Raw genomic sequence first — 81183 nt, 5'->3', positions numbered from 1 at the left:
ATCGACGAGGGCAGGCTCGTGCCCGTCACCCCCGTCGAGGGCCTCATCACCTACCACGACCCCTGCTACCTGGGCCGCCACAACAAGATCTACACACCCCCGCGCGAGATCATCGGCAGCGTCCCGGGCCTGCGCAGCGAGGAAATGCACCGGCACAAGGAACGCGGCTTCTGCTGCGGCGCCGGCGGCGCCCGCATGTGGATGGAAGAACGCATCGGCAAACGCATCAACGACGAACGCGTCGACGAAGCACTCTCCCTCAACCCCGACATCGTCTCCACCGCCTGCCCCTTCTGCCTCGTCATGCTCACCGACTCCGTCAACGCCAAAAAAGCCGCGGCCGCCGACGGCCCCACCACAGACACCCCGGCCAAACAAACCCTCCAGGTCGTCGACGTCGCACAACTCCTCCTCGACTCCGTCAAAACACCCCCCGACCCCACCGGCCGGACGGAGAGCGAGAACACACCGGAGCCCGAGCCGGTCGAGTAACGGCGGTCACCACTCCGGTCCGACACGCCCCGGCGACACCCCCGGGACTCAGGGCCCGGGGGTGTCGCCGTCCGCGGAACGCGTGCATCATGGCGAGGCCGACGTCCGCAGACGGGCGTGCCGAAACCGACGTGCGGAGACGGGCGTTCAGGGCCCGACGCGCGGAGACGGGCGCGCAGCGGCAGACGGCGCGGAGACAGGCGGCGCGGTGACCGACGTCCAGGGACGGACGTCCAGGGACGGACGTTCAGGGACCAGCACCCAGGGACAGGCGTCCAGGGACGGGCGTTCGCAGAGTGACGTTCCAAGACCGGTGAGGTGGGCGGTGGGAGTGCGCGGCAGTGGCATGCGGACGGCGTCCGCCCCCGGCACTCTCCTCCTGCTCGCCGCCTGCGGACCGGACGCGCGGGACACGTCCGGCGCCGAACCGGCATCCGCGCACGCGGCGAAGGCACCCGCCCGGCTCCCCGTCCCGCACGGCGAGGGCAGCGCCGTCACCGACGACTTCAACGGCGACGGCCACCGCGACCTCGTACTGAACGACCTCGCCAAGACGCAGAGCCACACCGACGACGCGGGCATCGGCATCGTCTACGGCAGCGCACGCGGACTCGTCCCGGGCGCACGCCAGTTGCTCGGCCCCGCGCGGCACGCGGCCCGTACGCGGGGTGAGTTGCCTGCGGTTTTCGACGCCGAGGCGAGCTGCGACCTCGACGGCGACGGCTTCACCGACCTCGTCGTGTCGACCGACCCGCCCTACGACGGCCGGGGCAGGCCGCCCGTGCCGCTCCAGATCCTCTTCGGGTCCCCGGCCGGTCTGTCCGGCAAGGCGGTCAAGGTGGCCGTCCCCGAGCGGGCGCGGGCCGGCAACGACTGGCCGGACCGGCCGGTGTGCGGCGACTTCGACGGTGACGAGGCCGGGGATCTCGTCGTCCACGCCTCCGGCGGCCGGCTCACATATCTGCGCGGCCCGTTCAGCCGCGCGGGCGCCCCGAGCGCGGCCGGCGCCCCGCTGCCGGCGCCGGGACAACTGCCGACGGGCCCGGCGGCCGACGTGAACCGTGACGGCTACGACGACCTGGTGGTGCGCGAGGGCGGAGGAGGCGGCGGTGGCGACGCCGCGTCCGCGGTCGTCCTCGGCGGCCCGGACGGCCCGGCCCGCACCGGCGTGACCCTGCCGGCCGGTCTCGACGTGGCGCTGGGCGACTTCGGCGGGGGCGAGGCGCTGGACGCGGCCGTGGGCACGATGGGCGGCACGGCCATGCGCTACGACCTGCCGGCCCCGACCCGCGGCGCCCTCGCCACGCCCGGATCGGCCCTCGACGCCGGGGACTTCGACGGGGACGGCCGCGACGAGCTGGTGTCCAGCGGTACCCGGCTGCGGATCTTCCCGGGCCGCGCGGCGGGCCCGGCGGCCACCCCGGTGACGGTCGGGCCGCCGGCCCCGGGCACCACACGGGTCCTGGCGGTCGGCGACTTCGACGGCGACGGCCGGGCGGACCTGGCGGTGCGGTCGTACCGGAGCGAGACGCAGGACACGGTGGCCGTGTACCCGGGGTCGGAGAAGGGCCTGGTGGCGGCGGAGCCCTCGGTGCAGTTCTCCACCAGGGCCTTCCTGACGGACTGAGCCCGGCCCGGCGCACGGGCCGGGCCGGCCGCCGCACGGACGTCGACCACCACGGCCGCGCCGAACCGGTGGCGGGCGCCTACGGCGAGAACACCGACGACAGCACCGTCCGCACAGTGAAGTCCACCACGTCCGCATCCCGCCCCCGGGCTGGAGATCCTTCGGCGCGGCGACAGGGGGCGGCCCGACGGGCAACCCCCGCTTCGGCGATGCACGGGCGGCGGACGACCGGGCCGACAGCGTGACCTGGGTGCGCGACCACCGGCAGGGTCCGGCCGTCCCCCCGGGCGTTCCTCGGGCTTTCCCCTCCGGGTCCCCCTAGGGGATGTCACAGCTCGGCCGCAAAGCCCGGCCCGGATGCCCGGCCCTCGCACGTCACTCTGCGGGAGCAGGTACGTTCGAAGGCGTGGCTGGATTCAGGATCGGACGCGGCCGGGACAACGGCGCTCCTCACACGCGACCGCAGAACCCGCAGAACTCGTCGTACGGGCAGCAGACGCCGCCGGGGCCGTCGTACGGCTACCCGCCGGCGCAGCAGCCGCCGTACCCGGGTCAGCAGCAGTACGGAGGCGGGGGCGCCCCCTGGCCACCCCAGGGCGGCGGACACCCGGGGCACGGCCCCGGGCACGGCAGGCCCGGTGGGCACGGCGAACCGGAGTACTTCGGCGACGGCGGCGACGGCGGCTACCCGCAGGGCGGGGCGCACGACCCGTACGCCGCGAACAATCCCGGTCACACCCAGGCGTTCTCCCTCGGCGACGACCCCTACCACCAGGGCGACACGTACCGCGCCGGCGCCGCCGCACCGCCGCCGCCCGGCCCGATCGGCCCGCGCCTGCACTGGAAGAGCCTGCTGAAGGGCATCGTGCTCTCGCCCCAGCAGACGTTCCTGCGGATGCGCGACTACTCGATGTGGGGCCCGGCCCTCGTCGTGTCCTTCCTCTACGGCCTGCTCGCGGTGTTCGGCTTCGACGGCGCCCGCGAGGACGCGATAAACGCCACCCTGTCGAACGCGATCCCGATCGTGCTGACGACGGCCGTCGCGATGGTGCTGAGCGCGTTCGTCCTGGGCGTGGTCACCCACACCCTGGCCCGTCAGCTCGGCGGCGACGGCGCCTGGCAGCCCACGGTCGGCCTCTCCATGCTGATCATGTCCCTCACGGACGCCCCGCGCCTGGTCGTGGCCATGTTCGCCGGCGGCGACCAGCCCCTGGTCCAGACCCTCGGCTGGGCCACATGGGTCGCGGGCGGCGCCCTCCTCACCCTCATGGTCTCCCGCTCCCACGACCTCCCCTGGCCGAAGGCCCTGGGCGCGAGCGCGATCCAGCTGATCGCGCTGCTGTCGATCGTGAAGCTGGGCACGTTCTAGCACCGCCGTGACGTCAGGCGTACGGCCGAAGGCTCCCCGTTCCCGCGAACGGGGAGCCTTCCGCTGTTGGCTCCGGGTGCCCGACGCCGAGGGGCTCGGAGGAGAGCGGGTGGGCCTTCGGCCGTATGCAACAGCGACGAACGTGCAGCTCTGCAACCGGGCGAGGACCACGGGGCCGCCCTCGCGACGACGTCACAGATCAGACCGCTTCCGTATGCGGCCCGGCGGCGTCCCCCGCCTTGTGTACGGGAGGCAGGACACTCCACGGAAAGTTGATCCATGCGTCGGTGCGCTTCCAGACGTACTCGCACTTCACCAGGGACTGCGGCTTCTCGTAGACGACGGCGGAGCGGACCTCGGCGACATGGTCGACGCAGAAGTCGTGGACGAGCTTGAGCGTCTTGCCGGTGTCGGCGACGTCGTCCGCGATCAGCACCTTCTTGTCGGTGAAGTCGATGGCGTTCGGGACGGGCGCGAGCATGACGGGCATCTCCAGCGTCTCGCCGACGCCGGTGTAGAACTCGACGTTGACCAGGTGGAGGTTCTTGCAGTCGAGCGCGTAGGCGAGACCGCCGGCCACGAAGACACCGCCGCGGGCGATGGACAGGACGATGTCCGGCTCGTACCCGTCGTCGGCGATGGTCTGCGCGAGCTCGCGCACCGCCGTGCCGAACTGCTCGTAGGTCAGGTTCTCCCGTGCGGCGCTCATGCTGCGTATGGCTCCTGCGGTCTGTGGGGGCTCGGGGCTCACACCTGGGTGCGGTGGAAGCTGAGGTAGGAGCGGGAGGCGGTCGGCCCTCGCTGCCCCTGGTAGCGGGACCCGTACCGCTCACTGCCGTACGGATGCTCGGCCGGCGAGCTGAGCCGGAACATGCACAGCTGGCCGATCTTCATACCGGGCCACAGTTTGATGGGGAGCGTGGCGAGGTTCGACAGCTCCAGGGTCACGTGCCCGGAGAACCCGGGGTCGATGAACCCGGCGGTGGAGTGCGTGACGAGCCCGAGCCGCCCGAGGGAACTCTTCCCCTCGAGCCGCGAGGCGAGATCGTCGGGCAGGGAGATCACCTCGTACGTGCTGGCCAGCACGAACTCCCCGGGATGCAGGATGAAGGGTTCGTCCCCCTCGGGCTCCACCAGCCGCGTCAGATCCGACTGCTCGACGGAGGGGTCGATGTGCGGATACCGGTGGTTCTCGAACACCCGGAAGTAGCGGTCGAGGCGCACGTCGATGCTGGACGGCTGCACCATGGAGTCGTCGTAGGGATCGATACGCACCCGTCCGGCGTCGATCTCGGCCCGGATGTCCTTGTCTGAGAGAAGCACGCCCCGAGGATACGCAAGGCGCGCGGAGCAGCCCCAATCGGGACGACTCCACGCGCCGGTCACGTCTACACGCCTCCACGACGCGCGTCCACGTATCGCCCTACCGCAACCGCCACCGCAACCACCCCCGGCACGGCTGCCGCCTGGCCACTTCTATTTCTCTATCTATTTCTACTGCTACCGGCTACTGCTACTGCTACTGCTACTGCTACTGCTACTGCTACCGGCTATCGCTTGGCGAGGCTGACCGGCACGACGCTGCGGAGCCGCGAACACCGCGGACACCGCATCAGCCGGCCGGGGCCGAGCCGCTCGGCCTGCTGCATCGGGAACGAAGCGGTGGTGAACACGTGCCCCTCGGCACAACGGACGACGGTGCGCTCCATCAAGTCCCTTAAGTCCCTTCCCCAAGAGCCGCGTCTGGCCTACTGACCTGACGACAAAAGCCACAGTACGGGATCAAAGAGACGACTCTCCAGGCGGCACTCCGGCTCGCCCGAACCACTCCCACGCGGCCCCACGGTACGCCCCAACTCCCGCACCGCGCAGCCGTGTCCCACCCCTGGAACGCCACACGGGCCCACCGGCTTCAGCACAGCGGACCCGACATGAGGTAAAGTGACCAGGCGTCCGGACACCGGTTCATCCGGAGTCTTACGCGGGTGTAGTTTAATGGTAGAACATCAGCTTCCCAAGCTGAGAGCGCGAGTTCGATTCTCGTCACCCGCTCCACGCGAAACCCCCAGGTCATCGACCCGGGGGTTCTTTGTCGTCCAGACCGGCGGGCGGGTGCCAACCGGTGCGCGGGTGCCACACCACAACCGCACCATTAGCTCTCCGGCGGCTCTTCTTTGCGCCAGGCATCAGCGAGCACAAAGGAGACGACCGTCCCGCCGAAGCAGCTGGGCCCGGAGTGCCAGGAGTCGGCGATGGAGTCGACCAGGAGCAGCCCCCGCCCGTGGGCATCGTTCGCCTCCGGGTGCCGCAGCCGTACGTTCGCCGGGAAGCCCGGGTTGTGCACGTCGACGCGGAGCGAGGTTTCCTCGCGGTACCACTCGACCCGCACCAGCCACGGGTCGTCCGACCTCCCGTAACAGATGGCGTTGGTCACCAGCTCCGAGATCATCAGCGTGCAGTCGTCGATCGAGCAGGCCGGGTTGTAAGGAGCGATGAACTTCCGGAACCAGCGCCGAGCGCGGGGTACGGACTCGGGCTCCGGATGCAAGGTCATCGCTCCGAGCCGCGGCGAGTCCTCGCAGGGGTAACGGTCGATCGTGTAGGCCATGCGTGCTCACTCCTTGCCGCTGCCGTCGCAGTCGAGGCAGCGCCGCTTCGACGTGGCACGGCTGCGGTCATTGGCCGTGGAGAGCGCCAGCGCCGTTCGGAAGCCGACGCGCTTCCATCCGCGCCCCCGACACCCCCGGCAAGCTAACCGCGCGTCCTGCACCGGCCGCCGACTCGTCACGTCGTGCCCCTTTCTCCTCCAAGTGGCCTTAGCCACTTTCTGGATAGTGGCAATAGCCACTCCGAAGACGCAAGCCATTCGCCGCAACTGGGGACCCGTCAGGTCAGGGGGTAGCCCTGCTCGAACGCCCAGCGGTGCGGCGGATAGGTGGCTTCGGCGAACTCCAGAGGCCGGTCCTGAAGGTCGAAGACGACGTGATGGACGATGAGGACTGCGGATCCCGGCTCCAACCGCAGGTCGGCTGCTTCCTCATCCGTGGCGGCCCGAGCGCACATGCGGTCCTCGGCATAGCTGCCTTGGCGCCCCGTCATCCGCTCGACGTACATGAGCGTCCCTTCCTGGATCCGCTCGGGGTCCGTGAGCTTGGGCGCCCGCCGGCCGACGTCCGCAGCGAACCACGAAGTGGAGAGCGTGATCGGACCGTCCTGGTTGTTGGTCACGCGCCGGCGGTGCACGGCTCGGCGGTCCTTCACCAGGCCCAGGGCCTCGGCGACGTAGTCCGGAGCCTCCAGCCAACCGGCCGAGGTGATCACCGCGTACTCTCCGGGCGTGTAGATCTTCCCGGTCTGCCGGGCACGCCCGTACAACTCCCGTGCACGCCGGTTCACTTCGAGGCTGCGCACGTACGTGCCCGAACCCTGGCGCTTCTCGACCAGGCCCTGATGGCTCAACGCCTCCAGCGACCGCGCGGCCGTGGGCCGGGACACCTTCCAGTCCGCGGCGAGCTGCCGTTCCGAGGGAACCTCGTCCCCCGGCCGAAGGTCGCCCCGGAGGATCTGGTCACGGATGTAGTGAGCAATCTGGAGATACTTCGGCTGAGCCTCTTCGATCTGCGGCATCTCCCCCCCCCTTTCCTCGTCCAAGTGGCTATGGCCTTTGGCCACTATAGGGTGAATGGCCAACCACCGAACCCGTACTCTGAGCGCATGACGCGGTTGATCGTCGCAGCAGGAGGAGGGGGCGACGCGGTCGCCGCCGCCATGCTTCACGCCGCCCTCTACGGCGACGGGGACCAGGCGGTGATCCTCACCTACGCATGGGACCGTCTCCTGATCGACCCACTTCCGGGGCCACGAGGAGCCGACGGTTTCACGGGACTCGAACCCGTCACTCAGTCCGTCTGGTCGGTGCCGACCGAGGCCCAACCGATCGCCCCGGCGGGCTCTACACTCCCCCGCCTCGCGACAGAGCTCCCGCACACCCTGGCTCTGCTCGATCCCCACCACGGTGCCGAGGGCATCACCCGCCAACTCGAAGAACTGGTGTCCCACCTGGCGCCGGCATCGATCGATCTGCTCGACGTGGGCGGCGACATCCTCGCCCAGAACGACGAACCCACCCTCAAGAGCCCACTCGCCGACGCCCTCACCCTCGCCGCCTGCTGCCAGATCAACGCCCCGATCCGCCTCCTGATCGCAGGTCCCGGACTGGACGGCGAGCTCCCTCCCGACGACCTGCGCCCCCTGCTCGGCACCCTCGTCCACACCTTCACAGCCGAAGACGTGAAGGCGATCGGCAGCATCCTGGAATGGCACCCCTCAGAGGCCACCGCCATGCTCGCCGCAACAGCCCGGGGAGCCCGTGGCATCTGCGAGGTGCGCGACGCCGGCCTCCCCGTCTCCCTCACCGACGAGGGACCCACGGTCCACGAAGTCGACCTGGACGACGCGGTGAGCCGCAACAGCCTGGCCCGCGCCATCATGACGACCACCAGCCTGGACGAGGCCGAGGCATACAGCCGCGAGATCTGCGGATTCTCGGAGATCGACTACGAACGCAACAAGGCAGCATGGCTCGCCGGAGGGCCACCGACGAAGCTGGATCCCGACGACGTACTGTCCCGACTCGACCAATTCCAGAGTGAAGCCCGAAGCCGCGGAGTCACCCACACGACGTTCCGCCACCTCACCGAGGCCCTGAACCTCAGTGGCTCTCACAGAGATGCTCTGCGTCAACTGCTCATCAACAGCCGTCCAGAGCAGTACACCGCTCCCCTGTGGCAGATCCCCTCCAACGACTGAGTTACAACCTTCTTCACGGGTTCAAGGCGGCTCGCTCCGCTCCCCGCGCGCGGCCCGGCCCCCGGCCGGGCCTGCGCTCCTGTCTCCGCCCCGCTCCAGCCCGGCCGGCGACCGTGCCGCGCGCACAGCAATCAGGGCCCTGACGCCAGAGAAACGGCACGTCGTGGCTGGGGCGGTCGACTCCACGGCTTTAGAGGTCGTTCTCTTTCCGAACCTCGTGTGACGTCTTTGCTGGTCAGACATGAAGCAGCTGCTGCCGCGGGAGTCTTGGCATGTTGCCGGGCGAGAGGTCGTGGGGGTGGCGGATGCCGTCGATGCGGGCGGTTCTGGAGACGCGGCAGAAGGCAGCAGCCGCGCAGGTGAAGGAACTCGAAGCCGAGTTGGAACGGGTACGGACGGCTCTGGCGGACGCCGAGGAGGTGCACCGGTGTCGGGTGATCGGCCTGGAGCAGTATCTGGAGGCGCTGGCCGAAGAAGGTGCGTCCGCCGACGTGGCCGGCGAGGTGCCGCGGAAGAAGCGGGTCGGACCGCGCCGGGCGGTGCCTCACCGGCGACACGCCAGTGAGGTGACGGAGTTGTCGCCGAACTACCAGGCGTTGATAGCCGCCGCGGTCGATGCGGGTGGCGACGGGCTGGGTGCCCGGCGGGCGGCGGTGGTGCTGGGCTGGGACAGTGCGTCCGCCTCCCGCGTCGAAGGCGCCAGGGCACGGCTGAAACGGCTGGTGGAACGGGGCTGGCTGGTCGAGGCGAAGCCGGGCAGGTTCACGCTGCCTCAGCCGCCCTCGGAGCAGGACGTTGCTGGTGCCGGGCGGCCAGGCGGCGGCTCATGAGCATGGTCATCGACCACAGAACGACGGCTTCGCTGGTGTCGGTGCGGCGTTCGTAGTCCCGGACCAGGCGCCGGCTGCGCAGGCACCAGGCGAACGACCGTTCCACGACCCAGCGGCGGGGCAGCACCTCAAAGCCGCGCATGTCGTCGCTGCGGCGGACGATGTCCAGGACGACGCCGAGCTGCGTGGCACTCCAGTCGACGAGGTGGCCGGTGTAACCGCCGTCGGCCCACACCCGTGCCAGTCGCCCGAACCGTTCCTTGGCCGTCGGCAGGAGGATGCGGGCGGCGTCCCGGTCGGTGGTCGAGGCCGGGGTGACCAGCACGTCCAGCAGCAGCCCGAGAGTGTCGGTGAGCAGGTGCCGCTTGCGTCCGTTGATCTTCTTCCCGGCGTCGAAGCCCCGCGAGCCGTGGGTGACGGTGGCGTCCGCCTTCACCGACTGCGAGTCGATGATCGCCGCGCTCGGTTCCGGATCACGGCCTTCGGTATCGCGGACAGTCTCGCGCAGCCGGTCGTGCAGCTCGGCCACCAGGCCCGCATCCCGCCAGCGGGCGAAGAAGGCGTACACCCGTGGCCAGGGCGGGAAGTCCGAGGGCAATGACCGCCACTTGATGCCGTTGTCGACGAGGTAGCGGATCGCGTCGATCATCTGCCGGTGGCAGTAGCCCTCCGGCCGTCCGCCCCGTCCGGCCAGCCATCCCGGAACCGGCAGCAGATCCCGCACCACGGCCCACTCGTCATCGCTCATGTCCGAGCCGTACCGGGGCCGGCGCCCCGGCCGGTCGGCTGCGTTTCCGAACCTGTGGGCGAGACAGTCACACCCAGGAGTGGACCAACTGGACCCGGCAACCGTGACCACGCGACACTTCGACAACAGGGCCTCTTGCTCCTCGCTGGACTCGACATCCGCGAGCTACCAAGAGGCCCTTCTTCCATGCATCCGCACCCGCAGACTCACCCAGACCAGGCCCCTGTTCGAACCCCACCGACCACCCGAGCGGATAGAGAACAGCCAGTTACGGAGCCACTTTGGCGCGAGCCTCGAAGATCATGGCCCCAACGTCGTGCTTTACCGGGCAGGTCCACAGACTGCCCGACGCGCCGCAAGCTTACGGGGCCATGATCACTCGCGCCAAAGCAGCGCCACCCCAAAGCCGCTCCGCCGACCTCACGCTAGGCCCTCTCCCGCCAAGAGCTCACTAGCATTCCGAAGATTCACCACGCTACGCCAGCTCAGTTGAAGCGAATGCCGAACAAACCTCCTGTTTCATAGGGGGCGTCAGACAACCGGGCACATTCGTTGAAATCTACCCTAAAGCCTTCATCTTGTGCTTTCTTCAAGTCGTCAGAATTCATCGTTACAACATACTGAATCGCCTCCCGTTCAGCAATGCGAGCCGCCAGAGTGAGCGCGCTCGCCATTTGACGGCCCTCAACATCCGAATAAAGATGGCTATCGTGCACTAGAAAATCCGGACCCCGACCACCCCTTTTGGCAGTAACCGCCATCGTTAGATCAAAGCAGAAGAGCGCCATGCTTTTTACGCCTTGACTTTTGTCACCACCGATAGTGGGTACAAAGCTATATCCCGTTTTACTAGGTTCGACACTCAGCGACGCGGGGCGCCCACTGCCATAAATGTCATAAGCATAGGACGAATAGAGTTGCGCTATTTCGTCGATCTGTGCACGACGATCACTCAGGTCCGTGCTGAATCGAAGCTCCATTTCGGCTGAGCGCAATTGCAAGTGCCTGTTGGCATTCTCCCACTTATCGACGGTTTCACGACGTTGCTGCAACTCCGTGAGCCGACCTTTCACTTGCGCTAGCTGCTGCTGCAGTTCGTTATAGGTCTCCAAAGCGCCGCCAGCCTCTAGAACACGCATCACCTCTGCTCGCTCAGTGTCTGCACGCTGAAGCCTCAGCCTCATTTCGTCCAGGGCTTCGACTAGGGCCGCCCGCTCAGCTTCGAGATAACGCTTCCTGTTCTCGACAATCGAACGATGAAACGCCGCCACTTCGTCAAACCGCCGCAGTACCGTGTCAGGGAGAGTGATTTGCAGTTGGTCGTAGACTTGCTGCACATAGGAATGATCAGGCTGCGATTCACCTTCCTGGCTAATGGCCGCCTCAATGTCCCCCAGACGGCGTTCTTCCATAACTAGGGTGTCGTTGATCTTTCGGATCTCTCGACTCAACTCGTCAGCCTTGGCACGATGAACAGAGTATTGCTCCACGACTTGGAAGTCGGAGATCTGTTGCTCAAGCTGGACTACCTGAATCCTCAATGTTCTGATCTGGGCATCAAGATCTTGCGTTTTACCCAGAGTCATGCCCAAAACTGGATCGTTCGCCGCCTTTTTAAGTTCTTTCAGGCTCTTTTCAGCGGTCGCAATCTCTTTCGAGCGTTCAAGAAGATCAAGGTCCAGCCCGAAAAGATAGGCAAGGGGAGCCTGCGAGGCTACAGCGGCCTGCTTACGGTGGACCTCCGTTGGATTATCGAAGGCCCCATTCTCGACATTACGCAGATAGAAGGCAATCAATGATCGATATGACGGTTCGTTGGGCGCCCCAGTCAGGCCGAACAATTGCTGCCCCAACTGTCGCCGCCACATGGCGATCTTCAAGGTAGTTCCGTCTACTGAAACATTGCTCGGGTCACCTCCACTTCGTTTGACGCTCGGAACAGCGCCGTCTAGGTCGAGCCCGAGACTAAAAGAGTGATCGGCTAGCTCTGGTCTACGTAGTACGTGATTCGGGCGAGCATCGGATCCCAGAAGGAAATCGAGTACCTGAACAAAACTGCTCTTGCCGACAGCGTTGCGACTGTCCTGCCGCCTCGCTGTCTTAGTTCGCTCAGCCACGACGATATTTAGACCGCGCTCGAAGTGTGCCGCTTTGAAGTTGGGCAGGTCACTACTCAGGGTGCGAAACATTATCAACCTTCCTCAATTCGCCATCCTGAAGCACAACCGCCCCTGCGGCAAAGAGAACATCTAGCGATAGGGCAAACCACCAGAAGGGGATCGCGGAGGGCATCTTTTTGTAGCCGCGCCACGCCGCAAGTCTCTGCCACACCGCGCTAACTGAGCCCGGCCTTTCCAACTGCAGCAAGATTTGAGCGCCGACCGCAATTAGTGCTTGGTCCGCAGCGATCGATTTACTAGGGAGAAGCATCACCCAATCACCGGAGCCTCGAAAATGTCACACTTCTCGAAGAAATGCGTGACCACCATCATCGCAGCACTCCTCTGCTGGCTCATATCGGGGTAGTCCGCACCCGGAAAAGCCTCTGCCACCAGGTCATCACATAGCGCGTGGAACACTGCGTCCGAGCTACCCAAACGTGCACGGTGGCCGTCATACCTCGCACGCAGATTCTCAGACACTTGGGCTTGTTCACCGGGAGATGCCAACGAAAAATAGTACCGAACGTGCCCGGTGTGCACCTTGAATGCTACGAGGAGATCTGCAACCTCTTCGCCAAAATTATTGTGCTCGATCTTCCCTGGCGGAACTTCGAGTGGACTGTCGGTATCTGGTACCAAGCGTGTACGTGCGAGGGACTCCACACATCTCGCTATATATGACATTCCGGCAGGGTGCTCTGATGGGGGAGCGCCGAGGATCCACGCGAGTTTACTGCGATCAACGTCATCACCTACGCAATAATCCCACAAAACTTGAGGGGGCCAGTTTTCTATTTTGACGGACGAGGTTTTTTTCGCCTGCCTCAGGTCCATAATGCCAGCAGCAGCCATTGTGGGCAGACCCCTGGCATTATTATAGACGAAAGCCCACTTCTCCATGCGGGCGCCCCAGTGTCTCTCCGCGTTTTCGAAGTCTGTTTTTATTTTGCTCGTTACATATGCTTCTGACGGGCTGGTGGCGCCGTAACAGGCAAGCATGAGGCCGTCAACCCAGCCGTCGCAACCCTTATCTCCACGACCTGCGGGATCGATCTGGACGAAGTCGGGACCATGCTTCATGTGCATTAGGTCAGTGACGAAGTCTTGCCAATCGAAACTTGTCTTCCGTACACACAAAGCCAGGAACTGGCTGTGGAACCATGCACGGTCTTGATCAACTAGCACGTCGCTCCCCCATTGGCGATGTACACAACCACCCCTCAGGGTAACGGCGTTGGCCTCTCATGAACACACCGCTTATCACGGCTGGTTGTACAAGTGCTGTGTGCCGTGAACGCTGGCGATCCAGGGCAGCCCGACGTGACCATGCCTCTCCGCGCGCCTCCAGCGATCAGCGCTCATGCTCAGGATGAAGTTCACCGGGGCTGTCCTGACATCGCCTTGGCAAACGTGTAGCCGCTCCTCGTCAGTACGTGCTATGCCCTCAACATGGATCAAGGTGTAGCCGCGTTCGTCGCTGGCATAGCTGGCATGGTCGGCGCTCTCGGCGGAGCAGTAGCCGGCGGGGTAGCCGCTGTTCGAGGAGCTCGCATAGGTGCGGAGAAGACCGCCGCAGCCACGCGCCAGGCCGTTCACGACCAAGCCGCAGCCGAGCACGGTCATTGGCTACGCGAGCAGCGACGTGATGCGTTTGCAGCGTTCATCACAGCCACACAGGCCGTCACGGATGCCTCGAAGGCTGTGACATCCATGCTGCATGACCAGCTCATAGCCTTCAACGAGTCGATCCAAGGCCTCATCAAGATCAGTAGCCTCATCACGTTGATGGGCCCCGAGGAGGCCATCAACGCAGCCGGGCGCGTCATAGGCGCCGCCGAGAGATTCAGACAGCGCATGTGGGAGGAGTCGCGCATCACCGACCACAGGTCGCAGGAGTCGAGCGACGCCTCAGACAGGACTGATGAGGCTGCCGATGGCTATACCGAGATGGTGCAGCGGTTCATTGCCGTAGCCCAGGGAGTCTTGGCTAGGTGAGGTCTCAGTGGCCAGCACCTGCACCACAAGCGCACGAGAACGAGCGGGGAACAGCGGGGAGCCACGGTGAAGGCGTCGGGCGCCTTCATATCTGGGGATCTTCAACACGCCAGGATAATGCACGAGGGACCGACACCACCGGGGCATGAGGGGCCCCGCTCCGTCTCAGTTCCCGTCTCATTCAGCGCCGTTCACGGCCGTTCAGACGAGACCCAGAGCCGCCTCCGCCTTGGTGGCCGACCGCCCATGAACGCAGGTGAACGCCCGGGGACGACGCCCACCACCGCACCAACACAGTTGGAAAGCGTGCCTGCGGCGCGGAGGTTCAGCAGGTGTCTGGTCGCGGCGGTCCGGGTTGGGTCTGCCGGACGCCCGTGCACGCGATCAGCGTGCTGCCGTCCCCGTCGAGGAACAACATGAAGACCCAAGTCCTGTCGGCAGTCCTGATCTGCCCCAGTCGGACCGGCCGGGCGTAGAGGTCGAGGCGTTGCACGGCGCGCGCCAGGCCCGAGGTCTCGATGCCCCTCCGCACGGTGTGCCGGAGTCGGCGCCCGTAGATTGCCGCGAGCAACTTGGGTGAGGTCGTGCCGTCCCAGATGACGTAAGCAGCGCCGGCACGGAGTGCAGTCAGAGCGGCCGATGACGTGTCGTCGCCATCGCACAGCAGTCGTTCGAGCTGTTCCCGTTCCATCACCACACCCCCGGTCAGGATGCTGCTGTACAGCAACGAGGTACAGCAACCCCAGCAACCGGCAAGGACCACCACCGACCGCCAAGCCCTTCCCCGCAGCCTGTATGACCCTCAATGGCCGATCTCTCCAGAGCTATGGATCAGATGTCGTCCCCGGCACGTAGCTCTTCTTTCCGCCGGCGGGCGTAGCCCTCAAGATCCTGCTTGATGGTCATGACCTCCTCAACGCGGATTCGGATTGGCCCGCGGTGGAGGGCATCGCAGGAGCGGGGGAAGCTGCCGTCGATGAGGGAGACACCGCTGAGCACGACGCCCGCCACCTCATCGACCGCAGTGCACAGCACCGGATGGAACGAGCAGTCTTCGTAGATGTCGCCTATCTGGATGCCGTTCGGGTTGCCAGGGTCTGGAGTGTCGCTCATGGGGGCACCGTCTCAGTTTCCGTCTCATTCAGCGACGGTCAGGCCCGTTCCGGAGCGGTTGGAGGCGAGAGGGCGCCCGTCGCTCGACCACTCGCGAACGCAGGTGAACAGGCCTGCACGCGGCTCCATGCGGGACCAACAGACTTGGGGAATGTGTTGATCTTCACGGGCAGCGGGGCCCACGACACTGCCAGTCGCGGCAGCTAGGTTGAGGACGTGAACGAGGAAGCGATCACCATCAAGCTCACGCGCGATCAAGCGTTCGTACTGTCGGACTGGCTCTACCAAGTCATGCTCCAGTCCGACGACCTTGAAGGGATCGTGCATGACCGAGCCGTTTGGTCGCCGATCTACGCGATCTCCGGAACGCTGGACAAGACGCTGAGCGAGATCTTCATGCCCGACTACGGCTCACGCCTCTAAGCGGCCAAGGAGCGTCTCCGCGCCGACCTGTACGGCGCAGCCGACGAGTCGACGGCATCGCACCAGGACACGACCGACGCACCACAAGCGCACCAGATGCAGCGGGGAACAGCGGGGAACCACAGTGAGGGCGACCAAAAGCCATGAGATCTGGTGCCCGGCGAACGCCCAGCTCAGGGGCCTTACCTGCCCCAATAGCCCGCAGCTTCCCAAGCTGAGAGCGCGAGTTCGATTCTCGTCACCCGCTCCATGAATAAGGCCCAGGTCATCGACTTGGGCCTTATTGGTCGTCTGGCCCAGTTGCAGGCCGCGTATGTGAACCGGCGCCTCACGCCCGTCCGGCGGTCTTCAGGGGCCGGCTTCGGCCGGTGGCCCGTCCTCGTTCAGTACCGGGGCACTGCGCACCAGACGCAGTGCCGTCGTCAGCAGGAGGCCGCCGGCGATGTTGCCCAGGACCGCCCAGGCCAACCAGACCAGCCAGTCCGCGTACCCGTATGCCGTCCTGCCGGTGTGCAGGCCGGCGAACGCGATCAGGGAGTCCAGGATCGAGTGCCACAGCCCGAGTCCGGCCAGGACGAACGCGGCGATGATCGATGCGACGATCTTCCCGGTCATGGAATCCGTGCCGTGGTGCATACGGGTCATGAGCGTGATGACGCTGCCGCCCAGCACGGTCAGGCAGAAGGTGCTCAGCGTGTACCCACCGTCGACGAAGTGCGCGCCCGTCGTGGCGGCGGTGCTGTGCAGGCCGGGGAATGCCTGCATGACGATCCAGGTGAAGACCCATCCGCCGATCAGGTTCATCACCAGAACCGTCGCCCACATCCGCGCCAGGTCGAGCCAGGTGGCCGCGCCGGCGATCACGGTGGCGACGGGCACCAGGAAGCCCTCCGTGAAGAGCTCGCTGTGGCCGAGCAGCAGGGCGATGAGCCCCACGGAGAAGGCCAGTCCGGCCAGCAGTTCACTGCCGGTCTCGTGCCGCACGAACAGCAACACCATGATGCCGACACCCACGTCGATGCCGCCGAGCAGCGAGGTGGCCACCAGCGACGTCCACGTGCGGTGCAGCCGCGGCCGGCCCTCGGCCACGATGCGTTCCGCGGCCTCGGCGACTCGTCGTTCCCCGGGGCCCTGCATGATCTGATCGTCCGGCTGCATGGTGGTTCCTCCGGTCCCGCGTGACCTCGGGAGCGTGTCGGCCGCGTCGTAGAAGCGTTCCGGAAGATCTTCGGCGAGGCCGTCCCAGGATTCCGTCACCCACGCCGTCCACCCGGCTCAGTTCCTGGAGGATGCGGACGGGGGTGCCTTGGCTGGTGAAGCGCCGTCCCCGCTCAGGGTGACGCGCAGCAGCAGCCGGCCGACGGCACGGCCGAACCGGAAGAGCGGCCGTCTCCCGCCGCACGCGGCCCGGTTCCAAGGAGGTCGCCGTGGCGAAGGCCGGTCCCCGGCGCGTCCCGCTCACCCGTCTGCGAGCGTAGGACGGTGTCAGCGCTGGCAGCTCGAGCGGACATCCCGATTTCTTCCTTCACGGCCCCGCGCCCCAAGCGTGTCCATCGACCGGACCATTACGGTCAACAGCGGTGTGACCTGACCCTCCGGTCACCCGGCAAGGGGGCGTCTGCGCAGGTCGGAGGCGATGCGGCATCGAAGCGCCGTCGCTTCCCGAGCTGAGGCTCCAGCACCGTCGTCACCGGTCAGCCGTCGGTCTTCGATCTGATCGACGGCGCCGACAGGACGGCTGAGGCCCGCGGGGGTGCAGTGAAACGTACGCGAGTGTGACCGGGCGGCGTCCTCGTCGTCGCTGACTGTCGTCGGATGAGGTTCGGACGGGCCGTAGCTGAGGCGCCCGCAGCCAGCCGAGCGATCCAGAGCTGGACCGTCTCCGGGCCTCCGAGGCCGCCCAACAGTGGCCAGTGACGACCAAGGACGCCCACTAGACGCACGGGTCCATCGCTCCTGATCAGCGAAAACCCAGCTCACCAAGATCTCCGACAAGACCCGAGCAAGAAGAAGTAAGTCGATGGCCTCAACCGTCAGTGGCGGTCGCACCGGGCCTGCGTGTCGCACAGTGTTGGGCAGCCTCATCAGCGAAAGCGCAGAGCTGACCGATGAACTCGCGGTAGCTGCCGGGGGCATCGCGGTCCTTGCTGGCGGCCCCTCGTACGGGCGAAGCTGTCAGACCGGCGATCCGGACCTGCCGGACGCCTCGACCCTGCATGTCCGTCCGTCTCCCTCACCGTCTCCATGCCCGTCTCATCGGGCGCCGTTCATGGTCGTGCAGACGAGACTCGAAGCCGTCCCGGCGCCGACGCCCAGCCGCCCATGAACGCCCCCGACATCCCACCACCACAGTGGGCGACGTGTTGCCGGGAGTTGGGTTCGAGACACCGTCAAGTCGAGCGTCATGTGTTCAGCTTTGGGCGTGGAGACCATCATCGCCAGCGCCATAGCCGTCCTGGGGACCCTCCTCGGTTCGGGGATCACTCTGGCGTATCAGCAGCGCACCACCGACAGGAGCCATCGGTTCACCCGTCGCGAGAAGCTCCGGCAGGAACGACTCGACGCCTACGCCGCCTACGCCGGGGCGCTGATCAACTATCGTCGCTGCCTGGTTCATCTCTGGTTCTGCGAGAACGAGCAACCACCACCGGAGGACCCCGACTCGGTGCGTATCCGGGCCTACGACTTGCGCTCCACCGCGCAAGAGGCGCTGTTCCGAGTGCAGATGCTCACCGATGAGCCCAGTCTGAGCCAAGCTGCGGAAGACGTGCTCGCGGACATAACGGCGCTTGCCAAGGCCCACCACAGGACCGAGCTCGACGGTCTCCGGGTGCGCACCCGCGACAACATCAGTCATCTGGTCAGGGCAGCCAAGCAGCACCTATGAGACGATGACGGAAATTCCGGATCCGGTCTCGGACGGACCCGGTGGGCAGCCGTGTCCGCCCGCCCCGCGGTCACTGGTCGGAGTGTGCGCCCAGGCGGTCCGACGTCGGCCAGATGTACGGCAGGTCGTTCGGCACGTCGGGGAAGAGGGGCGCGTAGGCATCACGGTCCTTGCGTACCAGAGCCGACCGGTGGCTGCGGTGGAAGGCGTCGTCGCCGAGCCACGGCGGGAGTTCCCCGGCGGCCGCCAGCGGCTTCTGCCCACGAACCGCCGCATGGGGCCGGAACGCGAGGAAATCAGCGATCAGGGTGGCCGCGCAGCTGTCCTGGTGGCCCTGTTCGCGCCACACCCGGCAGATTTCCAGGCCGTACCGGACCAGCGCTTCCTCGTATCCGGTCCACATCCGCACTGCCGGATGGTGGCGCCACCCGTAGCCGGGCACGACGAGGCCACGGAGCACCTGCAATGCCTCGACCCGCTGTTTTCCGAGTCGGCGACGGTCCAGGGCCAGGCCCGAGGATCTGAAGTCGGGGTAGGGAAGGAAAGTCTGCATTCCATCGCCCCTGTCGGGCAGCGCCCTCTTCGACGCCCCCCTTGCGGGGCGAAGAATTCGCCGCCTCTCTGGCCTCTACCGGTTCTGAACCCGCTCGTGGGTGCCGGAGCCACGTCGGGCGAGGACGAGTGCGAGGCCGATCATGGCGAGGCCCAGCACGAAGTGAAGCCAGTCGTCCGCGTTGTTGAGCGGTACGAAATTGGCGTCACTGTGGCGGTCGACGATCAAGCCGTAGATCCACAACACCAGGTAGACGGCCCCGCCGACCAGCAGATACTTGTACGCGGCGGAAGCAGTACGGGCCAGCGCCAGACCGGCAAGACCGTAGGCCAGGTGGACCAGGTTGTGCAGGACGGAGACCTGGAAGACTCCGAGCAGTTTGGCGCCCGAATCGTGCGAGGCGAACTCCATCGCGCTGTAGCTGGTGGTGATGCCCGGGATGAATCCCAGGACGCCCACCAGCAGGAATACGACGCCCACCAGTTTTGCGGCCTGCTGCACCGGGGATTCACCGGTCGCGCCGCGTGTCTGTGTGCTCATGATGTGTCGATCCCCACTGTCTTTGTGGATGACGAGACGGAGGAAAGGCAGTGCCTGAGCGCGAGTACCACACCTGGCGGAAATAAAAGACCGCCGCCGATTCACCGGGTTCCGGATCATGCCTCCTCCCCCCCAGCCATGCGAACAGCGTGACGGCACCCTTACGGCCGCGGTCCTACTGCCGGGGTCCTATCGCCGCGGTCCTACTGCCGGGGTCCTATGGCCGGGGTCCTATGGCCGGGGTCCTACTCCCGCGCCGTCCCGGAGTCCCGCGCCATCCCTGCGTCCCACGCCGCGCCCGTGTCCCGTGCCGCGCCCGTGTCCCGTGCCGCGCCCGTGTCCCGTGCCGCGCTCGTGTCCCGTGCCGCCGGGGCCGTCGCGCCGGTCAGGAGGAGCAGGGCCGCTTGTGACGGGGAGCCCGGCTCGGCCGTGTAGGTGATCAGGCGGTGGTCCGCGGTGCCGGGGATGACGAGGTTTTCGAAGCTGAGGTCCAGCGCGCCCACCAGGGGGTGGCGCAGGTGTTTCACGCCGGAGGTGCAGGTGCGCACCGGGTGCCGGGCCCAGCGGGAGGCGAACTCGTCACAGTGCACGGTGAGGTGGCCGACCAGCTCGGCCAGGGCGCGGTCGTCGGGGTGGCGGCCCGCGGTCAGGCGGAGGGAGGCCACGGCCAGTTGGGCTTCCTCGTTCCAGTGCGGGTACCGGTTCCCGTAGCGCTCGTCCAGGAAGAGCATGCGGGTCAGGTTGGGTCGGGTGGCCGGGGTGTACGGGCACTCGGGGGGCAGGTACCCGGCGAGCAGGGCGTGGCCCAGGCGGTTCCAGGCGAGGACGTCGTTGCGGCGGTCCAGGACCAGGGCCGGTACGTCCGTCATGGCCGTCAGGAGCTGCCGGGTCGAGGCGCCTGCGTGTTCCGCCCGGGCCGGCGCGGGGCGGCGGGTCGACGACGTGGCGGCCGGCCGGGCCAGGGCCTTCAGGTGGGTCGTCTCGTCGTCGCTCAGGCGCAGAGTGCGTGCGATCGCCTCCAGCACGCTGTCGGAGGCGCCGGTGGCGCGGCCCTGTTCGAGGCGGGTGTAGTGGGTGATGCTGACGCCGGCGAGCGTGGCCAGTTCCTCGCGGCGCAGTCCGGCGACGCGGCGGCGGGACGGGTGCGGGGTGATGCCGACGTCCTCGGGTCGCAGCGCCGCGCGGCGGGACTTGAGGAAATCTCCCAGCTCGGACGGGGCGTTCATGTGTGCCTCCCATACGCATCCCGTGCGCGGCCCGTACAGCGCCCGTACGTCACCGTAGGTCACCCCTGCGCCACCCGTACGGCTCCCTTGCGCCCCGGGCAGACGACGGCGTCGCGGTCGGTCACGGCCGACGACGTGGGCCGGCACCCTGGGCCGGGCCGCCGGGAGCCGACGCCGTTCCATGATGCCCGGCTGTTCTCCCGTCCGGGCGGCCCGAGGGTGGTCCTGTCATGACCAGTCTCCGTGCGACTGCGCCGAGCCCGGTTCTGGCTGGGCGCCCGCAGGCCGACGAGCCTTCTTCCATAAGCGCGCACGGCGCCCGGTCACGTGGTCGCGGCGTCACGTGGTCGTCGCGTCACGCGATCGCGGCGTCATGTGGTCGTCGCGTCATGGGGTCGTCGCGATGTCACGTGGTCGCGATGTCACGTGGTCGCGGTGTCGCGTGGTCGCAGGCGTGTCGTTGTGTCGCGCGGTGGCACGTCCGGATGCATCAGGAGAGGGCTCGACGTATGTCTGTTGCTGATTCGGAGGCGCCCGGTCCTCCGACCGGTGTCGCTGCGGGGACCGGTGTCGCTGCGGGGACCGGTGTCGCTGCGGGGACCGCCGTCGGCACGGCCCCGGCCTCGCTCACCCCCCGCCTCCGGCTGGTGCTCGTGCTGCTGCTCGCCGCGCAGTTCATGCTGGCCGTGGACTTCTCCATCCTGAACGTGGCCCTCCCGGTGATCGGTGAGGGCCTGGGTTTCCCGCTGGGGCGTCTGCAGTGGATCGCCACCTCCTTCGCGTTGTGCGCGGCAGGATTCACGCTGCTCTTCGGCCGGGTCGCGGACCTGTTCGGCCGGCGTCGGCTGTTCCTGGGCGGACTCGTCGTGCTGGGCGTGTCCTCGCTGGTGGGCGGCCTGGCGCAGAATCCGGAGGTGTTGATCGCGGCCCGCGTCTTCCAGGGCCTGGCCACCGCCGCCGTGACCCCGGCCGGACTGTCACTGCTGACGACCTCGTTCCCGGAGGGGCCGCTGCGGGAGAAGGCGCTCGGCCTCAACGGGGCGCTGATGTCGGCCGGATTCACCACGGGCGCCGTCCTGGGCGGCCTGCTGACCGACCTGCTGTCGTGGCGCTGGGCGTTCTTCGTCAATGTGCCCGTAGCCCTGGCCGTGCTGGTCATCGCGCCGACGGTCATCGAGGAGTCCCGGCCCGACGAGCGTCCGAAGCTGGATCTGCCCGGCGCGGTCAGCGTCACGCTCGGCCTGCTGGCTGTCGTCTTCGGGCTGACGCGGGCGGGAGAGAAGGGGTGGGGTTCGGTGGACGTCCTGCTGTCGCTGGGCGCGGGCGTCGTCCTGCTGCTGGTGTTCCACGCCGTCGAGCGCAGGGTGCCCGCGCCGCTCGTGCCGGTCGCCGTGCTGGGCAAACGGTCGGTGGCCTGGGGCAATGCCGCCGGTCTGATCGCTTTCCTCACCGAGACCTCCCTGGTCTTCCTGCTGACGCTCTACCTCCAGGAAGTGCTCGGGTTCTCCCCGCTCGCCGCCGGTCTGTCCTTCGGTGTGCTCGGCCTCGGAACGGTCGTCGGCGGCTCCGCGGCCCCGAAGGTCATCGGGAGGTTCGGCACGAAGCGGACCCTGATCGTCGGCGGCGTCCTGCAGTTCGTGTTCACCGCGGCTCTGCTCGGCCTCGGTGACGACCGCTCGTGGATGTGGCTGCTGCTGCTGGCCACCTTCGCCGGTGGCGTGGGCAACATGCTCGTCATCGTCGCTTTCATGGTCACCGCCACCTCGGGCCTCGCCGACGGCGAACAGGGTCTGGCCACCGGTCTCGCCACCATGACCCAGCAGGTCGGCATCACCATGGGTACGCCGATCATGAGCGCGGTCGCCACCGCCGCCATGACCGGCTCCGGTGCCTCCGCCGTCCTCGGCGGGCTGAAGACCGCGATCGCGGTGAACGCCGCCGTCGTGCTCCTCGGCGTCCTCACCAGCGCGGTCTTCCTGCGCGGCGGGCGGTCGGGTGCGCGGTGACGGGATCGCGCCGATCACGCTGCCGGCGTACGAGGGGCGCGGGTTCCACCAACCCGCCCCCGGGGGGCGCGGCGGCCTGCGGCCGGCCCGTCCACGTGTCCACACCCCGGCGGGCGGCGGCGGGACGCCCACTCGGGCCACCACCACCGTGTCACCGTCACGGTCACCGCCCCGCCGACCGGCATCACCTGTACTTCCGGCGGGGCCACCGCGTCGCGTCGTGCCCACGATCGTGCGGGCGGCAGCGTGAGGAGCGCGGACCGCCGGGCATGCGGTCGGACGGCCCGGCCGGGCGGCGGGCGGCCGGGGTGGCCGGCGGCCGGTTCAGATGAGTTCGGGCTGGGGTTTCGCCTGGGGTGCCGACGCGAGCGCCCAGGGGGCCGTGGTGCGTACGTAGCCGTAGATCACCGAGGCCATCGCCAGGACGAGGAGGGGGCCGGCCAGCCAGCGGTGTTCGGCCATCGGGGTCGGCAGGAAGCGGTAGGACAGCAGGAGCGCGGTGAAGACCGTGGTGCCGTGGGCGACGAGGCGGACGCCCGACCGGTCCCAGCCCCGGTCGTACGCGCGCAGGCCCGCCTCGATCGTGAGCGTGAACACCACGCCTGCGAGGAGGTCCACACCGTAGTGGTAGCCGAATCCCAGGGTCGCGCAGAGCGTGGCGATCAGCCAGAACGTGCCCGCGAAACGCAGCACGCGCGGGCCCTTGCGGGAGTGGATGAAGATCGCGGTGGCCCAGGCCGTGTGCAGGCTGGGCATGCAGTTCCGGGGGGTGATGCCGTCGAACGGCATGGAGTGCGGGGCGGTGACCGGCGGGAGCGTCTGCGGCCAGAGGGTGGCCACGGCCCAGGGCTCGCTGGGGTCCGTCTCGGGGGACCAGATGCTTATGCCGGCCCAGTGTTCGGTGCCGGTGCCGTAGGCGAAGAGCGGTCCGACCACCGGGAAGACCATGTAGAAGGCGGGGCCGAGGAGGCCGATCAGCAGGAAGGTGCGTACGAGGTGGTGGCGCGGGAAGCGGCGTTCCGCCGCCACGTGGCGCAGCTGGTACAGCGCGACGACGACCGCGGCCACGGCGAGCTGGCCGTACACGATGTCGAGGACGTTGAAACCGATCCGGCCGGTGGCCGTGACCAGCCGTCCGACCAGCCAGGACGGGTTGCCGAGCGCCTGGTCGGCGGTGGCCACGTACTGGTCGAGCACCGTCGGGCGGGTCTTCGAGGTGATGAGCAGCCAGGTGTCGCCGGTCTTCCGGCCGGCCACCAGCAGCAGGCCCAGCCCCACGCCCTTCATCAGCAGCACGCGTTCCGGGCCGGTGCGGCGCGTGACGGCGACGACCGCGCAGCCCAGGATCACCCACAGGGCGCCGTTGCCGAAGGGGTGGCCCTCGGTCGCGTCGGCGTCCACCGCCCACCGGACCACCAGGAAGACGACGTCGATGCCGATCGCCGCGGCCAGCGCGATCAACCGTTGCCGCCAGGTGAGCACCACCATCATCAGCGCCATGGCCGCGTAGAGCAGGCCGCCCGACTTCGGGCGGAACACCACCTCGCGCACCTGGGTGGTGAGGGGGCCCGGCTCGCCGTAGCGGCGGGCGGCGAACTCCAGCGCGACGAGGAACCCCAGGGCCACGACCGCGACCGCGGCCCACAGTGCCGTCCGTGGCCGGCGCAGCGCGGAGCACGCGGAGGACACCGCTCTCCCGGCTCTCCCGGTTCTCTCACCTATTCGCGACGAGTCCTGCGGGCGTACGAGTCTCAATGTTCGGCAGCTTTGCTAGGCGTGATGGTGGTCGGATGACGGGCTTCGACGGGGTTCGTTCGCAGGACAGGACGGGGAGACGGCAGGCCGGGTTCCGTTCCGGTCCCGGCACCTCACGCCTCCTCGATCCGTCACCCCCCGCTTGCCGCCCCCGCGTACTCCCGCCGAGCGAAGCACAGCAAATCCGTGCAGGTCAAGAGGCATGTGAGCCATGTGGGACGAAGCGGCACGCACGTGCCGTCGGCTTCCCGGGCCGCGGCACGCGTCCCATTATCGCCGCCCGCTCCGGGGCACCCCCCGGCCGGTTCCCGGCCCTTCACCCCCGCCTGCGCCTGGCGCTCGCCCCACTCCCCCGCGCCCCGTGACGCCTCCCGGCCTCGTGCGCGGTCGACCCCCCGGCCGCCTGCGCATCCGCCTCCCGGACCGCCGGTGCTGCCCGCCGCCGTGATCGGTCGCCGGCGCCTCACCGGTCCGTTTGCACGATCTTCACCTCGTGATAACTTGAAGCACTTTTCGGGTGGGGCGGAGCGGGACCCGGGGGACGGAATGAGTGGTTCACCGTACAGCGCATGGCGTGCCAGGTTGGTGAGCAGAACCGTCGAGCACTATCTTCGCCCGACTTTCCGGGTGCGTAATTCCGCGGACGATTCCGGGGAACATCTGCGGTTCGACGCGTTTCTCGAGCACCTTCCCAACCGGCGGGCCAAGTTCGAGCCGAAGCCCAAGACGTGGCTGGTGACGGGGGGCGCGGGCAGCGGCAAGAGCACCGCCGTTCTGCAGTGCGCGATCGCGCTCCTGGACCGCGAGACTCCTTGCGTCATCGTCGACAACCGCACGCTCAGGAAGTGGGACGTGCGCGGCCTGAGCGTGAAGGAGTTCGCCCGGCGATTACGCCCGTCGGGCGTCGACGAACCGCTGTGGAAAAAACACGTCACCAAAAACCGGGTGGTCTTCCTGGTCGACGCGCTGAACGAGTTGGGGCGCGAGTTCGAGTTCGACGAGACCCCCGAGGGGAGGTTCATCTGGCAACTCGTCGCCGGGTCCCACGATTTCACGGTGCTGGCCACGTCCCGCGGCAGAGTCGACGACCTGGACCGGACGGTCCTGCGCGATGTCGAGACCCTCTCCATCGAGCCCCTGGGCGAGCAGGACATCGAGACCTACCTCGGGATGCGGGGCGGTTCGGCGGCCGACGGCCCCTCGTGCGACGGCTCCGAGAACGGCGGGTCGGCCGCCGACGCGCTCACCGAGATCAAGACGGGCGACATGCTGGGCGTGGCGTCCAACCCGTTCATGCTGTCGCTGCTGACCGACTGGCTGCTCGGCACGCGGTCCGTCCCGGACCGGAAAATCCCGCGCAGCCGAGCCGACCTGCTCCAGGAGACCGTCGTACGGCCCCACAGCGAGGGCCGGCTCGGCACGGCCAGGGCGGAGAAGGAAGCGGCGAAGCGCGGGCTGGGCATGAAGGCGGCGCTGTGCGCGGCGGCACTGGCCGCGATCACCACCGGCAAGGGCAACGCGGACTTCCTCGACGTGGACGTGGAGGCGCTGCTCGGCCGGGTGTGGCAGGACGAGGAGGCGATCGCCCACACGGTGAAAACGTTCCTCGAGACGCAGATGGTGGAGCCGGTCGGCGACCCGGAGGAGGGCCAGTACAGCCTCATGCACCCGGCCTTCGTGGACTTCGGCCTGGCCCTGGCCTGGCAGAACACCAGCCCGCCCCCCGTCGTCCTCGACCCCGGCTACCTGGACCAGTGCCTGGGTGACTGGGTCGGCCTGCAGCCCGACCCCGACACCGCCGTACGGGGCCTGCTCGCCGAGGGCGCCAAGCCGCTGCCGCCCGAACTGATCGTGGACGTCCTGCTGGCCAACCGGGGCGTGTTGGGCGACGAGGCGCGGGAGATGCTGTGGCGGCGGCTCGGGGAGTGCTTCACGCAGGGGCGCCAGACACGCGACCGCCTGGCCGGGGCACTGGCTGGCGTGCCTGCGGCCGTGCTGCGCGACGGGCTCCAGCGCGGTCTGCTGCGGGCGCTCCAGGCGGCTGACCCCCAGTTCGCGGACATCGTCCAGGCCGCACTGTGGAACGGTCTGCTGGACGCCGCGTCCCTCCAGCGGCTGCGCCGTACCCACCAGCGGAGCAAGAGGGAGGCGACCGCGCCGAAGGGACCCGCCCGCGACGAGGAGGCGGCGGCGCAGCGGCTGGCGTGGCTGCGCGACGATCCCGATCCGCTGGCGCGCCGGCGCAGCGCGAACTGGCTCAGTACCAACGGCGGTGAGCAGGACGTCGACTCCCTGGAGATAGCGATGCGGGACGACACGGACGCCTCGGTCCGCGGAGCGTCCGCCACCGCGCTCGGCCGGATCGGCGCGTACCGGGCCGTCATCGCCCTCCTGGAGGCCACCGGGGCCGACCCGGATGGCGCCGTCCGGGGGTCGGCCGCCACCGCGCTCGGGCACATCGGCAGCCCCGAAGCCGTCCCTGTGCTCACCACCGCGCTCGCCGACGACACCGACACCGGAGTCCGAGGCTCCGCCGCCACCGCCCTCGGACACATAGGCAGCCCCGAGGCGGTCCCCGCGCTGACCACGGCGCTCACCGACGACCCCGACGCCGGAGTCCGGGGCTCGGCCGCGAACGCCCTCGGTCTCATCGGCAGCCCCGAATCGGTTCCCGCGCTCACCACCGCGCTCACCACCGACACCGAGAGCAACGTCCGGGGCTCGTCCGCCAACGCCCTCGGCCGCATCGGCGCCCCCGAGGCCGTTCCCACGCTCACCCGCGCCCTCGCCGACGACACCGACAGTCACTGCAGGGGTTCGTCCGCGAACGCCCTCGGTCTCATCGGCAACCCCGAGTCGGTTCCCGCGCTCGTCGCCGCGCTCGCCCACGACGTCGACGCCAACGTCCGGGGTTCGGCCGCCAAAGGGCTCGGCCGCATCGGCCGGCCGGAGGCGGTCCCCACGCTCACCCGCGCCCTCGCGCACGACACCGACGCCAACGTCCGGGGTTCGGCCGCCAACGCGCTCGGCCGCATCGCGGACCCGGAGGCGATCACCGCGCTCACCGCCGCCGTCGCCACCGACACCGACTCCAACGTGCAGGGCTCAGCCGCCAACGCGCTCGGCCGCATCGGCGACCCGGAGGCGATCACCGCGCTCACCGCCGCCCTCGCCAACGACACCGACAGCCACACCCGGGGGTCGGCCGCCAACGCCCTCGGCCGCATCCGCGACCCGAAGGCGATCACCGCGCTCACCGCGGCGATCCACGACGACCCCGACGACAAGGTGCGCGGATCGGCCGCCAACGCCCTCGGGCACATCGGCAGTCCCGAGGCGGCGGAGGTCCTGCGGGAGACCATCCGCAACCCCGAGGAGACCTACGTGACCCGGCGCGCCGCCGCGGGTTCCCTCACCCACCTGGACACCGGGGACGAGTCGTGGATCACGGAGGTCGCCGACCGGCTCAAGTACACCGCCCGCGGGGACCGGAACGGACGCGCCCTGCGCGGCGCCCTCGTCAATCTGGTCGGCCGCCGGGAGATCACGCCGAAGACGAAGGACTGGCTGGTCGGCGTGATCCGCGACGACAACGATCCGCTGAACCGCACCACGGCTCTCGAAGGACTGGCGCGGGCCGGCCAGGCGGACCCGGACCTCATCAGGTTCATCGTCGCGCCCGAGCACCCGCGGCCGGACAAACGGCCCCGTGACACCGACGCGGGCGTCCTGGGGGTCGCGGCGACGGCCGTCGTACGGGCCGCGGCCGACGACCCGGACTACACCGAGGCGCTGCTCCCCAGCGTCGCCCACCTGCTGACTCGGCCGAACACCTTCCGGGCGACGATCACCCCGCCGCTCGCCCAGCTGCGCCTGCTCCCCCTGGCCGTCGCGGACCGGGTCTTCACCCGCCTCGTGGAACTCATCGGCGACGGCCCGCCGGAGAACCCGCACCTGCAGGCCGCTCTGGACGCCGAGCGGGGGCTCCTGGCCGAGCGCAAACGCGTACAGGCCGACGTCGAGTCGTTCAGCCGCGAGCCCGAGGCGGTGCTCGCCGGATTCCGCGAACAACGGAAGTCGAGGTTCGAAGTGACAGCGCCCAGCACCGTGGATGCCGAGAGCTCCGGGGAGTCCGCGGACGACTACCACGTCGCCCTGCTCACGGCCGTACCCGTGGAGACCAAGGCGCTCTTCCACGTGCTCGACGAATGCGGCATCGGCACGGCCGAGGTGCAGCGCGACGGCCGGTACTACGACGTCTTCGAACTGGAACCCGCGGGCCGGAGCCAGGGCCGTGTCCGGGTGGTCACCACGCAGGCCACCGACCAGGGGGGCCAGTCGGCGGCGGCGGTGACGCGCGACCTGCTGTCCACGTTCCGGCCGGACCTGGTGCTCCTGGTCGGGGTGTGCGGCGGCTTCGGCGAGCACGGTGTGGCGCTGGGCGACGTACTGCTGGCGCGGGAGGTCTTCGACTACGGCCCGGAGAAGGTCCGGCCGGAGGGCGGCGGCGTACGGCCGCAGGTCTACCGGACGGACGAACAGGTGCTGCGGCTCGTCGAACGCCTCAACGTCCGCAACAAGCTCGACGGCTCGCTGGAAGGCCACGACCTGCGGGTGAAGGACTTCGCGAGCGGCGAGAAGGTGATCGCCTGGCGCGACGCGGAACTACGTGCCCAGCTGCTCGGTCTGTCCGCCGACATCGGCGGGATGGAGACCGAGGCGCACGGCGTGCTGCACGCGATCTACGAGACGTTCAAGGCGAAGAACTTCGTGGGCGGCGCCATGCTCAAGTGCGTCAGCGACCTCGGCGACGAGGAGATGGGCGTGGACAAGAAGGCCAAGCAGACCGAGGCCGCCCGGCGGGCGGCCTCGGTCGCGCTCGACGTGGCGGCGGCCTTCCGGCGCGCGGACACGTGACCCCACCGGGCCACCCCGCGCGGCGGGAGGGGCCCGCGCGTCACCAGGCCAGGGCGTCCGCCATCGTCGCCTGCCAGTACGTCACCGTGAGCGAGTCGTCCACGTACACGCCCTTCGCGGGGAGTGACGGGTGGGCGCTGCCCGCGTCGTCGCCGAGGAAGACCGAGAGGGTCCTGGCGGTGTAGCCGTGCGAACCGCTGCCGTCCGCTGCGGCGAGCAGAACGCCCGCGTAACCCGACTCGCCCGGCGCCAGCGTGACCACCGCCTGCGGCTTGGAGTCCTCGAAGGCCGGCGGTACGGCCTGGGCCTCGCCGAGGCGGACGGCCGGGTGGCCGACGAGGTCGCAGTTCTTCGAGCCGGTGTTGGTGACGGTGAGGAGCAGGTGGTTCAGGGGGCGCGTGACCTCGGTGGCGGTCATACGGGTGGAGGCGCTGGTGCAGGGGGCGGAGGCGGCGGCACCGGCCCCCGAGTCCTCGCGGTCCCCGTCGTTCCCGCGGTTCCCGTCGTTCCGGCGGTTCCCGTGGTCCTCGGGCTTCCCGGGCTTCTCCGGGTCCGCGGAGGCCGCCGCACCCGTCTCCTTCGTGGCCTTGTCCGGCTGGGACGGGGACGCGGTGGCGGCCGTGGCCGCGGGGCGGTCCGCCCCCTCCACCCGGGCGCCGTCACCGTCGTCGCAGGCCGTCAGTGTCAGTACGGCGGCGGCGAGCGCGGCGGCGGCGAGCATACGGGTGCGGTGGGTGCGTGCGGACATGTGATCCCCCTGATGCGGTACGGCTGGTGGGCCGGCCGCTCGACCGGATGCCCCGGGAGCGGCGTGCTTGGATGGTCCGAGCTTGCGGGGCGCTGCGTCCCGGCCGCCACCTCTGCCGGGGCATCCGGGACGCTGGAACGCTCGCAACAGCTCCGACCTGGGGGAACGACCTCCCCCTGGAATGCCGGTCCGGGACGTGGGGAGACGGGGAATGGTGGCGGGGGACGAGTTCTCGGAGCTGCTGGGCCGGCTGAAGGAACGGTCCGGGCTCAGTTACGGGGTGCTCGGGAAGCGGCTGCACACGAGTGCGTCCACGCTTCACCGGTACGTCAACGGGGACGCCGTACCGGCGGACTACGCGCCCGTGGAACGGTTCGCCCGGGTGTGCGGGGCGACGTCCGGGGAACTGCTGCGGCTGCACCGGCTGTGGATCCTCGCCGACGCCCGGCGCGGGCAGAAGGGCGGCAGCGGTACGGAGCCCGGGTTGGAGTCCGGCCCCTCCGCCACTCCCTCGGTACCGGCGCGGCCGGCGGAGGAGGGCGGCGACGGCGAAACCGAGCCGCCCCCGGCACCCGCTCCCGCGGCGCGGCAGCGGCGACGTCTCGTCCTCGCCGGTGCCGCCGTGGCCGCCGCGCTGGTGTCCGCCGTACTCGTGGTGAGTCTCCTGCCGGGGGGCGGGGAGGACGACCGGCGCGGGCAGCAGACCGGCGGGGCCGCCGCCTCCCCGGCGGGCGGCGGGAGTGCCGGGGCCTCCCCGTCGCCCGGCGCGGACGGCGCGGGACCGGCGTCACCGTCCTCGCCCGGCGACGGCAACCCCGCGGTGTCCCCCTCTCCCTCCGGCTCCGGCGCGCGGGGCGACGGTTTCGAGGGCGGGGTCCACGCGCCCACCGTCACCGTGGACCCGTACAGGTGGGAAGGGCCGTGCAGTCAGCACTACCTGGTCGGCCGGCAGCCCGAGCAGGTGCCTCCGCCACCGGGCGAGCCGGACGCGCGCGGCTGGGTGACCGCGCTCGGCGGGGTCGCCGCCGGGCAGCAGATGCTCGAGCTGACCGTGCACGGCACCGGCAGGGCGGCCGTCGTCCTGGAGCAACTGCACGTGCGCGTGGTGGACAGGAGCGCGCCGCTCGCCTGGAACGACTTCGCGATGGGCGTCGGCTGCGGAGGCGGCGTGGAGACGACGGCCTTCGGCGTGGACCTCGACGCCGGGCGGCCCGTGGTCTCCCCCGGGGCAGGTCAGCGCGGGTTCCCGTACAAGGTGAGCGAGTCCGACCCGGAGGTCTTCCACGTCTTCGCGGACGCGCGGGCGCACGACGTGAGCTGGTACCTGGAGCTGGAGTGGTCCAGCGGGGGTGAGCGGCACACCGTACGCGTCGACGACCACGGCAACCCCTTCCGCACGAGCGGGAACGCGGGACGGCCCGCGTACACCTACCCACTCGGCGACTCCGCGTGGGGCCGCGACCCGCAGAACCCGGACATCCGCGGCTGACCCGCCGGGCCCCGGCACACGCGATCAAGGGGGGGGTACGCGGTCGGGCGGGCGGGAACCGGCGGACCGGGGCGGATGAGGCCCGGGTGAAGGCACCCCGCCCGGCGGGAAGCGGATGATGGCTCCCATGCGTATCCGTATCGACGCCTTCGACCTGCCCGGCCGTACCTGCCCGGTGCCCGCCGACGGCAGCGCCGTCACCACGTACACCGATGTCCACGTCGCCGTGCAGCGGCGCGGCCTGCCGGGCGAGCTCCTCGACCCGCAGCCCGGTGACGCCGCGTCCGCGACGTGGACCCTGGAGTGCACCGCGGTCGCCTCGCCGGACGGCGTCGACGTGCGGGGACCGTACGTGCAGGACCGGCTGGGCCGCCGGTTCGTGTTCCTGTCGTGGGGCACGGTCGACGACTCGGGCGGGTTCAGCATGTTCCGCCGCGCCAAGCTCATGCTCGACGTCGTCCCCGAGGACACGCTGGCCGCCGCCGCACGCGGGGGCCTGCTGGTCGGGCGGCTCGGCCTGACCGGCCCGGACGGCGGGCCGGTGTGCGCGCGGGTCCTGCCCCCGCGGATCACCTGGACCGCCGGACCCTCGTGACCCGCGCCACGACGCGCGGGCGGAAATCTGCCGTCCTGAGTGGAAGTATCGGCCCGCGGCGCGGTGAGGGTTTCGCCGGCGGGGTCGACTCCGCGGCGACAGCGCCATGCCCACCGGTGTGCACTGACAACGCGGTCGGCGGCGGCCTCGACGACGGCGACCACCCCGCGTACACCGAGGGCCGGGCCGCGGCCGTGCCCGGCGTGACGCCCGCCTCCTGCCCGGCCCGTCGGCCGGGCCGGGCTGATCGCGCCGCCGCGGTCGGGCGGCGGCCACCGGCGGTACTCGCGGCGCCGGTTGAGGGTCGCGGCGCGTGCCCCGAACCCGTCGGCCCGGGCACGCCGGTCGAGGCCGCGCGCCGCGTCGTCTCCCGGAGGACCAGCTCGCGGACGCCCTGCGGACGTAGGAGGAACGGCGCCGGCAGGGCACGGAGCCGGGGGCGGGCGAGGGCGTGGACCGAGCCTCACGGACACCGGCCATACCTCTCTTCGCCGATGGAGAATTTCGCGGCGCGGCTCCCGCGGATTACGGCCGGCGGACACCCCATAGGACACCCCAATGGACCACCAGGGGAGGGTCCAATGGATCAGTGGCCGGCAAGAGCGGACCTTGCCGGGATCCCTGTGCTACCGTGATAACAGTTGCAGTTTTGGTTAACAGAGACTTTCGAGTGCTCTCTCGACCTTTTGTCGACGAGCACTCTTTTCGTTTGCTGAACTGTCCGGGGCTCGAGGATTTTCCGAAAATCTCCGGAGGGTGATCATCGCGGCGACTCCGGGTCCGCAAGGTGCGGGCTCCGGGCACTGCCCCCAAGGGAGATTCAATATGGCATCTGGCACCGTGAAGTGGTTCAACGCGGAAAAGGGCTTCGGCTTCATCGAGCAGGACGGTGGCGGCGCCGACGTGTTCGCCCACTACTCGAACATCGCCACCCAGGGCTTCCGCGAGCTTCAGGAAGGCCAGAAGGTTACCTTCGACGTCACGCAGGGCCAGAAGGGCCCGCAGGCCGAGAACATCGTTCCCGCCTGACGCTGACGCGTACAAGCTGACGCATCACGCTGACGCTGACAACACGGCTGGGGCCCGCGCTCTTTGGGGTTGCGGGCCCCAGCCCGTTGCGTTTTCCCGTCCGGCCCGCCGAGCGCCACGCCACCTGTTCAACGGTGAGCCGCCAAAGATCTCTCGCAGACACCGCCGCGGACACTTCCCAGACCAGTCGCAGAGCTTTCGCAGACTGTCGCGGATCTCTCGCAGGTCGCTCACAGACTGTCGCTGGTCTCTCGCAGGTATCGCGCAGATCTTTCAGCCGGCGCCGCGACCACCATCTTTCTTCGGCTCATTCTTGCGAATCCTCATTCGGCACCGCTGCCGCTCGGAGGACTTCCTCGATACGTGCCGTATCCGCATCGAGGAAGGTTCCAGATGAACCGCACCACCCGTAACGGCTCCACCGCGTCCTCCCGTGGCAGCCGCTTCCGTCCCCAGGGCTCGGCCCGCCAGTCGTTCCCGTCCCGCTCCGCCAAGGGCGGCGCCGGCAAGAGCACCCGCGCGGGCCGCCCCGCGCCACTGCGCGGCGAGTTCGCCACGCCCGTCACCATCACGGCGGCGCTGCCGCCGGTCGAGGCGTTCGCCGACCTCGACATGCCCGCGCCGCTGCTGACCGCGCTCGGCACCGAAGGCGTCACCGTCCCCTTCCCCATCCAGGCGGCCACGCTGCCGAACTCGCTCGCCGGCCGTGACGTCCTCGGCCGCGGACGCACCGGCTCCGGCAAGACCCTCGCCTTCGGCCTGGCCCTGCTGGCGCGTACGAACGGCCGGCGCGCCGAACCCCGGCAGCCGCTCGCGCTGGTCCTCGTGCCCACACGGGAACTGGCCCAGCAGGTCACCGACGCGCTCACCCCGTACGCCCGCGCGCTGCGGCTGCGGCTCGCCACGGTCGTGGGCGGCATGTCCATCGGCCGGCAGGCCAGCGCGCTGCGCGCCGGTGCCGAGGTCGTCGTCGCCACGCCGGGACGGCTGAAGGACCTCATCGACCGCGGTGACTGCCGCCTCGACCGGGTCGCCATCACCGTCCTCGACGAGGCCGACCAGATGGCCGACATGGGCTTCATGCCGCAGGTCACCGCCCTGCTCGACCAGGTGGGCCCCGACGGGCAGCGGATGCTGTTCTCCGCCACCCTGGACCGCAACGTCGACCTTCTCGTACGCCGCTACCTGCACGACCCCGTCGTGCACTCGGTCGACCCGTCGGCCGGCGCCGTCACCACGATGGAGCACCACCTGCTCCACGTGCACGACGCCGACAAGCACGCCACGGCCACGGAGATCGCCGCCCGCGAGGGCCGCGTGATCATGTTCCTGGACACCAAGCACGCCGTGGACCGGCTCACCAAGCAGCTGCTGGCGGTCGGTGTACGCGCCTCGGCGCTGCACGGCGGCAAGTCCCAGCCGCAGCGCACCCGGACGCTCACCCAGTTCAAAGAGGGCCACGTCACCGTCCTGGTGGCGACCAACGTCGCCGCGCGCGGCATCCACGTCGACAACCTCGACCTCGTCGTGAACGTCGACCCGCCCAGCGACCACAAGGACTACCTGCACCGCGGCGGCCGTACGGCCCGCGCGGGCGAGTCCGGCACGGTCGTCACCCTGGTCCTGCCGCACCAGCGGCGCTCGATGGACCGCCTCATGCACGACGCCGGGATCACCCCGCGGTCCACGAAGGTCCGCTCCGGCGAGGCCGAACTGAGCCGGATCACCGGAGCGCAGGCCCCGTCGGGCGTGCCCGTCGTCATCACCCCGCCGCCCGCCCAGCGTTCGGAGCGCGCGGGCGGTTCCGCCGGGCGGAGCCGGCGCGGACGCCGCGGTCCCCGCGCGGCCTCCACCGGCCGACGCTGAACCCGCGCACCGAGACCCGTATCACCGCACGACCCGCTTCACCCGCTGCACCGAGCACCCCAGCTCCACCGCACCGCTCCCGGAATCACTTCCGGCTTTCCCTCAAGCCCGTGGAGGCACCATGCGCTGTGTCATCGCCCGCTACCCCTTCGACCTGACCAAGAGCGAGGTCGAGGAGAAGATGAAGGGCATCAAGGCCGAGGAGGTCACGGGAATCTCCGTGACGATCGGCCGCCGCACCTACCCCGTCAAGCAGGTGGGGGAAGTGATCACGAGGCAGGACCGGCGTGACTTCACCGCGTCGGAGGTGGCCCGCGCGCTCATCCGCCTGGGCTTCACCTGCCACCCCGCGCCCAACACGGCCGCCCCGCTGGACGGGCTGACCCCGATGCAGGCCGCGTCCGCGCAACTGGGGGAGTGACCCGGGCCCACCCACCCGGTCGACCGGTATGGGGCCGGCCGCTGCGCCCTCGCGCGCAGCGGCCGGCCCTTCCTGTTTTCCCCACGGATCGCCTGCGGGGCCGTGTCTTAGCGGTAGGCTCCTGACCCATGTCCAACCCTGATGACCTGCTCGCCGGCCTCGCCGCGAAGGTGGAGTCGGAGGGCACCAGCCAGATGTCCCTCACCGTGGTGGTCCCCGGGGCCGTCATCACGGGACGGCTGGCTCCCGAGGCCATGTGGCGGGAGCGCGTGGCAGAGGTCCTGCGGGACTCCGCCCGGCTCCGCCCGTTCTCCGACGTGTTCGCCCCGGCCGACACCCGCCCGGCGGACAGCCCCGACGCCTCCGCCCGCCCCACCCACCTGCACTTCCACGTCGCGAGGATCCTCCAGGGCAGCTTCGGCATCCCCGACACGGGCGGCATGTACCGCGTCGCGCTCGAGGACGTGCACGCCTGGACCGTCGGGGACATCGGCTACTCGGACCAGTAGACGGGGTCCCGCCCGACTGCGGACGGACGGGGCGTACGGCGGAGCAAACCGACGCGGGTCACACCGTACGGAGCACGAGACCGCGGTCGCCGGGGCGCCCCGGGACGCACGAAGGCCGGGGCGCGTCCACGCGATCCCCGGCCTTCTCGTGCCGTGTGTGTCAGGCGGGGCGGATGTTCTCCGCCTGCGGGCCCTTCTGGCCCTGCGTGATGTCGAAGGTCACCTTCTGGCCTTCCTGAAGCTCACGGAAGCCCTGGGCTGCGATGTTCGAGTAGTGGGCGAAGACGTCCTGCCCACCGCCGTCCTGCTCGATGAAGCCGAAGCCCTTTTCCGAGTTGAACCACTTCACGGTGCCGGTTGCCATACCAAATTCTCCTTCGGGGCACTGCCGGAGATTCCACACCGTGTGAAACCTCCCTTGTCGCCGAAATGATTGCCCCGCCCGGAGGAAAACACCGGGTAATTCACACCTGGGAACCAAGACCGCAACTCCTAGCGACGTTAGCACGGCGGGGGCGGCCTCGCTGGTTACGCGACCGTGCCCGCACGTCAGGCTCGTCAGCCGCCGACGCGCCTCACCGCCGCCCCGCACCGAAAGCCCGCACCCACTGCGCCCGTCTCTCCTGCCCTTCACTCCTGTCATCACACGAGAGGGAAAGAGGGGAGAGAGGAATTCCCCCTCTCCCCCTTCCCCTCTCCCCGCCGCCCCAGGTTTCCCGGTCGGCGGATTGATCGCTTCCGCCGTGCCGTACGTACCTCCTGGGGACCGGCCCGTACACACCAGGAGGCATCATGCGCATGTCGCGCAGGGCGGCAGGCACCGTCTTCATCGGCGGTGGCCTGGTCCTGACCCTCGCCGCGCTCGCCTACCCCGCGATGCTCGGGGTGCAGAACACGGCGACGACCCCGTCCCGCGTGATCGCCAACACCCGCTACGGCCCGCTCACCGAGGCCGACCGGGATTTCGTGGTGAAGGTCCGGGCGGCGGGGCTGTGGGAGCACCCGCTCGGCCTGCTGGCGATGCGGCGGGGCACGACGCCCGAGATGAAGGAGGCCGGCGAGCACCTGGTGGCCGGGCACTCGCGGCTCGACGCGACGTGCCGCAAGATCGCTCCCGAACTGGGGGTCACCCTGCCGAACCAGGCGAGCCCGCAGCAGCAGCAGTTCGTGGCGACGGCGGACGGCAGCACGGGCAAGCAGTTCGACATCACGGCGGTCGGCATCATGCGCGTGACCCACGGCCAGATCTTCCCGGTGATCGCCAAGATCCGGGCCGGCACCCAGAACACGCTGGTACGGCAGCTCGCCGACCAGGCCAACGACACGGTCCTGGACCACATCACCGTGCTGGAGAAGACCGGCATGGTCAACTTCGACCAGGTCAACTTCCAGCAGACCAACCCGCCCAAACTCCCCGACGAACAGCTCACGCCGCCGCCACCGCAGCCCGGGGCGCCCGTCGTCGCCCTCACCGAGCCGCCCGGCCTGAACGTGGACACCACGTCACCCACTCCGACCGCACGCCCGACAATCCGCTGATCCCCGCTTCCGCCTCACCCTTACCCTCACCCCCACCCCAAAACCTGGACATTCCATTCGTTATTTCTCATTTCAGCGGGGATAATTCCCTTATGAGTGCAGCAGCGTTCGACGTACTGGCCGCCTCGCATCAGGTACTCAACGTGACGGCGGCGTTCATCGGCGGGCTGGTCCTGGCCGGCGCGCTCGTGTGGGCCGTACGCGTCGGCATCAGAGTCATGGAGGGGGAGCCGCACCGGCCCACCGCCGAGGAGCAGCCCCATCTGCCCGACTCGGGCGCGGTTCACGAGATCAGAGAGGTGCGCGAGCCCGACGAGGTGCCGACGGCCGGTGACGGCAGGCGCCTCATGCCCTACGAACTCCGCCAGGCGCAGAGCAGACGGGGCGTCGACCAGAACCGTCGCCGCTGGCGGCCCGGCTCCAGCGGATCCTTCGGCAGCGGCGGCTTCCGGCTCTGACCCCGGCCGCCCGCCACGGGCCCCCGCGGTCGCGGTGACGCCGAGCGCCGGGCGCCGGCGCCGGGCGCCGGGCAACACTGCCCGGCGTCCACCGGACTCCGCCCCCTGCACCCTCCCCCGCCCGGCGTCCACCGACGCCGGGCGAGCGAAGGGCACCCGGCTCTCGTCTTCTACGACGCTCACGCCCGGCCACGCCCCTGCGACCGCCTCGCCTCTACCCCCCGGCCTCCGCCGCGGCGCAGTGCGCCAGCAGCCCCCGCACCTCCGCGTCCACCACCCGGTACCGCACCACGCGGCCGTCCTTCTCGCGCTCCACGACCCCGGCCGCACGCAGCAGGCGTAGCGCCTGGGAGGCCGCCGGGTCGTTCATGCCGGTGGCGAGGGCCAGGTCGGACACGGCCAGCGGCTCGGTGCGATGCAGAGCGAGCAGCAGTGCGAGCCGCTTGGCGTCGGCCAGCAGGGAGAAGCGGTCGGCCCAGGCACGGACGTGGCCGGGCTCGCCGATCGCGGCGACGGCGTCGCACACCCGATGGCCGTCGATGGCGCGCCGGCCGGCGCGGTCGGCCGGGACGAGATGCATGGCGCACATCCTCGCAGGTGCCCTTCCGCGCCCGCCCCTGTGATCTTGGATACCTGCGCAGCTGTGCAACTATGCAGCGGCGTCCCGCAGGCCCTAGCGTGGGCGCCGCCGTGGTGTTCGGGAAGCCGGTGACGGCCCGTCGGGAAACCGAGGGGTCCAGACCGGAGCGGCCCTCGCCACTGTGATCGGGGAGTTTGCGTCCCACGCCCTCCAAGAGGGGGCAGCCACTGGCCGCCGTGCGGCGGCCGGGAAGGCGGGGCGGAAACGCACGACCCGTAAGCCAGGAGACCGGCCACGGCATCTCACGAACTGATCCACGAGGTGCTGGAGCGTGACCGGATGACTGTGCCCGACTCTGCCCGTTTCACCGACCAATCCGCCCCGCCGACCACTGCGGAATCGTTCCGCTGGCGGCGGGAGGACACGCTCAGGACCGCGAGCCTGATGGCGGTGATCGCCGCACTGCACGTGGTCGCCTTCGGTGTCCTGTTCCTGCTGGTCGTCCCCGCGCACTACGAAGTCGGCTCCAAGGCCTTCGGCATCGGCCTCGGCATCACCGCGTACACCCTCGGCGTGCGGCACGCCTTCGACGCGGACCACATCGCCGCGATCGACAACACCACCCGCAAGCTCATGGCCGACGGCAAGCGACCGGTCTCGGTGGGCTTCTGGTTCGCGCTGGGCCACTCCAGCGTCGTCGTGCTGCTGGCCTGCCTGGTCGCGGGTGGCACGAACCTCGCCGGCCGTGTCATGGACGAGGAATCGGACACCCACCAGGTGCTGGGCGTGCTCGGTACGACCGTCTCCGGCACGTTCCTCTACCTCATCGCCGCGCTCAACCTGGTCGCGCTGCTCGGCATCCTGAGGGTGTTCCGGGCGATGCGGGCGGGCCAGTACGACGAGAAGCGGCTGGAGGAGCACCTGGACTCGCGGGGGTTCATGAACCGCGTCCTCGGCCGTCTCACCGGGTCGATCTCCCGGCCGGGCCAGATGTATCCGCTGGGTTTCCTGTTCGGGCTCGGCTTCGACACCGCCACCGAGGTCACGCTGATGGTGATGGCGGGTTCGGGCGCGGCGGCGGGCCTGCCCTGGTACGCGGTCCTGTGTCTGCCGCTGCTGTTCGCGGCCGGCATGAGCCTGTTCGACACGCTGGACGGCACGTTCATGAACTTCGCCTACCAGTGGGCCTTCTCGAACCCCGTGCGCAAGGTGTTCTACAACCTCACGATCACCGGCCTGTCCATCGCCGTCGCGTTCGTCATCGGCACGATCGAACTCGTCGGCGTACTGCACGAGAAGCTCGATCTGAGCGACGCGGTGACGAGCTGGATCGCGGGCCTCGACCTCGACAGCGTCGGCTACGTGATCGTCGGACTGTTCGTGGTGGTGTGGGCGGCGGCGGTGTCGTACTGGAAGGTCGCGAAGGTGGAACAGCGGTGGGCGGTGCGCCCGGCGGAGGCCGACTGACGCGCCGCACGCCGAGGTCGCCCGTGCCGTCGTGGTCGTGCACGTGCCGCGCCGTGCGCACCGTGTCGATCAACGGCCGCTCGGCGCCCCGCGCGACGGGTTCCCGGGGGCGCCGGCCTGCTCCAGCGCTGTGAGGGTGGTACGTACGACGCCGTCGGCGTCGGTGTTCCCCGCCACGCAGGTGACGGCCCGCGGACGGGGCCGGAATGCCGGACGGCGAGGAGGAGAGCGGGGGCGTCGTCGATGCCGGTGTCGCAGTCGATGATCACCGGGACGGGCCGGTGCTCTGCGGGCCGGAGCGGTCCGCGTTCTGCGGGCGGCCGGGGGGCGGGTCGTCACGGCGGCCTGTCCTTGCGGCAGGGCCGGGCGCATGCCGTCGGCGGGCGGGGCGGCGGCTGGTGGCTTTCGTGGGCGTCGTAGGGGCGCCACCAGGGACCTACGCGGATCCGGGCCCGGGTTCTCACCGGCCGGTCCTCACCCGGACGGACCGCCGCGCTGGTGGCCGGGCGGGGCGGATGGTGGCGTGGAGGAACGTACGTACCCGATCCCGGCAGGGCTGGTCCAAGGAGGCCGACGATGTCCCGTTCCCCGGCTGTTCGTGTCCTGACCGGCCCCGTCCTGGCAACGGCCGTGCTGCTGGGCGTGGCCGGGTGCGGGATCGCCGGTGGCGGGCGGGCGGCGTCCGGGTCCTCCCGGGCACCGGTCGTCTCCTCCGCTCCGCCGGACGCCGAGCGGCCTCCGGTGGCGCGGGCCACACCGGCGATGCCGCCCGTGCTGACCGAGGGGCAGGCGCGGGCCGCGCTGGTCACCCGGGACGACCTGGGCGGGCCGTGGGTGCCCACGCGGGGCGCGGCGACCTGGCGGGACGCACTGCTGAAGGCCACGACCGGCGACGCCGATTGCCGGCGTCTGCTGGACGTCCTGTACGCGGACGACCTGTTCGGCGCCCCGGGCGGGCCGCGCGCGGTGGTCGCCCTGGACGACGTGGACACGGACGCGCAGCTGCGCCACCAGGTGACCGCGTACCGGGCGGCGGAGCTGGACCGCACGCTGCACTGGATGCGGACGCTGCCCAAGCGGTGCGGGCGGTTCGCGGCGTCGACGGCGGTGGGCGAGCGGGCGGAGATCCGGGTCACGGACGAGGCGCTGCCGGAGGCCGGGGACGCGCGCCAGGGTCTCAGGGTGACGCTGACCGGCACGGACACCGACGGCGGGGCCGCGGTGCTCACGCTGGAGGTCGCGGCGGTACGCGTCGGCGAGGACGCGATCAGCGTGACCAACGGCGGGCTCGGCGAGGTCGTCCCCGACATCACCCGCGCGGTCGCGGAGCTGGGCGCCCAGCGGCTGGCCGAGGTACGGGCACAGGGCCGGGCACAGGTGTGACCACCAGCGGTGAACACGGGGCGCAGGTGAGCGGTGGACACGGGGGAGCGGCTGCCGAGAGGTTCCGACGAACCCGTCCGTCGTGCGCCGAACCCGTCCGGCAGACCGGTCCGCGACGGTCCCCGCCGCCGTACTCGGCCGCGTCAGCCCGGCCGGTCGACCGCTTCCTTCGCCCTGAACACATCCATGGGCGCCGGTCCAGGCCGTCCGGGGGCCGGGCCTCGGGCCCGGAGGCCGACTCGGCGCTCAGTCCCGTTCGAACCGCCTGCGGCGTGCCACCACGTCCCGCGCCACGTCCAGAGCGGTGCGGCCCTGCGCGAAGGCGTCCCCGCGCAGCCGGGCCAGCGCGTCCTCGGCACCCACGCCGAGCTGCGCCATGATCATGCCGACGGCGTGATGGACCTCGTCGTGGTGCGCGGCCAGCCCGTTCAGCCAGGGGGAACCCTCCCCCTCGGGCTCCTCGCCGTGCGGCAGGGCAGTCAGCGCCACGGTCATCGCGTCGGCCACGATCTCCGCGGTGCGCCGCTGCCGCGCGGTGAGGTCGCCGGGGCTCTCGCGGTACAGGTCGAGGGTGCCGACGCACACGTCACCGAAGCCGAGCGGCAGCGCGTACACGGCCCGTACCCCGGCCGCCGTGGCCGCCTGCGCGAAGACCGGCCAGCGGTCCGCGTCGGCGGGCCCGCCCAGATCGCGGGCGAAGACCGGCCCGCCCGTCTGCAGCACCCGCTGGCAGGGGCCGTCGCCGAGTGTGGCCTGTACGTCGGCGAGGTGCGCGGCCTCCGGGCTGCTCGCGCTGAGCTGCGCGGGCATGCCGCCACTGCGCAGGGACACACTCGCGCCACTCACCGGCAGCAGCGTGACCGCGACGGCGCACAGTCGTCCCGGGACCTCCCCGGGCACGGCGCCCTTCAGGGTCGAGGCGATCAGTTCGGCGGCGCGCTCCCGGTCCTGGTCCGGCTCCGCACCCGCCCCGTGAGCCCGGGACATCCCGTACGTCCCTGATTCATAAGGTTCACAAGGTTCGTACGGCTCGTACGGCTCGTACGGCTCGTACGGCCCGCGTGTCCCCGGCGCGTCCGGCCCGCGCGGTCCCGGTTCGTAGCCGCCCCGAGCGCCGTGCGGACCAGGTTCGTCGCCGGGGGCGCCATGACGGTCGTCCCTCGGCACGGCTACCGCCTCCCTCACTCACCGCGGTCTGTGCGACATCGACCCAATGACCGGGAGGCCCCGCGCGCGACGTGACGCGGATACGGGCAGTACACACGCCCACTCCCCGGAACCACGCCCGACTACCCGAGCCGTCCGGGACCGAAACGCGCCCGCGCCGTCTGTGACGTCCTTCCCGGCGGCCCGCTCACAGCGCCGGCTGCGCCGGTGCCGGTCCCAGGGTCGTCGTCCCCGGGGCGGTACGGGGCCCGAGCCCCGTGCGATACGCGTCGAGCGCGGCCTCCACCCGGCCGGTGCGGCGCAGCAGATCACCGAGCAGCCGGCACAGGTCGGCCAGGTCACCGGCGGCGCCCGCCCGCTCCAGCAGACTCAGGGAACGGACGTAGTGCTCCTCGGCGGTGTCGGTGTCGCGGGCGTCCTCGGCGATGATGCCGAGCAGCCGGTGGGCCGCCGCCGCGTGCACGGCGCCGCGCTCGGGTGAGAGGTCCCCGAGCACGTCGCGCAGCAGCCCCGCGGCCTCCTCGGACTTGCCGCGCCGGTGCAGCACGTCGGCGAGTTCGACGGCGACCTGGCTGGTGTAGAGGGCGGCGCGGGTGGCGGACAGCATCTCGCGGGCCGCGCGCAGTTCCTCCTCGGCCCGGCCGAGCCGGCCGTGCTGTGCGTACACGTAGCCGCGCATCCAGTGGCAGTTGGCCAGCTCGGTGCGCAGATGGAGCGTGCGGTACAGCTCGGTGGCCTTGGCGAGGGAGGCGTCGGCCTCGGCGAGGCGGCCCTCGGCGAGCATGGTGCGGGCGACGGACCGGTGCATACGGGCCACCAGCGCGGGATCGCCCGAGTGCGGGGCGAGGGCGAGCGCGAACCCGGCGGCCTTCGCGGCACGCGCGTGGGCACCCATGTCCATGTACGGCGCGATGATGCTGGCGTACAGCAGGAGCAGGGCGTCGGGGTCCTGCAGTGCGGCGCAGTTCAGCTCGTCGAGGGCGCTCTCCAGCAGATGGACGGAGTAGCGCAGTTGTCCGGCGAGGTAGTGGGCGACGGCCCGGCCCCGCACGGCGGGCACGCGGGAGGGCAGCGGAGCGTCGGCGAGCATGCGCTCGGCCCGCTCGAAGTGCTCCCGGCCGACCTCCAGTTCCCCGGTGTCCAGGGCGCACTCGCCGAGTCCGAGCAACGCCGCCGCCTGTTCCTCCGTCAGGTGCTGTGCCTCGGCCTCGGCGAGCAGCACGGCGTACTGCGCGGCGGCCTCTTCGGCCTCGCCGGCGGCCAGCGTGCGCTGTGCCTCGGTCAGCCGCAGCCGCAGCTCGGTGGCGGTGCGTGCGCTGCGTCCGGTCGCCAGTTCGTCGTAGGCGACGCCGAGCCGTTCGGCGAGATGCTCGAGGGCCTGGTCGGAGGGGCGTAGGCCTCCGGACTCGAGGGTGCAGATGTAGGCGGGCGTGTACACCGGCTCCGCCAGTTGCCGCTGTGTCAGGCCGCGTTCGACGCGCAGCCGCTGCACCCGCCGCCCGATGGTTCCTGGGTCGTCACGGTCCCCCATTGCCTGTTCCCCCTGTGCCTCTTGCCGCTCGGCTCGGGAAGCGCCTACGGTGAGCGCCGCCTTAAACGTGCTTAACACATTGCTGTTGCGAGGTCACCGTGTTCGACCACACCCGCATGACCCGGCGGTACACCCGGGGCTTCGCCGCGGCCGTCGTGGCAGCGGTGACGCTGATCCTCGCCGCGAACGCCGGCACGGCCCGGGCGGCGGACCCGGCGCCGGAGCAGCGGACGGCACAGTCCGCGGGCGAGCCGCTCTCCTGGTGATGTAAATCATGGCAAACCGGGGTGCTCTGCTCCTCGGAGCCCCACCTACGGTGGAACGCATGTCCCCTTTGGCCAAGATCAGCAGCATGTACCAGCCGCGGTTCGCGGAGTTCGCGTTCGAGCCCGGCTTCACGGCTGCCGTGGACCAGCACGTGGCAGAGATACGGGACCGCCTGTCGGCGAACCACCCGGGGCTGATTCCGCCGCCCCCGCACCGCGAGGCCCTCACCGACTACGCCCTCGGCTTCCTCGACGCGCTCGACGAGATGGACTGGCGCGAGCCCGTCGGGCACGACTACGCCGTGTGCCGCCTGACCGCGATCAGCTGGCTCGCCCGACGCCACGACCTGCTGACGGAGACGGACCCGGGCACCGGCCCGCTGACCGGCACTGACACGACGACCGGCACCGGCCCGCTGACCGGCACTGACACGGCGACCGGCACCGGCCCGCTGTCCGGCGCTGACACGGCGACCGGCTCCGGTCGGGACGCGGGAACCGGTACGGACGCGACCTCCATCGGCGACGAGGGCGGCGGGCGCCGCAGCATCGCCGACGACATCGCCGACGACATCCTCTGATCCGAGGCAAGAGCAGCGAAAGACCGCACAACCCCCCGGCCGCGCAACCGGCGGAACCGGCACAACCCGCAGAGCCGCCGACCGGGCCGCTCCCCTCGGCCCGGTCGGCGGTTCTTCGTCATATCCGCCACTTCCGCCGCATCTGTCACATGTCCGACGGGCGGTCCGTCTCGCGGCCCATCTCGGTGGCGCCCCGGCGCCCGGCCTCGGTCCCCGTCGCGGTCCGTTCGCCGGCCGTCTGGCGCCGGGCGTCCTCCCGGCCCGCCTGGTAGGCGGACATGCTGCCCTTGCGGCGGCTCGTCTCCTCCTCCGCCGCGCTCAGCATCCGCTCCATGCGCTGCCGCATCGGCATGACCATGCCGCCGCCGACACCGACGATCAGGATGCCCGCCACCGTGGCGAGCGCCGCGACCAGCAGCGACTGGACGACGTTCTCCGCGATGCCGGCCTGGCCGAGGGCGGCGATCACACCGAGGGCGACGATCGCGCCCCACACGCCCGTGGCGACGGTGTTGCCGTACGACGCGGACGACAGCGCGCCCTGGACGATCGAGCGGACCATGTTCGCGATGGCCATGGCGACGACGACGAGGACGACGGCGACGATGCCGCGCGGCAGCCAGCTGACGATGTTGTTGATCATCGTGCTCACCGGGTTGGCGCCGAAGACGCCCAGGGCCATCTGGATGACGATCAGCATCAGCGCGAAGTACACGATCTTCGAGATGATGCCGGTCAGGTCGTACGTGGAGTTCTCCAACATCCGCGACGTACCGGCCCGCTCCGACAGCCGCTCACAGCCGACCTTGCGCAGCACCCGGTCCAGGACCTTCGTGATCATCTTCGCGATGAACCAGCCGATGACCAGGACGACGAGGAAGCCGATCAGCTTCGGCACGAATGTGGCGATCTTCGACCAGGCGTCGTTGAGTCCCTGGGTGAAGTCGATGGCAAGGGTGGTGGCCATGAGGCAACCCTTCCTTCGGTTGGTGGCGACTTCCCCCTGCTACGTGGATAACAGCCGTCCAGCCGGCGGACCTCGGTGAACGCCGCCATTCGGGTGATTCGGGGCCGCGTCAGGCGCGAGGTCGCCCCGCACCGGTGCCCCTCCCGGCGGATCTTCCGCGGCAGTCGGCCCAGTGCCGGTTGACGACTGGTAGTCACCTCGCCGCAACTGGCGGTGTTTCACGTGAAACACCGTGGTGTCCCCTGCCGTCGCCGAGCCCCGTACGAGATCCGTCACCGGATGCCCGTGCCGACCGTGTCAGCCCTGCCCCTGGAGCTGACTCAGCTGCTGCCGTACGTGATCCAGCGCGCCCTCGCGCCGACCGGGGACCCGGCCGCGCAGACCGGCCAGCTCCTCGCCCAGTTGCCGGGCGGACGCCACGTCCTTGACCTGCCCCCACTGGTGGTGGGCCCGGTCCACCGCCGACTCCACGGCGGGCGCGTCCGGGGTCTGCCCCGCCGTCAGCCGCGCCGACGCGATCGCCATCCAGGTGCGGCAGCTGCGGGCGGCGTCCCCGGCGAACATCGCGAGGTCCGCCCGCACTTCGGCCCAGTGCAGCGCCTCCTCGGACCCGGGGCCGTGGGTCTGCCGGGCGGTCTGCTCGTGCCGGGCGGCAAGCGCGTCGGCGTCGCCGTGCCGGCCGGCGCGTACCGCGGCACTGATCGCGGCGTGCGGGTCGCCGGGTGCCGGCCCCGGAGTGGTCAGCACCAGGTCGGCGCCCCCGCTCTCGGACGCCGTGCGGGTGAGCGCCTGCTGGTGCAGCAGGTCGAGCGGCGGCCGGACCCCACTGCGCAGAATCGTCGCCACGGCCTTCATGTACGCGGGCTGCGCCACCGCGCGCCGGGACGGGGGCGGGGCGATGCGGCCGTAGACGGCGTTGTTCCGGCCGCAGTCCAGCGGATTGGCCCGCAACCACTCCCAGCTCTCGGTGTCCGCGTGCAGGTCGAGCAGCAGCGTCGACGTGCCGGCCGGGCGCAGCCGCAGCTCCTCACGGATCCAGTGCCAGGGCAGCGCGGTGTAGCGGACGGTCGACGCGGTGGTGCGGGCCAGCGCCAGATGGGGGAGCCGCTGTCGGCGGTCGAGCTGGAGCTGCCCGACGACGTACACGGTGAGCGCGCCGGGCGCCGTGGCGGCGGCGCGCAGCCTGGTCAGAACGGCCTGCGGCTCCAGCGGGTCGGCGAGTTCGACGACGTTCGCGGTGTCCGCGCCGGACAGCACAGCGGGTGGGACGGCCGCGAGGACGGGCAGCACGGACGCGGCGTCCACCAGTCGTCCCCGGCCCACCGGCGAGGCCGCGAGCAGCAGCACGGTTGCGGGCATCGTCCCCTCCCCCTGTCGATCACGTACGTCAGCACGGTAACCGCTGCGGTCGTGGCCGGGGGCTCAGGCCTGCAAACGTCCTCCTTCGGAGCCCGCGCCGGGCGCCCTGCGCACCGCGAACACCGTGGTGTCGTCGTCGAGGTGACCGCGGGTGTGCCGCAGGGTGCCGTCGCGGACCAGTGCCACCAGACGGTGCGGGTCGGCCACCCCGGGATCGGCGGCGACGGCCCGCGCCACCTTCTCCTGAAGCGGGTAGAAGACGCCTTGGCGGTCGCGGGCCTCGGTCACTCCGTCGGTGAACAGCAGCAGCGTCTCGTCCGGAGCGATCGGCACGCGGTGCACGGGCGGGGCCGGCGGAGCGGGCAGGGCGGGCGGAGCGGCTGCCCCGGGCGGGGCGGGCACGGACGCGGCGGCCGGGGCGGGGCCCGGGGCGAGGTCCGGGGCGGTGATGACGGGGCCCGGTGGGGTGGACGCCGGGGCCGGTGAGGCGGGGGGAGGGCCTGCGGTGGTGGCAGGGCCCGGTGAGGTGGATGCCGGGCCCGGTGGCACCCTGGCTCGGCCGGGTGAGGCAGAGGCGGGGCCCGGCACGGTGGTGGGGGAATCCGGTGAGTTGGTGACAGGGACCGGCGCGGTGGCGCCAGGGACCGGCACGGTGGCGCCAGGGACCGGTGAAGTGGTGACGTCCCCGCCCCGGGGCCCCGCTTCGGCGTCGTCGGCTGCCAGTTCGGCGAGGCCGAGCGGCAGCGCGTCGTATCCCGGCAGGGAGTGCACGCCGCCGGGGCCGACCGCGAGCGGGGGTTCGTGGCCGAACACGACGGCCTCCACCACGTTCTCGTCGGCCTCTCCCGGCGGGAAGCCGAGCAGCACGGCCGTGGCGAACCGGTCCGCGTCCTGCCGTCCGAGGTCCCTCAGGTGCTGCTGGTGCCGACGCATACGGGTCTCCAGATGTTCCGCGACCGTCGCGAGGCGCGGCTCGTGGTAGGCGATCTCACGGAACGTGCCGAGCAGCGCCGCCGCAGCCTCCACCGCGCCAAGCCCCTTGCCCTGCACGTCGCCCACCAGCACACGCGTGCCGTGCGGGCCGGGCTGGATGTCGTAAAAGTCGCCGCCGACGCGGGCGTCGGTGTCCGCGGCGAGATAGACCGCCGCGTGCTCCAGACCGCCCCAGCGCGGCGGCATCGGGCGCAGCACGGTGCGGCGGGTGGTGTCGGCGATGTCCCGCATGTGGATCATGCGGCGTTCGCCGCGCAGCCGGACCTCGCAGGCCAGCGTGGCGAGGGCGCCGCCGATCGCGACGAGGACGAAGTCGGCCAGTCCCGCCTGGTACTCGTTGGGCCAGGCCCCGTCGACCAGGACGTAGCTCGCCACCGACAGCAGCGCGAACGCGGCCGTCGTCCACACCCGGCAGAGCGCGGCGGCGGTGCCCGGCACCAGCACGATCCAGGTCATGATGCGGAAGCTGCCGGGCGTGGCGAGGTCGATCGCGGTGATCAGCACGAGCAGCACCAGCGGCGGCACCCATGCCACGCTCCGGCCGCGCACCCTGAGCAGCGACTGTCGTTGCAGGGCGTCCCGGCGCCCGGCCCGCTGGGCCCGGTGGCGCGTGCGCTGGGCTCCGCCGTCGCTCACGGCCCCAGCGAAACACGCGCCGGGCCGCCCCGCATCCCCTCCCGCCCGGTGGTCCCGCACCCGTACGGTCACCGACGTGCCACGGGTTCGACGGAGGGTCCCGCACCGCTCCGGCCACCGGCGCACCAGGGTTTCGGCGAAGGCCCGTCGAAGGTACGGCCGCCGACGTACCGCAGGGATGGGATCCGGCGGAGGCTCCGCACCCGTACGGCCACCGACTTGCCGACGACCTGCGCCAGGTGTCCGCTGGGAGGCGGGGGTGAGGAGAGAGGAGTGCTCTCATGACTCACGCCGCTCCCGCGTCGGGCGGGACGGGCGGGAAAGCCGTCCGGGCCGCCCCGGCCACGCCGACCACCGCGACCCGGTCGACCGAGATCTTCGGGCCGGGAACCCACAAGGCCGTGAAGTGGGCGTTGCCCCTGGTGCTCGGCCTGCTCTTCGGCTACTGGGCCGCGGCCAACCGGCGCAGCGGCGGACCCCTCACCGGCTGGAACGTGCTGTTCGGCTTCGTGACGGCCATCGTGTTCATGACCCTGTACATCGCCGTGCGCACCCTCGCCCCGCGCCTGAAGCGCGAACCGCACGCGCTGCTCTGGGCGGCCCTCGCCGGGGCCGCCGTCGGCTTCCTCGTCGGCCAGACCGACTCGACCTGGCTGCGCGCGACCGGCCTCGGTCTGATCGTCGCGGTGGCCTTCTTCCTCGTGCTGTTCTACCGCTTCTACACGCACGAGGACGCGGAAGGGCATCGCACGGGCTGAGGTGGGCCGTCCTCCAGGGGCTCGCCGCCGACGGGAACCGTGAACCTGCGACGGGGACCTCGCCCGACGGGTGTTCCCTGGGGCCGGGGCGAAGGGAGGGCCGGACCGCCCGTTCGGCGTGGACGTGCGGCCATCTGCCGGTCTCCCGGTAGCCGCGCCCGCCGCCCTGGCGTTGCCTGAGAGGGTGCACCCCCGCCTCCCCCGCTCCCGTCCACCGCGCGGCCCTCACCCCCGCGGCCTCCGAGGCGCCCTGTCGACCGTCCTGATCGCGCTCGCGTGCCTGCTCGTGCCGTTCGGGACGCTCGCGGCGTGGGCGGCGTACGGACTGGCCGACACCGGACGGTACGTCGCCACGATGGCGCCGCTGGCCTCGGACCCGGACGTGCGCGGCGCGGTCGCGGAAACCGTCGGGGACGGCATCCTCGCCCAGGTCGACGCCGGCCCGGCGCACAGCGCGGTCGGCCCGTTCGTACACGACGCGGTGCGTTCCTTCACCGGCACCGACACCTACCGCATGGCCTGGAACGCCACGAACCGGATCGTGCACGACGCGGTGCTGCGCGCCCTGCGCGACGACCGCGCCGCCCACCGCGCGGTCACCGTCGACCTGGCACCCGTCGCCGCCCGCGTCAAGGCACAGCTCGCCTCCCGCCACCTGACGTTGGCGCAGCGCATCCCGGTCGAGCACACCGCGGTCGCCGTGCTGCCGGCCGACGAGGTGGACCGGTTGCGGAAGGGGTACCACGTGCTGGACTTCGCCGCGTTCTGGCTGCCGCTCGGCGCGGTCGTCTTCGCGCTGGCCGGGATCGCCGTCGCCGCGTGCCGCCGCCGCGCGGTCACCGCGACCGGACTCGGCACGGCCCTCGGCGGCGCGCTGCTCGCCCTCGCCGTCGCGATCGGCCGCAGCCTCACGGTCGCCGACCTCTCCGACGAGCTGCGGCGCCCGGCCGCGGGAGCGGTCTACGACGCCCTCACGACGACCCTGCGCACGGCGTCGTGGCTGCTGGTCGCCGTGGGTCTGACGGTGGCCGCGGCCTCGTGGCTGACGGGTAGATACGCCCGCCGCCGCGGGCTCCGGCAACCCTCGGCACCCCCGGCCCGTCCTTGACCGACGAGAACGGGGGCACCGGCGCCGGCACCGGCCCGCGCGGCGCGGCCCGGCCGGCCGGCGCCGGAACGCCGGACAGCGGCGCCCCCTCGGGGACGCCGCTGCCGCGGATGGAACAGGGAAGTGTCGCGCGTGTCGGCGCCTGCCCTAGCGGGCGTCGCTCTTCTGCAGCGCCTTGTCGAGGGCCGCGGAGAAGCCGTTCGCCCACAGCTGGTTGACGCGGGACCGCTCGGTGGAGTTCGGGTAGGCGTTGGTGCAGGAGGTGCCCGGGCCGCCGCCGGACATCAGCTCGCTGCACGGACCCGAGTAGTGGTCCGGCAGGCCGAGCACGTGGCCGGTCTCGTGGGCGGTGACACGGGTTGAGTTGTACTGCTGGTTCTGCGCGTAGTCCAGGAAGATGTAGCCGCCGCCGTGACCGTCGGTCGAGGCGTACGAGCCACGCGAGTCGTTGCCCTCGTAGTAGTTGAAGTCGGCGCTGCCGCTGGTGGCGGCCAGCCTGACGTTGGAGACCGAGCTGTTCCAGATCGAGGCGGAGCTCGAGATCTGCGAACGGAACGACGGGGCGTTGGCGGCGTTGTAGTAGACCGTGACGGCCGCGGTGCTCGTCGGGTTCGCGGCACGCTTCTCGGCGACGGACTTCATGACCGCCTCGAAGAACGCCTTGTTGGCCGCGGCCTCTTCGGCGGAGCCGGCGTAGGGCTTCGGGGTGGGAGCGGGCGCGGCGGACGCGGGGACCGACATGCCGAGAGCGGCGACGGAGAGACCGATGGTGACCGCCGCGGTGCGAGCGACCAGGGAGGAGGACATACGTATGCTCATCGAGACTCCTGCGGTGGGGGGGCGGTGGGGGTGAAGTCGTCACCAGGAGTCTGCGGTCCTGTGCGGCCGCTGTGATGATGGCAAAAGGTGATAGGGCGGCCCTATCACCTTTCCCGTGATCGCCCGGTTCGCCGCTGTCGGCAGGGGTTTGTGCGTCTGGTGAAACACGGACTTCCGCTTTACGCTCCGCGCCATGGAGCTCGAGGTGAGGCACCTGCGGGCGCTGTGCGCCATAGCCGACACCGGCAGTCTGCACCGCGCCGCCCGCCAACTCGGCGTGGCACAGCCGTCGCTGAGCACGCAACTGCGCCGCATCGAGCAGGAGCTCGGCGGGCCGCTGTTCCTGCGCACCCGCGCCGGCTGCCGTCCGACGACGCTCGGCCGGCTGGTGCTGGGCCGCGCCCGGCCCTTGGTGGCCGAACTGCGGTCCCTGGTGACGGAGGCGCGGGCCGCCGCCGCGGGCGGACCCTGCCTGCGTGTCGGTTCGACGGCCAGCAAGGCGCTGGCGGGCTGGCTGCGCCGGCTGCGCGGCCACGGCCAGGAACCCACCCTGCACATGGACCTCTCCGCGAACACGCTGCTGCGGATGGTCGCCGACGGGCAGTTGGACGTCGCCTTCGTGCACGAGGTCGAGGGCTGTCCGCTGCGGCTGCCCCCGGAGCTGCGGGTGCGCGTCCTCGTCGAACGCGAGCCGCAGTTCGTGTCGCTGCCGGCCGACCATCCGGCCACCGTGAAGCCGGTGGTGGAGGTGCGGGATCTGGCCACGGACCGGTGGATGATCGACCCGAGCGTGGACGGCGAATGGGACGCCGTGCACCGCATGTTCCGGGCGGCGGGAGTCAACCCGCCGGTGCTGTCCGGCGACTACCACACGGCGTCCGCGCTGGTCGCGACCGGCGAGGTCGTCACCGTGTGCCAGCCGTCCTGCCAACCCCGCGCCGACATGGCCGTACGCCGTCTGCGTGGCGACCCGCTCGGCGTACGACTGCTGCTCGCGGCCCGTACGGAGACCCAGCTGGACGGCGTGCTGCCCGCGCTGGAGGAGGCGTACTGGGAGGTGGCGCGGCAGGCACCCGCCTACCGGGAGTGGCTGGAAGGCGATGACATCCGCCCGCCGGTCCCAGCCCTCCCCTGCCCCCTCCCCTGACCCCTTTCCGGCCACCGCGGAAGGTCACCGCCGACAGCCACCACCGACGGCCCTCACCGAAGGCATCACCGAAGGCCTTCCGAAGGCCCTCACCCGCCGGCGATGCGGCAGGCGGTCAGCGGCAGACGGTCGGCGATCAGCGCTCAGCGGCCAGCGGCCAGCGGCCAGTCATACGCCGATGTCGGTGCCGTCCTCGCGCCACACCGCGACGACGGCCGGGCGGACATACGAGCCCGGCCCGTCGGGCCAGGTACTCGCGGGCTGCTCGACGGTGGCGCCGTCGACCTCGCCCGGGTGCTGCACGGAGACCAGGACGCGGCGGTCCTGGACGAGCGGGCCGCAGGTCTCGGCGCCGTTCGGCACGGTCAGGAACTGCTTCAGCTCACCGCGCCTCGCGCCGCGCGTGGCGACACCGAACAGGCCGTCGTGCGAGCCGAGCTGAGAGCCGTCGGTGGAGATCCACAGGTTGCCGTACGGGTCGAAGGCCACGTTGTCCGGGCAGGAGATCGGGCTGACCTCGTCCTTCGGGAAACCGGCGAAGTACGTCGCCGGGTCGGCCGGGTCGCCCGCGACCAGGAACAGCGACCAGGCGAACCGGGTGGCGTCGGCACGGTTCCCCCGCTCGGTGAGCTCCAGGACGTGGCCGTGCTTGTTGCCGTTGCGCGGGTTGGCCTCGTCGGCGGCGGCGTAGCCGGCCTTCCCCCGGTTCGTGTTGTTGGTGAGCGCGACGTACACCTTGCCGGTGACCGGGCTGGGCTCGATGTCCTCGGGGCGGTCCATCTTCGTGGCGCCGGCCTTGTCACCGGCGAGGCGGGTGAACACGAACACCTCGTCGGCGGACATGCCCTCGACGTGCGAGACGGCGCCGTGGGCGGTCGCGGTGGCCAGCGGAATCCACTCGCCGCTGCCGTCGAACTCACCGTCGGCCGGGAGCCTGCCCGAGCCGTCGATGTCGGTGGCCGGGGAGTCCCCGGTCAGCCTGGCGACGTACAGCGTGCCCTCGTCCAGCAGCGACAGGTTGTGCTCGCGCACGGCACGCGAGGACCCCTTCCGCATCCGCTTGCTGCCGACGAACTTGTAGAAGTAGTCGAACCGCTCGTCGTCACCGGAGTACACGACCGGCCGCCCGTCCTCGGTGAGCCGCACGGTCGCGGCCTCGTGCTTGAACCGCCCGAGAGCGGTGTGCTTACGAGGAGTGGAGCCGGGGTCGTACGGATCGAATTCGACGACGTACCCGAAGCGGTGCACCTCGTTGGGGTCCTGAGCGATGTCGAACCGCTTGTCGAAGCGCTCCCACTTGCGCTCGGTCGCCCCTGTCCCGATGCCGTACCGCTTGTCGGTGTCCCGGCTGCCGTGGGCGAAGTACTGGTTGAAGTTCTCCTCGCCGTGCAGCGTGGTGCCCCAGGGGGTGGTGCCGCCGGAGCAGTTGTTCAGGGTGCCGTACACCTTGGTGCCGGTCGGGTCGGCGGAGGTCTTCAGCAGGCCGGACCCGGCGGCCGGGCCGGTGAGCCGGAACTCGGTGGTGGCGGTGACGCGCCGGTTGAGGGGATGCCGGGGAACGGCGCTCAGCCTCCCGCTCCTCCGGTCCTCCTCGACGACGACGGCGGACAGCCCGTGGGCGGCCCAGGCGATCTCGACCTGCTCCCGGGTCGGATTCTCGGGGTCGTACCCCCGGAACATCAGCATCTCGTCGGTGTACTCGTGATTGGCGACGAGCAACTGCCGGTCGCGCTCACCGGGCAGCGGCAGCAGGGCGAGGAAGTCGTTGTTGTACCCGAACTGTCCGGCCTGTGCCCTCGCGGTCTGCCTCTCCGGGTCGAAGGCGGGCGCACCGCGCAGGATCGGCTCGCCCCAGCGGATCACGACGTTCTGGCCGTAGCCCCCGGGGACGACGACGGCGTCGGCGGTGTTCGGCGCGACGGGCGAGAAGCGGAGGCCGCGGGCGGCACGGTCGCCACGGAAGGTGGCGCCGGCGGATGCCCCAGAGGCGGCGGAGGCCTGCGGGACGGCGGAGGCCTGCGGGGCGGCGGCGACACCGGCCGCACCGGCCCCGGCGACCGTGACGACGGCGGCGGCCCGCATCACCGAGCGGCGGCTGAGCGCGCCGGCGATGACGTCACCGGCGTACTCGTTGCCGCTGGTGTTGGGCACCTCGTGGAAGCAGGCGTCCCCGCACCGGAAACGACAGGTCATGGCGGACCGGCCGCCGGGATGAGAACCGGACGGCGTTCCGATCAACGGCAGCAGCTTGCGCACTGTGTACTCCCTGGGATTCCTCGGTGTCAGCGCGACCGTAGGGGCACATACGTGCGGCAGCCGGACGGCGGAGTGAACGACGGGTGAACCAGGGGCGTCCATGGGCGACTTGGGCGGACCCGGCCCTGGGCCGGGAAAGAGGCTGAAACCGAACCCTTGACACGACGTCCTCCGCACCCCGGGCCCAACCGAAGATCACCGCGGAAGGCCGCTAACCTTACGTGTCCGTCCTGGCCAGGGATTGACGGCATCAACTCACGCGAAGGGTTGCGCACATGGGCATTCTCACTCTCCTGCGGAACGCGTTCGGCCGGTCACGCAAAGCACGGACCACCGAGGCGGAGGGTGCTGCGCCGGAGGCGACACCCTCGAATCCGACACCGACGAGGTCACACTCGGCGACCACGGACCCGACGGCATCCGGGTCCACGACCACGGCTGCGGAGTCGTCGGCCGCGGCCTCGAAATCCGAGGCCACCGCCCCGGAACCCAAGATTCCACCCCAGTCGTCCGCCCGCACGGGCTCCACGGGCTCCACGGCCTCCACGGACTCGCCCCCGATCGGCCACGACCTGGTCGCGGCGGCCTTCGACAACGTGACGGTGCCTGCACCGGCGAAGTCGACGGAGGACGCGCCGGTGGCCGACGAAACGCCGGTCGCGGAGGACGCCTCGCCCGCAGAGGACTCGGTGGCCGACGAAACGCCGGTCGTGGAGGACGCGCCGGTTGCAGAGGACACCCCGGCGGCCGAGGACGCCTCGCAGCCCGGGGAACCGGCGACGGAGGAAGCGTCGCCGGCCGAGGAGCCGGTGGCCGACGAAACGCCGGTGGCGGAGAACGCCCCCGGCGCTGAGGACCTCCCCGAGGCCAAGCCGGCCCCCGAGGCCAAGGAGACGTCCGAGCCTGAGACGGCCGCCGTGGTGGAGGACGCCGACGAGGCCGAGGCCCCGGAGGCGGACGAGACCCCGGCTGCGGAGGACCCCTCTGCTGCCGACGCCCAGGCCGCGGAAAAGGTCAGCGAGCCGGAGGCACCCGCGACGGCAGAGACTCCGCAGGCCGACGAGCCGGTGGCCGAGGCCGAGAAGCCGGTGGCCGAGGCCGAGGAGACGTCCGAGCCCGCGGCCCCGGTGGCCGACGCGACCCAGGACCCGGAGCCGGAAGCGACCCCGGACCCGGAAGCGGTTTCGGAGCCGGCGCAGGAGCCGGCCGCGGCGCAGGAGCCGGCCGCCCCCGCCCCCTCTGACGAGCCGGAGGCCGACGCGCCGACGCAGGCCGACCCGGAAGCGGAAGCCGAGCCCGCGGAGACCGAGCCGGCCCGGGTCACTCCGGAGGCCGCCCCGGAGGCCACCGGCCCCGCGCCCGCCGACGGCGAGGACGCCCCCCAGGGGCCACCGGCACCCGACGACGTCACCCGCACTGGTGGTGCGGTTGGGAACACGGACGAGGCCGACGGCGAAGCCGAGGCCGAGCTGCCGGAAGCCCAGCCCAAGGCTGACGCCGAGCCCAAGGCCGCCGCCAAGCCCAAGGCTGCCGCCAAACCGAAAACTGGCGCCAAGGCCAAGTCCGGCGTCAAGGCCAAGTCCGGCCCCAAGGCCAAGTCGAAGCCCCCCGCCGGCCTCCCCTCCACCCTCACCACCGCCTACGCCGCCGCAGCCACCACCCTCGCGGCCGGCGACCTCACCGGCGCCCGCGCCAAGGTCTACCTCGTCCTCGACCGCTCCGCTTCCATGCGCCCGTACTACAAGGACGGCTCCGCGCAGGCGCTCGCCGAGCAGACCCTGGCCCTGGCGGCCCACCTCGACCCGAGCGGCCTCGACGCGAAGGTCCACGTCACCTTCTTCTCCACGGACGTGGACGGCACCGGCGAGCTGACCCTCCCCGACCACGAGAACAAGATCGACACGCTGCACGCGGAGCTCGGCCGCATGGGCCGCACCAGCTACCACGTCGCCGTCGAGGAGGTCCTCGCCACGCACGACAAGACCGCCACGGGCACCCCGGCCCTGGTGATCTTCCAGACGGACGGCGCCCCCGACGCGAAGACTCCCGCCACCCAGGCCCTCACGGCCGCGGCCAAGAGCCACCCGTCCGTCTTCTTCTCCTTCGTGGCCTTCGGTGACCCGGACAACAAGGCCTTCGACTACCTCCGCAAGCTGAAGACCCCGAACACGGCGTACTTCCTCGCCGGCGAGACCCCGCTGGAGCTCACCGACAAGGAGCTGTACGAGGCAGTACTGGCATCCTGGCGCCCGTGACGTCTGCGATGTCCGTAACGTCCACACAAAGCTCGTGCGCCCATAACCCCTGATCGCAGCCCGCCCGCCCCTCTCCAGGGCACCGGGCACCAGTCACTCCCGGGCCGCCCGCCTTCCGCCCCGCACATGGGAAGACGGGCGGCCCACCCATCTCGGCTACGATTTCAAGGTTCGTAAACAACCGACTCGGGAGCAGCCACGCCATGGCTCGACACCTCATCACCAGCGCCCTTCCCTACATCAACGGGATCAAGCACCTGGGCAACATGGTGGGGTCCATGCTCCCGGCGGACGTGTACTCGCGGTATCTGCGCCTGCGCGGCCACGACGTCCTGTACATCTGCGCGACGGACGAGCACGGCACCCCGGCGGAACTGGCGGCCAAGGAGCAGGGCCTCCCGGTGGACGTCTTCTGCGCGCAGGCGCACGACGCGCAGAAGGCGGTGTACGACGGCTTCGCGCTGGCCTTCGACTACTTCGGCCGCAGCTCCTCCCCGCAGAACGTCGAGATCACCCAGCACTTCGCCCGCAAGCTCCAGGAGAACGGGTTCATCGAAGAGCGCGCCATCCGCCAGGTCTACAGCCCCGCCGACGGCCGCTTCCTCCCGGACCGCTACGTCGAGGGCACGTGCCCGCACTGCGGCTACGACAAGGCCCGCGGCGACCAGTGCGAGAACTGCACCCGTGTCCTGGACCCGACGGACCTGGTGGACCCGCGCAGCGCGATCTCCGGTTCCACGGACCTGGAGGTGCGGGAAACGAAGCACCTTTTCCTCCTCCAGTCCAAGCTGCAGCACGAGGTCGAGGAGTGGGTGGCCGCCCATGAGCAGGAGTGGCCGCACCTGGCCGCGTCGATCGCCCGCAAGTGGCTGACCGAGGGCCTGCACGACCGTGCGATCACCCGTGACCTCGACTGGGGCGTCCCGGTCCCGGCGGACACCTGGCCGGACCTGGCGGCCGAGGGCAAGGTCTTCTACGTGTGGTTCGACGCGCCGATCGAGTACATCGGCGCGACGAAGGAGTGGGCGGACCAGGACCCGGAGAACAGGGACTGGAAGTCCTGGTGGTACGAGGCGGACGCCGGCGACAGCCCGGTCCGCTACACGGAGTTCATGGCGAAGGACAACGTCCCCTTCCACACGGTGATGTTCCCGGCCACGCAGCTGGGCGTGCGCGAGCCGTGGAAGAAGGTCGACTACGTCAAGGCGTTCAACTGGCTGACGTACTACGGCGGAAAGTTCTCCACCAGCCAGAAGCGGGGCGTCTTCACGGACCAGGCCCTCGACATCCTCCCCGCCGACTACTGGCGCTACTTCCTGATCGCCAACGCCCCGGAGTCGGACGACTCGTCCTTCACCTGGGAGCACTTCACGGCCACGGTCAACAAGGACCTGGCCGACACCCTGGGCAACTTCGTCAACCGCGTCCTGTCCTTCTCGAAGAAGCGCTTCGGCGAGGAGGCTCCGGCGGGCGGTACCCCCGGCGAGGCGGAGACCCGCCTCGGCGAGGAAATCGCCCGTCTGCTCTCGGAGTACGAGGCCCAGATGGAGGCCCTCCAGTTCCGCAAGGCGGCGTCGGCCCTGCGCGCCCTGTGGTCGGCGGGCAACTCCTACCTGGAGGAGAAGGCGCCCTGGCTGGAGATCAAGACGGACAAGGACGCCGCCGCCCTGACCCTGCGGACGGCGATGAACCTGATCCACCTCTACGCGGTCGTCTCGGAGCCCTTCATCCCGTCCTCGGCATCGGTGATGCGCACGGCCTTCACCCTGCCGGACGACACGGCGCCCTGGGTCACCCCGGAGGAGGCCCGCTCCCTGACGTCCGTCCCGCCCGGCACCCCCTTCACGGTCCCGCCGGTCCTGTTCGCCAAGCTCACGGACGACGACCTGACCGCGTACAAGGAGCGTTTCGGCGGCGAACCGGAGTAGGCCTGCCCGCGACGCCCGCGGTGACGCCGGTTTTCTCCAGGTCGGCAACAGTCCGGACGAGCAGCCCGACCCTCCCGGCCCGCCGTGTACATTGCAAAGATCATGTGCGCCGGTGCCGGGCGGGGAGCCCGGCACGGCGCACGCTTTCGTACCGCGTGGGGGGAATCATCCATGGCACTGTTCGGCAACGCGCACAGCATCGACCCGGGCCAGGCGCAGCAGGAGTACGCGCGCCTGCTCGGCCACGGTGAGCAGGTCCACGCCGCCTACCTGCTGATCCGCGACACCATCCTGTTCACCGACCGGCGTCTGATCCTGGTCGACAAGCAGGGCATCACCGGCAAGAAGACCGAGTACCACTCCATCCCGTACCGCAGCATCACGCACTTCGCGGTGGAGACGGCCGGCACGTTCGACCTCGACGCCGAGCTGAAGATCTGGCTGTCCGGCGGCGCGGCCCCGATCCAGAAGACCTTCACCAAGGGCGTCGACATCTACGAGGTCCAGGCGATCCTCACCCAGTTCGTGGCCCGCTGACCCGGACGTCCGCAGCCGGGCCGGACACCCGAACGAGTGAAGCACTGGCGGTGCTCTCAGCCATCGTTCACAGCGAAAGCCGCGGGGCAGCCGCCATACTGGAGACGGTTGCCCGCGGACTCATGTCCTTCGAGCCGGACATCACGAGGTACTGGATCGAGGTGGTGGAAGTCGGCCTGGACTCCACCCCGACCAAGGAGAACTGGAGGAAGTTGATGCGAGACGTCATCACCCACTTCCCGGGGCGCGGCACGATGTTCGAGGAGAAGTACCTGGAGGGTGTGGCCGAGGGCGAAGCCAGGGGGGAAGCCAGGGGGGAAGCCAAGGGCATCCTGCGCGTCCTCGAAGTACGGGGCCTCCCCGTCCCGGACGACGTCCGCGACCGCATCATCGGCTGCACCGACCTCGACCGCGTCAACACCTGGCTCGACCGCTCCGTCACGGTAGAGCGGGCGGAGGACCTGTTCACCGAGGACGACCTGGCTTCGTAGGCTCACGCTCGGCCGACGCACGACCGGAGTGATCAACTCCGCTCCCGGTCGGCCCGGCGCCTTGTTCCGACCCAGTACGGCATGCCCCGCCCCCGGTGACCACCAGGTGCGGGGCATGTCATTGACGGCTCAGCTCCCGGACGCGTAGGCCACGAAGCCCGCCCACGCCTCCGGCGCCAGCGCAAGCCGGGGGCTTGCATCGCGGTACTTGGAATCACGGACGTGGACGGTGCCGGGGGTGGCGGCGACTTCCACGCAGGAGTCGCCCTCGTTGCCATCGCTGTAGCTGCTCTTGAACCACGCCAGCTCGGAGGCATCCCCGGCGGAAGCCTTGCGACTCATGTCTCTCCCAGCAGTTGCTCGATGAAGGCCAGCGACTCCCCCGGCGGGAGGGCCTGCGCCCGGATGGTGCCATACCGCAGCTCAAGGATGCGGAGCTGCCTCGGATCGGAGATCGGCCGCCCGTTGAACGCGCCATCAGATCGCCCCACAGCCGTACCGTCCTCGAACTTCAACACCTCGATCTTGCCGTCCAGGCCTGGATGGGTCTCACGATGCGTCGGCATCACCTGGAGTGCGACGTTACGCATCCGCCCCACCTGCAACAGACGTTCGAGCTGCTGCCGCCACACCATTGTGCCGCCGAGCGGCCGACGGAGAGGCGCCTCTTCCAGGACAAAGCTGAGTGCAGGAGCGGGGTCGCGATCGAAGATCGATTGCCGGGCCACGCGAGCAGCGACCATCCGCTCTACCTCTTCTTCTGAATAGGGCGGTTGCCGTGATTCAAAAGCCGCCCTGGCATGTCCAGGCGTCTGCAACAGCCCACTAATGCTGTGGCACACGTACACCCCGATCTCGACCGCCCGCGCTTCCACCTGCGCCAGGTCCCGCACCTTCTTCGGATACCGGACCTTCGCCACGTCCTCCTTCATCGCGGCGAGCAGCCCACCCGCGTCCAGCAGTTCGTCCGCCTTGTCCAGATACTCCGGCCGGGGAATCCGCTTGCCGCTCTCGATCTTGTAGACCAGGTCCTCGCCGTACCCCACGGCCTTGCCGAAGTCGGGCGCACGCATGCCGACGGCCTCGCGTCGCAGCTTCAACTGCCGTCCCACCGTCGCGACTACGGCCACGCCCCACTCGTCGTCCGGATCCACCTCCCACCCCGGCTCGTCCGCCTCCGTCCTGAGCCGTACCTCGCCGTCCACCGACATGCCCGCACCCCTCCGTCGTACCGCTTCGTACCAGCCACGCCCTACCCGTACGCACCCGCCCGACAAGCCCGGACAGCGCCGGACAACGCGCGGACGATCACCGTACGCAACCGTGCAATTACTCCTCACGGTACGCATATTCGGCCACGCTCTGTGACGTGAATCCGAAACTCGTCCCATCCGACAGCCCCGCCCCCCAGTTCTGCGTGCTGCTGTCGCCGACCCGCCGGGGCGCCCGCCTGGCCCGCCTGCTGGCCACGGAACAACTACGCGCCTGGGGCCTGCCGTTGGACCCGGCCGCGCTGGTCGTCGCCGAGCTGGCGAACAACGCCGCCACGCACGGACGCGTACCGGGCCGGAACTTCCAGCTCCTGCTTCACGCCGTCGGCGGGAACCTCCGCATCGAGGTGACCGACACACGCGGTGACCGGAGCCCGCAACTCCACGACGCGGGCCCGGCCGACGAGGCAGGCCGGGGCATGGCCCTCGTGGCCGCGCTCGCCGACCGCTGGGGGGTGATCCAGGGCCCGCCGCCCCGCAAGACGGTCTGGGCCGAACTCGCCCTCTCGGCGCAGAGGTCACCGGAGCCTCGAAGTCCAGTCTCCGGTGCGACCTGCGCTCCCCATGAACCACCCACTGAGGACAAAGCACCCGACCAAGCCCCACCCCTCCCTCCCGCCGGGCGAACTCACTCCCGCGAGTGAATATGCCCAACTGGGCTGGATTTGGGACCGGTTGTCTGGCTTACGCTCAGTGCGACCCAACTCCAGACATGCGACGGCCCTCGCCGGGACTGGCATCCCAGTGCGAGGGCCTGACCACCGAGGAAGCAGGACCTTCCCGATGGACACCGAAAATCCTAACGTGCACATGCCCGCCGCGTCCCGTGCCAGGGACGTAAACCACCCTCTCGGGCGGCCTTCCGCAGGTGTGACCCACGAACACGTGCGGCACACCGAGAACTTCACGGTGATCGGCAACCACCTGGCCCAGCACCGTGAGCTGTCCCTGCTCGCCATCGGCCTCGGCTGCTACATCCAGTCCGTCCGCCCCGGCACCGCGGTCGACATCAAGTCCCTCTCGGCCCGCTTCCCCGAGGGCCCGACCCGCATCGCCGCGGCCCTGCGCGAACTGGAACACCACGGCTACCTGCGACGCACCCGCGAGCGCGTCGCCACGGGCCGGATCGTCACCCGCACGGTCTCCTGCAACCGGCCCGGCCACCGCGCCGCCCGGGAAACCGCCTCCCCCCGGCCCGCCCGGCGCACGCCCGAGGAGAAGCCACCGCGCCGCAAGAGCCTCCCCGCCGTACCACGACCCGCGATCCCCGCGCCGGACCTGCTCCGGGCGGCCGTCGACGTCCTCGCCGGCCTGCGCCGCCACGACCCCCGCCTCCTCCTGTCCGCCACGGACACCGAACACCTCGCCCCGGGTGTCGCCGCCTGGCTGGAACGCGAGATCCCCCCCACCGCCGTACGCCACGCGCTGACGGCGGACCTCCCGGACCCGTTGATCCGCCCGGCGGCGTTCCTGGCCCACCGCCTCACCGCCCAGCTGCCGCCTCCGCCCCCGTTCCGCCCCCGTACCGGGCCCCCGCCGGTCCGCCACCCCCTCCAGAACTGCGACGGCTGCGACAGAGCCTTCCGCGCCCCGGCCCCCGGCCACTGCCCCCGCTGCCACCCCGACCACGCACAGGCCGCATGAGTACCCGGACGTCCCTGCCGCCCGCCCCGGTTACCCTGGCATCGGTACTCCGGGAGGACACCATGAGCACAGTGCCGGACCACGGACGCGCGCTGATTCCCCGCCCCGATCAGACGCCCGACGCACTGCGCGCCGCGCTCGCCGTCGTGGCGCCGGGCCGGCTGGATGAGATGCAGGCCACCAAGGACGAGGCCTTCGCCAGAGCCGTGGAGTGGCAGTCCCTCAGCCCGGTGCGGAGCTGGGTCTCCTGTGGGCCAGAGCCATCGAGATCGCCCGCCGCCCCGACCTGTCCACCCGCTACGCCCACGCGCGGGGCAGGCTGGAGGACCCAAACTCCGCGATCGCCGGGCACGCTCTGCGGGAGCTGACCGCCGTACTGGACGACCCAATGAAGGCAGTGCGCGGTTGAGCTGGAGATGGGAGTACGCCTTCGGAGCGGAGGAGACCGCACGTTCGGCGCCCGCCCCCTTCCTCTCTCATCGAGCCCGGCACACCGCAAGGGGCCGGGAACCGCTCCGCGGTTCCCGGCCCCTTGCGGCTACGCGACCTACTTCGGCTGCGGCTTGCGCACCGAAAGGTGAAGTTCCCGCAACCGCGTCTCGTCCAGCTCGGTCGGCGCGCCCATCATCAGGTCCTGGGCGTTGCCGTTGAGCGGGAAGGCGATCGTTTCGCGGATGTTGGGCTCGTCGGCCAGCAGCATGACGATGCGGTCGACGCCGGGGGCGATGCCGCCGTGCGGCGGGGCGCCGAAGCGGAACGCGCGCAGCATCCCGGCGAACTGCTCCTCGACGGTCTCGCGGTCGTAGCCGGCGATCTCGAAGGCCTTGAGCATGATGTCCGGCTCGTGGTTCCGGATCGCGCCGGAGGACAGCTCGACGCCGTTGCAGACGATGTCGTACTGCCAGCCCAGGATGTCCAGCGGATCCTGGGTCTCCAGGGCCTCAAGTCCGCCCTGCGGCATCGAGAAGGGGTTGTGCGAGAAGTCGATTTTCCCGGTGTCCTCGTCCTTCTCGTACATCGGGAAGTCGACGATCCAGCAGAAGCGGAAGACGTTCTCCTCGAAGTGCCCGGCGCGCTTCGCGGCTTCCACCCGCACCGCGCCCATGATCTTGGAGACCTCGTCAAACTCGCCCGCGCCGAAGAACACCGCGTGGCCGGCCGACAGGGACAGGCGCTTCGTCAGCTCCGCGACGTTCTCCTCCGTCAGGAACTTCGCGATCGGGCCGGACAGCGAGCCGTCCTCGGCGACGCGGACCCAGGCCAGTCCCTTCGCGCCCTGCGAGACCGCGTAGTCACCGAGCTGGTCGAAGAACTTGCGGGGCTGGGCGGAGACGTCCGGGACCGCAAGGGCACGCACGTGCTTGCCCGCGAAGGCCTTGAACTCCGAGCCTTTGAAGACGTCGGTGATGTCCACCAGCTCCAGCTGGGCGCGCAGGTCCGGCTTGTCGGAGCCGTACTTGAGCATAGCTTCGCGGAACGGGATGCGCGGGAAGGGGGACGTCACGTGACGGCCGTTCCCCAACTCCTCGAACAGCTCCGTCATGAGCTTCTCGATGGGCCGGAACACGTCTTCCTGCTCGACGAAGCTCATCTCGACGTCGAGCTGGTAGAACTCGCCCGGCGAGCGGTCGGCACGCGCGTCCTCGTCGCGGAAGCAGGGCGCGATCTGGAAGTAGCGGTCGAAGCCGGAGATCATCAGCAGCTGCTTGAACTGCTGCGGCGCCTGGGGGAGGGCGTAGAACTTGCCGGGGTTCAGGCGGGAGGGGACGACGAAGTCGCGGGCGCCCTCGGGGGACGTCGCGGACAGGATCGGCGTGGCCATCTCGTTGAAGCCCAGCGCCGTCATCTTGTGGCGGATCGCCGAGATGACCGAGGTACGCAGCAGGATGTTGCGGTGCATGCGCTCGCGGCGCAGGTCGAGGAAGCGGTACTCCAGGCGCCGCTCCTCGTTGACCCCGTCCTCGGCGTTGATCGTGAAGGGCAGCGGCAGGGCGGCGCCGAGCAGCTCGACCTCGCCCACCTCGACCTCGATCTCACCGGTGGAGAGCTCCGGGTTCACGTTCTCGGCGCCGCGCGAGACGACCTTGCCGTCGACGCGGACCGTCGACTCCTTGGTCAGCTTGTCGAGGGCCTCGTACGCGGCGGTGCCGGGACGGGCGACGAGCTGCGTGATGCCGTAGTGATCACGCAGATCGATGAAGAGGATGCCGCCCAGGTCGCGCCGATTGTGCAGCCAGCCACTCAGCCGGACGTCGGTGCCGACGTCAGAGGCGCGGAGCTCGCCGCAGGTGTGGGACCTGTACCGATGCATCGTCGTTCATCCAGTCTTCGCGGATCGGGGGCATGTGGGGCACGTTTCACGTGAAACACCCCCAGCCTACCGGGCACCCCATGATCGCCACCCCACCATTCCCAGCCCGTGATACCCGTGCGGTCCGCCCCTACGGTGGCGGCTTTCGTGCACATCTTCCTAAAGTGGGGCAATGCGCACTGGTGAGCCCCTGCCCGCCGTGGGCGAGGTCCTCGCCGCCCTGGCCACCGGGGTGTGGCACTGGGACACCGCCACCGGGCTGGTCTCGGCCGACGCCGAGGCCGCCCGGCTGCTCGGCCTGCCCGCCGAGCCGGTCAGTCTCACGGAGGGCCAGGTACGGTCCCGGCTGCACCCCGTCGACTGGAACGAGACCATCGGCGTCATCCAGCTCGCGAGCGTCGAGGGCACCGTCGCCGAAGTCCGCATCCGCATCATGGACGAGCAGGGCCGGGTCGTACGCGTCGTACGCAGCCGCTCCAAGCCGTCCTTCGACCGCGTCCGCCGGAGCTACGAGGTGATCGGCACCCTCCAGGAGGTCACCGATCCCGCACCCGGCACCTCGGCCGGGCGAAGCACGGTCACCGGCGACTGGCGGCGCTCGCGGGAGGCGTTCCTGCTGGACGCGGGCCGCGCGCTGGCCGAGGCCCGCTCTACGCAGGAGGTGCTGCGCGTCGCGGCCAACCTGTCCATGCCGGGTTTCTCACCGGACGGCCTCGCCGTGTTCGGCGTCGAGGGCGACCGGTTGTCGATCATCGGCCACCACGGGCACCAGCTCGGCGCGGAGGGGCCGTTCACGGAGATGTCGCTGGACACGGACTACCCGGCGAGCGAAGTGGTCCGCACCGGCCGCGCCGTGTATCTGTCCTCGCCCGGGCAGTACAGGTCCCGCTACCCGCTGACCTGGCCACTGGCGGAGCGCTTCGGCCGCCGCTCCTGGGCATTCCTGCCGCTGATCTCGGGCGGCAAGACGATGGGCGCCTGGATGGCGGCCTTCACGTATCCGGTCGCGTTCACGCCCGACGAGCGGTCCGTGCTGACCACGGTGGCCCGCATGCTGGCGCAGGCCCTGTCCCGGGCGGGCGCCGCCGACAGCGTGCGGGCCCTGACCGACGGTCTCCAGCGCTCGATGCTGCCCCGTCTCGGAGGGGAGCGCATCCCCGGCATGCTCGTCACCGCCCGCTACGTCCCCACCGGCGGCGGCCTCCAGGTCGGCGGCGACTGGTACGACGTCATACCGCTGCCCAGCGGACGGTTCGCGCTCGTCATCGGCGACGTGCAGGGGCACGACGTACGGGCCGCCGGCCTGATGGGCCAGCTGCGCATAGCCCTGCGTGCCTACGCCTCCGAGGGTCACCGCCCCGACGCCGTCCTGTCCCGCGCCTCCCGCTTCCTGAACGGCATCGCGTACCCCGAGGGGGACCCCTCCGACCTGCGCTTCGCGACCTGCCTGTACGTCGAGGTCGACCCGGTGACCGCCGTACTGGAGGTCGCCCGCGCCGGCCACCACGACCCGGTGATCCGCATGGCGGACGGCACGGTGCTGACCCGGACGACATCGGGCGGACTGCCGCTCGGCATCGACCCGGACGCCGACTATCCGACGACGCGACTCGTGCTGGAGCCCGACGAGACTCTGATGGTGTGCACCGACGGTCTGATCGAGACCGGCGGCCACGACCTGGAGACGGGCTGGCAGCGGCTGCGCGCGATCCTGGAGGACCACGACGGCGACCTGGAGGAGCTCGCCGACGCCCTCGTGCACGCGGTGCACGGGCCGTCCTCGCACTACACCACCGGCCCGCTGACCGACCGGCGGGAGGACGACATCGCGCTGATGCTGCTGTGCCGCCCGGGGGACGGCTGCGGCTGCGGCAGCACGGCCACGATCGTGCCGCACCGGATCCGCCGCACGATGCTGACCGTCGCGCAGGCCGAGCCCGAGCGGATCGCCGCCGGGCGGCAGCAACTGCGCGAGCTGCTGCACGACTGGGCCTGTCCGGAACAGGTGGACTCCGCCGTCCTGCTGCTGTCGGAGATGCTCACCAACGTCCTCGTGCACACCGACAACGACGCCCTGATGCTCGCGGAGATCTCCGGTGAGACGGGCCGTCGGCGGATCCGCATCGAGGTGACCGACTCCAGCGACAACCTGCCGCACCTGCGCCGCCCCGGCGAGCTGGCGTCCTCCGGACGCGGCCTGCTGCTGATCGAGGTGCTGGCGCACGCGTGGGGCGTGGAGCCACGCGGCCAGGGCAAGAGCATCTGGTTCGAGCTCCACGAGTCCGACGGCCGCACTGCAGACAGCCGCGCGACAGAGGGCCGTATGGCCGCCGGTCGCACGGCAGGGGACCGTATGGCAGAGGGTCGCACGGCGGAGGGCCGTATGGCAGAGGGACTCACGACCGGCCCCCGGCCCGCCGACGGCCCGGGCGCCCCGGTCGACGCAAGTCCGCCGACCGAGGCGTAACGGCGCGAGTGGTCGCAGACGGCACGCGCGGAGAGGGCGGGAAGATCACCGGCGCGCACGCGTCCCGCCGATCATTCCGGCCGAAGCCGACGCACCGTCCTCAGGCCTGCTCCGGCTCCCCCGGCTCCTCCGCCGCCATCCCGTGCACGGCCGGGATCGACCCCAGTCGGCCCCGCCGGAAGTCCTCGAAGGCCTGCTGGAGCTCTTCCTTGGTGTTCATCACGAAGGGCCCGTAGTGCGCCATGGGCTCCCGGATGGGCTGCCCGCCGAGCAGGACGACCTCCAGATCGGGCGCGTGCGCGTCCTGCTTCTCGTCCGCGCGGACGGTCAGCGAGGACCCGGCGCCGAAGACCGCGGTCTGGCCGAGACGGATCGGGCGTCGGTCCGTGCCGGCGCTGCCCCGTCCGGCGAGGACGTAGGCCAGGCCGTTGAAGTCCTCCCGCCAGGGCAGGGTGATCTCCGCGCCCGGCGCGAGCGTCGCATGGATCATCGTGATCGGGGTGTGGGTGATACCGGGGCCCTGGTGGCCGTCCAGCTCACCGGCGATGACGCGCAGCAGCGCGCCGCCGTCGGGGGAGGTGAGCAGCTGTACCTGGCCGCCCCGGATGTCCTGGTATCTCGGGGTCATCATCTTGTCCCTGGCGGGGAGGTTCACCCACAGCTGGAGGCCGTGGAAGAGGCCGCCGGACATGACCAGGTGCTCGGGCGGCGCCTCGATGTGCAGCAGGCCGGCGCCCGCCGTCATCCACTGGGTGTCGCCGTTGGTGATGGTGCCGCCACCGCCGTTGCTGTCCTGGTGGTCGAAGATCCCGTCGATGATGTAGGTGACGGTCTCGAACCCGCGGTGGGGATGCCAGGGGGTGCCCTTCGGCTCGCCCGGCGCGTAGTCCACCTCGCCCATCTGGTCCATCATGATGAACGGGTCGAGATGGCGGTAGTTGATCCCGGCGAACGTCCGGCGCACCGGGAAGCCCTCGCCTTCGAGTCCGCTCGGCGCGGTCGTGACGGTGAGCACGGGACGTGCCACGGCGTCGGCCGGCGCGCTCACGCGGGGCAGCGTCAAAGGGTTCTCGACGGTCACTGCAGGCATGGTCGGTACCTCCTCGTGTGCGCTCACTTTAGTTGAGTATTGAACTTCCTGCCACCCCAAACAGAGAAAACCCGGAGGGCATTCCCTCCGGGTCGCACTGAGAGGCACCGCGCGGCCGCGAGCACGGCCCGCCGTCAGCCGCGCGCACCGCGCGCCGGCCGGCTCAGCCGCCGATCAGCCGTAAAGCTGATCAACCGTACATACGCCGCATCGCGAAGTCGACCATCTGCTCCACGGCCTTGGCGTCGAAGACGATCCGGTGCTCACCCTCCATGTCGAGGACGAAGCCGTAGCCGGTCGGCAACAGGTCGAGCACCTCGGCGCCGGTGATCACGAAGTACTTGGACTCCTTGCCCGCGTACCGGCGCAGCTCCTTGAGCGTGGTGAACATCGGAATCACCGGCTGCTGCGTGTTGTGCAGCGCGAGGAACCCCGGGTTGTCGCCGCGCGGGCAGTAGACCTTCGAGGTCGCGAAGGCCTGCTGGAAGTCCTCCGCGGACATCTGGCCGGTCGTGAACGCCCGCACCGCGTCCGTCAGCGAGGGCGGGGACGGCTCGGGATACGCCGGAGCCTGCTGCCCGTATCCGCCGCCGGCCATGGGCTGCTGCGGCGGCGACGTGTACTGCGCCTGCGGTCCCGCGGTCTGGTCATAGCCGTACATGCCCGCAAGAGTACTGAGTCACAGATGACCCAATCGGGGTTGCTTCTTATTACCGACGGGTAGCATCATCGTAGCTACTTGTTGGTACGTGAATTAGGCGCGAGGAGTCAGTGCCTCGCCGATCTCTCTAACGGAGCCGTCGCCATGGGGCACTACAAGTCGAATCTCCGCGACATCGAGTTCAACCTCTTCGAGGTACTGGGACGCGACAAGGTCTACGGCACCGGTCCGTTCGAGGAGATGGACGTCGAGACCGCCAAGAGCGTCCTGGAGGAGCTGACCCGCCTCTCGGAGAACGAGCTGGCCGAGTCCTTCGCGGACGCCGACCGCAACCCGCCCGTCTTCGACCCGGAGACCCACACCGCTCCCGTCCCGGCGTCCTTCAAGAAGAGCTACCAGGCCTTCATGGACTCCGAGTACTGGCGTCTGGGCCTGCCCGAGGAGATCGGCGGCACCACCTCGCCCCGCTCCCTGATCTGGGCGTACGCGGAACTGATCCTGGGCGCCAACCCGGCCGTGTGGATGTACTCCTCCGGCCCGGCCTTCGCCGGCATCCTCTTCGACGAGGGCAACGACGTCCAGAAGCACATCGCGGAGATCGCCGTCGCGCGGCAGTGGGGCTCCACCATGGTCCTCACCGAGCCGGACGCCGGCTCGGACGTCGGCGCCGGCCGCACCAGGGCCGTGCAGCAGGAGGACGGCTCCTGGCACATCGAGGGCGTCAAGCGCTTCATCACCTCGGGTGAGCACGACATGTCGGAGAACATCCTCCACTACGTGCTCGCGCGCCCCGAGGGCGCCGGCCCCGGCACCAAGGGCCTGTCCCTCTTCCTCGTCCCGAAGTACGAGTTCGACTTCGAGACCGGCGAGCTGGGCGCGCGCAACGGCGTCTACGCCACGAACGTCGAGCACAAGATGGGTCTGAAAGCCTCCAACACGTGCGAGATGACGTTCGGCGACCAGCACCCCGCCAAGGGCTGGCTGATCGGCGACAAGCACGACGGCATCCGCCAGATGTTCCGGATCATCGAGTTCGCGCGGATGATGGTCGGCACGAAGGCCATCTCCACCCTCTCCACCGGCTACCTCAACGCGCTGGAGTACGCCAAGGAGCGCGTCCAGGGCCCCGACCTGGCCAACTTCATGGACAAGACGGCGCCCAAGGTCACCATCACGCACCACCCCGACGTGCGGCGCTCGCTCATGACGCAGAAGGCCTACGCCGAGGGCATGCGCGCCCTCGTGATGTACACCGCCTCCGTCCAGGACGAGATCCAGGTCAAGGAGTCCGCCGGCGAGGACGCCTCCACCGAGCACGCCCTCAACGACCTGCTCCTGCCGATCGTCAAGGGCTACGGCTCCGAGAAGGCCTACGAGCAGCTCGCCCAGTCCCTGCAGACCTTCGGCGGCTCCGGCTTCCTGCAGGAGTACCCGATCGAGCAGTACATCCGGGACGCCAAGATCGACACCCTCTACGAGGGCACCACGGCCATCCAGGGCCAGGACTTCTTCTTCCGGAAGATCGTCCGCAACCAGGGCGCCGCGCTGAACTCCCTCGCCGAGGACATCAAGAAGTTCCTCGCGCTCGGCACCGGCGGGGAGGAGCTGGCCGGCGCCCGCGAGCACCTCGCCAAGGCCGCCGTCGAGCTGGAGGCCATCGTCGGCCTGATGCTCACCGACCTCGCCGCCACCGAGCAGGACGTCAAGAACATCTACAAGGTCGGCCTCAACACCACGGGCCTGCTGATGGCCTCCGGGGACGTGGTCGTCGGCTACCTGCTGCTCAAGGGCGCCGCCATCGCCGCCGAGAAGCTGCCGACGGCCTCCGCCAAGGACAAGGCCTTCTACACCGGCAAGATCGCCGCCGCGAGGTTCTTCGCCGCGAACGTCCTGCCGGGCGTCACCCTCGCCCGCAAGGTCGCCGAGGGCGTCGAGCTCGGCCTCATGGAGCTGGACGAGAACGCGTTCTAGTCTCGTCCCCGTCCCGTCCCCCGCCCGTGGTCGAGGGCCCGCCTCCCGCAAGGGAAGCGGGCCCTCGACCGTCTGCTCCCGCAAGGGGGAGCGGGCCCCCTCGGCTGTCGCCTCCCGCAAGGGGGGCGGGCCGTGGACCGTCGTTAAGGTGAACCCATGAGCGAAGCCCTCCGCCCCGACCGCGGCCACACCGACGACCTCATGACCTTCCTGGCGGCGAGTCCGTCGCCGTACCACGCCGTGGCGAACGCCGCCGAACGGCTGGAGAAGGCCGGCTTCCGGCAGGTCGTCGAGACGGACGCCTGGGACGGCACGAGCGGCGGCAAGTACGTGCTGCGCGGTGGCGCGATCATCGCCTGGTACGTCCCCGAGGGCGCCGCCCCCCACACCCCGTTCCGCATCGTCGGGGCCCACACCGACTCCCCCAACCTGCGGGTCAAGCCGCAGCCCGACACCGGGGCGCACGGCTGGCGCCAGGTCGCCGTGGAGATCTACGGCGGGCCCCTGATGAACTCCTGGCTCGACCGCGACCTCGGGCTCGCCGGACGCCTCACCCTGCGGGACGGCTCGACCCGCCTGGTGAACGTGGACCGGCCGCTGCTGCGCGTCCCGCAGCTCGCCATCCACCTGGACCGCTCCGTGTCCGCCGAGGGCCTCAAGCTCGACAAGCAGCGCCACCTGCAGCCCGTCTGGGGCCTCGGGCACGACGTGCGCGACGGCGACCTGATCTCCTTCCTGGAGGAGACGGCGGGCCTGCCCGAGGGCGACGTCACCGGCTGGGACCTGATGGTCCACTCCGTGGAGCCCCCCGCCTACCTGGGCCGCGACCGCGAACTCGTCGCCGGCCCCCGCATGGACAACCTGCTGTCCGTGCACGCCGGTACGGCCGCCCTGGCGGCCGCGGCCACCGCGGCACCGGGCACCGGTCTGCCGTACATCCCCGTCCTCGCCGCCTTCGACCACGAGGAGAACGGCTCCCAGTCGGACACCGGCGCGGACGGGCCGCTGCTCGGCACCGTGCTGGAACGTTCTGTCTTCGCGCGCGGCGGCTCCTTCGAGGACCGGGCCCGCGCCCTCGCGGGCACCGTCTGCCTCTCCTCCGACACGGGCCACGCCGTGCACCCCAACTACGCCGAGCGGCACGACCCCACCCACCACCCGCGCGTCAACGGCGGCCCCATCCTCAAGGTCAACGTCAACAACCGCTACGCCACGGACGGTTCGGGCCGCGCGGTGTTCGCCGCGGCGTGCGAGAAGGCGGGCGTCCCCTTCCAGTCGTTCGTGTCCAACAACGCGATGCCCTGCGGCACGACCATCGGCCCCATCACGGCGGCCCGGCACGGCATCCGCACCGTCGACATCGGCGTGGCCATCCTGTCGATGCACAGCGCGCGCGAACTGTGCGGCGCGGACGACCCGTTGCTGCTGACCAGGGCGCTGACGGCGTTCCTGGAGGGCTGAACGGGCCGGCCGCACGGGCCTGGCGTCACGTCAAGTGGCGTGACGGCGCATGGGCGTTGCCGCTCCGGGTACCCGGTCGTGAACCGATACACCGGAAGGCCGGAACGACCGGTCGCACCGGACCGGACAGGGAGGCGACATCATGGGCCTCGGCGGATGCATCATCCTCATCGCCGTGGGAGCCATCCTCACATTCGCGACCGACTGGGACATGCAGGGAGTCAACGTCAACCTGGTCGGCGTGATCTTCATGATCGTCGGCCTGATCGGCGTGACGACCTTCAGCAGCATCTACCGGCGCCGCCGGGTGGTGGTTCCGCCCGCGACCCCCGTCGTGGACGGCCAGGCTCCCCACCACCACCGGGACGGCCACACCGACGGCTACGGTCTGTGACCGCTGCGCCCGTCCACGACGGACAGGCCGGACTGACACATCCCGGACATCCACGCTTACGTGGTCCGGGCGGGTGGCCCGTCACGCGTCCATGCCCGCGAGGACCAGGGGCAGCCGGTCCGCCCCGCCCTCGGTGAGGCGGACCGGGACACCCCAGTCCTGCTGGTGCACGTGGCAGGCCGGATACTCGTTCCCGGGATCGTCGTCGCAGGACGCGGCCATGGCGGAGACGTGCAACACCCCCTCGCCGACAGCCGGGTCCAGGGCCAGTTCGCGCGCTAGATCCGTGCCCGCGCCCTCCCCGGCCAGCAGCAGCCCGGGCGGGGTGGCCGACACGAGCAGGCGCGTCGACGGCCCGTACCGGGTGTCGAGCTTCTGGCCGGCCGGAGCCTCGAAGATCACCTCCAGCCGGAGCCGGCCCGGCGCGACGTCGGTCGACGCGCGCCTCGTCCGGTGGGCGACACCCTCCACCCGTACCGCCTCCTCCGGCAGCCGCAGCCGGGTCAGCCGGTGCCGCGCCGACTCCACGACCACGATCTCGTCACCGACGAGGACGGCATCGCTCGGCTCGCGCAGATCCGTGGCGAGCGTGGTGACGTCGCCGGTCGCGGGGTCGTAGCGGCGCAGGGCGTGGTTGTACGTGTCGCAGACGGCGACCGATCCGTCGGGCAGCGCGGTGACGCCCAACGGGTGCTGGAGCAGCGCCTGCCCGGCCGCGCCGTCACGGTGCCCGAAGTCGAACAGCCCGGTGCCGACGGCGGTGTGCACCGTCCCGTCCGGGTCCACCCACCGCAGCGCGGACGTCTCGGAGTCGGCGAGCCAGAGCCGCTCGGGCGTCGCCGCCAGCCCGGACGGCTGCGCGAACCAGGCCTCGCCGCCCGGCCCGTCCACCAGCCCCTCGTTGGTCGTCCCGGCCGTGACGGCGACGGTGCCCGCCACCGGGTCGTACGCCCACAACTGGTGCACGCCAGCCATCGCGATCCACACCCCGCCGCGCCACAGGGCCACGTCCCAGGGCGAGGACAGACTGACCTCGCGCGCGGGCCCGGAGGTGTCGTCCCCCTGCATCCACTGCCGCCCCGTGCCCGCCAGGGTGGTCACCTCGCCGGACGGCAGGTCGAGCCGCCGCAGGGCGTGGTTGACGGTGTCGGCCACGACGACCGCCCCGTCCTCCAGCAGCGCGAGCCCCTGCGGCTCGCTGAAGGCCGCCGCCCCGGCCGCGCCGTCCAGAAAGCCCCGCGCGCCGGAACCGATCCGCCGCACCACGCTCTCGCCGTCGGCCGCCAGCTCCACCAGCTGGTGCCGGGTGGTGTCACTGACCAGGAAGTTTCCCGAGGGCAGCAGCAGAGCCCGGCCGGGGAAGCGCAGCACGGTCGGCTCGGGCTCCGGCGCCACGTACGGCCCGTCGCCGCGCCGCAGCGTCCCCTTGGCGGCGTGCTCGGCCTCCAGTTCCGTCACGAGCCGCTCGATCGCGTGCACGTGTCCTTCCCCGGCGTGCTGGGCGACGACGTACCCCTCGGGATCGATCACCACCAGCGTGGGCCAGGCCCGCACGGCGTACTGCTTCCAGGTCGCCAGCTCCGGATCGTCCAGTACCGGATGCTCCACCCCGTAGCGCTCGACGGCGTCCACCACCGCCCGGTGGTCGGCCTCGTGCACGAACTTCGGCGAGTGCACGCCGATGACGACGAGGGTGTCCCGGTGCTTCTCCTCCAGCTCCCGGAGCTCGTCGACGACATGCAGGCAGTTGACGCAGCAGAAGGTCCAGAAATCCAGGACGACGATGCGTCCCCGCAGGTCGGCGAGGCTGTACTGCTTCCCGCCCGTGTTCAGCCAGCCGCCCTTGCCGGTCAGCTCGGGGGCACGGACGCGGGCGCGTCGGGGTGCGGAGTGGTTCATGTGGTCAAGGGTGACATCCGGCACCGGGAACCGGGGGCCGGGGGGCCTCGGGGGCGGCGTCAGGAGGGCCGTCGGCGCCCGTGGGGTCCTTGCGCGCGAGGGCTCTCAGGGCCGGCGCGGGGGCTCCAGGCCCAGCATCCTGTCCTTCAGCGCCGGGAACTGCTCCCGTGTCGCCGCGACCTTCCCCGGGTCGAACTCCACCGTGAGGACCTCCTCGCCGGCGCCGGCCTGCGCCAGCACGTCGCCCCACGGGTCGACCACGATCGAGTGACCCGCCTGCGGAACTCCGGCGTGCGTCCCGGCCGTTCCACAGGCGAGCACGAACGCCTGGTTCTCCACCGCCCGCGCCTGAGCCAGCAGCGTCCAGTGCGCCCGGCGGCGCTCCGGCCATCCCGCCGGGACGACGAGGGTATCGGCGCCGGCGTCGACGAGACCGCGGAAGAGCTCGGGGAAACGGAGGTCGTAGCAGGTCGCCACGCCGATCGTCGTGTCCGGCAGACGGACGGTCACCAGGTCCCGCCCCGCGCCCATCAGGACGGCCTCGCCCTTGTCGAAGCCGAAGCGGTGGATCTTGCGGTAGGCGGCGGCCGGTTCACCGGAGGGAGAGAAGACGAGAGACGTGTTGTAGAGCGGCCCGTCGGGGTCGCGCTCGGGGATCGAGCCCGCGTGCAGCCACACGCCCGCGTCGCTCGCGGCCTTCGCCATCACCTCGTACGTCGGCCCGTGGAGTGGCTCGGCCTCGCTGCCGAAGGCCTCGTAGGCGAAGGCGCCGGTGGTCCACAGCTCCGGCAGGACGACGAGATCGGCACCGGCCTGGGCGCGTACCATCGCGGCAACCCGCTGCCGACGCGAATCGACCGATTCGCCCTCGTCTACGGAAATCTGAAGCAAAGAGGCGCGCACACTACCACCGTCCTGGCATTCGAGCCGTCCACTCGGGCCTACGATCGTCACACGAAAGCACTGCCGGGGTGCCTCGGAGCAGCGTAACTTGGGGGTCCCCCCATTTCGAGCGCAGCCGCGAACCTGGGGGACGGTCCAGAAAGCCGCCGACAGCAGCCGCCTCCCATTGGCACCGCCCATTGGCACCGCCGCCACAACCTGCCCGTGTACCGACCGCCGAGGGGTCCCGTTCCGTGAGTCTGCATCCCACCCTCCAGCCCTACGCCGATGCCTGGACCCAGTCCGTCGAAGCGATAGCCGAGCTGGTGCAGCCCCTTGTCGAGGGCGAGTGGAACGGCCGTACCCCCTGCCCCGGCTGGTCCATCCGCGACGTGGTGTCGCACGTCATCGGCCTGGACAACGAGATGCTCGGCGACCCGCGTCCCATCCACACGCTGCCGCGCGACCTGTTCCACGTGACGAACGACCACCAGCGCTACATGGAGATGCAGGTCGACGTCCGCCGCCACCACACGGCGCCGGAGATGACGTCCGAGCTGGAGTACACGATCATCCGCCGCAACCGCCAGCTGCGGAACGAGTCGCGGCAGCCCGGCGCGAAGGTGCGCGGCCCGCTGGGCGCGGAGCTGACGCTGGAGGAGTCCATGCGCAACCACGCGTTCAACGTGTGGGTGCACGAGCAGGACCTGCGCATGGCTCTCGGCCGCCCGGGCAACCTGGACTCCGCGGGCGCGCAGGTCGCCCGTGACGTCCTGCTCTCCGAGCTGCCCCGGATCGTCGCCGAGACGGCGAACGCGCCGCGCAGTTCGGCCGTCGTCTTCGACGTGCACGGCCCGATCGAGTTCCTGCGCACGATCCGCGTGGACATCCAGGGCCGCGGCACCCTGGAGACGGCGCCGGCGCTGGGACCGGCCGCGAGCCTCACCCTCGACTGGGAGACGTACGTCCGGCTGGCCTGCGGCCGGGTGACGCCGGAGGCCGTCGCGGACCGCGTGAAGGCGGACGGCGACCCGCGGCTGACGGCGGCGATCCTGCGGAACTTCGCGGTCACGCAGTAGCGGTGACCCCGTGACGGACGGGGTGGGACGACGAGGGGGCCGCCGGTTCAGCACCGGCGGCCCCTCGCGCTTCGTGTCCTGGGCTCAGCCGAGCCTGCTGAAGCCGTAATTCAGGATCTTCGTCGCGTCCTTCGCGCGCTGCGCCGAGGACGACGAGGCGAGAACCGTGCCGATGACCGTCCTGCCGTTGCGGGTGGCGGCGAAGACCAGGCAGTACTTGGACACCGAGCCGGAGCCGGTCTTCACGCCGATGGTGCCGCTGTAGCTGCCGAGCAGGGTGTTGGTGTTGTTCCACGGCGCCATGGTGCGCGTGGAGCCGGACTTGGTGGTCGTCTTGGCCGTGTACGACCTGGTCTTGACGATCGTGCGGAACGTGCTGCTCTTCATCGCGCTGCCGGCGAGCTTCGTCAGGTCGCGCGGCGTCGAGTAGTTGGAGCCGTTGCCGATGCCGTCGAACGAGTCGAAGTGCGTGTTCGTCAGGCCCAGGCTCTTCGCGGCGGAGTTCATCTTGCCGATGAACGACTTCACGCGCGCCGACCGCGTCGTGCCCGAGCCGAACTTGTCGGCCAGGGCGTACGCGGCGTCGCAGCCGGACGGCAGCATCAGGCCGTACAGCAGCTGGCGGACGGTCACCTTGTCGCCGACGATCAGGTGGGCGGACGAGGCGTTCTTCGAGACGATGTAGTCGCTGTAGGCCATCTGGATGGTGACCTTGGTGTCCAGGTTGAGGTTCGGCTGCGCGAGCACGACCTTCGCGGTCATGATCTTGGTCGTGGAGCCGGTGGAACGCCGGGTGTCCGCCGCCTTCGAGTACAGCGTCTTGGCGTTCGAGTTGTCCATGGCGTACCCGCCCGCAGCGACGATGCCGGGGGTGGTGGCGGCCTGCGCGGGCGCCGCGCCGAGGGCTCCGCCCACGACCATCGCTCCGCCGGCGAGACCCGCGGCGAAGGCCCTGCGCACACGAATGCCCTTGATGCCAGTTTTCAAGTGTCATACCCCGATTGGTGTGAATGCCCCTGGTCAGCGGCCGCGCAGAGGGATGGGAGACGGAGCGGCCGCACGAGTGAGACATCCGAAGAGCGCTCATGGTTGCCCGCCTTCGGCAACATTTTTCCGGCCGCCGGCCGGCCGCCAGCCGGACGGGCGGGAGCCGGGCGGGAGCGGGCGGGAGCCGGGCGGGAGCCGGGGAGCCGGGGAGCCGGGCGGGTCCGCATGGTGGACCACTCCAGCCGGGCGACCGTGTTGTATCTATCCTGTCGACATGAGCAGCCTGGCCGTGAAACACGTGAAGCCCGTGAAGCAGGCACCCGCCGCCGACCGCGTCTACGCCCACGTCAAGCAGGGTGTCCTCGACCGCCGGTACGAGGGCGGCCTCCTGCTCACCGAGGGTGAGCTCGCCGAGGCCGTCGGAGTCTCCCGCACCCCGGTGCGCGAGGCTCTGCTGCGGCTGGAGGTCGAGGGGCTGATCAAGCTCTACCCGAAGAAGGGCGCCCTGGTCCTGCCCGTCTCCGCACAGGAGATCGCGGACGTCGTGGAAACCCGGCTGCTCGTCGAGGAGCACGCGGCGCGCAAGGCCGTACCCGCGCCGCCCGCTCTCCTGGAGCGGCTGGAGGACCTGCTCGCCCGGCAGAGGGAGCAGGCCGCCGCCGGTGACTTCGCCGGTGCCGCCGTCACCGACCGCTGCTTCCACGCCGCGATCGTCCGCAGCGGCGGCAACGAGATCCTCTCCCGCCTCTACGACCAGCTCCGCGACCGCCAGCTGCGCATGGGCGTCGCCGTGATGCACTCACACCCCGACCGCATCGCCAAGACCCTCGCCGAGCACGCGGAGATCCTTGATGCGCTGCGTTCGGGGGACGCGGACGCGGCCGTCGCCGTCGTCCGCCGGCACGTCGGCTGGTTCTCGCACCTGGCGCGCGGGGAGGTCCGGTGAGCTCGCCGCCGGTGACCCTGCCGGGCGACCCGCCGGGCGGCCGGCGCGCGCTGGCCGTCTGGGGCACGGGCGTCTCGGTCTACTTCGTCGCCGTCATCTTCCGTACGTCCCTGGGCGTGGCCGGACTGGACGCGGTCGACCGCTTCCACGTGAACGCCTCCGCCCTGTCGACGTTCTCGATACTCCAGCTGCTGGTCTACGCCGGCATGCAGATACCCGTCGGCCTCCTGGTCGACCGGCTCGGCACCAGGCGGGTACTGACCATCGGCGTCGTCCTGTTCACGGCCGGCCAGCTCGGGTTCGCCCTCTCCCCCTCCTACGGCACGGCGCTGGCCTCGCGCGCGCTGCTGGGGTGCGGCGACGCCATGACGTTCATCGCCGTACTGCGGCTCGGCGGGCGCTGGTTCCCGGCCCGGCGCGGTCCGCTGGTCGCACAGCTCGCCGGTCTCGTCGGCATGGCGGGCAACCTCGTCTCGACGCTGGTCATCGCGCGGCTGCTGCACGGCCTGGGGTGGACCACGGCGTTCGCGGGCAGCGCGCTGGCCGGCGTCGTCGTCCTGGTGCTGCTCCTGCTGTTCCTCAGGGACCACCCCGAGGGCCACGAGCCCGAGGCGCTCCCGTACCGGGGCCCGTCCTACGTACGCCGCCAGATCGCCGCCTCCTGGCGGGAGCCGGGCACCCGGCTCGGTCTGTGGGTGCACTTCACGACGCAGTTCCCGGCGATGGTGTTCCTGCTGCTGTGGGGCATGCCGTTCCTGGTGGAGGCGCAGGGCCTGTCGCGCGCCACCGCGGGCGAACTCCTCACCCTGGTCGTCCTGTGCAACATGGCCTTCGGCCTGGTCTACGGCCAGATCGTCGCCCGGCGCCACGAGGCCCGGCTGCCGCTGGCGCTGGGCACGGTGGGGACGACGGCCCTGCTGTGGGCGGCGACGCTCGCCTACCCGGCCGACCGCGCCCCGATGTGGCTGCTGGTCGTGCTGTGCACGGTACTCGGGGCGTGCGGCCCGGCGTCGATGATCGGCTTCGACTTCGCGCGGCCGGCCAATCCTCCGGAGCGGCAGGGGACGGCGTCCGGCATCACCAACATGGGCGGCTTCGTCGCCTCCATGACGACCCTGTTCGCCGTCGGTGTCCTGCTGGACGCGACGGGCGACGACTACACGGTGGCCTTCTCGGCGGTGTTCGTCCTTCAGGCCCTCGGCGTGACCCAGATCCTGCGGCTGCGCGGGCGCGCGGCACGCAGGGAACGTGAGCGGCTGGTGGCGAGCCGGGTGGAGACGGTGCACGTGCCGGCGTGACGGACAGGACCGGCGTGACGGACGGGGCCGACGCGAAACGACAGGAGCCGGTCCCGGCATGACGGACGGACGCGGCCCGCATGGCTGGTCCGGCGGCGCGAGCGGCGTGAGGCGGTCCGGCATGACGCACGTGACCCGCATGGCCGGTCCGGCGGCATGAGCGGCGTGAGGCGGTCCGGCATGACGCACGTGACCCGCATGGCCGGTCCGGTCCGAGCGACGTGACCGGTGTGAGTCCGAGCGGCGTGACGGAAGGGGTGGCTGTCGTGCGTGCCGCGGCCGCGCACGGCTCAGGCGCAGGCCGGCGGCAGTCGCGCACCCCCCGTGAAGTGCGCGACCACCGCGTGTGGCGTTCCCGGGGCCGGGCCAGGGTCTGTCGTTTGGATCAGATTGGCTGTAAGACGCGGTGCTTCGCAGCCGACCCGAGCGGGGTCTGGTGCGTGCGGCTGCAAGGCGGAGGAGGGCGTCAACGCGGAGCGTTGGCAAC

72 protein-coding genes, 1 tRNA gene, 2 pseudogenes and 1 riboswitch are annotated in these 81183 nt (G+C 70.6%); of the genes and pseudogenes, 41 read left to right on the top strand and 34 right to left on the bottom strand.

What is annotated here, in order from left to right; all coding sequences use genetic code 11:
• From ABZ354_RS23090 to ABZ354_RS23080, 3 genes are all read left to right on the top strand, one after another.
• On the top strand, positions 1–492 hold a 492-nt coding region (locus ABZ354_RS23090), incomplete at its 5' end, for a heterodisulfide reductase-related iron-sulfur binding cluster (RefSeq protein WP_358659606.1).
• Positions 493–838: 346 nt separating this feature from the next.
• On the top strand, positions 839–2119 hold the full coding sequence (locus ABZ354_RS23085; RefSeq protein ID WP_358659614.1) for a VCBS repeat-containing protein: 1281 nt from the start codon (positions 839–841) through the stop codon (positions 2117–2119).
• A gap of 325 nt (positions 2120–2444) precedes the next feature.
• Complete coding sequence (locus ABZ354_RS23080) at positions 2445–3488, top strand: Yip1 family protein (protein WP_358659604.1); 1044 nt, start codon at positions 2445–2447, stop codon at positions 3486–3488.
• A 199-nt stretch (positions 3489–3687) separates the two neighbouring features.
• Here ABZ354_RS23080 and ABZ354_RS23075 read toward each other — a convergent pair whose 3' ends face one another.
• Both ABZ354_RS23075 and dcd read right to left on the bottom strand, forming a co-directional pair.
• On the bottom strand, positions 3688–4197 hold the full coding sequence (locus ABZ354_RS23075; RefSeq protein ID WP_358659602.1) for a phosphoribosyltransferase: 510 nt from the start codon (positions 4195–4197) through the stop codon (positions 3688–3690).
• A 38-nt stretch (positions 4198–4235) separates the two neighbouring features.
• The gene (gene dcd / locus ABZ354_RS23070) at positions 4236–4811 is read right to left on the bottom strand and encodes a dCTP deaminase (RefSeq protein WP_358659600.1); all 576 of its coding nucleotides are present in this window, start codon (positions 4809–4811) and stop codon (positions 4236–4238) included.
• A 658-nt stretch (positions 4812–5469) separates the two neighbouring features.
• On the opposite strand from dcd, the gene ABZ354_RS23065 reads away from it, so the two are divergent.
• Positions 5470–5543, top strand: a tRNA-Gly gene (locus ABZ354_RS23065).
• A gap of 97 nt (positions 5544–5640) precedes the next feature.
• On the opposite strand, the gene ABZ354_RS23060 is transcribed toward ABZ354_RS23065, so the two are convergent.
• Positions 5641–6096 (bottom strand): ATP-binding protein, encoded by a 456-nt coding sequence (locus ABZ354_RS23060; protein WP_358659598.1) that lies wholly within the window; start codon positions 6094–6096, stop codon positions 5641–5643.
• Between the two features lie 278 nt (positions 6097–6374).
• On the bottom strand, positions 6375–7115 hold the full coding sequence (locus ABZ354_RS23055) for a GntR family transcriptional regulator (RefSeq protein WP_358659596.1): 741 nt from the start codon (positions 7113–7115) through the stop codon (positions 6375–6377).
• A gap of 87 nt (positions 7116–7202) precedes the next feature.
• On the opposite strand from ABZ354_RS23055, the gene ABZ354_RS23050 reads away from it, so the two are divergent.
• Both ABZ354_RS23050 and ABZ354_RS23045 read left to right on the top strand, forming a co-directional pair.
• Positions 7203–8297 (top strand): DUF1152 domain-containing protein, encoded by a 1095-nt coding sequence (locus ABZ354_RS23050; RefSeq protein WP_358659594.1) that lies wholly within the window; start codon positions 7203–7205, stop codon positions 8295–8297.
• A gap of 314 nt (positions 8298–8611) precedes the next feature.
• Positions 8612–9127: a hypothetical protein gene (locus tag ABZ354_RS23045; protein WP_358659592.1), complete on the top strand. Its 516-nt coding sequence runs from the start codon at positions 8612–8614 to the stop codon at positions 9125–9127.
• Here ABZ354_RS23045 and ABZ354_RS23040 read toward each other — a convergent pair.
• From ABZ354_RS23040 to ABZ354_RS23025, 4 genes are all read right to left on the bottom strand, one after another.
• The gene (locus tag ABZ354_RS23040) at positions 9060–9875 is read right to left on the bottom strand and encodes an IS5 family transposase (protein WP_358659590.1); all 816 of its coding nucleotides are present in this window, start codon (positions 9873–9875) and stop codon (positions 9060–9062) included. The two genes, ABZ354_RS23045 and ABZ354_RS23040, sit on opposite strands and share 68 nt — an antisense overlap.
• A 485-nt stretch (positions 9876–10360) precedes the next feature.
• Positions 10361–12064, bottom strand: coding sequence for an ABC-three component system protein (locus tag ABZ354_RS23035; protein ID WP_358659588.1), 1704 nt, complete (start codon positions 12062–12064; stop codon positions 10361–10363).
• The gene (locus ABZ354_RS23030) at positions 12045–12305 is read right to left on the bottom strand and encodes an ABC-three component system middle component 6 (RefSeq protein ID WP_358659612.1); all 261 of its coding nucleotides are present in this window, start codon (positions 12303–12305) and stop codon (positions 12045–12047) included. The genes ABZ354_RS23035 and ABZ354_RS23030 overlap by 20 nt, the downstream gene beginning before the upstream one ends.
• Entirely contained in the window at positions 12305–13117 is an 813-nt protein-coding gene (locus ABZ354_RS23025) for an ABC-three component system protein (protein WP_358659586.1), read from the bottom strand. The genes ABZ354_RS23030 and ABZ354_RS23025 overlap by 1 nt, the downstream gene beginning before the upstream one ends.
• 369 nt (positions 13118–13486) lie before the next feature.
• On the opposite strand from ABZ354_RS23025, the gene ABZ354_RS23020 reads away from it, so the two are divergent.
• Positions 13487–14032: a hypothetical protein gene (locus ABZ354_RS23020; protein WP_358659584.1), complete on the top strand. Its 546-nt coding sequence runs from the start codon at positions 13487–13489 to the stop codon at positions 14030–14032.
• Between the two features lie 325 nt (positions 14033–14357).
• On the opposite strand, the gene ABZ354_RS23015 is transcribed toward ABZ354_RS23020, so the two are convergent.
• Complete coding sequence (locus ABZ354_RS23015; RefSeq protein WP_358659582.1) at positions 14358–14759, bottom strand: hypothetical protein; 402 nt, start codon at positions 14757–14759, stop codon at positions 14358–14360.
• 104 nt (positions 14760–14863) lie between these two features.
• Entirely contained in the window at positions 14864–15145 is a 282-nt protein-coding gene (locus tag ABZ354_RS23010; protein WP_358659581.1) for a hypothetical protein, read from the bottom strand.
• A gap of 216 nt (positions 15146–15361) precedes the next feature.
• On the opposite strand from ABZ354_RS23010, the gene ABZ354_RS23005 reads away from it, so the two are divergent.
• Positions 15362–15568, top strand: a complete 207-nt coding sequence (locus ABZ354_RS23005; RefSeq protein ID WP_358659579.1) for a hypothetical protein — start codon at positions 15362–15364, stop codon at positions 15566–15568.
• Positions 15569–15916: 348 nt separating this feature from the next.
• Here the strand turns inward: ABZ354_RS23005 and ABZ354_RS23000 are convergent, their stop codons facing one another.
• The gene (locus ABZ354_RS23000; protein WP_358659577.1) at positions 15917–16726 is read right to left on the bottom strand and encodes a formate/nitrite transporter family protein; all 810 of its coding nucleotides are present in this window, start codon (positions 16724–16726) and stop codon (positions 15917–15919) included.
• A gap of 1264 nt (positions 16727–17990) precedes the next feature.
• Between ABZ354_RS23000 and ABZ354_RS22995 the strand changes: the two genes are divergently transcribed.
• Complete coding sequence (locus ABZ354_RS22995; protein WP_358659575.1) at positions 17991–18455, top strand: hypothetical protein; 465 nt, start codon at positions 17991–17993, stop codon at positions 18453–18455.
• A 70-nt stretch (positions 18456–18525) separates the two neighbouring features.
• Here ABZ354_RS22995 and ABZ354_RS22990 read toward each other — a convergent pair whose 3' ends face one another.
• From ABZ354_RS22990 to ABZ354_RS22980, 3 genes are all read right to left on the bottom strand, one after another.
• Positions 18526–19008, bottom strand: a complete 483-nt coding sequence (locus ABZ354_RS22990; RefSeq protein WP_358659573.1) for an MSMEG_6728 family protein — start codon at positions 19006–19008, stop codon at positions 18526–18528.
• 75 nt (positions 19009–19083) lie between these two features.
• The gene (locus ABZ354_RS22985) at positions 19084–19548 is read right to left on the bottom strand and encodes a DUF4383 domain-containing protein (protein ID WP_358659571.1); all 465 of its coding nucleotides are present in this window, start codon (positions 19546–19548) and stop codon (positions 19084–19086) included.
• Between the two features lie 245 nt (positions 19549–19793).
• Positions 19794–20774: a helix-turn-helix transcriptional regulator gene (locus tag ABZ354_RS22980; protein ID WP_358659569.1), complete on the bottom strand. Its 981-nt coding sequence runs from the start codon at positions 20772–20774 to the stop codon at positions 19794–19796.
• A 509-nt stretch (positions 20775–21283) separates the two neighbouring features.
• On the opposite strand from ABZ354_RS22980, the gene ABZ354_RS22975 reads away from it, so the two are divergent.
• On the top strand, positions 21284–22780 hold the full coding sequence (locus ABZ354_RS22975; protein ID WP_358659567.1) for an MFS transporter: 1497 nt from the start codon (positions 21284–21286) through the stop codon (positions 22778–22780).
• A 324-nt stretch (positions 22781–23104) separates the two neighbouring features.
• Here ABZ354_RS22975 and ABZ354_RS22970 read toward each other — a convergent pair whose 3' ends face one another.
• Positions 23105–24469: a phosphatase PAP2 family protein gene (locus ABZ354_RS22970; RefSeq protein ID WP_358659565.1), complete on the bottom strand. Its 1365-nt coding sequence runs from the start codon at positions 24467–24469 to the stop codon at positions 23105–23107.
• Between the two features lie 693 nt (positions 24470–25162).
• Here ABZ354_RS22970 and ABZ354_RS22965 point away from each other — a divergent pair.
• On the top strand, positions 25163–29452 hold the full coding sequence (locus tag ABZ354_RS22965) for a HEAT repeat domain-containing protein (protein WP_358659563.1): 4290 nt from the start codon (positions 25163–25165) through the stop codon (positions 29450–29452).
• Positions 29453–29492: 40 nt separating this feature from the next.
• On the opposite strand, the gene ABZ354_RS22960 is transcribed toward ABZ354_RS22965, so the two are convergent.
• The gene (locus ABZ354_RS22960; RefSeq protein ID WP_358659561.1) at positions 29493–30200 is read right to left on the bottom strand and encodes a DUF4232 domain-containing protein; all 708 of its coding nucleotides are present in this window, start codon (positions 30198–30200) and stop codon (positions 29493–29495) included.
• Between the two features lie 214 nt (positions 30201–30414).
• Here ABZ354_RS22960 and ABZ354_RS22955 point away from each other — a divergent pair, with 214 nt between their 5' ends.
• The 7 genes and pseudogenes from ABZ354_RS22955 to ABZ354_RS22925 all read left to right on the top strand — a co-directional run bounded on the left by ABZ354_RS22955 (position 30415) and on the right by ABZ354_RS22925 (position 36109).
• On the top strand, positions 30415–31689 hold the full coding sequence (locus ABZ354_RS22955) for a helix-turn-helix transcriptional regulator (RefSeq protein ID WP_358659610.1): 1275 nt from the start codon (positions 30415–30417) through the stop codon (positions 31687–31689).
• Between the two features lie 127 nt (positions 31690–31816).
• Positions 31817–32284 carry a DUF5990 family protein gene (locus ABZ354_RS22950; RefSeq protein ID WP_358659559.1) on the top strand — a complete coding sequence of 156 codons (468 nt, stop codon included), beginning with the start codon at positions 31817–31819 and terminating at the stop codon, positions 32282–32284.
• A 116-nt stretch (positions 32285–32400) separates the two neighbouring features.
• Positions 32401–32690 (top strand): annotated as a pseudogene (locus tag ABZ354_RS22945) (MerR family transcriptional regulator).
• Positions 32691–33109: 419 nt separating this feature from the next.
• On the top strand, positions 33110–33313 hold the full coding sequence (locus ABZ354_RS22940; protein ID WP_069779708.1) for a cold-shock protein: 204 nt from the start codon (positions 33110–33112) through the stop codon (positions 33311–33313).
• A gap of 393 nt (positions 33314–33706) precedes the next feature.
• On the top strand, positions 33707–35179 hold the full coding sequence (locus ABZ354_RS22935) for a DEAD/DEAH box helicase (protein WP_358659557.1): 1473 nt from the start codon (positions 33707–33709) through the stop codon (positions 35177–35179).
• Positions 35180–35300: 121 nt separating this feature from the next.
• Positions 35301–35600 (top strand): SCO5918 family protein, encoded by a 300-nt coding sequence (locus tag ABZ354_RS22930; protein ID WP_358659556.1) that lies wholly within the window; start codon positions 35301–35303, stop codon positions 35598–35600.
• A 128-nt stretch (positions 35601–35728) separates the two neighbouring features.
• On the top strand, positions 35729–36109 hold the full coding sequence (locus ABZ354_RS22925) for a hypothetical protein (protein ID WP_358659554.1): 381 nt from the start codon (positions 35729–35731) through the stop codon (positions 36107–36109).
• 160 nt (positions 36110–36269) lie between these two features.
• On the opposite strand, the gene ABZ354_RS22920 is transcribed toward ABZ354_RS22925, so the two are convergent.
• On the bottom strand, positions 36270–36473 hold the full coding sequence (locus ABZ354_RS22920) for a cold-shock protein (protein ID WP_358659552.1): 204 nt from the start codon (positions 36471–36473) through the stop codon (positions 36270–36272).
• A 428-nt stretch (positions 36474–36901) separates the two neighbouring features.
• On the opposite strand from ABZ354_RS22920, the gene ABZ354_RS22915 reads away from it, so the two are divergent.
• Entirely contained in the window at positions 36902–37648 is a 747-nt protein-coding gene (locus tag ABZ354_RS22915) for a DUF4142 domain-containing protein (protein WP_358659550.1), read from the top strand.
• Positions 37649–37740: 92 nt separating this feature from the next.
• A complete protein-coding gene (locus tag ABZ354_RS22910; RefSeq protein WP_358659548.1) occupies positions 37741–38106 on the top strand; it encodes a DUF6479 family protein in 366 nt (121 codons plus the stop codon).
• 214 nt (positions 38107–38320) lie between these two features.
• Here the strand turns inward: ABZ354_RS22910 and ABZ354_RS22905 are convergent, their stop codons facing one another.
• Positions 38321–38686: a helix-turn-helix domain-containing protein gene (locus ABZ354_RS22905; protein ID WP_358659546.1), complete on the bottom strand. Its 366-nt coding sequence runs from the start codon at positions 38684–38686 to the stop codon at positions 38321–38323.
• Between the two features lie 94 nt (positions 38687–38780).
• A riboswitch (cobalamin riboswitch) is annotated at positions 38781–38998 on the top strand.
• A gap of 27 nt (positions 38999–39025) precedes the next feature.
• Here ABZ354_RS22905 and ABZ354_RS22900 point away from each other — a divergent pair.
• Positions 39026–40153 (top strand): HoxN/HupN/NixA family nickel/cobalt transporter, encoded by a 1128-nt coding sequence (locus ABZ354_RS22900; RefSeq protein WP_358659544.1) that lies wholly within the window; start codon positions 39026–39028, stop codon positions 40151–40153.
• A gap of 7 nt (positions 40154–40160) precedes the next feature.
• Here the strand turns inward: ABZ354_RS22900 and ABZ354_RS22895 are convergent.
• Positions 40161–40422 (bottom strand): annotated as a pseudogene (locus ABZ354_RS22895) (nucleoside hydrolase); the annotation flags it as partial.
• A 307-nt stretch (positions 40423–40729) separates the two neighbouring features.
• Here ABZ354_RS22895 and ABZ354_RS22890 point away from each other — a divergent pair.
• The gene (locus tag ABZ354_RS22890) at positions 40730–41536 is read left to right on the top strand and encodes a hypothetical protein (protein ID WP_358659542.1); all 807 of its coding nucleotides are present in this window, start codon (positions 40730–40732) and stop codon (positions 41534–41536) included.
• Positions 41537–41782: 246 nt separating this feature from the next.
• Here the strand turns inward: ABZ354_RS22890 and ABZ354_RS22885 are convergent, their stop codons facing one another.
• A complete protein-coding gene (locus ABZ354_RS22885) occupies positions 41783–42523 on the bottom strand; it encodes a GAF and ANTAR domain-containing protein (RefSeq protein ID WP_358659541.1) in 741 nt (246 codons plus the stop codon).
• A 367-nt stretch (positions 42524–42890) separates the two neighbouring features.
• Complete coding sequence (locus ABZ354_RS22880) at positions 42891–44234, bottom strand: helix-turn-helix transcriptional regulator (RefSeq protein WP_358659539.1); 1344 nt, start codon at positions 44232–44234, stop codon at positions 42891–42893.
• A gap of 98 nt (positions 44235–44332) precedes the next feature.
• Between ABZ354_RS22880 and ABZ354_RS22875 the strand changes: the two genes are divergently transcribed.
• Positions 44333–44500: a hypothetical protein gene (locus ABZ354_RS22875; protein WP_358659616.1), complete on the top strand. Its 168-nt coding sequence runs from the start codon at positions 44333–44335 to the stop codon at positions 44498–44500.
• A gap of 59 nt (positions 44501–44559) precedes the next feature.
• Positions 44560–45081, top strand: coding sequence for a DUF6401 family natural product biosynthesis protein (locus ABZ354_RS22870; RefSeq protein ID WP_358659537.1), 522 nt, complete (start codon positions 44560–44562; stop codon positions 45079–45081).
• Between the two features lie 145 nt (positions 45082–45226).
• Here the strand turns inward: ABZ354_RS22870 and ABZ354_RS22865 are convergent, their stop codons facing one another.
• The 3 genes from ABZ354_RS22865 to ABZ354_RS22855 all read right to left on the bottom strand — a co-directional run bounded on the left by ABZ354_RS22865 (position 45227) and on the right by ABZ354_RS22855 (position 49036).
• Positions 45227–46048 (bottom strand): hypothetical protein, encoded by an 822-nt coding sequence (locus ABZ354_RS22865; protein ID WP_358659536.1) that lies wholly within the window; start codon positions 46046–46048, stop codon positions 45227–45229.
• Positions 46049–46345: 297 nt separating this feature from the next.
• Entirely contained in the window at positions 46346–47407 is a 1062-nt protein-coding gene (locus ABZ354_RS22860) for a hypothetical protein (protein WP_358659534.1), read from the bottom strand.
• A 63-nt stretch (positions 47408–47470) separates the two neighbouring features.
• Complete coding sequence (locus ABZ354_RS22855; RefSeq protein WP_358659532.1) at positions 47471–49036, bottom strand: SpoIIE family protein phosphatase; 1566 nt, start codon at positions 49034–49036, stop codon at positions 47471–47473.
• A gap of 281 nt (positions 49037–49317) precedes the next feature.
• Between ABZ354_RS22855 and ABZ354_RS22850 the strand changes: the two genes are divergently transcribed.
• Both ABZ354_RS22850 and ABZ354_RS22845 read left to right on the top strand, forming a co-directional pair.
• Positions 49318–49794 (top strand): hypothetical protein, encoded by a 477-nt coding sequence (locus tag ABZ354_RS22850; RefSeq protein WP_358659530.1) that lies wholly within the window; start codon positions 49318–49320, stop codon positions 49792–49794.
• 286 nt (positions 49795–50080) lie between these two features.
• Positions 50081–50902 (top strand): hypothetical protein, encoded by an 822-nt coding sequence (locus tag ABZ354_RS22845; RefSeq protein ID WP_358659528.1) that lies wholly within the window; start codon positions 50081–50083, stop codon positions 50900–50902.
• Between the two features lie 147 nt (positions 50903–51049).
• On the opposite strand, the gene snpA is transcribed toward ABZ354_RS22845, so the two are convergent.
• Positions 51050–51709 (bottom strand): snapalysin, encoded by a 660-nt coding sequence (gene snpA / locus ABZ354_RS22840; RefSeq protein WP_358659608.1) that lies wholly within the window; start codon positions 51707–51709, stop codon positions 51050–51052.
• A 205-nt stretch (positions 51710–51914) separates the two neighbouring features.
• On the opposite strand from snpA, the gene ABZ354_RS22835 reads away from it, so the two are divergent.
• A complete protein-coding gene (locus ABZ354_RS22835) occupies positions 51915–52868 on the top strand; it encodes a LysR family transcriptional regulator (protein WP_358659526.1) in 954 nt (317 codons plus the stop codon).
• 168 nt (positions 52869–53036) lie between these two features.
• Here the strand turns inward: ABZ354_RS22835 and ABZ354_RS22830 are convergent, their stop codons facing one another.
• The gene (locus ABZ354_RS22830) at positions 53037–55124 is read right to left on the bottom strand and encodes a PhoX family protein (protein ID WP_358659524.1); all 2088 of its coding nucleotides are present in this window, start codon (positions 55122–55124) and stop codon (positions 53037–53039) included.
• Between the two features lie 275 nt (positions 55125–55399).
• Between ABZ354_RS22830 and ABZ354_RS22825 the strand changes: the two genes are divergently transcribed.
• The 4 genes from ABZ354_RS22825 to ABZ354_RS22810 all read left to right on the top strand — a co-directional run bounded on the left by ABZ354_RS22825 (position 55400) and on the right by ABZ354_RS22810 (position 60335).
• Positions 55400–57379 (top strand): VWA domain-containing protein, encoded by a 1980-nt coding sequence (locus tag ABZ354_RS22825; protein ID WP_358659522.1) that lies wholly within the window; start codon positions 55400–55402, stop codon positions 57377–57379.
• 203 nt (positions 57380–57582) lie between these two features.
• Positions 57583–59307: a methionine--tRNA ligase gene (metG, locus tag ABZ354_RS22820; protein ID WP_358659521.1), complete on the top strand. Its 1725-nt coding sequence runs from the start codon at positions 57583–57585 to the stop codon at positions 59305–59307.
• Positions 59308–59478: 171 nt separating this feature from the next.
• A complete protein-coding gene (locus tag ABZ354_RS22815) occupies positions 59479–59844 on the top strand; it encodes a PH domain-containing protein (protein WP_358659519.1) in 366 nt (121 codons plus the stop codon).
• Positions 59845–59966: 122 nt separating this feature from the next.
• Positions 59967–60335: a hypothetical protein gene (locus ABZ354_RS22810; protein WP_358659517.1), complete on the top strand. Its 369-nt coding sequence runs from the start codon at positions 59967–59969 to the stop codon at positions 60333–60335.
• A 129-nt stretch (positions 60336–60464) separates the two neighbouring features.
• Here ABZ354_RS22810 and ABZ354_RS22805 read toward each other — a convergent pair whose 3' ends face one another.
• Both ABZ354_RS22805 and ABZ354_RS22800 read right to left on the bottom strand, forming a co-directional pair.
• Positions 60465–60677 carry a DUF397 domain-containing protein gene (locus ABZ354_RS22805; protein WP_358659515.1) on the bottom strand — a complete coding sequence of 71 codons (213 nt, stop codon included), beginning with the start codon at positions 60675–60677 and terminating at the stop codon, positions 60465–60467.
• Entirely contained in the window at positions 60674–61546 is an 873-nt protein-coding gene (locus ABZ354_RS22800; RefSeq protein WP_358659513.1) for a helix-turn-helix transcriptional regulator, read from the bottom strand. Before ABZ354_RS22800 ends, ABZ354_RS22805 begins: the two co-directional genes overlap by 4 nt.
• A gap of 158 nt (positions 61547–61704) precedes the next feature.
• Between ABZ354_RS22800 and ABZ354_RS22795 the strand changes: the two genes are divergently transcribed.
• The 3 genes from ABZ354_RS22795 (at position 61705) to ABZ354_RS22785 (ending at position 63659) form a co-directional block, all read left to right on the top strand.
• A complete protein-coding gene (locus tag ABZ354_RS22795; RefSeq protein ID WP_358659511.1) occupies positions 61705–62250 on the top strand; it encodes an ATP-binding protein in 546 nt (181 codons plus the stop codon).
• Positions 62251–62389: 139 nt separating this feature from the next.
• A complete protein-coding gene (locus ABZ354_RS22790; RefSeq protein WP_358659509.1) occupies positions 62390–63250 on the top strand; it encodes a helix-turn-helix domain-containing protein in 861 nt (286 codons plus the stop codon).
• Between the two features lie 211 nt (positions 63251–63461).
• On the top strand, positions 63462–63659 hold the full coding sequence (locus ABZ354_RS22785; protein WP_358659507.1) for a hypothetical protein: 198 nt from the start codon (positions 63462–63464) through the stop codon (positions 63657–63659).
• A 138-nt stretch (positions 63660–63797) separates the two neighbouring features.
• On the opposite strand, the gene aspS is transcribed toward ABZ354_RS22785, so the two are convergent.
• A complete protein-coding gene (gene aspS, locus ABZ354_RS22780; RefSeq protein ID WP_358659505.1) occupies positions 63798–65561 on the bottom strand; it encodes an aspartate--tRNA ligase in 1764 nt (587 codons plus the stop codon).
• Between the two features lie 172 nt (positions 65562–65733).
• On the opposite strand from aspS, the gene ABZ354_RS22775 reads away from it, so the two are divergent.
• Positions 65734–68028, top strand: a complete 2295-nt coding sequence (locus ABZ354_RS22775) for a SpoIIE family protein phosphatase (protein WP_358659503.1) — start codon at positions 65734–65736, stop codon at positions 68026–68028.
• Positions 68029–68128: 100 nt separating this feature from the next.
• Here ABZ354_RS22775 and ABZ354_RS22770 read toward each other — a convergent pair whose 3' ends face one another.
• Both ABZ354_RS22770 and ABZ354_RS22765 read right to left on the bottom strand, forming a co-directional pair.
• Entirely contained in the window at positions 68129–69118 is a 990-nt protein-coding gene (locus ABZ354_RS22770; protein ID WP_358659501.1) for a pirin family protein, read from the bottom strand.
• A gap of 190 nt (positions 69119–69308) precedes the next feature.
• On the bottom strand, positions 69309–69779 hold the full coding sequence (locus tag ABZ354_RS22765; RefSeq protein ID WP_358659499.1) for an SseB family protein: 471 nt from the start codon (positions 69777–69779) through the stop codon (positions 69309–69311).
• A gap of 144 nt (positions 69780–69923) precedes the next feature.
• Between ABZ354_RS22765 and ABZ354_RS22760 the strand changes: the two genes are divergently transcribed.
• The 3 genes from ABZ354_RS22760 (at position 69924) to ABZ354_RS22750 (ending at position 73605) form a co-directional block, all read left to right on the top strand.
• On the top strand, positions 69924–71750 hold the full coding sequence (locus tag ABZ354_RS22760) for an acyl-CoA dehydrogenase (protein WP_358659497.1): 1827 nt from the start codon (positions 69924–69926) through the stop codon (positions 71748–71750).
• Positions 71751–71906: 156 nt separating this feature from the next.
• The gene (locus ABZ354_RS22755; RefSeq protein ID WP_358659495.1) at positions 71907–73211 is read left to right on the top strand and encodes a M18 family aminopeptidase; all 1305 of its coding nucleotides are present in this window, start codon (positions 71907–71909) and stop codon (positions 73209–73211) included.
• A gap of 142 nt (positions 73212–73353) precedes the next feature.
• Positions 73354–73605 carry a DUF6458 family protein gene (locus ABZ354_RS22750; protein ID WP_358659493.1) on the top strand — a complete coding sequence of 84 codons (252 nt, stop codon included), beginning with the start codon at positions 73354–73356 and terminating at the stop codon, positions 73603–73605.
• Between the two features lie 81 nt (positions 73606–73686).
• Here the strand turns inward: ABZ354_RS22750 and ABZ354_RS22745 are convergent, their stop codons facing one another.
• Complete coding sequence (locus ABZ354_RS22745) at positions 73687–75504, bottom strand: NHL domain-containing thioredoxin family protein (protein ID WP_358659491.1); 1818 nt, start codon at positions 75502–75504, stop codon at positions 73687–73689.
• A 105-nt stretch (positions 75505–75609) separates the two neighbouring features.
• Entirely contained in the window at positions 75610–76407 is a 798-nt protein-coding gene (locus tag ABZ354_RS22740; protein ID WP_358659490.1) for a carbon-nitrogen family hydrolase, read from the bottom strand.
• A gap of 233 nt (positions 76408–76640) precedes the next feature.
• Here ABZ354_RS22740 and ABZ354_RS22735 point away from each other — a divergent pair, with 233 nt between their 5' ends.
• On the top strand, positions 76641–77465 hold the full coding sequence (locus ABZ354_RS22735; protein ID WP_358659488.1) for a maleylpyruvate isomerase family mycothiol-dependent enzyme: 825 nt from the start codon (positions 76641–76643) through the stop codon (positions 77463–77465).
• Positions 77466–77549: 84 nt separating this feature from the next.
• On the opposite strand, the gene ABZ354_RS22730 is transcribed toward ABZ354_RS22735, so the two are convergent.
• A complete protein-coding gene (locus ABZ354_RS22730; protein ID WP_358659486.1) occupies positions 77550–78452 on the bottom strand; it encodes a D-alanyl-D-alanine carboxypeptidase in 903 nt (300 codons plus the stop codon).
• 274 nt (positions 78453–78726) lie between these two features.
• Here ABZ354_RS22730 and ABZ354_RS22725 point away from each other — a divergent pair, with 274 nt between their 5' ends.
• Together ABZ354_RS22725 and ABZ354_RS22720 are read left to right on the top strand one after the other, a co-directional pair.
• Positions 78727–79398 (top strand): GntR family transcriptional regulator, encoded by a 672-nt coding sequence (locus ABZ354_RS22725; protein ID WP_358659484.1) that lies wholly within the window; start codon positions 78727–78729, stop codon positions 79396–79398.
• Positions 79395–80696: an MFS transporter gene (locus ABZ354_RS22720; protein ID WP_358659482.1), complete on the top strand. Its 1302-nt coding sequence runs from the start codon at positions 79395–79397 to the stop codon at positions 80694–80696. The genes ABZ354_RS22725 and ABZ354_RS22720 overlap by 4 nt, the downstream gene beginning before the upstream one ends.
• Positions 80697–81183 lie beyond the last annotated feature (487 nt).

The sequence above is a fragment of the Streptomyces sp. NPDC005925 genome (assembly GCF_040638805.1).
Classification (GTDB): Bacteria; Actinomycetota; Actinomycetes; order Streptomycetales; family Streptomycetaceae; genus Streptomyces.
The sequence above is the reverse complement of the archived record's forward strand: the minus strand, read 5'-3'. Positions and strand labels throughout refer to the sequence as shown.

Coding starts and splice junctions, on each gene's coding strand:
- ABZ354_RS22890 (WP_358659542.1), top strand. CDS start 40,730: ATGTCCCGTTCCCCGGCTGTTCGTGTCCTGACCGGCCCCGTCCTGGCA.
- ABZ354_RS22900 (WP_358659544.1), top strand. CDS start 39,026: ATGACTGTGCCCGACTCTGCCCGTTTCACCGACCAATCCGCCCCGCCG.
- ABZ354_RS22985 (WP_358659571.1), bottom strand. CDS start 19,548: ATGAGCACACAGACACGCGGCGCGACCGGTGAATCCCCGGTGCAGCAG.
- ABZ354_RS23030 (WP_358659612.1), bottom strand. CDS start 12,305: ATGCTTCTCCCTAGTAAATCGATCGCTGCGGACCAAGCACTAATTGCG.
- ABZ354_RS23000 (WP_358659577.1), bottom strand. CDS start 16,726: ATGCAGCCGGACGATCAGATCATGCAGGGCCCCGGGGAACGACGAGTC.
- ABZ354_RS22940 (WP_069779708.1), top strand. CDS start 33,110: ATGGCATCTGGCACCGTGAAGTGGTTCAACGCGGAAAAGGGCTTCGGC.
- ABZ354_RS22990 (WP_358659573.1), bottom strand. CDS start 19,008: ATGCAGACTTTCCTTCCCTACCCCGACTTCAGATCCTCGGGCCTGGCC.
- ABZ354_RS22790 (WP_358659509.1), top strand. CDS start 62,390: ATGGACACCGAAAATCCTAACGTGCACATGCCCGCCGCGTCCCGTGCC.
- ABZ354_RS22760 (WP_358659497.1), top strand. CDS start 69,924: ATGGGGCACTACAAGTCGAATCTCCGCGACATCGAGTTCAACCTCTTC.
- ABZ354_RS22725 (WP_358659484.1), top strand. CDS start 78,727: ATGAGCAGCCTGGCCGTGAAACACGTGAAGCCCGTGAAGCAGGCACCC.
- ABZ354_RS22835 (WP_358659526.1), top strand. CDS start 51,915: ATGGAGCTCGAGGTGAGGCACCTGCGGGCGCTGTGCGCCATAGCCGAC.
- ABZ354_RS23020 (WP_358659584.1), top strand. CDS start 13,487: ATGGATCAAGGTGTAGCCGCGTTCGTCGCTGGCATAGCTGGCATGGTC.
- ABZ354_RS23040 (WP_358659590.1), bottom strand. CDS start 9,875: ATGAGCGATGACGAGTGGGCCGTGGTGCGGGATCTGCTGCCGGTTCCG.
- ABZ354_RS23080 (WP_358659604.1), top strand. CDS start 2,445: ATGTCACAGCTCGGCCGCAAAGCCCGGCCCGGATGCCCGGCCCTCGCA.
- ABZ354_RS22775 (WP_358659503.1), top strand. CDS start 65,734: ATGCGCACTGGTGAGCCCCTGCCCGCCGTGGGCGAGGTCCTCGCCGCC.
- ABZ354_RS22860 (WP_358659534.1), bottom strand. CDS start 47,407: ATGCCCGCAACCGTGCTGCTGCTCGCGGCCTCGCCGGTGGGCCGGGGA.
- ABZ354_RS22880 (WP_358659539.1), bottom strand. CDS start 44,234: ATGGGGGACCGTGACGACCCAGGAACCATCGGGCGGCGGGTGCAGCGG.
- ABZ354_RS22975 (WP_358659567.1), top strand. CDS start 21,284: ATGTCTGTTGCTGATTCGGAGGCGCCCGGTCCTCCGACCGGTGTCGCT.
- ABZ354_RS22980 (WP_358659569.1), bottom strand. CDS start 20,774: ATGAACGCCCCGTCCGAGCTGGGAGATTTCCTCAAGTCCCGCCGCGCG.
- ABZ354_RS22825 (WP_358659522.1), top strand. CDS start 55,400: ATGGGCATTCTCACTCTCCTGCGGAACGCGTTCGGCCGGTCACGCAAA.
- ABZ354_RS22885 (WP_358659541.1), bottom strand. CDS start 42,523: ATGTCCCGGGCTCACGGGGCGGGTGCGGAGCCGGACCAGGACCGGGAG.
- ABZ354_RS22935 (WP_358659557.1), top strand. CDS start 33,707: ATGAACCGCACCACCCGTAACGGCTCCACCGCGTCCTCCCGTGGCAGC.
- ABZ354_RS22870 (WP_358659537.1), top strand. CDS start 44,560: ATGTCCCCTTTGGCCAAGATCAGCAGCATGTACCAGCCGCGGTTCGCG.
- ABZ354_RS22950 (WP_358659559.1), top strand. CDS start 31,817: ATGCGTATCCGTATCGACGCCTTCGACCTGCCCGGCCGTACCTGCCCG.
- ABZ354_RS23035 (WP_358659588.1), bottom strand. CDS start 12,064: ATGTTTCGCACCCTGAGTAGTGACCTGCCCAACTTCAAAGCGGCACAC.
- ABZ354_RS22865 (WP_358659536.1), bottom strand. CDS start 46,048: ATGGCCACCACCCTTGCCATCGACTTCACCCAGGGACTCAACGACGCC.
- ABZ354_RS22800 (WP_358659513.1), bottom strand. CDS start 61,546: ATGTCGGTGGACGGCGAGGTACGGCTCAGGACGGAGGCGGACGAGCCG.
- ABZ354_RS23050 (WP_358659594.1), top strand. CDS start 7,203: ATGACGCGGTTGATCGTCGCAGCAGGAGGAGGGGGCGACGCGGTCGCC.
- ABZ354_RS22745 (WP_358659491.1), bottom strand. CDS start 75,504: ATGAACCACTCCGCACCCCGACGCGCCCGCGTCCGTGCCCCCGAGCTG.
- ABZ354_RS22905 (WP_358659546.1), bottom strand. CDS start 38,686: ATGCATCTCGTCCCGGCCGACCGCGCCGGCCGGCGCGCCATCGACGGC.
- ABZ354_RS22850 (WP_358659530.1), top strand. CDS start 49,318: ATGACTCACGCCGCTCCCGCGTCGGGCGGGACGGGCGGGAAAGCCGTC.
- ABZ354_RS23010 (WP_358659581.1), bottom strand. CDS start 15,145: ATGAGCGACACTCCAGACCCTGGCAACCCGAACGGCATCCAGATAGGC.
- snpA (WP_358659608.1), bottom strand. CDS start 51,709: ATGTCCTCCTCCCTGGTCGCTCGCACCGCGGCGGTCACCATCGGTCTC.
- ABZ354_RS22770 (WP_358659501.1), bottom strand. CDS start 69,118: ATGCCTGCAGTGACCGTCGAGAACCCTTTGACGCTGCCCCGCGTGAGC.
- ABZ354_RS22810 (WP_358659517.1), top strand. CDS start 59,967: ATGTCCTTCGAGCCGGACATCACGAGGTACTGGATCGAGGTGGTGGAA.
- metG (WP_358659521.1), top strand. CDS start 57,583: ATGGCTCGACACCTCATCACCAGCGCCCTTCCCTACATCAACGGGATC.
- ABZ354_RS22910 (WP_358659548.1), top strand. CDS start 37,741: ATGAGTGCAGCAGCGTTCGACGTACTGGCCGCCTCGCATCAGGTACTC.
- ABZ354_RS23045 (WP_358659592.1), top strand. CDS start 8,612: ATGCGGGCGGTTCTGGAGACGCGGCAGAAGGCAGCAGCCGCGCAGGTG.
- ABZ354_RS22925 (WP_358659554.1), top strand. CDS start 35,729: ATGTCCAACCCTGATGACCTGCTCGCCGGCCTCGCCGCGAAGGTGGAG.
- ABZ354_RS22755 (WP_358659495.1), top strand. CDS start 71,907: ATGAGCGAAGCCCTCCGCCCCGACCGCGGCCACACCGACGACCTCATG.
- ABZ354_RS23060 (WP_358659598.1), bottom strand. CDS start 6,096: ATGGCCTACACGATCGACCGTTACCCCTGCGAGGACTCGCCGCGGCTC.
- ABZ354_RS22765 (WP_358659499.1), bottom strand. CDS start 69,779: ATGTACGGCTATGACCAGACCGCGGGACCGCAGGCGCAGTACACGTCG.
- ABZ354_RS22930 (WP_358659556.1), top strand. CDS start 35,301: ATGCGCTGTGTCATCGCCCGCTACCCCTTCGACCTGACCAAGAGCGAG.
- ABZ354_RS22920 (WP_358659552.1), bottom strand. CDS start 36,473: ATGGCAACCGGCACCGTGAAGTGGTTCAACTCGGAAAAGGGCTTCGGC.
- ABZ354_RS22750 (WP_358659493.1), top strand. CDS start 73,354: ATGGGCCTCGGCGGATGCATCATCCTCATCGCCGTGGGAGCCATCCTC.
- ABZ354_RS22915 (WP_358659550.1), top strand. CDS start 36,902: ATGCGCATGTCGCGCAGGGCGGCAGGCACCGTCTTCATCGGCGGTGGC.
- aspS (WP_358659505.1), bottom strand. CDS start 65,561: ATGCATCGGTACAGGTCCCACACCTGCGGCGAGCTCCGCGCCTCTGAC.
- ABZ354_RS23085 (WP_358659614.1), top strand. CDS start 839: ATGCGGACGGCGTCCGCCCCCGGCACTCTCCTCCTGCTCGCCGCCTGC.
- ABZ354_RS23055 (WP_358659596.1), bottom strand. CDS start 7,115: ATGCCGCAGATCGAAGAGGCTCAGCCGAAGTATCTCCAGATTGCTCAC.
- ABZ354_RS23075 (WP_358659602.1), bottom strand. CDS start 4,197: ATGAGCGCCGCACGGGAGAACCTGACCTACGAGCAGTTCGGCACGGCG.
- ABZ354_RS22960 (WP_358659561.1), bottom strand. CDS start 30,200: ATGTCCGCACGCACCCACCGCACCCGTATGCTCGCCGCCGCCGCGCTC.
- ABZ354_RS22815 (WP_358659519.1), top strand. CDS start 59,479: ATGGCACTGTTCGGCAACGCGCACAGCATCGACCCGGGCCAGGCGCAG.
- ABZ354_RS22805 (WP_358659515.1), bottom strand. CDS start 60,677: ATGAGTCGCAAGGCTTCCGCCGGGGATGCCTCCGAGCTGGCGTGGTTC.
- ABZ354_RS23025 (WP_358659586.1), bottom strand. CDS start 13,117: ATGAAGCATGGTCCCGACTTCGTCCAGATCGATCCCGCAGGTCGTGGA.